Raw genomic sequence first — 114,375 nt, forward strand, 5'->3', positions numbered from 1 at the left:
GTACAGCGAGAAGCCGAGAATGGTGAGCAAACCGATCACCGTCGCGGGCGTCACCTCGAAACCGACGAGCGAGTAGACGCCGGCAGTGACGATGATGTCGAAGAACAACGCAACGATCGCAGCTACCGCCATGTCCCGCTCGAAGCGGATGGCGATGTAGATACTCACGATCACCAGGAACACAATCAGCGCGATCAGCGCCTTCTTGGTGATCTGGCCGCCCCAGGTTTCACTCACGTCCGCAAAACTGATGGCTTGCGCCGACGGGTTCCCGTTCTTGTCCTTGGGCTGGAACTCGTCGAAGAGAGCCGACTGAAGATCGTTGATCTGCGTCGCGTTCAACGTCTCCGACCGGATCTGCACGGTTGCGCTGGCACCCGAGCCGACTGTCTGCACGCTGACCGGTTCGAACCCGAGTGTGTCGGAGTAGACGGTTTCCACCGCCGACGTCTCGACTCCGCCCTCGGCCGGGAACTGAATGCGTGATCCGCCTTCGAAATCGATACCGAAGGTGAAGCCGCGCAGGATGATGCTCAGCAGCGCAATGGCGACCAGAGCGCCGGTCAGTCCGTAGTAGAAGCGACGCTTGCCGACGACCTCGAACGCACCCGTTCCGGTGTACAACCGCGAGAGCCAGCTGTGCTTGGGCATCGCGCCCTGATCGACGCCTGAGTCAGTGATCTCCGACCGGGCCGCCGCATCGGCGGACTCGGCGGCGGAACTGTTGGTGGACCCCACCGGGGAGTTGTTGGACTCGCTCATGCTCGTGTCTCCTTAGCCGACGCAGCGGCGGCAACCTTACGTTCGCGGGCAACCTCTTGCACTGCGCCGAGACCGTTGACGCTGGGCTTGGACCAGAACGCCGAACGGGACGCCATGCTGACCAGTGGCCACGTCACGAGGAACACGACAATCACGTCGAGAATGGTCGTCAGACCCAAGGTGAAGGCGAAGCCTCGCACCTGTCCGACCGCCAGCACGTACAGAACTGCAGCGGCGATGAAGCTCACCGCGTTGCCGGAAAGAATTGTTCGGCGTGCTCTTGCCCAACCGCGTGGCACCGCCGAGCGGAAGCTACGGCCCTCACGCATTTCGTCCTTGATGCGTTCGAAGAACACGACGAACGAGTCGGCGGTCATACCGATACCGATGATCAGACCAGCCATGCCGGCCAAGTCGAGCGTGAAGCCGATGTATCTGCCGAGCAGAACCATGATCGCGTAGACCATGACTCCGGAGAGAATCAGCGACAACGCCGTCAGGACGCCGAGCATGCGGTAGTAGACGAGGCAGTACAGCAGAACGAGAACGAGACCGACCGCGCCGGCGATCAATGCCGCCTGCAGTGAGGCCAGGCCGAGCGTGGCCGAGACCGTCTCGGCCTCAGAGGCTGCGAACGAGAGCGGAAGCGAACCGTACTTCAGTGTGTTGGCAAGTTCTTTGGCACTCTCGGCAGTGAAGCTGCCCGTGATCGAGGTGGCGCTACCCGCAGGCGTTGCACCTTGAATCGTGGGAGCGCTGACGACCTTCGAGTCGAGCGTGAACGCTGCCTGCTTGCCGATGTTGGCTGAAGTGAACTCGGCCCAGGTGTTGCTGCCGGTCGTCTTGAACGAGAGGCTGATCTCGTGGCGCGACTGCTGCGAGTTGAAGACCGAAGACGCGTCGGCAATCTCCTGGCCGTCGATGATCGAAGGACCGAGGAGATAGATGTTCAGTCCGTCTTGCGAGCACGCGACCAGCGGCAGGGTCGGGTCGTCGTTTCCACGGAGCGGATCCGCGACGGAGCAGTCGAGGTTCGCCACTGCTTGCTGCTGCACTGTCGGATCGCTGCTCTGCCGGAGGGCGCGCGCTGCGGCGATTTCCGCTGCTGCTGCGTCGCCTTCGTCGGTGCCGTCGCTCGGCGCGTCCCCGGTGGGGGCCGGAGTCGTTGTCTGCGGCGCGGGCGTTGCCTCGGGAGTAGTCGGGTCCTGAGCCAGGAACGGACGGTTCTGCGGCGTCTGCGTCCCGTCAGCGGGTGCTTCGGGGGCCGGTGCATCAGTGGCCGGAGTTTCGGCCGCCGGCGCCTCAGGCGTAGCTGTCCGATTCGCGTCACGGGTGGCGACGTCGATCGAACCCGTCACCGGGCGGATGTACAGACGAGCGGTCTGGCCGAGCGAGCGAGCCTGCGCACTGTCGTCGCCGGGAACGGTGATGACGAGGTTGTCACCGTCGACAACGACCTCGGAACCGGAAACGCCGAGACCGTTGACGCGGGTCTCGATGATTTCCTGAGCCTGCTTGAGACTGTCCTGACTGGGAGCGCTGCCGTCCGGGGTACGAGCGGTCAACGTGACGCGCGTTCCACCCTGCAGGTCGATGCCGAGCTTCGGCGTGGCCGACTTGTCTCCAGTGAAGAACACCAGGGCATACAGTGCCACTACCAGGACCCCGAAAAGGGCCAGGTAGCGGACCGGATGCACCGTTCCGGTGGAAGGTGCCACGATCTTTAAGTCTCCTCGGTAGGTGCAGAGCTTCAGTAAGTGCACGGCTCGGGTGGTCGACGACCACCCGAGCTGCGGCGTTCGAACTGCAACGATTGATCAACGGGGCGAACTGAGCTGCTGGTGTAAGAGCGGACAAACCGATCTGGACGTGTGTCCGAGTTCACAACTCTAGAACACGTACCAGTTCGACGAAGTCAGGACTCCTTGGTGAGCCGGATTTCGGTGTCGGCAGCAGACTCTTCGATCTCGGAAATCGAGTCGTCGTCGTACTCGTCGGTCTCGGTCGTCTCGACGACGCGCTCACGGATGACCAGACGCGACCAGGTGGTGATGACACCGTCCGCGATCTCGAGGTCCACGGTGTCGTCGTCCAGGGAAGCGATCGTGGCGTAGAGCCCGGCCGTGGTCTGCACCCGATCGCCGACCTGCAGCGAGTCCTGCATCTCGGAAGTCGCGGCCAAGGCCTTCTTCTGCTTGCGCATGCCCAGGAACATGGGCACCAGCAGTGCGAGGATCAAGAGGGGGAAAAGCAAACTCGACATGTGTTGATCAACCTCGGTTGTGTTGCACGTTTTACGCCGCGATGGTCCCGGATGGACCTACGCAATACACCAGTGTGCCATTAGTTGCTGAGGATTCCTGACAGATCGGCCGTTCAAGTAGGCCTTTCCAGTCGAAATTCACTCGCCGTTCGGATCGAACAACGTGGCCTGCGGTTCGTTGACACGAACCTCGATACCGCCCGCTGCGGCATCCGGCGGCGGTGTCATTCCGAGTTGAGTCCAAGCAGCGGCGGTAGCCACACGTCCTCGCGGCGTCCGGGCGATCATTCCGGCCCGGACCAGGAACGGCTCGCACACTTCTTCCACCGTCGACGGTTCCTCGCCGACGGCCACCGCAAGCGTCGACACGCCGACGGGCCCGCCGCCGAACGAACGCACCAAAGCACTCAGTACCGAACGGTCGAGACGGTCCAAGCCCAACTGGTCCACGTCGTAGACGGCCAAGGCCGCCTGAGCGACGTCCATGGTGACGATTCCGTCGGCGCGCACCTCGGCGAAGTCGCGAACCCGGCGCAGCAATCGGTTCGCGATACGCGGTGTCCCCCGCGAGCGTCGTGCGATTTCGGCACCGGCATCGACTTCGAGATCGACGCCCAGAATTCCGGCCGAACGCATCAGAATCTGTTGCAGCTCTTCGGGTTCGTAGAAATCCATGTGAGCGGTGAACCCGAAGCGGTCGCGCAACGGACCGGTCAGCGCACCCGACCGCGTAGTCGCACCGACCAGCGTGAACGGTGCAACCTCCAGAGGAATCGACGTGGCGCCCGGCCCCTTACCGACGACGACGTCGACACGGAAGTCTTCCATGGCCAGGTACAACATCTCCTCGGCCGGACGAGCGATTCGGTGAATCTCGTCGATGAACAACACATCGCCCTCGACGAGGTTGCTCAGCATCGCAGCCAGGTCTCCGGCGCGTTCGAGCGCCGGTCCGGACGTCAACCGCAGAGAAGAGCCCAACTCCCCCGCGATGATCATCGCCATCGACGTCTTGCCGAGCCCGGGGGGACCGGACATCAGGATGTGATCAGGCGTGCTGCCGCGAAGTTTTGCTCCGGTGAGCACGAGCTGCAGTTGTTCGCGAACACGAGGTTGACCGATGAAGTCGTCGAGACTCTTGGGGCGCAGACTCGCTTCGACATCACCGTCTCCCGCCACCAATTCGGCAGAGACCTGCGACTCGTCGTCGAAATCGTCGATCGGGTCGAAGTTCATCGAGTCTTACCGAGCAGCGACAGAGCGGAACGCAGTGCGACCGACGTGGTGGCCTCGGGCGATTCCGCCAGAACCGAATCCGTGGCCTGCTCTGCCTGCTTGATCGGGAAGCCCAGACCTTCGAGAGCCTCGACGATCTGATCACGGATCGAGCTGCCGACGACGACACCGGACGCCGCGCCGGCCGTCGTCGCGACGGCGTCGACCTTGTCGCGCAGTTCGACAACCATGCGCTCGGCGCCGCGTTTTCCGATACCGGGCACCCTCGTCAACGCCGTCAGGTTGCCTTCCGAGAGCGCCCGCCGCAGCGCGTCCGGTTCGAGAACTGCAAGAGTTGCCATCGCCAGGCGCGGCCCGACACCCGAGACCGTTTGCAAAAGGCTGAACAGATCCTTCGACTCGGTATCGGAAAAGCCGTACAACGTCATCGAGTCTTCGCGAACGATCATCGTCGTGAACAGTCGCGCTTCGCTTCCCCGGTGCAGCGCACCGAGAGTCACCGGGGTGGCATTGACCCGATAGCCGACACCTGACGCTTCGATGACCGCGTGATCGAGCGCAATATCGAGTACCTCGCCGCGTACCGACGCGATCATCGTGAACCTGCCTTCTTCGTCTCGGCCAATTTTGCCTGATACTTACGCATTTGTTCAGCGGCCATCGCCTCGGCGCGGGCCATCCGCTCGATCATCGGTGCTCGCCAGCAGTGACAGATCGCCAGCGCCAGAGCGTCGGCAGCGTCAGCAGGTTTCGGCGCCGTCTTCAAATTCAGAATTCGCGTCACCATCGCAGTGACCTGCGCCTTGTCGGCGTTACCGCTGCCGGTGACGGCGGCCTTCACCTCGCTGGGCGTGTGGAAACACACCGGAATGCCGCGTCTGGCGGCAGCGAGCGCGACAACTCCGCCTGCTTGCGCCGTCCCCATCGCGGTACTGACGTTGTGCTGCGCGAACACGCGCTCGATCGCGACCACCTCCGGCTTGTACTGCTCGATCCACAGTTCAGCCGCATCGGAGATCCGCAGAAGCCGAGAACCGAGGTCCATCTCGGCCGGAGTCCGCACCACGTCGACCGCAATGGGGCGCACTTTCCTGCCGTTGCTCCCGTCGACCACTCCCAACCCGCAGCGAGTCAAGCCTGGGTCCACTCCGAGCACGCGCACTTGTCACACCTCTCCATACCGAACAGCTGTTCGATAGCTTAGCGGTGCGCGGGACTACTACCCCGCATCAACACGCAACCCGGCCCGGACGCGGACGTCAGGACCGGGTTGAGTTGAAAAACAATCAGTCTTCGAGAGCCGCGAGAACCTCGTCGGAAAGATCGATGTTGGTGTAGACGTTCTGCACGTCGTCAGAATCTTCGAGCGCGTCGACGAGCTTGAAGATCTTGCGTGCGCCGTCGACATCCAAGGGAACCTCGACGGAAGCGCGGAAATCGGCTTCAGCGGAGTCGTAGTCGATGCCGGCTTCCTGAAGTGCCGACCGTACGGCAACCAGATCCTGTGGCTCACTGACGATTTCGAAGGTTTCACCGAGATCGGTGACTTCCTCGGCACCGGCGTCGAGCACAGCCATCAGGACGTCGTCCTCCGACTGGCCGTTCTTCTCGAGCGTGACGACACCCTTGCGAGCAAACAGGTAGGAGACGGAACCCGGGTCAGCGAGGTTGCCACCGTTACGGGTCATCGCGGTGCGAACTTCACCGGCTGCGCGGTTGCGGTTGTCGGTGAGGCACTCGATCAGAACGGCGACGCCGTTGGGTCCGTAGCCCTCGTACATGATGGTCTGCCAGTCTGCGCCGCCCGCTTCTTCACCGGCGCCGCGCTTGCGCGCACGCTCGATGTTGTCATTGGGAACAGACGTCTTCTTCGCCTTCTGGATGGCGTCGTACAAGGTGGGGTTGCCCGTGGGATCGCCACCGCCGGTTCGTGCCGCCACCTCGATGTTCTTGATCAGCTTCGCGAAGGATTTGCCACGACGTGCGTCGATCACAGCCTTCTTGTGCTTGGTGGTGGCCCATTTTGAGTGGCCGCTCATGCGATTCAAGCCCCTTTCCTGCTGCGTTGCGCACGCCGAATGCGCGTCTTTCAGCTCTGCCGATGTTACCCGTCCCACGTCACAACTCGCTGCATCCCCCGACACGAATTAGTCAAACCACGCATTGTTTGCATAGAATGCAAACATGTTGGTGCGAATAGATCACGCCTCCACAACTCCACTCGCGGAGCAGATTGCGGCCGGGGTTCGTGGCTCGGTCATCCGCGGTGAGATCGGTCCCGGTGACCGTCTGCCGTCCGCTCGCGCTCTCGCCGACTCGATCGACGTCAATCTCCACACGGTTCTTCGGGCGTACGCAACACTCCGCGACGAAGGCCTGATCGACCTCCGACGCGGACGTGGCGCCGTTATTCGCGCCGAGTTCGACTCGGGAAGAACAGCTCTCAACGAATCTGCGCGCGAGTTCGTGCGGCAGGCCCGAAATCTCGGACTCGACACCGCGCACATGCTCGACCTCATCAAGGAGACCAGCACACAATGACGACCAGCAAGATCCGACTCTGGACAGCAGCTTCACTGACGTTGATCCCGACCCTGATCCTGGTTCTCGCGCGCTTCGCGTGGGATGAACGCCTGCCCGAAACCGTCGCGAGCCATTGGTCCGGATCGACCCCGGACGGGTTCAGCACCACGACGACGTTTTTCGCCATCGCGCTGGTGATTTCTCTGGTGGCTGTCGTTTGCGCCTGTGTCGTCGCGGCCCGTTCGAGCGACAACGCGCCCTTGTTTCTCGCCGTAACCTCGATCGCGAGTGCGACACTGGCGACGATCTGGATTCTGAGCGTCGCCCTGACGATCGACGCCGGGTCGCCGGAAGCCGCGCGTATCGGCTGGTGGATTCTTGCGCCGATCGCGGCGGTACTCGTAGGAGTTCTGGCATACGCGCTGCCTGACCAGCAACGAAGCGGCCCGGAGTCGCCACTGCCGACCCCGACGCTCGACACTCCGCTGACGGCCTCCGAACGTGCAGTGTGGGTCGGGCAGGTCCGCAGCGTCTGGCCGTGGATCGTTACCGCCGGCCTCGTAGTTCTCGTGATCGCGACTGCCGCGTACTCGGATTGGTGGGTTGCCGTGATCCTGGGTGTGTCCACACTCGCCGTCACAGCATTCGCGTCGATCACCGTGCGCGTCGACCGTCACGGTGTCGGCATCAGTTCCTGGGGCGTTCGATGGAAGAAGATCCCCATCTCGAAGGTGAAGTCCGCATCAGTCGACGCGATACGTCCAGCCGAATGGGGCGGATGGGGTTACCGAATTACACCGCGCGGAACAGCCGTCACTCTCCGCTCGGGTGAGGCCATCGTGGTCACTCTCGAGAACGGACGACTGTTCGCCGTGACCGTCGATCACCCGGAAGACGGTGTGAAGCTGATCAATTCGTTGGTTCAGGCTGGTTGATTCACGAACAACGTCAATTCACGAACAACACGGCAGCGGCATTGCCGGCGAGGTAGAAGCCGGCAATGCCGAACACCCAACCCATCGCGCTGTCGCCGTAGCGAGACATCAGCGAGTCCACCCCGCTCAGCGGCTTGTCCAGTCGGTCGCCGGCCACGATCCGCCCGCACAACAGAAGCACTGCCGGAGTGGCCATGATCAGGCAGTATCCGGCAAGTATCGACGCAGACGTGACTGCGGACAGCCCAGCAGCGGTGATCATCGCGATCGCCGCCAAGTAGGGCAGCATCGTCACCAACTCGGCGGTCCCGGCAGCAATTGCCAGAAGTACAACACTTCTCGCGGAACTGCCCGAGCCGAGCACCCGCTCTCGCCAAACATGAGTTCGATCGGCCTGACCGGATGTGCGCCTCTTCTCGGAATCGAATCGAAAGCTCCACGCGAACAACGCGATACCGAGTATCAACTGCGCACCGCGGGCGGCGGGGGTTTCGAGCAGCGGGGCGACGACAGGCATACCTGCCCGTGCCGTCGTCCAGACTGCCACCCCGACAACAAAATAGAACGTCGTGATGACCACCAGATACGTCAGCAGCCTGCGAACCTGCGGTCGTCCCGGCATCAACAACATCAAGACCGGGACGACCAATGTTCCGATGCTCGTACTGTCCAGCAGGGCGAGCCCGCCCAGCGTGGTGAGCAGGACGAGTTCCACCTCAGTCGTTTCGGCGCTCGGGTATCGCTGTCTCCCTCGTTCGGACTGCATTCACGATGTCGAAGGCACCGATGATCGCGAGGATCACGCCGAGTGGTCCGCCGCGAAACCAGAAGAACTCGGCGTCACGCGCGAACAGCCACAGACAGCCGCCACCGACGACCAAGAGAATGCCGATCATCAACTCGAAGCGAATTTTCATACGTCGAGCCTGTCTTCTCTCTCGAATCCGCACATCAGCCATCGGAACAACGCCGACCTCATCATTTGGTATGACAAGTCAGGCGCCCCGGTGTGCTCTGATAAGTCTGTGGTGACCAGAAGTCGGAGTGTCGGCAAGTGGAACGATCCGCTCATCGCCTTCGGCCTGTTCGCGATCGGGGTACTCCTCTACCTGGTCGGCCTGTACCAAATGTGGACAGATGTCGGAGGTGTCCCCGACGTTCCCGCCGCGGTTCGGATCGCGATGTTGGCTCTGCTGTGTGCGATCGACTCGTTCCGGCGGGTGCGTCCGGCAACAGCCTTGGCGGCGGGGGCCGTCATCGTCGCGGTCGACGCCGCCCTTGGCCCGACTCTTCCGATGTGGCTGGTCCTCTCGGATCTCACCTACGCCGCGGTTCTGTACGGGACGGCGCGGTTGGGCCGAGTGGTCTGTTCTCTGACCGCGGTGACGGTTGCCGCGCTCACCGCCCTCGTCTACCTGTCCACCCAGGACGTCCGCGCTGCGGCTGGGGCGGGCGTCGTGACCGCTCTGTTCTTCGGTACGCCGGTGTGGTGGGCACTGGTCATCCGTCGACAAGTCGAACTGACCGAGGCCGAACGCGAGCGTTCCAGAGTCCACGAAGCACTCGCCGCTCTGGACCGCGAGGCCGCGGTCGCTCACGAACGCGCGACCATGGCGCGCGATCTGCACGACGTGATCGCAAGCCACCTCTCCGCCATCGCCATCCACTCGGAGGCGGCACTGTCCACCTCAGCTCTCTCCGGTGAACGGGGCGAACCAGACGACGGCTTGCGGGAGATGATCGGGGCGATCAGATCGAGCAGTCTTGCGGGCCTTTCCGAGATGCGCTCGATGATCGAACTGCTCCACGCCGGGGACGACGAGACCCCGGACCCGCGTTCCTCTCCCCCGCGGCTGACCGAGTTGCCCGTCGTCCTGGACGCAGTTCGGGCAGCCGGCGGCACTGTGCACGTTGCGATCGACGTCGATGCTGCCGACCTGCCGAGCGTGGTCGATCACACGGCGTATCGGATCACCCAAGAAGCCTTGACCAACGCACTCAAACATGCGCCTGGCGCGCCGATCTCGATGTCGATCTCTCTCCAGCACAATGCATTACAGATCGAGATCCGAAACCCCGTCGGTCGCGACACATCCAGTTTTCGGGCGGGAACGCACGGACTTGCAAACATGCGTCACCGCGCCGAGCTGCTGGGCGGTTCACTCGACGCACTTCCGGTCGACGGAGAATGGACGGTATGCGCACAGCTACCGGTCCCCGCGCCGAACGGAACGGATCGGTGATCACCGTCGCCCTGGTCGACGACCACGCCGCGATCCGGTCGGGACTCGCGATGATCCTGCGGCAGCACGACGACATCGATGTCGTCGCAGAAGCCGGTGACGGAGCGTCGGCGATCACCGTCACCCGCACGCATCAACCCGACGTCGTACTCATGGACGTCCGGATGCCAGGCACCGACGGCATCGAGGCGACGCGTCAGATCATCGGGACGACCCGCAGCCGGGTTCTGGTGTTGACCACCTTCGACCTCGACGAATACGTCTTCGCGGCCCTGCGCGCCGGTGCTTCGGGATTCCTGCTCAAGACTGCGACAGCGGACGAGCTGACCAGCGCTATCCGCAACGTCGCGGCCGGAGATGCAGTGCTCGCTCCGCGCGCGGCGCGTGTCCTGATCGGCGAGTTCGTGCAGCGCGCACCCAAACCCACCGAACCGCTGGGATTGAGCGAGCTCACCGACCGTGAACGCGAGGTCCTCGCGCTGTTGGGGACGGGTATGTCCAACGCCGAACTGTCGCGTGAACTCGGAGTCGGTGCTCCGACGGTGAAGTCGCACGTGTCGCGAGTTCTGTCGAAGTTGCACCTCACCTCACGCGTCCAGGCGGCGATCCTTGCCCGCGAACTGGAGCTGTAGGTTCGGCCGAGGCTGACTACTCCAGTTATCCGCGAACCAGATCGACGAACATCTCGTGCACTCGACGGTCCCCGGTAACCTCAGGATGGAAAGAAGTGGCGATCACCGAGCCCTGCCGAACCGCGACGATCCGGCCTGCGGCCTCCCCCGCGGCGGCGGGAACCTGCGCAAGGACCTCAACGCCCGGCCCAACTCGCTCCACCCACGGCGCGCGGATGAAGACGGCGCGAATGGGATCACCGATGATGCCCTCGAACTCCAGGTCGGACTCGAAAGAATCGACCTGCCGACCGAAAGCGTTGCGGCGCACCGTCATGTCGATGGCGCCGAGATGCTCGGCGTCCGGCCGGGTGTCTAGTACCTCGCTGGCGAGCAGAATCATGCCCGCACACGATCCGTAAGCCGGCAGCCCGCCGCGGAGTCGCTCACGAAGCGGTTCCAGCAGCTCGAATACCTGCAGAAGCCGGCTCATCGTGGTGGATTCGCCACCGGGGATCACGATGCCGTCGACCTTGTCGAGTTCCTCCGGGCGCCGGATACCCACCGCATCCGCTCCCGAATCATCGAGTGCGGCAAGGTGTTCGCGAACATCACCTTGGAGGGCGAGTACACCGATCAACGGACGCGTCATCACACAGTTCCTGTCTTGTTCTCACGGCTGTTCTTGCTCTCATGGCTGTCGGGTTCGCGTTCGAGACGCGTCAAACCCTCCTGAACCACCGCTGCCACCATGTTGCCATCGCGATCGTAGATACGCCCCTGAGTGAGCGCGCGACCAAAACCTGCCGACGGCGACGTCTGGTCGTAGAGCAACCACTCGTCGGCCCGGAACGGACGCAGGAACCACATCGCGTGATCGAGCGAAGCAGTCTGCGTCTTCACGCCGCGGTGCGGGACTTTGGAAGTTCCGAGCAGGGTCATGTCACTGAGGTACGCGAGGGTGCAGATGTGCAGCAGCGGACGATCCGGCAGAGCCTCGCGGTAGCGCATCCACACGCGTTGTTGCGCGGCGAGATCCGGCGCTGACGCGCTCTGCTCAGCGGGCACAATTCTGATGTCCCAGTTCTTCCACTCCTGATAGAACTGCGATTCAGCCAACTTCGGAACGGTCTGCGCATCCGGCAAGTCCTCCGGCGCCGGAACGGAGGGCATCCGGTCCTGGTGCTCGATACCTTCGTCGTCGACGTGGAACGAGGCCGACATCGTGAAGATCGTCTTGCCGTCCTGAACTGCATTCACCCGGCGGGTGCAGAACGAGCGCCCGTCGCGGATGCGGTCCACCAGGTAGACCGTCGGAATCTTCGGATTGCCCGGGCGCAGGAAATATCCGTGCAACGAGTGCACGTGGTAGCTCTCGTCAACGGTGCTCACGGCAGAAACCAACGACTGCCCGGCAACCTGCCCGCCGAACGTCCGTTGAAGTGCGGTGGGATGGACCGCACCACGGAAGATGTCCTTCTCCAGGTGTTCGAGCGCGAGGATCTCCTCGATACCAACCATGAGTCCTCCGAAAACATAGACCGCCGCACTGGGCGCGATGACGGTTCACAATATCGCCTCGGCGAGCGGGCACGGCACCATGGTGGGCGTGAGTACATTCATCCCGTCCAGTCCCCTCGCCTTGGCCGAGCAGATTGCAACGCTGAGCGGATCGTTTCCGTCGGTGGCGGTAGTAGCGATCGACGGACCTGATTGTGCACAGCCGTCTCGGCTCGCGGAACTGGTCGGCACCGCCGTCGAGTCGCGCAACAGGCCGAGTGCTGTTGTGTCACTGCACGACTACGTGCGGCCGGCTTCGCTGCGATACGAGTTCGGCCACGAGGATGCGCTGAGTTACCGCACTATCTGGTTCGACTATCCGGCACTCGATCGTGAAGTGATCACCGCAGCCCGCACAAAACGGGCGTTCTTGCCGAAACTCTGGGACGAACCCACCGATCGATCGGCTCGGTCGACCCGTATCCCCGTCCATGAGCGCGCGGTCATCGTGATCGCCGGTCCGATGTTGCTCGGGCGCGGGCTGGAGTTCGACGTCAGCGTCCGCCTGGACATGAGCGAACCTGCCATGCGGCGGCACACACCGGAGGCAGATCTGTGGACCGTCGAGGCACTCCTCGAACACCGATCAGAAGTGTCCGAGGAGGTCGATTTCGAGGTCAGATACGACCATCCGGCCCGGCCTGCGGTGCGGTCTCGCCAGTGAAGGTCTCACTGCGATTGATCTCACGTCGGCCGACCTCACTTCGGGCGATACAGCCTGGTCAGACCCTCCTGGACGACTGCAGCAACCATATTTCCTCGGCTGTCGAAGATTCGTCCCTGCGTCAGTGCGCGACCGAAGCCCGCTGACGGCGACGTCTGGTCGTACAACAGCCACTCGTCGGCGCGGAACGGCCGCAGGAACCACATGGCGTGATCGAGCGAAGCGCTTTGCATGGCCACGTCCATGTGGGGGCCGCGGGAAGATCCGAGCAGCGTCATGTCGCTCATGTAGGCAAGCGTGCACACGTGAAATACCGGGTCGTCCGGGAGCGCCTCGCGGGAACGGAACCACACTTGCTGCTGTGCGGCAGCGCCCGGACGTTTGTCGATGTCGGCCTTCGGCACCATTCGCAGGTCCCAGTCGGACCACTCGCGGGCCAACCACGCAGTCTCGGGATCCTCCGAATCCTGGGCGATGGCCAAGGTCTCGGGGTCAGGAACGGGTGGCATCTCGTCCTGGTGCTCGATGCCTTCGTCTTGGACGTGGAAGGACGCCGACATCGTGAAAATGGCTTGCCCGTCTTGAATTCCGGTGACCAAGCGGGTCGCGAACGATCGACCGTCCCGAACACGATCAACCAGAAAAACCGTCGGCTCCATCGGATTTCCCGGACGCAGGAAATATCCGTGCAACGAATGAACCGAGTAGGCCGGATCGACCGTGCGTACCGCCGACACCAATGCCTGTCCGGCGACCTGGCCGCCGAAAGTGCGGGTCAGGGTGGTCTCCGCGATGATTCCTCGAAAGATGTCCCGCTCGAGGCGTTCCAACTCCAGAATTTCTTCGATCCTCGCCATCGATGCTCCACATCTTCCCGTGTACCGACGTCTACCGACCTTCACACAATGCCTGACGCACCCCCGGCCACCAAAGTGGGCATACAAAATCATGGAGTTGCATGCCGCCCTACTCAGAATGGGGGTGGATCGCCTCCGCCGTCGAAGGTCCTCCTCCGGGCCTTCTTCTTCATTCGGAGGTGCATTCGTAACCGCTGCCGCCGGCGTTCACCCCGCACACGAGCGGCTTTGTTTTCCAGACGTGTGCGCCGACGCCGACCACCCTCGGGCAGTACAGGCTCGAGCATTCCCGCCAGCAGACCTGACGGCCTCGTTCGGTAGCAATGTCCGGTCGGCGAGGTCAGCATGACGCTGCGGTCCGAGTTCGAGGTGTGCACCCACTGACCGGAGTGCTTGAGGCGGTGATGATTTCGACAATAGGCACTCAAGTTCGAGGCCACGGTCTTTCCACCACGAGTGGGATCGCGATGATCAAAGGGTTCAGTGTGATCGAGATCTGAATTCCACGCAGCGACATCGCAGTGCAACCACTGGCAGCTTCCTGCGATCACCCGCACCCAGGTGTCGAGGACAGCGCCCGGGCGGTACACGAACGCAGAAGGAACGACGGGCGAAGGTACTGGCTCGCCCATACCGGCAGCCTCGAGCGCGGCGTCGGCTGGTACCTTCACATTCCGAATCAGCGCACCCGCGGCGATGTCACGTGCATGCTCTGCACTGATCACTCCATAACCGTCGAGGTGAGCGGGTTCGTCTGCACCTGGTGCGTCACCGCCCTGAAGCGTTGATTCCAGCATGACCACGTGAACCAACGGCCGACGCACCACCACAATCCCGCTTCGATCTTGTGGGCACTCGTCCCGGCCGCAATCGCACGGCAGAATCGTCGACCCGGATACCAACGCTCCCAATGCGTCAGCTCGTCGTTGCTCGTACTTACGGGAATCGTGTCGACACACCGACATTGCCAACTCCCGCAACCGACGGTCGAAAGCCCGTGCTTCCTCCGCCGGAATACTCCCCAATATCCGCGCCATTCCGTCTTCGGCAGCGCTCACACCCACGAACCGGTCAGCGAGGGCGCGGCGTCGACGCTCGCGCATCCCCTCCGGATCCACCACGGCGACGATACGGTCGATGGCCGCCGTCAATCGGCGGCCCGTCATGCCGGTACCGCCATGTATCGGTGGTGCTGAAATCTTTTCGAGGAGTTGCCGTTCCACCTCGTCTATCAAATCGTCATCGACGTTGGCTGTAGCGGAGTCGATCAATCCGACTCGATACAAATCCAGTTCTCCGCGCGCCATGGCGGCACGCGTGCGATGGAGGCGAGTCTTGAGAGAAAAGCCGAGACCGATCAACTTTCCCGCTGCGGCACGGCCCATGGTCAATGCCGCGCCGAGCTCGGCCTCAGCCAGTTCGTGAGCGGTAGACGACCAAGCACCGTTATCAGTGTGGTCAGCGCTGCGACGCTCGAAAAACTCGGCAATGGCAGCCAGTTTCCGTTCCACGAGCATCGATTCGCGCGCATGCAGATCGGCGATGAGATCGATGAGGGCGCAGTCGGATTCAGCACCGGACAGCTGCGCTGCGGTACCCGAACTTCCTACTCCATCATCGAACATTCCTCAACATTATTCGAATATACGTTCGATATCCATGATTTCCAGGAATCAGTCCGAACAATCCTGATTGACCGAAAATTGTTGCGGAGCAACCTTTGCGGCCACTCGTGTTCCGGCAACGGATTCCCCTACTGAACCAGGGCGTTGATAATGCGGGCAGCTTCGGCCGGGTAGATAGGGCGGTCGGACCCACCACTCAATACCCAGTGGACTGGACTACCTTCGTCTAGGACTCGGAGTTGCACGTCGAGCGGAAACGCATCGATGTCAGCCGAGTCGACTCCAAAGACATGGACAATCTCATGCCCAGGTCGCCCCTCGAACTCGAAGATGTTCTCTACGACCTCGAGCAACTCGACGCTTCCCAACGTGACGCCGAGTTCCTCCGCGAACTCGCGCCGCAGCGCTGCCTCGGCCGTCTCACCGAACTCGATACCGCCACCGATCAATCGATGAAAGTTCTCCCCCGTGACAGAGTCCGTGCCGTCGAGTATGAGTATGTGACCGGAACGGACAGGTATCCCCAGTGAGATGTTACGAATTGACGACATACGACACAGTTTAGGTAGCCAACTCGAACACCATTTTGAATCCGACGACGGCGAATATCACCAAAAGTGATGGGGTGGGCGCAAATACGACTTGGACTTGCCGAGACTCCCGATGACAGACTCGAGCATCATTCCCAGACAAAAGAATCCATTGAGGAACTCGATGAACGACGCTAGTACCTGGACCGCACGACTCGCAGCACTCGACCTGACCCTCCCGCCGGTCGCTACCCCGGCAGGCTCCTACCTCCCCGCTGTTCAGACGGGGGCATACGTCTACACGTCGGGACAATTGCCGCTCGTCGACGGCACTACGACGTGCATCGGCAAGTTGGGCGAAGGTGTCTCCGTCGAAGACGCCGCCCAGGCGGCGCGGTTGTGCACACTCAACGGACTCGCGGCCGTCGATGCCTTGGTCGGGCTCGATCGCATCGTTCGCGTCGTCAAGGTTGTTGGATTTGTTGCTTCCGGATCCGGATTCTCGCAGCAACCCCAGGTGATCAACGGCGCCTCCGACCTGCTGGCCGAGATCTTCGGCACGGCAGGACAACACGCACGCTCCGCGATCGGCGTCGCCGAACTACCCCGAAACAGTGCCGTCGAGGTCGAGTTCGTGTTCGAGGTATCGGACAGCATCTGATCGGTCTGCCACACCCCGAAGGGGCGGCGGTTGCCAACGCAACCGCCGCCCCTTCGTCTGTGAGGACTTTCAGGCACTGAGCCCGGTCGTCGAACCTGCTGTCACCAACCGCGCTCTGCGAGGCGGTGTCCGACGGGCAGGTCGTCGACGTTGATACCGACCATTGCCTCGCCGAGTCCGCGCGAGACCTTGGCGAGCACGTCCGGGTCGTCGTAGAACGTGGTGGCCTTGACGATGGCCTCGGCGCGCTGCTTCGGGTTGCCGGACTTGAAGATGCCCGATCCGACGAACACGCCCTCGGCGCCGAGCTGCATCATCATGGCAGCGTCTGCCGGGGTGGCGATGCCGCCCGCGGTGAACATGGTGACCGGCAGCTTGCCGGCCTTGGCGACCTCGACGACCAGTTCGTACGGGGCCTGCAGTTCCTTGGCGGCTACGTACAGTTCGTCCTCGCTCAGCGAGGTCAACCGGCGGATCTCGCCGCGGATGGTGCGCATATGGGTGGTGGCGTTGGAGACGTCTCCGGTGCCTGCTTCACCCTTCGAGCGGATCATGGCCGCGCCTTCGTTGATGCGACGGAGCGCTTCGCCGAGGTTGGTGGCGCCACAGACGAAGGGAGCGGTGAACTTCCACTTGTCGATGTGGTTGGCGTAGTCGGCCGGGGTCAGGACCTCGGACTCGTCGATGTAGTCGACGCCGAGGCTCTGCAGGATCTGCGCTTCGACGAAGTGACCGATGCGTGCCTTGGCCATGACGGGGATGCTGACGGTGGAGATGATGCTGTCGATCATGTCCGGGTCGCTCATGCGCGAGACGCCGCCCTGTGCGCGAATGTCTGCGGGGACCCGCTCGAGTGCCATGACGGCGACGGCGCCTGCGTCTTCGGCGATCTTGGCCTGCTCAGCGGTGACCACGTCCATGATCACACCGCCCTTGAGCATTTCAGCCATGCCGCGCTTGACGCGGGCGGTGCCGATGGCGGTGGTGGGGGCAGAGTCGGGGGTGCTCACAGCAAACTCCTGCAGTAGTGGCGTGACAAAAGAAACGAGGCACGGCGAACACACGAGTTCATTCGCTCGGAGGCCTCTGGCCAGAACTCTAGGACTAACCGGCCTTCGATTCCGTATCCAATTTGCCATTGCTGGCCTTAGACTGCCCGCGAGCACTGAACGACCGAAAGATCAGCGGATGGAACGCACTTCCGGATCCTCGGTACCGTCCGCGATCGTCGCCGCTTCCACCAGGAGGTTTGCCAGATCCAACGGGTAGACCGGCTCACCGGACTTGGCCAATTGGCGGATCTCGTCGGCGCTGCACCAGCGATGGCCGGTGATGGCACGCTGCTCCAATTCCGTGTGGCCTTGGAAGACCGGCTCGAAGCCGTGAGTGCGCGTAGCGAAGAACAGCTCTTCCGAACGGATCAGCTCACCGTCGAACGGGAAAATCGCCACACGACGCCAGAGTGGACCTCGCAGATTCTCCGGAGCCACGACGAATCCGGTCTCCTCCTCGATCTCACGAACGGCAGCCGCCCGCAGGTGTTCGCCCCGTTCGAGCCCGCCGCCGACGGTGAACCAGAAGTAAGTGTTCGGGATCTTGGGATCGTGGCCGCGCAACAGCAACACCCGATCGTCCTCGTCCAGCATCACCACGCGGGCAGAGGTCCGTGACGTATCCACGGTGATGCCCTCGGGCACCGCCGCCGCGGTGGTGCGCTCGGAGATCTCGAAATACTGAGGCAGCGGTGCCGTTCCACCGAGGTGCAGCCAGCGAACAAGTCGACGCGTACGCAACGCGAGAGTGTCTCGCACCGCGTCGTTGTGGAACCGCCGGGCGATCAGCACGCGCGCTTCGGCATCGGCCAACTCGGCCACCAGTTGAGGGCGCAGCGACGTCGTGCCGTAGGCAGCGAGAGCATTGGACAGCCGGTTCTCGGCAAGCTCGCGATCCTGACGATCCGCACGTTCGGCGGCGTCCGCCAAGGTGACGAATCTGCGCGCGTCGTCGGCGTTCATGTCCACCGCCGCCGCGCGGACAACCGCGGCACGACGGGACAGAGCCGCATCGAGCGCCAACCACGACTGATCCGAACGCACATGCAGTCGATCGAGTCGGTTCGCCGTCCCGTACGCCCACAGTCCGACGACCAGGACGACGGCAGCGACGAGCCCGAGAATGAAGATCGTCAGAGCGGAGAAGGTCATGACCCCACCACGCGTACGCCGGTGCCGCCAACCGTGACGGTCTCGTAGACACGCAGGATCTGTTCGGCCACCACCGGCCAGTCGTATTCGGCGACAACACTTGTCGCGGTGTTGACCAGCGCGCGTCGTCGATCCGGGTCGCCAAGGACGGAATCGATTGCCTCGGCCAGGGCATCGGAGTTCCCGATGGGGACCAGCAAGCCGGCCTGGCCGTCGCGAAGAACACGACGGAAGGCGTCCAACTCACTCGCGACGACGGCGGTACCGGCCGCCATGGCCTCGACCAGCACGATCCCGAAGCTCTCACCGCCGAGATTGGGCGCGCAGTAGACGTCCGCACTGCGAAGCGCCGACGCTTTCTCCTCGTCACTGACCTGCCCGAGCAGGCGGAGATGCTTGAAGTACTTACCCGCCTCTTTGCGGAGTTTCTCCTCGTCGCCGCGTCCGACCACGATCACTTCGAGGTCCGGGTGACGCTCGACCAACTCCGGCAGCGCACCGAGGAGGACGGCCATCCCCTTGCGCGGTTCGTCGTAGCGACCGAGGAACAGAATGGTTCCACCTTCGCGCGGGTAGCCGGGCAACAGATCGGCCTCGGCAAACGCTGCGACATCGACGCCGTTGGGGATCTCGACCGCGTCGGATCCGAGAGACTCGACCTGCCAACGACGCGCCAACTCCGAGACTGCGATCCGGCCGCTGATCTTCTCGAGATACGGAGCCAAGACACCCTGAAACGTGCTCAGCACCAACGACTTCGTGGTCGACGTGTGGAAGGTGGCGACGATCGGGCCTTCCGCGATGCGCAACGCGAGCATGGACAGACTCGGCGCATTGGGTTCGTGGATATGTAGAACGTCGAAGTCACCTTCCGCGATGAACTTGCGGAGGCGGTTGTTCGCCGTCGGGCCGAAAGACAACCGCGCAACAGAACCGTTGTAGGGAATCGCGACGGCTTTACCTGCGGAAACCACAAAATCCGGCAACTCGTCGTCATCGGACGACGGCGCAAGCACACTCACTTTGTGACCACGTTCGATCAGCACCTCGGCCAGATCCACCACGTGCGCCTGGACGCCGCCGGGGACGTCGAAGGAGTACGGGCAGATCATGCCGATTTTCATTCACCCTCCATGCGGGCGAGCCGCGATTCGGAAAGGTCCGAGCGCCACAGCGGTTGAAGCATGTGCCAGTCAGCGGGGTGCGCTGCGATGTTGACCGCGAAACGGTCGGCAAGTGCTTGCGTGGCCGGGCCGACTCCGCCGGATACGTCGATCGGTGGGTCGATCTTGAAACCCCATCCGTCGGGTGTGAACCAGCAGTGGACCGGAAGTAGCGGCGCGCCGGTGTCGATCGCGAGCTTCGCCGGGCCCGCGGGCATCCGAGTAGGTTCGCCGAAGAAGGTGACGGGCACACCCTTCTTCGCCAGATCGCGCTCCCCCAACAGGCACACGATCTTGTTCTCACGCAGATGCTTGGAGAGTTCGACGAACGGTGGATGCTCCCCGCCGCTGAGCGGGAAGATCTCGAAGCCGAGACTCTCGCGATAGTCGACGAACCGTTCGTACAGGGATTCGGGCTTGAGCCGCTCGGCAACGGAGGTCAACCCGCCCCACTGCTGAACGCACCACACGCCGGCCATGTCCCAATTACCGCTGTGAGGCAGCGCCAATACCGCGCCATGACCTGCCGCCATTGCCTTTTCCAGATGCTCCTGGCCCTCGACCAGCGCATGCAGCGCCTTACCTGTCGCGACCAGGTCCATCGACGGAAGACGAAACGCCTCACGCCAATACCGGGCGTACGAGCGCATCGAATCCTTGATCAACTGATCCGGAACTTGCTCCGGCGTCGTGCCCAGAACTCTCGCGAGGTTCTTCCTGAGTTGTTCGGGTCCGCCCTTGCGTACCGCGAAATCCGCTCCGGCGTCGAACAGCTTGACCGCCACCGATTCCGGCAGGCTTCGCACCAGACGCCAACCCGCGGCGTATCCCAGATCTGTTGCACGCTCGGCAAAGCTCATTTCTCTGCCTCGCCGTCCGTGTCCGGCGCACCTTCGACCGTCGATGCGGCCGGGGCGATCGGCAGAAGTTCCCGAGCGCCAGGGGAATTGCGCACCGCGAGCACTCGCTGGAAGACCGTCACGATGCTTCCGGCGGCAAGTACCCACATCGCGATGTGGATTGCCCACGGAAGACCCATACCCGTCAGGCCGGATCCGACCAACACGATGATCAGTCGGTCCGGGCGCTCGATCCACCCGCCGTCCGCAGTCAGCCCGCTCGCCTCCGCACGCGCCTTCGCGTACGAGATGACCTGCGAGGTGACGAGGCAGATGAGCGTCGCGACGAGCAGCCACTTGCTGTTCTCGTGGTAGACCGCCCACCAGGCCAGGCCGGCAAAAATCGCGCCGTCGGCGACGCGGTCGCAGGTCGCGTCCAATACCGCCCCGTACCGCGTTCCGCCGCCGCGAGCACGAGCCATTGCGCCGTCGAGCATGTCGAACATGACGAAGAACCAGATGAACATGGTTCCCCAGAACAGATGTCCGGACGGAAACAGCGTCACCGCACCGGCGACGCTTGCCACCGTGCCGATCACCGTCACCGAGTCCGGCGTCAGACCGGTCTTGACCAGCGCCTTCCCCATAGGTGCCGTCACCTTGGACACCGATGCGCGCCCGAAGAAGCTCAACACCGCAGGAACCCTCCCCGTCGTGAGTTCCGGTTCGGAACTCGTTGCAGCAATGCATCCTGCCATGAAGCCGGATGCGTCAACCTATTGTTGCCAGGCACCGGCGAGTAGTCCCCTGGTCTCCCGCAGCAATTGCGGCATCACCTTGACCCCACCGAGCACGGTGATGAAGTTGGCGTCGCCGCCCCAACGTGGCACTACGTGTTGGTGAAGGTGCTCGGACAGCGAACCGCCCGCAGCGGCACCGAGATTCAGGCCGACGTTGAATCCGTGAGGATTCGACACGCTCTTGATCACCCGCAACGCCTGCTGGGTGAACGCCATCAACTCGGCGCTCTCCTCCGGCGTCAGGTCTTCGAGTGCCGCGACCTTGCGGTACGGAACCACCATCAGGTGCCCCGGGTTGTACGGATACAGGTTCAGAACCGCATAGACATGCTCACCGCGGGCAACGATCAGTCCTTCTTCGTCCGACATCTTCGGAATGTCGATGAACGGTTCACCTGTCGTGCCCGGGGTGTTGGGCGCCTCGGTGATGTACGACATCCGATGCGGCGACCAAATGCGCTGCAAATGGTCAGGGTCACCGACGCCGTGGTCGATCAGCGAACCTGGACCGTCGTCACCGGGGGCGCTCACTGCGCCACGCTTGGCTGCACCAGTTCGGCTGTCGGCGAGGCGTTCTCGCGGCGGCCGATCCACTCGGTGATGATCCGGACGGCGTCGTCGACGGGAATGCCGTTGATCTGCGTGCCGTCACGGAAACGGAAGCTGACCGCGCCGGCCTCCACGTCACGCTCGCCCGCGAGGAGCATGAACGGGACCTTCTGCGTGGTGTGGTTACGGATCTTCTTCTGCATACGGTCGTCACTGAAGTCGACCTCGGCGCGCACACCGGCAGCCTTGAGCTTCTTCGTGACGTCGAACAGGTGATCGGCGAACGCCTCGGCCACCGGGATTCCGACAACCTGCACCGGTGCCAGCCACGCTGGGAAAGCGCCGGCGTAGTGCTCGGTCAGCACACCGAAGAACCGTTCGATCGAGCCGAACAACGCGCGGTGGATCATGACCGGACGAGTCTTGACGCCGTCGTTGCCGGTGTATTCGAGCTCGAACCGCTCGGGCAGGTTGAAGTCGAGCTGGATGGTCGACATCTGCCAGGTGCGGCCGAGGGCGTCCTTGACCTGAACGGAAATCTTGGGACCGTAGAAGGCGGCTCCGCCCGGATCCGGCACCAGCGTCAGGCCGGAAGCTTCGCCGACCTCGGCGAGCGTTGCGGTCGCCTCTTCCCAGACGTCGTCGCTACCGACGAACTTGTCCGGGTTTTTGGTGGACAGTTCGAGGTAGAAGTCGTCGAGGCCGTAGTCCTTGAGCAGGTTCAGCACGAACTGCAGCGTGGTGGTCAGCTCGTCGCGCATCTGCTCACGGGTGCAGTAGATGTGAGCGTCGTCCTGGGTCATGCCGCGCACGCGGGTCAGGCCGTGGATGACGCCGGACTTCTCGTAGCGGTAGACCGAGCCGAATTCGAAGAGCCGCAACGGCAATTCACGGTACGAGCGTCCGCGAGCACGGAAGATCAGGTTGTGCATCGGGCAGTTCATCGGCTTGAGGTAGTAGTCCTGGCCCGGCTTGCGCACGGTGCCGTCCTCGTTCAGTTCCTCGTCGACGTGCATCGCCGGGAACATGCCGTCGCGGTACCAGTCGAGGTGACCGGAAACCTCGTACAGATGCCCCTTGGTGATGTGCGGAGTGTTGACGAACTCGTAGCCCGCCTCGATGTGGCGGCTGCGCGAGTAGTTCTCCATCTCGGTGCGGATGATGCCGCCCTTGGGATGGAACACCGGCAGACCCGAACCGAGCTCGTCGGGGAAGCTGAAGAGGTCCAGTTCGGTACCGAGCTTGCGGTGATCACGACGCTCGGCCTCGGCGAGCAGTTCGAGGTATTCGTCCTGAGCCTCGGTGGACTCCCACGCGGTGCCGTAGACACGCTGAAGATCGGCGTTGTCCTGGTTGCCACGCCAGTAGGCGGCGGAGCTTCGGGTCAACTTGAAGGCCGGGATGTGCTTGGTGGTCGGAATGTGCGGGCCGCGGCACAGATCGGACCAGATCTTGTCGCCGGTACGAGGATCGAGATTGTCGTAGATGGTCAGCTCGTTGCCGCCCACCTCCATGATCTCGGGATCGTCGATACCGGACTTGTCGTCGATCAATTCGAGCTTGAAGGGCTCGTCGGCCAACTCGACCCGAGCGTCCTCGATCGAATCGACGACTCGACGCGAAAAGCGCTGTGATCCCTTGATGATCTGCTTCATACGCTTTTCGAGCTTGGCCAGATCCTCCGGAGTGAACGGGCGGTCCACCGCGAAGTCGTAGTAGAAGCCGTCCTTGATCGGCGGACCGATGCCGAGCTTCGCGTCGGGGAATTCTTTCTGAACCGCCTGCGCGAGGACGTGGGCCGCGGAGTGCCGGATGACGCTGCGGCCGTCTTCGGTGGATGCTGCCACCGGCTCGACGTCGACATCGACATCAGGTGTCCACGACAGATCCTTGAGCGTTCCCTCGCCATCGCGGACAACGACGATCACGTCGGGCCCCTTCGTGGGGTATCCGGCTTCGCGCACTGCAGTCCCGGCGGTCGTCCCCGCGGGCACCCGAAGTGGGGCGGCTGAGTGCTCTGGCGCGGGACTGGTCACGGCGATGTGCTCCTAAAGGTATTGCGACAAGTTAGACAGGCGTCGTACCCACTGCGAGCACGCGCACGATCATGTTATCGGCCCTACCGACATGGTGAGACAACCGAGTGAAGGAAACCGGGCCGCGTTCAACTCACAGCGGCGACTCGAGCCACGAGTAGTCCAGGCCCACCCATGTCCCGATCAGGCCGAAAGTGCCGAGCACCCACAAAGTCGCCAAGACGATCACTGTGGTGAACAGAACGCCCAACCCTTTGACGAACAGCGACTGCTTGCCGAACCATTCCATGAACCGGTCGTATCGAGCCTTCGCGAAATGAAGGAGTCGATGTGCCCACGCGAACTCCGACGCCAGGATGCCGAGGCCGGCGAAAACGATGAGCCAACCGGGCCCGGGGTACGGAATAGCCACGATGCCGGCGGCGAACACGATCGTGCCCACGACTCCGACACCGATGCGGTACGCAAGATTGAGGGTGGGCCGCGCGGCGATTCCCGCGCGCCACCGCTCCCAGCGGGACTCTGCGTCCTGGAAGACGGACAGGTCTGAATCGTCGACGGAAGAATCGACCTTTTCGGTACTCAAAGCAGTCACCTTTTCGGTCGCGAAATGTCTCTTCGACCAGGCTACCGAAATCGTCGCCCGGCGACCTGCGACGACGGTCTGCATCCCGAAATAACCGTGCCCTCGAACAGCTGTGCCCTCGACCAGCTGTGCTCTCAAACGACTAAAGGCGTCCCCGATGATCGGGAACGCCTTCAGTGTTTTTCTGTGGTCCCGGCTGGGATCGAACCAGCGACCTTCCGCGTGTGAAGCGGACGCTCTCCCACTGAGCCACGGGACCGTAAGTCATCCGAACGCATGCGCTCGAACGAGTTGGAACATTAACACGGCTGCGCGATGAATACGAATCACCAGGTTGGCATTCGTTTTGCTCCAGGCGACCCCGAAATCTACGAATTCGAGCTGATTTCAGACCGTATTCATCGCCAAGACGGACAGTTGCAACGCGCGCAACGGGCCGATTCGACTCCGAACACGCCACTGAGCTGGTGATTTGTGTGTATCCGACACGGTCGGCTAATGTTTCCAACGCACCGAGGAGAGCGAGCAGCTCCCCAAGCAACACGGTGCGATGCGGACGTGGCGCAGCTGGTAGCGCACAACCTTGCCAAGGTTGGGGTCGCGGGTTCGAATCCCGTCGTCCGCTCGAGAGGTGTGACTCAACCTTTTACGGTGGAGTGGCCGAGTGGTGAGGCAACGGCCTGCAAAGCCGTGCACACGGGTTCGATTCCCGTCTCCACCTCGCGCGATTAGCTCAGCGGGAGAGCGCTTCCCTGACACGGAAGAGGTCACTGGTTCAATCCCAGTATCGCGCACCACGTCAGGCCCTCGGGCCTGATGGTCAAGACCTGCTTGCAGGTCTGATAAGTTAGAAAAGTACTGAGTTCCGGTAACGGAGTTCATTGCTCATGCGGACGTGGCGCAGCTGGTAGCGCACAACCTTGCCAAGGTTGGGGTCGCGGGTTCGAATCCCGTCGTCCGCTCCATTTTTCTCCAGAACCCGCGCGATTAGCTCAGCGGGAGAGCGCTTCCCTGACACGGAAGAGGTCACTGGTTCAATCCCAGTATCGCGCACCATTTTAGAATGCAAGAAGCCGGAACCTCAGGGTTCCGGCTTTTTGCGTTCGAGCGCCGAACACACGGGCCGCAGTACTGACGCAAGCCCCCTCGGGAATCCACGTCAGTACTGCGGTTGATGTAGCTGATCAGATTGTTGTAACTGCTCAGTGAGAGAAGCGGTTCGCTGCCGAAGTCATCGCGCGCAGCGAGGACTCCGTCGACGACTCCGCAATACCCATCGCCCAGCTCCGACGGCCGTCGCACTCGGTGAAGATGAACGTCGCCGTGCGGTGGCCGATCTGGTGCTGATGGAAAGACAGGATCTCGAGCGAGATTCCCGCGTCGTGCAGCATCGACGTCATGGCCGAGATCGCGCCGGTCGAGGTGGCGGACGCTTTCTGGATACGCTCCCCCAGACCTAGAGTCGCTTCGAAGGTCCAACGACCCGGCGCAATCTTCTCGGAGGACCACGCACCCAGACGGATCGGGCCACTCATAGCCGCATACGTGGACTCGAACTCGGTCCACGACATCGCTGAGCATTCGGCACGCAAGCCGGCGGGCAGAGATTTGCCGTGACGCGCCGCGAAGGGATCAGCAGCAGAAGAAGAATCAGAAGCGAAAGCGAAGTTGTAAGTCATGATCGTGGTCTTCCTGGAATGAAGTGGAGGACCAACTGGTAGCAAGACGACCCGCAGCGAGGGGTCGGTCCGATTCAGACCCCGCTACGGCGGCTTACTACGAGAATTCGCTTCATGAGAGACGAGGCTAGGCGGCCCGGTTCGAGAATGCAACCCAGACCGCCTCCGCACAGGTCAGACCTGAGCCGCTTTGTGCTCGGCGATGAGGGCGCGATACCACTCGAACGAGGTCTTCGGAGTGCGCTTCTGGGTGTCGAAATCGACGTGCACCAGGCCGAAACGCTCCTTGTATCCCGCAGCCCATTCGAAGTTGTCGAGAAGTGACCACACAAAATAACCGCGGACGTCGACACCGTCGTCCATTGCCGATCGGAGGGCGCGAAGGTGCGCATCGTGGTAGTCGATTCGTGCTTCGTCGTCGACGACGCCTGCGGCATCCGGGGCGTCGTGGAATGAACATCCGCTTTCGGTGATGTAGATCGGCGGCAGTGCGTCACCGAAGCGGGCGTGGAACGTCCGCAAGATCTCGCCCAGCCCCTCGGGAACGATCGGCCAACCGAAATCGGTTGTGGGATAACCGGTAATCGCGACAGGGGCAAAGGGCAGGCCCGGGGGCAGGTCGACTTCGAGCACACCTTCGGTCCCCTGGCCTTCCACCGGAGCAGCAATCATCGTCGGCTCGTAGTAGTTGATCCCGTACCAGTCGAGCGGCGCCCCGATGATTTTCAAGTCCTCGTCGACAGGACCGCTGAGCAGCTGAGCGAATTCGTCGGCCGGGTACTTCCCGACCAGAACCGGGTCGGCGAACATCCAATTGACGACGTGGTCGTAGATGTCGGCAGCCATCACGTCTTCCGGCGAATCCGAAGCGGCACGCACCGGAGCATGGTTCGAGGCGATTCCGATGTTCGTGCATCCGGTTGCCCGAAGCGCTTCGACAGCGAGGCCATGCCCGAGCAGCTGGTGATGTGCGGCTTGGAAAGCCTCGAACCCCAAGGCCAGTCCGGGGGCGTGAACTCCGAGGGCATGCCCGTAAAGCGTGTGCACAACTGGTTCGTTGAGCGGCATCCACATTCCGACCCGATCCGACAGTCGCTCGCCGACGACCTGCGCATACTCCCCCAGCCGATACGAGGTGTCGCGGTTCATCCAGCCGCCCTGCTCCTGCAAGGCAAGGGGCAGATCCCAGTGAAAGAGCGTGACGGCAGGAGTAATTCCCACCGAACACAGTCGGTCGATCAGGCGGTCGTAGAAGTCGAGCCCCTTCGCATTCACTGCCCCCGATCCGGTGGGCAGAATGCGCGACCACGACAGAGACAGCCGATAAGCGTCGAGCCCGAGCTGATTCATCAGCTCGATGTCCGACTCCCAGCGGTGATAATGATCGGCAGCGACCGTCCCGGTGTCGCCCCCGACGACAACACCGGGACGGTCACAGAACTCGTCCCAGATCGACGGTCCGCGACCGTCTTCGGCCACAGCTCCTTCGATTTGATAGGCCGCAGTGGCGGTTCCCCAGACGAAGGAAGTCGGAAATTCTGGTGTCGGCTGCCGAGTCATGTCGGTCAGTTAATCAAAGAACCGTGCAAAACACGCAGCTTTGTTGGACACTCGACCAGTATCAAGATCCAGTACCGTTCGGCCTAACCGAACGAACGAGACAAAGGCCCTGCTTGATGACGGATAACACCCGCACCCTGACGAGGGCTCGGATCGCCACTTCGGTGGCCTTCGGACTTCAAGGATTTCTGCTCGCCGCCATTCTGACGCAGCTGCCGCAGTACAAGGACTTGTTCGAGCTGAGCGAGACACTGGTTGTGGTTGCGGTTGTCACCGTGTCCGTCATCGCCGGGCTCGGCAGCGTGCTCGCCGAGATGCTGGCCGTGAGAACGTCGAGCAAGATGACCCTGCGAACTGGGCTCGCCGTCATCGCAGTCTTCGGCGGGGCAACCGGAATTGCGCCCAACGCAGCGATGTTCTTCGTCTTCCTGGCGATCTACGGCATCGGACTCGGCATGGTCGACGCGGCCGCCAACATGCAGGCAGTCTCGATCCAACACGCCAAGGGCCGCTTCATCCTCTCCTCGTTCCATGCTTCCTGGAGCGTCGGAGCGATTGTCGGCGCCCTGTTCATCTCTGCTACCGCAGGCCTCGACATTTCGATCCGCGTCACGCAGGTGATCGCGGGAGTTGTTGTCGGACTGATGCTTCTGGCCTTCGGCCCGCAACTGCTCGATCGGTCCGAGTCTCCGGTTGCCGAGGCAAACATCACGAGCACCGCGAAATTCGCGGTACCCACCCGCGCCTTCGTCCTCCTCGGCGTCGCGATGGCATTGTTCTACGCGGTCGACTTCAGCGTCGGAAACTGGTCGACTCTGTACGTCAAGGACGAACTGCTCGCCGACGCCGGGACCGCTGCCCTTTCCGTGGCGGCGTATCAGATCGCGGCACTTGTCGCACGACTGACCGGGGACTACTGGGTCGGGAAATTCGGTGAGACCACCGTCGTGCGGATCGGCTCTCTCATCGGCGTAGTCGGTATGACAGTTGTCGTCCTCGCGCAATCTCCCGCCGTTGCCATCGCCGGGTTCCTCATCGTCGGGCTCGGGGTACCGGTGATCGCTCCGATCTGCTTCAGCGCTGCCGGCAGGATGGCTCCCCCGGATCAGGTCGATGCGGTGATCGCACGCATCAACCTCTTCAACTACGTCGGCACAGTCGTCGGCGGCGGCATCGTCGGCGCGGTCGCTGCCTTCAGTGACCTTCGAATCGGGTTCCTGATTCCGCTGGCGTTCTGCGCGATCTTGATAGCTCTTGCTCCCGCGTTCGCACCGAAACGAGCCACAACTCCGGTCGCCGAGAACGCCGCTTGAGCATTGCGCCCGAGGAAAGTGGTGTACTTGATCGACCGAATTGTGTGCGCGAGAGGCAGAAACTGACGTGACGATCACCGTTGACCGGGCCGGGATCTGGGATTCCGAAGCAATCGCCGACGTGGCAGCGGTGACATTTCCACTGGCGTGTCCGCCGGACGCATCCGACGACGACATCAGTGCCTTCATCGACAACGTTCTCTCCGTCGACAAGTTCTCCGAGTACCTGACCGATCCGACGCGAACCGTTCTCAAGGTCATTCGCGACGGTTCGATCGTCGGCTACGCGATGCTTGTCGACGACGAGCCCGCCGACCCGGACGTCAAAGCTGCTGTGACACTTCGCCCGACAACAGAACTCAGCAAGTTGTACGTGCTTCCGGGTAACCACGGAACCGGCGCGGCAGCATCCTTGATGGACGCGGTTGTCGACCACGCACGACGCAGCGGAAGTGCCGGGATCTGGCTGGGCGTCAATCAGGAGAACCTGCGCGCCCAGAAGTTCTACGCAAAGCACGGTTTCACACAGGTCGGCACGAAGACTTTCCTCGTGGGCGCACAACTCCACCACGATTTCGTGATGGAGCGCCCCGTCAGCTGACAGGCGTGCAGACTAGCCGGCCGCGACCTCGAAACGAGAAAGTGCGAGCAGGCGCGAGGTCGCGCGCAAGTACTTCTTCTTGTACCCACCGGCGAGCATCTCGGGGGTGAAGATCTCGTCGAGGCGTGCGCCGGAAACGGTGACCGGGATGCTCGCATCGTACAGGCGGTCGGCGAGAACCACGATGCGCAGTGCAACGGACTGATCCGTTGCCGGGTGGACACCGTCGATGAACACGGCCTTCACACCCTCGACCAGCTTGTTGTACCGCGACGGGTGCAGGGTGCTGAGGTGCTTGCACAGCTCGTCGAAGTTGTCGAGCGTGGCGCCGTCGATGGCGTCGGCCCGAGAGACCAACTCCTCCGAGGAGATGGGCTCGGGTGCGGGCGGGAGATCGCGGTGACGGTAGTCGGGGCCGTCGACGCGAATCGTCTCGAAGATCGAGCCGAGCTTCTTGATCTCGCGCAGGAAGTCCTGGGCGGCGAAGCGACCCTCCCCGAGCTGGCCGGGAAGCGTGTTCGACGTCGCGACGATGGACACGCCGCGCGCGGAAAGCTCCGAAAGGAGGCGGGATACGAGCATGGTGTCGCCCGGATCGTCGAGCTCGAACTCGTCGATGCAGAGAACGCTGTGGTCGGCGAGCGCTTCGACCGCCTTGTTGAAGCCGAGAGCGCCGACGACGTGTGTCAGCTCGACGAAGGTTCCGAAAGCCTTCGGCGACGGAACGCTGTGGAAGATCGACGCCAGCAAGTGAGTCTTACCGACACCGAACCCGCCGTCGAGGTACAGGCCGGCGCCGGTCGCCTGGGTCTTCTTGCCGAACAGTCCGCGGCGTCCACCACTACGGATCTTGGTGACGCGCTTGGAGAATTCCTCGGCCTTGGCGACAGCAGCTGCCTGGCTCGGTTCCTTCGGATCAGGAATGTAGGACGCAAAACTCACCTCGTCGAACATTGCGGGAGGCACCATTTGAGCTACCAGTTGATCGGCGGGTACCACCGGGCTTCGATCGACAAGACGTTCATGCATCCGTCAAGGGTATCTACGTGATGTGATCTCTCATGTGCACCGTATGGATATTGCGACCTACTTCACACCAGGCCACGACGACGAACTCCGCGGCTTGTACGCCTATCCGGAGAACCTCTCGCAACCCTGGATGCGCGTGAACTTCGTTTCCAGCATCGACGGGTGCGTCGCCGTCGACGGAGTGAGCGGTGGACTGGGCACACCGGCAGACAAGTCGGTATTCGGGATCTTGCGCGAACTTTGTGACGTCGTCGTGGTCGGCGCAGGCACAGCGCGAGCCGAGAACTACGGGGGTGTGCAGGTCTCGGACGAAGCCCGGGCGCGTCGCACTGCCGACGGCCTCGCTCCGGTCCCACCGATCCTCGTCGTCTCGGCGCACGCGTCGATCGACCCCGAAAGCCGACTCCTTCGCGATACCGAAGTTCCACCGATCCTTGTTGTCGGTCGCGACGCGGACTCCGCGGCAATTTCGGCGCTGAGATCTGCCGGAGCGCAGGTGGAGGTGACGGACTCACCGAACGTCACCAGCGGCGACATCGACAGGGCCTTGTCGGCTCGCAAGCTCCGTCGCGTGCTGTGCGAGGGCGGACCGTCACTTTTCGGGCAGTTGATCGAGGACAATGCCGTCGACGAACTCTGCATCACCACGTCACCTCAACTGGTGGGGAGCAAAGTCGGCCGAATCTCACTCTCCCCCAACGCAATGCCCACAGCCATGCGTCCCGCGCACATTCTCGGTGATACGGACGGCACGATCCTCACTCGATGGGTTCGTCAGCAGCCACGTCGGTGAACCTGGCACTCTGGTCGGCATGCGCAGAGTTGCTTTGATGGCCGTCGTCCTCGCGACGTGTTGTGCGTGCGGCGCCGGTCCGTCGCTTCGGCCCGCCGTCGCGGTCGAAGGCCGCACCGACGGCAGCCCTGCCCAGAGCGAGGGACCGTCGCCCGATGCGCCGCCGGTTGACCCTGGCGTCCCGACCGATGACATACCGTGGCGAGACTGCACCGGCACGTCACTCGCCGACCAGGCTCTCGCGGCGTCGAGCGCCGGCGTCATTCTCGAATGCGCGGAATTCAATGCCCCCATCGACGTGACCGGCGCCATCGACGGCAACTTCACTGCCGGCTTGACCCGCGCTCGGACCTCGTCGACGCCTGCCGACGCGTATCCGATCGTGTTCACATCGGGCACCGATCGTTCGTCGGGAAACTCTCTGGCCATGCTCGCCGCATCCGGCTTGAACACGGTTCTCACCGAACATCCCGTGGTTGCCCTCGATCGACGCGGAATCGACAGGTCCACCGCAATCGACTGCATGACGCCGGAAATTCGGCGTGGCCTTCACGATCTGGGCCAGTTCGACGCGGATTCCACCGGTGACGCCGCCGATGCGGTCGCGGCTCTCGGTCACGACGCCACCATTGCCTGCACGGACTACCTCGACCCTCAAGAACTGAAGTTCGGCGCCGACTCCGCAGCCGAGGACATCGACGCTCTACGTACACGGTGGGGCGTCGAGACCATCGCTCTGTGGTCTGCAGGGTCCGGCTCGGACATCGCGCTGAGCTATGCGGCAGCCCACCCGAACAACCTCGCGAGATTGATCCTCGATTCTCCCGCTCCGGTGGCCACCGACGCTGCGACCGAGGCCGAAAGCCGCGTGCAGGGCGAGGAAGCGGCATTGGCGGCATTCGCTCAGCGATGTGTGGCGCTGGGGTGCTCGCTCGGACCTGATCCGAAGAAATCGGTCACGGACTTGATGGAGCGCGCTCGAGCCGATGAATTCCAGCCGCTGTCCGCCGCTGCGGTGTCGAACGCGATTTCGGCCAGCCTGTGGACTGCCGGAACCAACCGTGAGCAGGAGACCCGCTCACTGTCCGACGCTCTGTCCGCGCTCGGTACCGGCAACGCTTCGCCGATTCGAGAGCGCGCCGCCCGGGCGGAGAACGAGGTGGACGGCGACGGCCAGTTCATCGGACGGTGCACCGACGGCATGCAATGGCCGGGCATCGGGCGTGCGCGCGAGCTTGCGGACACCTGGGGCACCAACTATCCGGTGTTCGGGCGAGAAGCCGCGCTCGGGTTGCTGGCGTGCGCCAGCTGGCCGTCGACCGCCAACTCCCCCCTGCCGAATCAGTTGAAGCCCCCAGTCCTCGTGCTGAGCGGTCAGGGTGACCCGGCCGTCGGGAACTCCGGACTCTCGACCGTCACCGGCGTCGTGACCAATGCAGGATCGCGCTTCGCAACTCTGGACTGGCAAGGTGCGGGTCACCCCGCGGCACAATCCACCTGCGCTCAACAGGCGATGCGCCTCTACCTCAGCGACGCCTCCCTTCCCAGTAACGGAAGCGTGTGCCCGGCCTGACTCGGGCGCTCGTCCACCACGACCGAAAAGGGGTGCATCCCCCGATCACACCCTGCTCCGGTGTACCGTGCCGAAGTGTTCCTTCGACAGCTCGAGCCGCGTACCGGGCGGACAACCCAACAAGTCGTCAACTTCGTTTTGTGGCCGATCGCCGTGATGACAGTGCTCAATCGTGTCATCGTCACAGCAGTCAACGGCGCCATCACCGATGACTTCCGACCGGTCTACAACGCCGCGCTGGCGTTCTGGAACGGGCGCGACGTCTACACCGCAGATTTCAACTCCGTAGACCCCCATTACCTGTACCCACCATCGGGTTCCTTGTTGATGGCACCCCTGGCGATCCTCGATCCCGAGCGCTCACGGTGGCTGTTCATCGGTGTCAATGCCGTCGCCATTCTCGTGGCTCTCTACCTGCTGTTGCGCTTGTTCGACCTGACGATCAGTTCCATCGCGGCGCCGATTCTGGTGCTCGGCGCGTTCATGTCGGAGACGGTCACCAACACGTTGGTGTTCACCAACATCAACGGCCTCGTCCTGCTGGGCGAAGTTGCCTTCCTCCTGTTGCTGATGCGCAAGAAGGATCTGTGGGCCGGCGCCGCGATCGGTCTCACCATCGCAGTGAAACCCACTCTCGCGCCGCTGCTCCTGCTGCCACTCGTTCGCGGTCAGTGGAAGGTGTTCGTCACCGCCCTGGGCATCCCGTTCATTCTCACGGTCGTGGCATGGCCGCTGGCGTCGGATCCGATGGACTTCGTCCGCCGCACCGTGCCGTACCTGCTCGAATCTCGTGACTACTTCAACAGTTCGATTGTCGGAAATGGCGCTTACTTCGGTCTGCCCGAATGGTTGATCCTGCTCTTGCGCGTCGTGTTGGCCGCCATGGTCGTCGTCTCGCTGTGGCTTCTGTACCGCTACTACCGCAACGACGAACTGTTCTTCCTCACCACCGCGACCGGTGTGATCATGACCGCGTCGTTCCTGCTGCCCTCGCTCGGCCAGATGTACTACTCGATGATGCTGCTCCCGCTCCTGATGTCCGTGGTGCTCAAGAACTCGGTCATGCGGAACTGGCCGGCCTGGCTCGCCGTCTACGGCTTCATGACGTTCGACAGCTGGTGGTCGAACCGCTGGCCGACCTTCGGCCGGGCGGCCGAATACACCAAGAGCACCCTCGGCTGGAGCCTTCTGCTGATCGTGATCTTCTGTGTCCTCGGATACCGGTATCTGGTCGCGCGTCGAGAGGGCCGCTTGGATCGGGGAATCGATCCCGCGTACCTCCTCGATCCCCCACTCGATACCGTCTCACCTGCCCACGAAGCCGAAACGGCGACAAAGCATTAGCGTGGAGGCATGAGTTCTTCACACGATGGCATCGACAGCACACCTGAGGTCACGTACACCGAGAGCGAGTGGCGCGAAAAACTGACGCCGGAGGAGTTCGCCGTCCTGCGCCAAGCCGGCACCGAACGCCCCTTCGTCGGCGAGTACACCGACACCACCACGGAAGGTGTCTACTCCTGCCGGGCCTGCGGAGCCGAACTGTTCCGCAGCACCGAGAAGTTCGAATCGCACTGCGGGTGGCCGTCCTTCTTCGATCCGGCGGATTCGGATGCCGTGATCCTGAAAGAAGACAGCTCACTCGGAATGCGCCGGGTCGAGGTCATCTGCAAGAAGTGCCACAGCCACCTCGGTCACGTCTTCGAGGGCGAGGGATACCCGACGCCGACCGATCAGCGGTACTGCATCAACTCGATCTCGCTGGTTCTCAAGCCCGCTCAGTAGCCAGGTCGTGGGCTACCCCGTGTCACTGGTAGCCCACGATTCGAGACTTTCCACTCAGAAGTCCCAGTTCAGCGCAGTCGGGCTCAGACCGGCCGCATTCAGGTCCTCGTTGCGAGCGACAAGTCCGTCTTTGACGGAACCGATCCCGCCACCGATCGCGCCGGAAGTGATGTCAGTCAACGAGGCGTCGCCGCCCGTGACTTCCTTCGTCACGATCGCAGCGGACGCTCCCGACACCGCGTCGTCGAAGGCGCCCCGCGCGATCTCCTGCACTCTCGAACCGGTCGGGAGCGGGTTCGGGTCAGGGCCGACACGATCCGGCGTCGTCTTCAACCCTCCGTTCGCAAGTCCCTTGATGAAACCGTCGCGCCCCTCGGTCACGACCTTGCCACCGTCGATCGACTGGCGATGATCCATCGTCATCTGCCCGAGTTGAATGGCGAGGCCGGAGAAGACGGCAGCGGCAGCTTCCACTGCCGCAGCCTCGATCACTCGTATCAACAATTGCTGCAACAACATTCGGACCGTGAGTGTCGTTGCGACCTCAGCCGCCACGACCCCGGCGGTACTGACACCCAGTGTCGGGACAGCAGCCGCCACCATGGCGGCAATCTCGAGCGCCAGTGCGCCCAGCGCCGCGAGGATCGACAGTTTGGTGTACTCGATGTCCGTGCCGGTATCGGTGCATGACTGACCCAGTTCGGCCGCGGCAGAGGACAACCGCTCGAAGACCTCCGCAACTCCCCCGGCCTCGGACCAATACCGAGACAACGAGTCGCCGGCTCGACCGTCGATCGATGCCAGTACTGCCTGCAATCCGTAACCACCGGCAGCGGCCGAAGCCTCGATCCGATCAGCCGCGCCTGACCAGGCATCACCCAACCTCCACAGTGCCGTTTCGTCTCCTTGCGGCCAGTCACTGCCCACCGCGACCGACGCAACCGCCTGTAACCAGCCTGGAATCTCGAGTCCCATCAGAGCCCACCCGCCATGTCGTCGGCAAGCGAGGTGTCGATCGATTCGAAACGATCGGTGATCTCGATCAGCGTGGCGGTCAATTCGCGCAGCGCGCCCGCGACCAGCGTCATCCCACCGACTGCTGACTCAGCACCGGGAACATATGCGCCTGAGAATGCGGATCCGAACTGGTCAGTGCCCCAGCAACCCTCTTCGGCGGCGACCACTGCGTCGAGAGCGCTCCGCGCCTCGTCGAGATCGGCAGCGACCACCGCGAAGGCTGGTGCAGCACTTTTCATCGCGGCCACATTCACGCCCAGCTCAGACATTGCCGGAGCTCCTCAGAACGGTGCGGTCCCAGTTCTCGTCGCAGGAAGCCGGTGTGGAGCTCGGACGAGGTTCGAGAATCTCGCGCAATCCGAGCACGCCCGGAACCAGGTCCGGCAAGTCGATTCCGGCCGCCTCCGTGAGCGGCTTCGTCATCTCGGCAACCTGTCGGCGTATGTCTTCTGCCGCAGACGCGGCCGTAGCCAGGATCAGATTCCCCAACGCTGCCGGCGAATGCTTGGCGTAAGAACTCCCCGAGAGATCGACTCCCACCACCGCCCCCGAGGCGTCGACGACGATTTCCACGCTGCCGTCACTCGAACGCGCGCTCGCCGTCGCTCGAGCGATCCTCTCCTGCAAGTCCGCCAGCGATCGAGTCCGCTCCAACAGAACGTGCTGCATCGAATCGATCTGAGCCCGAAGTACTTCGACTTGCCCCCGCATCGAACCAACATCCGCTGCACTCACGATGGCCCCCACCTTCGATAGATCGTGACACCTGATTCAGGCGCTCACGAGGTTCGACGCGAGAGGTGGCCGATCGGTTCCGTCAGCGTGAACGAAGCACGGGCGGATCGAACGCCTTGACCGGCGGCAGGGCCCCGTCGAATTTCTCGATCTGCACCAGAACGTGCTGGCCGGTGCACCCGTGCGAGAGTGACGACGTACCGATGTCCGGTGTCAGAACGTTGGGATTGCCGTGCACGCACAGAGAGTCGGGATCGGCAGGATCGAGCGGGTCGTACCAGGCACCGGTGGAAAGTTGGACGACGTCGCTCCGCAAGTCCGAGTCGACGATCACACCAGCAAGGCACGCTCCGCGATCGTTGAACACCCGCACCACGTCTCCTGCCGAGACGCCGCGCGCGGCCGCTGCATCGGGGTGCATACGAATCGGCTCGCGTCCCTGAATCTTCGACGCCTGGCTCGCAGCGCCGTGATCGAGTTGGCTGTGCAGACGCGTCTTGGGCTGATTGGCGATCAAGTGAAGCGGGAATTGCGAGGCTCGCGGTCCACCCAGCCACTCGTCGGGCTCGTACCAGCGCGGATGGCCGGCGCAGTCGTCGTAGCCGAAGGACTCGATGGTCTCGGAGAAGATCTCGATCTTCCCACTCGGAGTCGAGAGCGGATATTTCTCGGGATTCTCACGGAAGTCACCGAAGAGCACGAGGTTGTCTTCGGTTCGCATCCGGTAGTGCCCTTCTGCCCAGAAGTCCTCGAACGTCGGTGTGTTGCCGCCGTCTGCATCGACGAACGGCCGCCATTGACCGTAGAGATGCTCGATCCACTCCTGTGAGGATCGCCCCTCGGTGAACTGTTCCCCGAATCCGAGCGCAGAAGCGAGAGCGGCAAACGTGTCGTAGTCGTCACGCGAGTTCTCGAAAGGTGGAACGACCTGCTGCATCGCGACCAGAAGCGGGTCGTTTCGAGTGCAGCTCAGGTCATTTCGTTCGAGCGAGGTGGTCGACGGGACAACGATGTCGGCGTTGCGGGCCATCGGCGTCCAGTACGGATCGTGAACGACGATCGTGTCCGGACGCGCAAATGCCCGTCGCAGCCTCGGGAGATCCTGATGGTGGTGAAACGGATTGCCACCGGCCCAATAGACCAACCGGATGTCGGGATAGGTCAAGCGTCGGCCGTCGTAATCGAACTCCTCCCCGGGCGAAAGCAGCAGGTCGGAAATCGCGGCTACCGGAATGAAATCCGACACCGGATTCACACCTTGCGAGAAGGTCGGCAAGGGATACGGCACCGGAGCCAGACCCGGCTCGTTCATCGAACCGTAGCCGTGCCCGAAACCTCCACCCGGAAGCCCGAATTGGCCGAGCATCGCTGCGAGTGTCACGCCCATCCACGGTGCCTGTTCACCGTGTTTGATGCGTTGCAACGACCACGTGACGGTCACCAGCGTCCGGCCAGACGCCATTCTCCGAGCCAGGTCGGTGATGAACTCCGCCGACACACCGGAGATCTTCTGCGCCCAGCGCGGATCCTTCGGTACACCGTCGGAACGTCCGAGCAGGTAATCCTCGAAGCGTTCGTAACCGACGCAGAAACGGCCCAGGAAATCGCGATCGTGCAGGTCCTCCGACGCCAGGACAAAGGCCAGGGCAAGCATGATTGCAACGTCGGTTCCCGGAACGGGTGCGATCCACTCACAGTCACCCTCGACGTCGTCACGCAACGGACTGAAGGAGACGATCTTTCCGCCGCGGGCACGAAACGCGTCGAGCGCCCCGCGCGTCGGATGATCGCTCGTACCACCGGCATTGACTCCGGTGTTCTTGATCGGCACTCCTCCGAACGAGACGAGGAGTTCGGAGTGCTTCGCGATGACGTCCCACGACGTGGAGCGCGCGAACAACTTCCAGTGCGTTCCGACCACACGCGGCATGATGACACCGGTGGCACCGAGCGAGTAGCTGTGAACTGACTTGGTGTATCCACCCAGCTGATTCAGAAATCGGTGAACTTGGCTCTGCGCGTGATGGAATCGGCCGGCGCTGGCCCAGCCGTACGAGCCGCCGAAGATCGCCTTGTTTCCGTGCGCGTCGACCACGCGACGTAGTTCACGCGAGAGGAGTTCGGTCAGTTCGTCCCAGGAGACCGAGACGAATTCGTCGGCTCCACGTCGGTCGCTGGGACCCGGCCCGTTCTCGAGCCAACCCCGACGCACCGCCGGGCCCGAAACACGAGCCCGACTGCGCACCGAACCGGCGAGGTTCCCGAGCATCGGCGAAGGATTCGCATCACCCTCGTACGGATGCACGGCGGTCACCTCGCCGGCGACCGATTCGGCGGTGAACATTCCCCAATGGGACATGTGTTGACGACGCCGGTTCGGTGCAGTTGTCACAGGAACTACTTTCGAAGCAGATCAGGGAAGGGAAAGGACCAGCTTCTCGATGTCCACGCGCGGGCCGGTGAAGAACGGCACCTCTTCGCGAACGTGCAAGCGAGCTTCGGTGGCACGTAGATCGCGCATCAGATCGACGATACGAATGAGCTCGGGTGCTTCGAACGCGAGAATCCACTCGTAGTCCCCCAGGGCGAAGGCCGGGACCGTGTTGGCGCGAACGTCCTTGTACGAACGAGCAGCCATACCGTGATCGGCGAGCATCTTGCGACGCTCCTCGTCGGGGAGCAGGTACCACTCGTACGAGCGGACGAACGGGTAGACGCAGATGTAGTCGCCCGGATCCTCACCCGCGATGAACGAGGGCACGTGGCTCTTGTTGAACTCCGCGGGGCGGTGCACCGCCGAGTTGCTCCAGATGGGAGCACTGGCCTGTCCGAGGACGGTGGTGCGACGGAAATCCGCGTACGCGGCCTGCAGTTCCTCGATGGTGGCCGCGTGGGTCCAGATCATGAAGTCCGCGTCGGCGCGCAGGCCGGCGACGTCGTAGATCCCGCGAACCACGACGCCCTTGTCTTCGAGACCCTCGAAGAACAAGCGGGCGTCCTTGACCGCAGCTTCCCGATCATCGCCCAGCACACCGGGTTCCACCTGGAACACGGAGAACATGAGGTAACGGATTTCAGAGTTCAGTTTGTCGAAATCAAGGCGTGCCATGGGTCTATCGTGCCACTCGCTCGAATATCCGTGTAGCCGCCGTCGTGCCGACTGCGACACACGCCGGAACCCCGACGCCGTGCAGCCACGACCCGGCCAGGGCGAGGCCGTCGAACTGCGTCATCCCGGACTCGATTTCAGCCACGATTTCCGTGTGACCTGGGGCGTATTGGGGAAGACCTCCGTGCCACCGCTGTACGAAGGTCGCGCCTGGCTCCTCGGTGATTCCGGTCACGGTCTCGAGATCGGCGCGCGCGAAGTCGATCAACTCGCCATCCGACCGGTCGACGATCTCCGATGCACCGAATCGACCGAACGACACCCGAACGAGGTGCTCACCGCGATCAGCGAGGTGTGTCCACTTTCGACTCGACAGCGTGAACGCCTTGGCGGTCAGGTCGGCGTCGGTGGCTACCAGGATCCCTGAATTCTGCGGAAGTTCGACCTGCCCGGACAACCGGAGCGCCACCACCGCGGACGACGCCAGTTCGATCCGAGCGACGGTACTCGCAACATCCGCATCGACTCCGGCCAACAGCGCCGCTGCGCGCGGCGCCGGGACGGCCAGAATCACCGCGTCGACGCTTCCGAGCGGATCGACGTTCCAACCAGCCCCGTCGCTGCGCAACCCAGAAGCCTCGCCGCGGACGAAGGTCGCGTCGGCGGCCTGCTGCAGCGCATCGAGCAGGATGCCGTACCCGTCTCTGAGCGCTCCGAACACCGGCCCCGGTGCAGGCGTCGGCAATGCGGCTGCGACTGCATCCGTGAGGCTCCGAGAGCCCGCATCGAGGGCCGCAGCGAGTGTCGGCAAAGCTGCACGCACGCCGATGGTCTCCGCCAGCCCCGAGTACACCCCACCGAGAAGCGGATCCACCGATCGGCTGACCACCTGATCACCGAATCGCTGCGAAACCAGTTCGGCAACACTGCAATCGGAACCGCGGGTCCACTCCAGCGGGACGCCGGCCTCGGCCGCTATGCGCGCCAGGGTCTGCTCGTCGACAAGATCTCGAACCGACTCCGCCGAAGCCGGGATTCCCATCAGGGTTCCGGTCGGCAACCGATTCAGTGAGCCCTGAGACCAGATCAACGGACTCAGGCCCGCGGGGTAGACGATCTGATCGGTCAGTCCCAGCTCGGCGAGAAGCGCAGGAACTTCCGGCCGACGGGCGATGAAAGCCTCGGCACCGATGTCGATCGGGCCACCGCCCAGATCAATCGTTCGCAGCTTCCCGCCCAGCCGCGGTGAGTCGTCGACGATCGTGATGTCCGCTTCGGAGCCCAGACTGCGCCGAAGCCGGTACGCGGCAACCAGACCGGAGATTCCGCCTCCGATCACCGCGACCGACGGCCGAGTCGTTGTCACAGCGAGTGCACCAGCTCCACCGCCGAGGTGATCGCCGTGGGATCGGTGTCGGGAAGAACTCCGTGGCCGAGGTTGAAGATGTGGCCGATGGCACCGGCCTCGATCGCGCGGTCCCCTTCGGCGGCGATCCGGCGCACCTCACGATCGATCACCTCGGGGCCCGCGAACAGTACGGCGGGATCGAGATTGCCCTGCAGCGCCTTACCCGGACCGACACGACCAGCCGCGACGTCGAGCGGAATCCGCCAGTCGACACCCACGACGTCGGCGCCTGCCTCCCCCATCGCGCCGAGAAGTTCACCGGTGCCGACACCGAAGTGGATACGCGGGACGCCGGCAGCGGCAACCTCGGCGAACACTCGCTCGGAATGCGGGAGAACAAATTCCCGGTAATCGGCCAGCGAGAGCGCGCCGGCCCACGAGTCGAACAGCTGGACCGCGTCGACGCCCGCCTTGAGCTGCGCCTGCAGGAAGCAGATCGTGGTGTCGGCCAAACTTCCGAGCAACGCGTGCCAGGTCTTCGAATCGGAGTGCATGAGCGCTTTGGTCTTCTCGTGGTTCCGGCTCGGACCACCCTCGACCAGATACGACGCCAGAGTGAACGGCGCTCCGGCAAAGCCGATCAGCGGCGTGGAGCCCAACTCGGTAGTGAGAAGCCGAACGGCCTGCGCGATTGCGCCTACCTCTTCGGGGACCAGTCGCGGAAGTGCTGCAACGTCGGCGATGGAGCGAATCGGATTGGCGACCACCGGTCCGACGCCGGCAACGATGTCGAGATCGATTCCCGCGGCTTTGAGTGGAACGACGATGTCCGAGAACAGGATTGCCGCGTCCACGTCGTGACGGCGCACCGGCTGCATCGTGATCTCACAGACCAGCGCCGGATCGAAACAAGATTCCAACATGCCGATCCCGGCGCGGATCTCGCGGTACTCCGGCAACGAACGCCCGGCCTGACGCATGAACCACACCGGCCGTCGACTCGGAGTGCGTCCGGTCGCCGCGGCAAGCAACGGTGCGTCGGGCAAGACTCGCCGAGCGCTGTATTCCGCCGACCCGGTAATGCCTGAATTCATGTTGTCCAACCCGCTCATCAGTCCTCGCGCTCTCCGCCAACGTGTGTCTTCGATCGACTCAATGCTGCCACGTCCCACACTCGGGATCGGACACCCGAGCGGTTCGTGAGCGGCCACACACCCGAGCCACACTCGGTCGGCGCGCCTCCACCTCCCCGCCCGCATCCCCGACTAACGTCCTGACCTGTGACGACATCCGGATCGACAGCCGACCCGGCCGAGTTCCGTGCCGCCGTGGAGGCGATGACCGCTGCGCGGGTTCGGCCCGAGATAGAGGTCGGTCCCATCCGCCCGCCGCAGCGCCTCGCTCCGTACAGCCACGCGGTGGGGGCCGAGGTTCTCCACCCGGACTCCGACGTCGTGGCCGAGCAGTCCGAAGGTGACGCTTTCGGCCGCCTGATCCTGTTGTTCGATCCGGACGGCGACGAGGCGTGGAACGGCACCATGCGGTTGGTGGCGTACATCCAGGCCGATCTCGACGAAGCCGTCGCCGCGGATCCACTACTTCCCGAAGTAGCCTGGAGTTGGCTGGTGGACGCTTTGGAGGCCGGACCGGAACCTTTTGTGGCCCTGGGCGGTACGGTCACAGCTACAACTTCCGTGCGGTACGGCGACATCGCCGGACCTCCGCGAGCCCATCAACTGGAGTTGCGAGCGTCCTGGACTGCAACTTCGTCCGAATTGGCTCACCACGTCGAGGCTTTCTGCGAGGTTCTCGCGTACGCGGCGGGGCTTCCGCCTGCCGGGATAACCACGCTGTCGCGGCAGAACGACTAACTCTGTCACTCGTTTGAGCATTCCCCCGGAAAAATACTAGAACCTGTTCTAGAATAAGTCATGCAACGTCTCAGCGGACTCGACGCGACCTTCCTCTACTTGGAAACACCGACCCAGCTATTGCACGTTTGTGGACTTGTCCTGCTCGACCCCACGACCATCCCGGGCGGCTACGACTACCGGAAGCTGCTTCGCGAGTTGGACTCGCGAATGGCCACCATGCCGACGTTCCGGCGCAAACTCAAAGATTCCCGTCTCAATCTCGACTACCCCGTGTGGGTCGACGATCACGATTTCGACATCGAGCGGCACTGCCACCGGACCGCGGTACCTGCTCCCGGCACACACGCGGAACTGGCAGAGCTCGCCGGACACATCGCGAGCCAACCGCTGGATCGTTCCCGACCGCTGTGGGAGATGTGGGTGATCGAGGGACTTGCCGACGGACAGATCGCCGTCATGTCGAAGATCCATCACAGCGCTGCCGACGGTGTCACCGGCGCGAACATCCTGGCTCAGCTGTGCAGTCTCGAACCGGATTCACCGGCGCTCGTGGATCCCACCGCACAGGGTGCGGGCGACGCGGGAACGCTGGACATCGCCATCGGCGGACTCATGGCCGTCATCGCCCGACCCGCAAGAATTGCCCGTCTGGTCCCCGGCGGAATCGCCATGCTCCCGAAGTGGGTGACGCGTGCGCGAAAGGGTGAAGCGATGCCTGCTCCGTTCACCGCGCCGCGGACCTCGTTCAACGGCGCGATCACCGGTCACCGCAACGTCGCGTTCAGCCAACTCGATCTCGCGAAGGTCAAAGCCGTCAAGGACCGTCACGGCGTCAAGGTCAACGACGTGGTTCTCGCGCTCTGCGCCGGGGCACTGCGTAAGTATCTGGAGGACCGGGACGAGCTGCCGGAGGACTCCCTCGTCGCCATGGTGCCGGTGTCGGTCCACGGCAAATCCGATCGTCCGGGCACGAACCAGATCTCGGGCATGTTCACGCAACTCGGCACCCAGATCGCCGATCCGGTCGAACGCCTGCACGCGATCAGCGATTACAACGCCACCTCGAAGAACCACAACGAGGCTCTGGGCGCGAACATGCTCCAGGACTGGTCGCAGTTCGCTTCGCCGGCGGTGTTCGGCGCCGCCATGCGCGTGTACTCGTCGCTCAAACTCGCCGAGCGTCACCCCGTCGTGTCCAACCTGGTCGTGTCGAATGTGCCTGGACCGCCGGTCCCGCTCTACTTCCTCGGTGCCCAGATCAAGGGAATGTTCCCGCTCGGCCCGATCTTTCACGGAGCAGGTCTCAACGTGACGGTGATGTCTCTCGACGGAAAACTCGACGTCGGCATCGTCAGTTGCTCCGATCTGGCACCCGAATTGGACCAGCTCGCGCAAGGTTTCGGAGCCGCACTCGACGAACTGTTCGACGCTGAGGTGACAACCCCGGCCCCGACTGCGACGTAGAGTCAGTGACCATGTCCGAAGTCACCGATGATGCAACCGAGCCCACCTCCGACGTAGTTCCGCTGCTCGTTCCGCGTGACGGAGTTCCGGACGTCATCACCACTGCCGCCGGTGTCACCGACGCCGCGGCCGCGCTGGCCTCCGGCCACGGCCCGCTCGCCGTGGACGCCGAGCGCGCATCCGGATTCCGCTATTCGGCACGGGCGTACCTGATCCAGCTTCGACGCGAAGGAGCAGGATCGTTCCTGCTCGACCCGATTCCGACAGCGCAAGACCTGCAGCCGTTGGCCGAGGTGATCAACCCGTTGCAATGGGTGCTGCACTCTGCCGATCAGGATCTCCCCGGCCTCGCCGAACTGGGCCTGACGCCGGCCGAGCTGTTCGACACCGAACTGGCCGGACGACTGGCCGGGTTCGAGCGAGTCGGACTCGCCGCGATCGTGGAACGAACCCTGCGAGTGGAACTTCGCAAGGGTCACGGGGCTGCGGACTGGTCGACACGTCCGCTGCCGGACGCCTGGTTGAACTACGCCGCCCTCGACGTCGAAGTGCTTCTCGAACTGCGCGACGCAATGGAAGCCGAACTCGAATCCCAAGGCAAGCTCGAGTGGGCGAAGGAAGAGTTCGAGTACATCCGTCTGGCCGGCCCGCCCAAGCCCAAACCGGACCGCTGGCGTCGTACGTCGCACATCACCTCACTCAAGACCACCCGTCAGTTGGCGGCGGTACGGGCGCTGTGGCAGGCGCGCGAGGATCTCGCACGCAAGCGCGACGTGTCTCCGAGTCGGGTTCTTCCTGACTCCGCGATCATCGATGCCGCTCTCAAAGATCCTCGGTCGCTGGATGCGCTCCGCTCGCTTCCCGTCTTCGGCGGACCACGTCAACGCCGGTATTCGCGTATCTGGATGGATGCACTGGAAGCCGCGCGCAGGCTCCCCGACAGCGAGCTTCCGCCGAAAACCCCGCCCATCGTCGGGCCGCCCGCTGCCGGTCGCTGGGCCCGCCAGGATCCAGCGGCGGCTGATCGGTTGACCGCGGCGCGCGCAGCACTGTCGGACCTGAGCAAAGAGGTTTCGGTGCCCGTGGAGAATTTGCTCCAACCCGACCTGGTCAGGCGCCTGTGCTGGGACTGGAAACTGGAACCCGACTCGGACATCGCCGAAGTCGAGAGTGCGATCGAGACCAAGCTCACTTCCGGTGGCGCACGTGGCTGGCAACGCACTTTGACCGTTCCCGTCCTCGCCGAGGCACTGAACTCCGTGGTCCCGGCCGAGCCCGAAGTGGAAGAGCCGGAATCCTGACCTGACCCCGGTGTGAGGTTGGAGCAATTCGGCACGTTAAGTTACCGGTCAGTAATGGGCAGTAGTACGCTTGACACGAGGCCGGACGCCTGGCCGTGATCGCCGAACCAACGTCTCACCGCCCTTCGGTGCGGTGGGCAGCTCCATCAGGAGGAATTCGCGTGGCTCCATCCACAAACAACCAACGCAACGTCGTCTTCGTCGACGGCATTCGCACCCCGTTCGGCAAGGCCGGCCCGAAAGGCATGTACGCCGACACGCGCGCAGACGATCTCGTCGTCAAGGCGATTCGTGAGCTGCTTCGCCGTAACCCGCAGCTCGATCCCGCACGGATCGACGAAGTTGCTGTCGCAGCCACCACGCAGACCGGTGACCAGGGCCTGACCATCGGCCGCACCGCTGCGATCCTCGCCGGTCTCCCCGAAACCGTTCCAGGATTCGCCATCGACCGCATGTGTGCCGGCGCGATGACCGCCGTCACCACGACCGCGTCGGGCATCGGCTTCGGCCAGTACGACGTCGTGATCGCCGGTGGCGTCGAGCACATGGGTCACCACCCGATGGGTGAGGGCGCAGACCCCAACCCGCGTTTCCTCGCCGACCGCCTGGTCGACCCGAGCGCCCTCGTGATGGGTAACACCGCCGAGAACCTGCACGACCGGTTCCCGACCATCACCAAGGACCGCACGGACGCCTACGCCGTCAACAGCCAGAACAAGTACGACGCTGCCAAGAAGGCCGGCTTCATCGCCGACACCCTGGTCCCCGTCGCCACCCGCAGTTCCGCGGGCTGGGGTCTGGCCACCGAAGACGAGCCGCCGCGCCCCGGAACCACCGTCGAAGATCTCGCGAAGCTCAAGACGCCGTTCCGACCGGCCGGACGCATCACCGCCGGTAACGCAGCCGGACTCAACGACGGTGCCACCGCAGCACTGCTCGCCGGTGAGGACACCGCAGCCGAGCTCGGCCTGCCGGTCGGCATGCGCATGGTGGGCTTCGCCTACCAGGGCGTCGACCCCGCCGTCATGGGCATCGGCCCGGTTCCCGCCACTGAGAAGCTGCTGGCACGCACCGGCCTCAAGATCGAGGACATCGGACTCTTCGAGATCAACGAGGCGTTCGCCGTTCAGGTCCTCGCGTTCCTCGAGCACTACGGAATCGCCGACGACGACCCGCGCGTCAACCAGTGGGGCGGCGCCATCGCGTGTGGCCACCCCCTCGCTTCCTCGGGCGTTCGCCTGATGACGCAGCTCTCCCGCCAGTTCGCGACGCGTCCCGACGTGCGCTACGGCTTGACCACCATGTGCATCGGCCTCGGCATGGGCGGCACCGTCATCTGGGAGAACCCGAACCACGCTGACTACCAGGCAGGAGTCAACTAAATGTCTGATATTGCAACAGCATTCGCCGACGAGGTCGTGACGAACGCCTACACGAAGATCATCTCGGTCCCCGGCATCGAGGGCCCTTTTGCACTGATCACCCTCGACAACGGCTTCGACCACACCAAGCCGTCGTCCTTCGGTCCCGGCGGACTCGCAGCATTCGACGCCGCCCTCGACGAAGCCTTTGCCGCCAACCCGGTTGCCATCGCCGTCACCGGCAAGCCGTTCATCTTCGCCGCCGGCGCGGATCTCAAGGGTGTTCCCGCGATCACCTCTCGTGAGCAGGGACTCGAGCTGGGCCGCTTGGGTCACAAGGTGTTCCGACGCCTGCGTGAGTCGTCCGTTCCCACGTTCGCCTTCATCAACGGTGTCGCTCTGGGCGGCGGCCTCGAGGTCGGACTGCACAGCCACTACCGCACGGTTGCCGCCAATGCGGGCGCACTGGGTCTTCCGGAAGCATTCCTCGGTCTGGTCCCCGGTTGGGGCGGAACGCAGTTGCTCCCCAACCTCGTCGGCCCGTCGAACGCCGTCACCGTGGTTATCGAGAACTCGCTGAACCAGAACAAGGTGCTCTCCCCCAAGAAGGCACTCGAACTCGGCGTCGTCGACGTCGTTCTCGATTCCGCCGACTTCATCGAGCAGTCCCTCGCCTGGGCGTCGCAGGTCCTCGCCGGCACAGTGACCCCCGCTCGCCCCGAGATCGATCGTGGCCAGGGCTGGGACGACGCGATCGCTCGTGCGAAGGCGATCGTCGACGGCAAGACCAAGGGCAACGCTCCCGGCGCCGTCAAGGCCGTCGAGTTGCTCGAACTGGCTCGCAGCACCGACATCACCGATGCCGCCTCGCTCGACAAGGGCTTCGCGGCCGAGGACGAGGCTCTTGCCGACCTCCTCCTGACGGACGAACTCCGCGCGGGTCTGTACGCCTTCGATCTGGTGAACAAGCGCGCCAAGCGTCCCGCCGGAGCACCCGACCGCTCGCTCGCTCGTAAGGTCAGCGGCGTCGGCATCGTCGGCGCCGGCCTCATGGCCAGCCAGCTCGCGCTGCTCTTCGTCCGCCAGCTCAAGGTGCCGGTCATCCTGACCGACATCGACCAGGAACGCATCGACAAGGGTGTCGGCTACGTCCACACCGAGATCGAGAAGCTCCAGGGCAAGGGACGCCTGTCCCCCGACGCTGCGAACCGCCTCAAGGCGCTCGTCTCCGGCTCCCTCGACAAGGCCGCGTTCGCCAAGACCGACTTCGTCATCGAAGCCGTCTTCGAGAACATGGACGTCAAGAAGAAGGTCTTCGCGGAACTCGAGCAGTTCATCGCCCCCGAAACCATCCTCGCCACCAACACGTCTTCGCTCTCCATCACGGAGATGGCGTCCGGCCTCGAACATCCCGAGCGTGTGGTCGGCTTCCACTTCTTCAACCCGGTGGCCGTTCTTCCCCTCCTCGAGATCATCAAGGGCAGCAAAACCGATGATGCCACTCTGGCAACGGCTTTCGCCACCGCGAAGTCGCTGAAGAAGTCCGCCGTCCTCTGCGGCGACAAGGCCGGCTTCGTCTTCAACCGCCTCGTCACCCGCACCTTGGGTGAGGTCATGTCCGCCGTCGACGAAGGCACCCCCTTCGACGTCGCAGACAATGCCATCGCCGAACTCGGCATGCCCATGTCGCCGTTCACCTTGCTGGCCCTAGTCGGACCCGCAGTGGCACTGCACACCGGGGAGACCCTGCAGGAGTCGTACCCGGACCGGTTCAAGAGCTCACCCGGACTCGAAGCACTCGTCGAGGCCCGCAAGCCCGGCGTGTGGACCTGGGGCGAGAACGGTCAGGCCGTCGACCCCGAGGTCGCCGCACTGTGGCCGCAGGGTGACAAGGTGTCCACCTCGGAAGAGGTCCTCGAGCGCACACGTCGTGCATTTGCCGAGGAAATTCAGATCATGCTCGACGAGGGCGTCGTAGCGGCAGCCGAGGACATCGACCTCTGCCTGCTGCTCGGCGGAGGATTCGGATTCTGGAACGGCGGCATCACGCCGTACCTGGACCGCACCGGTACCTCCGAGGCTGTCAACGGCAAGCGCTTCCTCGCGCCTGGTGTTGCCAGCGTCTGAGTCAGTCGATCGACCCGTCACGGACGGCGTGCCTTCGGGTACGCCGTCCGTGGCGTTTGCGCAGGTTCAGAATAGTGTTCCCACATCGTCTTTCACGATGTTCTCGAGCGCACGCTCCGCGACGGCGGCGATGGTCATCGACGGATTGCACGCAGCGGAGTTTCCCGGCAGCAGAGCGCCGTCGAGCACGTACAACCCCCGCTGGCCCAGAACCCGCCCATCAAGATCGCACACCGAGTTCATGCAGGCACCGCCGAGGGGATGCCACGTGGAGGGCAGTATCGCGTTCGTGTCGGTGAGCAGTCCTCCTGCCGCGATCCGCTGGGCGGCCGGCCCGATGTGGCCTTGCTGGATCGCCGAATCCCCGTCCTTCGGCCAACGGAGCACCGCCTCACCCCGCGCCGAGTCGTACACGAACCGACCTCGGTCGCCGCTCACACCGAATCCGACCATCACCGTGCTGTGAGCGTCGAACGCAACGGGCGGGAACGACGCCTGAATGACGGTGAACGCATTATGCGGGTCGTCCCAGTTCCGGCTGCCGTAGACGACCGGCCCGCCCTGCGTCGCACCGAAGTTCTCGGCGAGATCCGACCAGATGTAGATCCGATCGGCATTGGTCCCCCACCCTGCGCCGAGCTCGTCCGGTAGATCCCTGATCCGCCCCGTTGCCGCGGCGCGGACCAGGAGTTTGGTGGTGTTCATGCTGCCTGCAGCCATCACGAGCGCATCCGTCGTCAAGATCTTGTTCTCGAGAATCTTGCCGGAAATGTCGGTCCGGTCCACGTACACGCGCCACCGTCCGTCGGCGGCCCGCTCGACATCGGTGACCTGGTGCAGAGTCTCCACATTCACCAATCCGGTCGCTTCCGCAGCCGCAATGTAGGTGACATCCACCGAATGCTTGCCACCGTTGTTGACACCGAGCGCGCCGTCACCGTTGGTGTAAGACGGCTTCATCTCACCCCTCAATTCGGCCAACGCGAAGTTCCAGTCGATCGGCATCGGAATCTTCGACACGGGTAGACCGGAACGCGCTGCGTTACGCGCGAATACACGTGCCGCCTCGTAGTTCGGGCTGGAAATCAGTTCGTCTGGTGCAGTTTCCACTTGCAGCATCCGCGCCACCCGCGGGTAATGGACGCGGCCCATTCGTGCGTAATCGAGCTCCTCCGGAAAGTGCGTGTTGAAGACCGCTTCTTCCGGTTGCAGCGTCATCCCTTGGTACACAAGCGATCCGCCGCCCACACCGGCTGCGCAGATCGCGGTCATGTTCTCACCGGTCACCGTCTCCAACAAACCCGCGTATGGCTCGAAGATCGCCGGCCTGCCGAACAGAGTCGGGTTGGACTGATGCCAGAGGATGCGCTTGTCCGGGCTGGCGGGGTGCGGGAAAGTTTCGGCATTCGGCCCGGTCTGCCACCGAATCCCTCTCTCCAGCAAAGTGACCGGAACCCCCGCCTCGGCCAGGCGAAGTGCCGTCACCCCGCCGCCGAACCCCGATCCGATAACCACGACACGGTGCACTTCACGTGTCAGCGGAATCCCTGTTGCAGCCCTGGCCGTGCGTGGCGCCATCATCGCGACTCCCACGGCGGCCGTACCGGCCAAGAACGATCTACGTTTCACTCCGGACATGACTGGTGCTCCCTCGAAGAATGTCGCCAGAGAATTCCGGGCACGCCAAAACTAGACACTCTGACGCTCGAGTGTCAAGGTTTTGGCGGAGCAGGCAAGGAACTACGAGGTCGACCGGATTGCGGGCCCGAGCCACCTCGAGAGAAAGGCCCGCAAGGAGTCGTCGGAATGTACGAGGTCACTGTCGAATGCAACAACCGAAAGCCCCAGTCGCACGGCGATTTCCACTATCTCATCCAACTCCGCCTCCGTGGCGAGGCCACGTTCGACCATAGGGGTGAGCATCTGACCAGCGAAAGGTATTGCTCGACTCATCATTTCGAGATCGAAGACAGGGTTTCCCCGCTCGGCGAGGAGCAGAGTCGCGAGCACCGGGTGAGCACGCACGGCAGTTCGCGCGGCAACGATGAATTCGACGACGTAGTCACACACCGTATCGACCGACTCCACCTGTGCCGTGATCTCCCCGAGGACCTCGACAGCGAGACCGCCCATCGCCTGAGAGACGACCTCTTCACGTGTGCCGAAAATCGAGTACACCGTCTGGCGCGAGACACCGGCCGCGGTGGCAACTGCGGCAATGTTCACAGCCTCGAATCCGCCACCTTCGATCAGTCCGAGGGCGGCGCCGAGAATCTTCTGCTGTGATCGCACGAGGAAAGTATTGCCCACTGAAACGGTGCACTGAGAAACGCGGTCCAGATCCGACTCCCACCTGCATAAACGGCACAATCGGTTTCGTTTGGCTGCCGAAATTCAGTAGGTTAGGCTACCCTTTATGAAAACTTCTGTTCGGGGCTTCACTGCCCTCGGTGCGGCCGCAATCGCGGTCACCGCACTTGTCTCGTGCTCCTCGGATTCAGGCACATCCACGCCATCCCAAGGTACGGGCGGATTCCCCGTCAGCATCGAGAACACCTTCGGCACCACGACCATCGACTCGAAGCCCGAGCGCCTCGTCACCCTCGGATGGAACGCGCAGGACATCCTGTACGCACTCGATCTGACTCCGGTCGGACAGCCCAAGTACACCTACGGCGCGGACGACAACGGCGTCATGCCCTGGGCGCAGGACTACTTCGACGCGGACAAGACAACGCTCTTCGACATGCCGGCCAGCGGAGAACCGCCGATCGAGTCCATCGCGTCGTTGACCCCCGACGTCATCCTCGCGCCGTACGAGGGCTTCGAGGAATCCGTCTACAACCAACTGAGCAAGATCGCACCGACGGCCGCCTACCCCGGCGCGGCCTGGCAGACATCCTGGCAGGACCAGACCCGCATCGTCGGCAAGGCAGTCGGCAAGAGCGAAGAGGCCGACAAGCTCGTCGACGGCCTCGACGCGACTCTCGCCGATACCGCCACAGCCCACCCGGAGTTCGCCGGAAAGACATTGGCAGTGGTCAACTTCGACACCGATTCGAGCAACATCAACGTCTATCTGCCCACTGATCCGCGGGTCCAGGTGCTGACCGAACTCGGATTCGTCAACGCGCCGGGCGTCGAGAAGCTAGCCGCGGACAATGCAGGTGGATCGTTCTTCAAGACGATCTCCTACGAGAACATCGCCGACATCGACGCCGATGTGATCGTCGGCTTCACCGACGGCTCCGGTGATCCGTCCGGCATACCCGCAGTCGGTGGACTCGGCGCGGTCAAGCGTGGATCCACCGCATTCCTTAGCGACACCCGGGTCATCGGCGGACTGAGCAACGTCAACGTCCTGAGCACGCCGTGGGTCCTCGGCCAGATCACACCGACGTTGAGCGAAGCCGCAAAGCGCGCCTCCGCCTAGAAACGAGATTTTCCCGACAACCCTCTCCGGCGTGATCCGTATCGAACGGCTCGCCGGAGAGGCGGGTGACCCGGAAATTCATGGCGAAGGATCTCGAAGACATTGCAGCAAAAGCCGAGCGCCGCTCGGGCGAGTAAAGCGCCCTCACCTGCACTTACCATATTGTTTGCATACTAACTGCAATCAATACGACATTACTGTGTCAAGCTGATTCGCTGCGGGAATGGACTCAGCTGGGTAACGGCGCGTGAGTCCCCGCCAAATCTGCCCCGGTGGGCGTAGCGTGCAGAGTGCTCGCGGATGGATCGGCGCATCGGGGTGTCGACCGTAGGGCCTTTGAGGGGGCAGGAATGGCATTCAGCGGAACCGCCTCCGGCGGAGGATCAGGCGCTACTCGCGCCGACGTCGGACATGCAGTGCTCTTCGCCGGCGCCGCCGCGCTCGGCGGTTTTCTGTTCGGATACGACACCGCCGTCATCAACGGGGCGGTCGGTGCGATCCGAGACAAGTACGACATCGGCGCCTCGGGCACCGGGCTCACGGTCTCACTGACTCTGCTCGGCGCAGCACTCGGCGCCTGGATCGCAGGCACACTCGCCGACCGACTCGGCCGCATCCGCGTCATGCAGATAGCCGCGGTGTTGTTCATCATCGGCGCCGTAGGCTCCGCAATTCCGTTCAGCGTCTACGACCTCACGTTCTGGCGCGTGGTCGGCGGCCTGGCAGTGGGTTTCGCGTCAGTCATCGCCCCGGCCTACATCGCGGAGATCTCCCCCGCCGCGATTCGCGGACGTCTCGGCTCTATGTACCAACTGGCGATCGTTCTCGGAATCGCCGTGTCGCAGTTGGTCAATTACGCCCTCCAGGCCGCGGCCGGTGGTGATCGCAATCAGATCGCAGGCCTCGAAGCCTGGCAGTGGATGCTGATGCTCGAGGCGGTTCCCGCAGTCCTGTACCTGATCATGACAACCACGATTCCCGAATCTCCACGGTTCCTCGTGGCGCAGGGCAAGGACGATCGTGCTCGCAAGATCATCTCCGATCTCGAAGGTGGAGATCACGACGCCGTCACCGAACGCATGAACGAGATCCGCGAATCTCTGACGGAGAAGCAAGCCAAGACCACAGTCCGCCAACTCTTCTCGAAGCGGCTCGGGGTCTCCCATCTGGTGTGGGTCGGTATTGCACTCGCCGCATTGCAGCAGTTCGTCGGTATCAACGTGATCTTCTACTACTCGAGCACCCTCTGGCAGGCGGTCGGATTCGGCGCCGACCGATCCCTGCTGATCAGCGTCGTGAGCGCCTTGGTCAACATCGTCGGTACATTTGTCGCCATCGCCGTCATCGACCGGGTCGGTCGAAAGCCGCTGTTGTTGGTCGGTTCCGCCGGTATGGCCATCTCACTGGGCACCGCGGCGTTCTGTTTCCATTCGGCAACAGTGACCAAGAACGAGATCGGCGAATCTGTGGCCACGCTGACCGGAGCGAACGCGACTATCGCACTTATCGGTGCGAACGCATTCGTATTCTTCTTCGCTCTGTCCTGGGGCCCGGTGGTCTGGGTGTTGATCTCCGAGATGTTCCCCAACCGCGTGCGTGCTGCAGCAGTAGGAATTGCGACCGCCACCAACTGGGTCGCGAACTTCCTGGTCTCCTGGACGTTCCCGGCACTGGCCGATTGGAATCTGTCGTACACCTACGCCGGCTACGCCGTCATGGCAGTGTTGTCGCTGTTCGTCGTCCTGCGATTCGTGAAGGAAACGCGAGGCAGCACACTCGAATCCGTCCAGTAACGAGATCTCACGGTGTCACACCGAAAAGCGGTGGCCCTCGGATTGATCCGAGGGCCACCGCTTTTCGAGATTATCGTGAGACGAGCCGTCAGCCTTGCGCGACTTCGCCCTGAGCCGACGCCGAGGACGCGTCTTCCTGGACGTGGACACCGACGCTGCCCATGCCCGCCACCCAGCCGGTGATCTTGCGGGAGAGGTCCTGAGCCGTGAGTCCGAGTTCCTTGTGGATGGCCTCGCGGCTGGCGTGATCGAGGAACTGCTGGGGAACGCCCATGTCGCGGCACGACGTGTGCACTCCGGCTGCCCGCATCGCCGCCGAGACCGTCGAACCGATGCCGCCGTGCAGACCACCGTCTTCGATGGTGACCACGAGGGCGTACTTGTCCGCCATCTTCACCAGGGAATCCGCGACCGGCAGAACCCACCGCGGATCGACGACGGCAACCGAGATGCCCTGCTTGTCGAGCCGCTCGGCAATCTCGAGTGCCAGGGATGCAAACGGGCCCACCGCGACGAGGAGCACGTCGCCGCGCTCACCCTCGCTGGACTTGAGAACGTCGACCATTCCGTCGAGTCGCTTCACGGCCGGAATCGCTTCGGGTACAGCGCCCTTCGGGAAACGAACGACGGTTGGGCCGTCGTCGACGAGAAGCGCCTCGTCCAGTTCTTCCCGCAGCGTGTCGGCGTCACGCGGTGCCGCGACGCGGATCCCCGGGATGATTCCGAGCAGCGAAAGATCCCAGACGCCGTTGTGGCTGGCGCCGTCGACTCCGGTGACCCCGGCGCGGTCGAGCACGACTGTCACCGGTTGCTTGAGCAGAGCGACGTCCATCAACAACTGGTCGAAAGCCCGATTGAGGAAGGTCGAGTAGATAGCAACGACGGGGTGAAGTCCGCCAAGTGCAAGACCGGCGGCCGAGGTCATCGCATGCTGCTCGGCGATACCGACGTCGAAGATCCGATCGGGGAACTTCTCACCGAAGGCCGCGAGGCCGGTGGGCCCGGCCATCGCCGCGGTGATGGCGACGATGTCCTCACGACGCGAAGCCTGCTCGATCAACGCGGCCGAGAAGACCGACGTCCAGTCCGGCGCGGACGACTTGGTGCCGCGACCGGTGACGGGATCGATGACACCGGTGGCATGCATCTGGTCGGCCACGTCGTTCTCGGCGTGTGCGTAACCGTTGCCCTTTCGAGTGACGGCATGCACGATGACCGGTCCGCCGTAGGCCTTCGCCCGGCGCAATGCCGATTCCATGGCGGCTTCGTCGTGTCCGTCCACCGGTCCGAGGTATTTGATACCGAGATCGGTGAACATGACCTGAGGGCTGACCGCGTCTTTGAGACCCGCCTTCATTCCGTGCAGGACGGAGTACGCGGTGCGCCCCACCCAGGGCAGTCTCTTGACCATGCGTCGGCCACTGTCGAGGGCGCGCTCGTAACTCGGTGCGGTTCGCAGTGCCGAAAGATGGTCGGCGAGTCCGCCGATGGTCGGTGCGTAGGAGCGGCCGTTGTCGTTGACGACGATCACCACCGAACGGTCCTTGCCTGCCGCGATGTTGTTGAGAGCTTCCCAACACATTCCGCCGGTCAGCGCACCGTCACCGACGACGGCAACTACGTGGCGATTCTGACCCGTCAGCGCGAAGGCCTTCGCGAGGCCGTCGGCATAGGACAGCGCGGCGGAAGCGTGAGAGGACTCGACCCAGTCGTGTTCGCTCTCGGCGCGGCACGGATACCCGGACAGTCCGCCCTGCTTACGCAGAGTGTCGAACTGATCCTGACGACCGGTGAGGATCTTGTGTACGTAGGCCTGATGGCCCGTGTCGAAGATGATCGCGTCCTGCGGCGAGTCGAAAATTCGGTGCAGTGCGAGGGTCAACTCCACGACGCCCAAGTTGGGCCCGAGGTGACCACCGGTCGCAGCGACCTTCAGCACGAGGAACTCACGAATCTCGTCGGCCAACTCCGTCATCTCGGCGTGGCTCAACTGACGTAGATCGTCAGGACCCTGAATGCGGGCAAGAACACCCAACGAGATCGCTCCCTCCGTGCTTCACAGCTGCACCGGTGCGCGCCGCGGCTGTCTTCGCGACAGTGCTGCCAGTCTACGGAGCGTTCCGGCGAACCGACACGCGGACTCGGCCCGATTCCGGTGTGACTTCGCGTAACAGCGAAATCCCGCGGATCGCTCGTGATCGCAATCACAGACAAATGGGATCCGTCGCGATCGACTCGGCAACTCTTCTTCCACAAAACGACCGCCATGTCAGCTTAAGGTCGACGTATGGGAACTGTGGTCGACGACCTGATAACGCGAGTGTTCGACGAAGTCCGATCACTCGACGAAGGCGAGTTGGCCGACTACATCCCCGAACTCGCGGCGGTCGCCCCCGATTCGTTCGGAATCTGCATCGCCACCGTAGACGGTTACGTCTACGAGATCGGTGACTCGCGAATCCCGTTCACCATTCAGTCGATCTCGAAGCCCTTCACCTACGCCTTGGCTCTCGCCGATCGAGGAAGCGAGGCGGTTGCCGCGAAAATCGACGTCGAACCATCCGGCGAGCCGTTCAACGAAATCAGCCTCGACCCGCTCACCGAACGGCCACGAAACCCCATGATCAATGCCGGGGCGATCACCGCTGCATCACTGGTTGCCGGACCGAATCCCGAGGCCCGCTTCGAGCGCATCCGCTCGGCGTACTCGCGATACGCAGGCCGCGAGCTGACCTTCAACGAAGCCGTCTACACCTCCGAGGCCCGCACCGGTCACCGCAACCGTGCGATCGGCCACATGCTGCGATCCTTCGACGTCATCACCGGCAATCCCGACGAGGCCGTCGACCTGTACTTCCGTCAGTGTTCGATCGACGTGACCTGCCGTGATCTGAGTCTGATGGCTGCGACGATGGCGAACAACGGCGTCAATCCGCTCACCCACGAGCGTGCGCTGGCACCCGCAGGCGTCGAACAGGTCCTCAGTGTCATGGCAACCTGCGGGATGTACGACGGCGCCGGCAAGTGGCTGGTAGAGGTCGGATTGCCGGCCAAGAGCGGTGTCGGCGGCGGAGTGCTGGCGGTTCTGCCGGGCCAGATCGGGATCGCCGTGTACTCCCCCAGGCTCGACGTTCACGGCAACAGTGTTCGCGGAGTTGCGTCTGCCCGGGCACTGTCGAAGGAACTCGAACTGCACTTCCTCCACGTGACGCGGGCGTCACGCTCGTCGATCCGGGCCAGATACAGCGTCATCGAAGCACCGTCGCGAGTACGACGCACCCCGACCGAACAAGCCGTGCTCGACGACGTCGGCAAGCGCAGCCGGGTCTACGAACTGCACGGCGATCTCCTCTTCACCGGTGCCGAATCGGCGGTCCGCGAAATCGGCTCGGTGGACGAGGGCCTCGAAGTTGTCGTCATCGACGTCCGCCGCGTCGACGACGCCAGCGACGTCGCAGTACGCATGATCACCGCGCTGCAGGTTCAACTGGCCGAGCAGGCTTGTGCTGTGGCCGTCGTCGATCCGCAAGGACTGCTGGGACAACGAAGTTCGAGCATCGACCCCGCCAGACGAAGTGGTCGGGTTTTTGCCGATCTCGATTCCGCCATGCAGTGGTGCGAAGACACGCTGCTTGCGGTGCATTGTGAGGCCGATCGGCAGGCGTCGACGATCTCGATCGAGGACCACCCAGTTCTCGATGCTCTGTCCGCGGCGCAGATCGAGGGATTCTCCGCAGAACTGGAGACGCGAACCTATGCCCGCGGCGAGAAGATCGCCCGCCGAGGCGAAGCGGCCTCGGGGTTCTATCTGATTCTCAGCGGCCAGGTCAGCACCATGTTCACCGACGCGCACGGGGTCGAGCACCGCATCACGACGCTCTCCGCCGGAATGACGTTCGGCGAGATGACGATGTTCCTCGACACTCCGTTCCTCAACGACATCCGCGCCGATTCCACGGTCACCGTGGCCGTCCTGACTCCGGAGCGATATGCAGAACTGACCGCGCAGGCACCCGAGTTGAAACTTGCGCTTCTCGAACGACTGGCGGCGGGCGCCTACGAGCAATTGGACCTGATGTTGCGGAGTGTCATATCCGCCGGACGAATCGGATAGGAACCACACGTGCCCACCACCGCCTTCACCTCGGAGCCGTCCACTGTCACGGTGACCGGAACCGCCACTGCAACAGCTGTTCCCGACATCGTGCGATTGACGATCGGAGTATCGGTGACACAGACGGCCGTTTCCGACGCGTTCGACGCCGTCGCGCGTCTGTCCACTGCCCTGACCGAGACCCTGCACGCGCGCGGTGTGCGCGGAGCGGACCTCACCACCGCCGGGCTGAGCGTCCATCCGCAGACTCACTGGAGCGACGGAGGCCGCCAGGAGACAACAGGATTCACGGCATCGACAACTTTCCGAGTCGTACTGCGAGAGCTGGAGCCGGAAGCGGCGAACTCCCCCGCTGCCGTCATCGCGGCATGTGTATCGGTGGGTGGCGACGCGATTCGGCTCGACGGACTGGAGTTCGATCTCGACGACCGCAGCGATCTGGCGACAAGAGCACGCGAATTGGCCTGGACGGCAGCCGAATCGAAGGCCAGACAGTTCGCAGACCTGGCAGACAAAGATCTGGTCGAAGTCCTCGAGGTGCTCGAGGACTTCGACCAGATCGTGCCGATGCGCGGACGTGTCGCGGCGATGAAAGCGGATTCGGCCCCGATAGCCGTCGAACGCGGAGAGATCGAAGAATCGATCTCGGTCCGCGTTCGATGGGCTATGGCGTGACAACAGTAATTCAGAAGACGCGGCCGGCAGTAGACCAGCCGGGCTTGCGGATCAGCGAGTGAGGTTCTTCTCCTCGTTCTTCTCTTCGCGTTCTTCTTCGAACTTCTGCTCGGCGTCGGGGGTTGCCATGTCGATGGTGGTGCGCAACGGACGGTTCGGGATGAAGATGACCGACACGAGCGTGACCACGGCGACGACGGCTGCGACCAGGAAGATCCGTCCTGTTGCGTCGCCGTAGGCGAACCGAACGATCTGCGAGACGAAGTCAGGCATATTGCTCAGGTCGAGGCCGTCCTGGAGGCTCTTTCCAGCTACTGCCTGCTGCTCGGGCGGCAAGGTGGAGACCGAATCGACTGTCAGTGTCTTGACGCGGGTCGCAAGAATCGAACCGAGCACCGACACGCCGATCGCGCCGCCGAAGGTGCGGAAGAACGCCACGATACTGCTGGCCGCGCCGATGTTCTCGACGCTGACCGTGTTCTGCACGGCGAGAACGATGTTCTGCATCAGCATGCCGGTACCGAGACCCACGATGGCGATGAAGATTCCGATTGTCCACAGGCTGGTTGCGTGGTCGATCGTCGACAGCAGCCCGAAACCGACCAGCAGCAGAACTGCGCCGGCGACGATGAAGGGCTTCCACTGACCGAACTTGGTGATCAGCTGGCCCGAGCCGACCGAGGCGACGAGCATGCCTGCGACCATCGGAATGGTGAGCAATCCGGCTTCGGTGGGATCGAATCCGCGTGCGGTCTGGAAGTACTGCGTCAGGAACGTCGTCGCGCCGAAGAGGCCGACACCAACTGCGATCGAGGCGATGATCGCGAGAGCCGTTGTGCGCTCGGTGATGATCTTGATCGGCAGGATCGGATCCTTGACCTTGGATTCGACGAACATCGTCAGGCCGAGCAGGGCCAGACCACCGATGACGAAGAAGGCCGACTCCTTCGAGAACCAGGCGTAGTAGTCGTCCTGACCGGCAAACGAAACCCAGATCAGCAGGACGCTGACACCGGCGGTGAGCAAGGTGGCGCCCATCCAGTCGATGGAGACGTTGTCCTTCTTCACGGTCTCGACGTGCAGTGTGCGCTGAAGCAGGAACAATGCGATGACTGCCAGCGGAACACATACGTAGAAGCACCAGCGCCAGCCGGCAGTGTCCACGAGGACGCCGCCGAGGATCGGTCCACCGGACATCGAGACGGCCATGGCCGCACCCATGTATCCGGAGTAGCGACCGCGATCTCGCGGCGGGATGATCGTGCCGATGATGGCTACGACGAGAGCGGTCAGACCGCCCATACCGATGCCCTGGATGACACGCGCACCGAGCAGCAACGGAACGTTGTGCGCCGCGCCGGCGATGACCGAGCCGATCACGAAGATGACGATCGCGGTCTGGACCAGGACCTTCTTGTTGTAGAGGTCGGCAAGCTTGCCCCAGATCGGCGTCGACGCCGCGGTGGCGAGCAACGCTGTCGTGATGATCCAGGCGTACTGCGTCTGAGTTCCGTGCAGTTCACCGATGATCGTGGGAAGCGCTGTGGAAACGATGGTGCTACTGAGCAGCGCGGTGAACAGCGCTGCGATGAGTCCGGTGAGTGCTTCGAGAATTTCGCGGTGAGTCATCGCGCCCGCTTCGCGAGCCGATCCGTCACCTCCGGTACTTGCCCGGGTTTCTCCTACTGTTGCTGCCATGTGCCTTATCTCCCAATACTTTCTACGCCCGTGTGCGGAACTGCCGGTGAGGCCTGCCGATTCGATGCGCCGAACGTCTCGTTGAGACGTTGCAGCGATGTCACTGCGGCCATGGCCTCTTCCTGGCTCCAGTCTTCGAGCATGTTGCGCAAACGCGCCGCACGCCGCTGCGTGGTTCTCCGTAAAACGTCGTGTCCCTCTTCCGATACTCGGATGCGGAACGCCCGCTTGTCAGCCGGATCGGGATTTCTCTCGACATACCCAGCGTCGACCAGATCCGACATTTGTCGGCTGAGCGACGACTGACTGACACACAGATCGACGGCCAATTCGTTCTGTCGGCACTCCCCACGCGCCGCCAGCATGAACAACACACTGACCAGCGCAGGCGGCAGCAGGCTGTCTGCACCGGTGGTGACCGCGGCTCGCAGCGATCTGCCGAACATGAAGATCGTGTCGACGAGCGCTTGGGCCGTCTCCGGCTGTACCGACATTGCCTACCCCTGAATTCGAGTGGCCCGAACGAGCCGTGACTTGAAAACGGAAAACTACTTGCAGAACGAAACTATACGATTAGTTGCGTAATGCAAGCAACTGTTGTGAACGCGAGAAGCGTCACACCGTTTCAGGGAAAGATTTCGGGACGTCTCAGCGTTCGAGGAGCGCGATGCACTCCATGTGGTGAGTCTGGGGGAACGCGTCGAACGCCCGGAGGCCACCGATTCTGAAGCCCTGCTCCAGGTAGAGGCCGATATCGCGACCGAACGACGCCGGGTCGCACCCGATGTGGACTATCCGCTCAGCGCCCGTTGAGGCGAGAGCTTCCACGACCGGACGGCCGGCCCCCGCACGTGGCGGGTCGAGCACGACGACAGCAGGCGAACGCTCCAGATCCGCGATGATGTTCTCGACGCGGGCGCTGTGGAAGCGCACCTGACCGAGATCGGACAGCGCTGCCTGCCCGTCCGCGACTGCACGCGCCGAAGATTCGACGGACTCCACCACGCCGGACGGCCCGACAAGCTCGGCGAGCACAGCTGCGAACACGCCGACACCGCCGTAGAGATCCCAGGCCGTGTCCGCGGTAGCGGCTCCGGCCCACTCCCCGACCACCTGTGAGTACGCGGCCGCAGCGCCGCGATGGGCCTGCCAGAAACCGGTCGCGGCCAGCGCCCATTCTCGACTGCCGACGCGCTCGGTCACTGTGTCCGATCCGATGGCAACTCGGGTCTTTCGCGGGCCGCCGCTTGCCGCTCGGCGTGCCATCGCGCCGCGTCGCCCGGGCGTCCGCCGTCCCGTCTTGGACACCGCGGGTGCCGCGATTTCCACGACGTGCCGCTCGCCCGCAGCGTCGAGAACGACCTGCAGCTCGCTACCTGGCGCCCACTGCGCACCGCCGAGACCGTCGTACGCGCTCTGATCGATCTGGGTGCACCGCAGGTCTGTGACGATCCGGTTGCTGCGGTACGCGTGGTATCCGGCGACACCGTGCCCGTCCACCGCCAACCGGACTCGCGTGCGCCAACCCGTTCCGCCTCCGGTTCCGGGCAGTTCCTCTACCTCGACGTCCGATTCGACACGAGCCAGTCGCAGAAGCTGCTCCCGCACGACCGAGGTCTTCATCTCACGTTGGACGCTCAGATCCGCATGCGAGTAGTCGCAGCAGCCCGCCCCGCCCGGGCCGGAGATCGGGCATGTCGGATCGATCCGATGCGGAGAAGCGTCGAGAACGGTGATCGCGTCGGCGCGGCAAAACGATCCGCCCTTGTCCTCGGTCACCCGGACCAGCGCACGCTCCCCCGGCAAACCGTGACGGACGAACACGACCCGCCCCTCGTGCCGGGCGACGACGAACCCGCCGTGACCGGGGTTGCCCAGATCGACCTCGAAGGTCTGTCCGGTCCAATTCTCACTCAACGAACTACGCCTGCCATTTCGATGTTGCCGATCATTTTTCGCCGGTGATCATTTCTCGCCGGTGTCGTAACCGCGACGCGTGGCACCTGCGGTCTTCTCGATGTCGAGCGGCTTCGCCTTTGCCGACGAACTCAGCTGCCACGGAACGCTGGTCACCATCACGCCGGGCTGGAAAAGCAGACGACTCTTCAGACGAAGCGCGCTCTGATTGTGCAGGATCTGCTCCCACCAGTGTCCGACGACGTACTCGGGAATGAAGACGGTGACGACGTCACGCGGAGCATCGCGTCGTACACGCTTGACGTAATCGAGAACCGGCTTGGTGATTTCGCGGTACGGCGACTCGATCACCTTGAGCGGAACCGTCACGTCGCTCTTCTCCCACTCACGCACGAGTGCACGGGTGTCCGGCTCGTCGACGTTGACCGTGATGGCTTCGAGGGTGTCCGGTCGCGTGGCTCGCGCGTAGGCGAGAGCTCGCATCGTCGGCATGTGCAACTTCGAGACGAGCACGATCGAGTGCGTGCGGCTGGGCAGTACGCCGTCCCACTCCTGCTCCTCGAGCTCGGCTGCGACGCTGTCGTAGTGCTTGCGGATCATCTTCATCACGATGAAGATCGCGACCATCGCGACGATGGCGATCCATGCGCCGGCAGCGAACTTGGTGATCAGAACGATGATCAAGACGGTGGCGGTCATTGCCAGACCGATCGAATTGATCACTCGCGAGCGCTGCATACGGGCCCGTTGCGCCTTGTCGGTCTCGGACTTCAGATGCCGAGTCCAGTGCTTGATCATGCCCGTCTGGCTGAGCACGAACGAGACGAAGACGCCGACGATGTACAACTGGATGAGCTTGGTGACCTCGGCGCCGAACACCACGACGAATGCGATGGCAGCACCGGAGAGGAAGAGGATTCCGTTGCTGAATGCCAGTCGGTCGCCGCGCGTGTGCAGCTGACGCGGTAGGTACCGATCCTGCGCCAGGATCGATCCGAGTACCGGAAATCCGTTGAACGCGGTGTTCGCGGCCAGAACCAGGATCAGTGCCGTGACGATCGCCATGAAGAAGAAACCGATCGGGAAACCACTGAACACGGCTTCGGCGATCTGCGCGATCAAGGTCTTCTGATGGTAGCCCTCCGGCGCTCCGACCAGCTGTTCCTGCGGATTGTGTGCGTAGACGATGCCGATCTTCTGAGCCAGGATGATGATGCCCATCAGCAGGACGATGGCGATCGACCCGAGCAGCAGCAAGGTCGTGGCAGCGTTGCGCGACTTCGGCTTCTGGAACGCCGGTACGCCGTTGCTGATGGCCTCGACGCCGGTCAGTGCGGCACAGCCCGAGGAGAATGCGCGGGCGATCAGGAACGCGAAGGCAATTCCGTACAGATGCGAATCCTCGGCGTTGAGCGTGAACGACGACGATTCCGCGTGCACATCCTCACCGAGGACGTAGATCCGGAAGAATCCCCACCCGAGCATCAGGAACATGCCGACGATGAATGCGTAGGTCGGAATTGCGAACGCGGTCCCCGATTCACGGATACCGCGAAGGTTGACCGCGGTCAGCAACACGATCGCCGCAACCGCGAACAACACCTTGTGCTGCGCGACGAACGGCAGAGCCGAGCCGATGTTCGACGCCGCCGACGAGATCGACACGGCGACCGTCAGCACGTAGTCGACCATCAGCGCACTACCGACGGTCAGACCGGCGGTCGGGCCGAGGTTGACCGTCGCGACCTCGTAGTCGCCGCCACCGGAGGGGTATGCGTGGACGTTCTGGCGGTAGCTCGCCACCACCACAGCCATGACGATGGCGACGGACAATCCGATCCAGGGTGTGTACGCATACGCGGAAATACCCGCGACGGAGAGAACCAGGAAGATTTCTTCGGGGGCATACGCGACGGACGACATCGCGTCGGACGCGAAGACCGGTAGTGCAATTCGCTTGGGTAGCAGCGTGTGCCCGAGTTTGTCGCTTCGGAACGGCCGACCGAGCAGGAGCCGCTTGGTAGCGGTCGAGAGCTTAGACACGTGCAAAGCGTAAGCCGTCTCGCCCGATTCGGAGTCATCAGAGCCCCAACTTCACCTTTTGTCGTGACAACCGGCACGCGAGCGACCGTTGTACTTGCTCTTCCCGTGAGGGGCTGTACCGTTCGATTCGGCGTGCAATCGCGCCATGAGGGTCCATGAACGGAGTAGGGCGTGTATGTCGTCATCATGGGGTGCGGTCGAGTGGGTTCTTCCCTCGCCGCGTCTCTGACCAGGATCGGACATGAGGTCGCCGTCATCGACCGCGATCAGAGTGCGTTTCTGCGTCTCGATCTCGACTTCCCGGGAACCAAGGTTCTGGGAATGGGGTTCGACCGTGACGTGCTGGTCCGGGCGGGAATCGAGCGGGCCGACGCCTTTGCCGCGGTGTCCTCGGGAGACAATTCCAACATCATCGCAGCGCGAGTCGCACGCGAGACTTTCGGCGTCGAACGCGTCGTCGCACGTATTTACGACGCCAAGCGTGCCGCCGTTTACGAGCGACTCGGCATTCCCACGGTCGCCACCGTGCCGTGGTCGACGGATCGTTTCCTGCACACGTTGACCAAGGAAAGTCAGACTGCGAAGTGGCGCGATCCTTCGGGCACTGTCGCCATCACCGAACTTGCCCTGCACGAGGATTGGGCGGGCAAGCCGATCGCGCTCCTCGAGGGCGCGACCAGTTCGAGAGTCGCCTTCATCATCCGCTTCGGGACCGGCATTCTCCCCGACCGCAAGACTGTCATCCAGGCCGACGATCAGGTCTACATCGCCGCCGTGTCGGGAACCGTCGCCGAAGCTGTCGCACTGGCCGGCAACCCGCCGCCGAGCGACGACTGAGGGAGGCCGCAGATGACTGATCCGTACGCCGCCCCCCACAACAAGACTGCGACTGTGTTGCACTACAACGTGATTGGAAGTTCTCGATGAAGGTCGCCATCGCCGGAGCCGGCGCCGTAGGCCGTTCCATTGCGCGAGAGCTGATTCGAAGCTCACATGACGTCATGCTGATCGAACGCAAACTCGATCACATCGAACCGGAGTCGGTGCCCGAGGCGAAGTGGGTGCACGCGGACGCCTGCGAACTCAGCAGACTCGAGGACGCGTCGATGGAGTCGTACGAGGTCGTGATTGCCGCGACCGGAGACGACAAGGCAAACCTGGTCCTCAGTCTGCTCGCGAAAACCGAGTTCGGTGTTCGCCGAGTTGTCGCCCGCGTCAACGATCCCCGCAACGAGTGGCTCTTCGACGAGTCCTGGGGCGTGGACGTCGCCGTCTCGACACCGCGGATGCTCGCTTCGCTCGTCGAAGAGGCCGTCTCGGTCGGTGACCTGGTCAAACTGATGACATTGCGGCAGGGACAGGCCAACCTCGTCGAGATCACGTTGCCCGACAACACACCTCTTGCCGGAAAAGCCGTCAAGAAACTCGAACTTCCGCGAGACTGCGCACTGGTCACCATCCTGCGTGGCGGACGCGTGATCGTCCCGCAGATGGACGATCCCATCGAAGGCGGGGACGAACTGCTCTTCGTTGCGGCCGTCGACGCCGAGGATCAGTTGCGCGTTGCACTCCGCCTGGAGAATTGACCGACGAACACACTGACGACGAAAGGGAATCACATGGCACAAGCGCCCGAAAACACCGTAGTCACCGACAATCCGGCCCAGAGCCGGTACGAGATCCATGCCGACGGCGACCTCGCCGGGATCGAGGACTACACCACCTCCGGTGACGTCGTCTCGTTCAACCACACCGAGATCTACCCCGCCTTCGAAGGTTTCGGATTGGCCGGGATTCTCGTCCGCCAGGCTCTGGACGACCTACGAGCACGCGGCCTCAAGGTTCATCCGGTGTGCCCGTACGTCGTGAAGTTCCTCGACAAGCACCCCGAGTACCAGGACCTGATCAGCTGAGATCTCGGTCTTCGCGCGGCTTCGTCAGATTCACCGAGCCCACCTCTTCGGACCCTGCGTCCGTGGCGGTGGGCTCGCTGCTTTCGGGCTCCACAACCGGTTCAGGCTCGACGATGCGATCGGCCTTACGCACAGCCCAGACCGTCACGAGCAGCACCAAACCGGTCAACGGCCAACCCATGCCGATACGCGCGACTGCGAGCCATCCGGTGTGGTCGGTGTCGTAGAGCTGTGACTGAACGAGATACCGCGCACCGAAGACCAACGCCCACGCTGCCGTCGCGACGTCGTAGAGCCGGACGGCGGAGCTGTGCTTGCGCCAGAGATTGCCGTGCCCGTTGAGATAGCCCCAGATGATTCCGACGAGGGGCCAGCGTACGAGGATCGAAATCAGGAAGACCGCACCGTAGGCGAGGCTCGTGTAGATACCGAAGAGGAAATATCCTTTGGCGTCGCCGGTGCGGTAGGCGATGAATGCGGAAACTCCGACTCCGAGAAAACCGGAAATAGCGGGTTGGAGGGAATCCTTGCGGAAGAGGCGCCAGGCCGCGATAGCGACAGCGACGCCCAATGCGGCCCAGATTGCCGCGGTGAGATTCCAGATGCTGTTGACCGGGACAAAAATCAGAATCGGCAAAGACGAATAGATCAGACCACTCAGCCCGCCGAGTTGGTCGATTACCGATCGCTGTTGTGTTTCAGTCACCTGTCGAGGGTGCCACAGTCACCGAGTTGCACGGTAAATGCGGGAAACGCGCCTATTCGCCGCGCAGTTCGTAGTAAGGGTTGAAGATCGCCTTGCGACCGTCACGCTCGCCCACACGACCGCGGATCAGCAGGGTCTTACCGGTCTCGATTCCCGGGATCCGGCGACGCCCGATCCAGACGAGATTGATCACCTCGGTGCCATCGAAGAACTCGGCCTCGATACTGGCATTTCCCGACTTGGGACACGCGTCGACGCTGCGGAGTCGGCCCACCATCGTGACTTCTTCACCGCGACGACAATCGCATGCCTTCTGACCTCCGGAAGCCTTGTTGGACTCGGCCATCTCCTGGGCGTCCAACTGGTCGACGTCCTCGGTCAGACGCTGGGTCAGTCGACGAAAATATCCTGCGGCGGCGGGTGCCATTGCGCGCTCCTGCGAACATGTGTGACGCAAGGGTTTCGCGTCACGTGAAGGGCTGTGTGATCGCCACTGTAGACCCATTACGAGCGTGTAACCACACCGGTCAGTCCGCGTCTCGGGGGCACCGGGCAAGATCAAGAGATGCAGAACTCTGAATCGGCGACCGTTGCCGTCGTTCTCCCAGGTACAGGCTCTGACGCCCACTTCGCGGACCGCGCATTCCGGGCGCCGCTGGAGGCTCTGGGTGTGCGCATCATCGCAATTGAACCGGACCCTCGGCGTGTCGTGGACGGCTATCTGGACGCGATGGACAGAGCCGCGGACACGCACGGCCGAATCATCGTCGGAGGGGTCTCGATCGGAGCGGCCGTTGCACTCCAGTGGGCCGCCGACAATCCCGATCGAACGGTGAGTGTGTTGGCAGCGCTTCCGGCCTGGACGGGCTCGGCCGACGACGCCCCCGCAGCAGCGAGCGCGCGGTTCACCGCCGGGCAACTGCGCTCCGAAGGCTTGGAGTCGGTGATCGCTGCGATGCTCGCGTCGAGTCCGGCGTGGCTCGGAGCCGAACTCGAGCGCTCCTGGCGCTCTCAGTGGCCCGATCTCCCGGCTGCGCTCGACGAGGCGGCGTCGTACCACTCACTCGGCGAGAGCGCGCTACGGGCGGTGGGCGTTCCGGTCGGCATTGCGTCGGCGGTGGACGATCCGGTTCATCCCGCGTCAGTGGCGCAGGCCTGGGCGGCTTCACTCCCCCGCGGCGCAGTCGCCACGACGACGCTCGACATGATCGGGCGCGACCCCGCGGTTCTCGGGTCCACCTGCATCAAAGCGCTCGCGGCGATCGAATCCGATACCACCGCGAGCGCCTGAAGAAAATTCTGTTACTGACCCAATTGCTGCATGGCAGAACCGGATTCGCCGCTACGAGGCGGCGGGGTCGGCCGTGCTGGAGGTGCCGGCGGAGCGGGCGGTGCTGACTGCTGTTGCTGCTGGGCGGCGACCTGTTGCTGCTGCGCTGCCGCCAACTGCTGCTCGTGTGCGGCCGCCAACTGCTCGGCGAGCACCTGCGGGAGCACCACGGGCAGCGGTGTCCGCACCGGATGCGGCTCTGATCCTCGGTTGACGACGGTGTCACGCAAGATGTCCCGTGCGATTGCCACCAGAGGAGCGTTCGCGGCGGTGGATCCACTCGGACCCGCGACCACGCAGCGCACCATCCACCGGGGACCGTCGACGCCGATGAACCGCAGGTCCATGTTGGCCGTCACAGCAGCCAGTTCACGGCCCCACGGGCCGTTCTCGACGCTCACCGCGGAATTGTCGTCGCGAAGCGACTGCGCGAGCTCGGCAACGACCTCACGCCACTGACCGGGCGATTTCGGGGCGGCGTAGGCAGCAACCGTGATGCGGCCGTGCTCGGTGACCAGGTGCACGGCCTGCGGCGAACCGTTGGGCGCCATCTCGACCTGCAACTGCCCGCCGGTCGGCATCGGCACCAGAACGGAACCGAGATCAAGACGCTGACCGTCACGGCCTGCCGTCGGATCGTCGGAATCGATCTCCGAGATGTCGTAAGGGCCTTCCGATTCGTCACCGAACTCGTCGCCGGTGACTTCGAGATCGTCTTCGACCTCGTCGATCTCCACCGACTCGTCGTTCTCGTCACCGAAGAAGCTGGTGGTTTCCTCGTCGACGTCTGTCTTCTTCTTGCGTCCGAACATGATTCAGACTCCCTCTCCGACTACCGCGCCAGGCGCATCGGTATCGAGTATCGCGTGCCCGCCGCTGGAACCGTAGCCTCCGGTTCCTCTGGTCGTGTCGTCCAGCGATTCGACTTCCTCGAAAACCGGAAGTTCGACTCGTTGAACCACGAGCTGAGCGATTCGGTCACCGCGGCGGATGTCGATGGCTGTGGCCGGATCGAGATTGATCAAGCAGACCTTGAGTTCGCCCCGGTATCCCGCGTCCACGGTTCCGGGCGCATTCACGATCGACAGTCCCGATTTGGCGGCGAGTCCGGAACGCGGATGGATCAACCCGACGGTGCCCACCGGCAAAGCGATCGCGATCCCCGTTCCGACCAGTGTTCGGTGGCCGGGCTCGATGGTGACGTCGCTGGTGGAGCACAGATCCACACCCGCATCTCCGGGATGCGCACGCTGTGGAACGGGCAGGTCTGGATCCAGTCGCTTCAAGGCGATGGAGAGATGGTCGCTCACGTGGGCCAAGACTACTCGTAGCGACGGACTATCCTTGACAGGTGCCCGAAACATCTCGACCTGACGTCGCCACCACAACGCCCCCGTCCACGACGCTGTACTCCGAGCGCCTGTGGGTGCCGATCTGGTGGTGGATCGCCGGGCTGGCCGTAGCCGGACTCCTCGCGGCCGAGGTCCACATGGGCCGCCCGGGGCTTCTCTCGTACCTGGCGTACGTCGTACTACTCCCGATCCCGATCTGGGCGGCATTCTGGCTCAGCCGGATGCGCGTCGAGGTGGTGGAGACAGCAGGGGTGAAGGAATTGCATGTGGGTAGAGCCCACCTGCCGGTCGAATTGATTTCACGGGCGGCAGCAGTGCCGGCGTCCGCGAAGAGTGCTGCGATGGGGCGCCAACTCGATCCGTCGGCGTTCGTCCAGCATCGCCCATGGGTAAAGACAATGGTGTTGATCGTGCTCGACGACCCGGAGGATCCCACGCCGTACTGGTTGGTGAGCACACGTCGTCCCGCTGATCTGCTGGCTGCGCTGGATCTCTGACCAGCGCGGTCACAGCAAAGCAGTACTTCCCGACCCTTGGTCGACCCTCGCGCTGACGGGTCGACCACCGGGAAGGGAGATCAGGCAGCGCAGTCCATGCATACGAGCTGTCCGTTGGCATCACTGGCCAGGCGGCTGCGGTGATGAACCAGGAAGCAGCTCGAACACGTGAACTCGTCTGCCTGCTTCGGAACAACTCGAACCGAGAGTTCCTCGCCGGAAAGGTCGGCACCCGGCAGCTCGAAGGACTCCGCGGTGTCCGTCTCGTCGATGTCGACGACGGCTGACTGCGCTTCGTTGCGTCGCGCCTTCAGCTCCTCGAGCGAGTCCTCCGAAACCTCGTCGGACTCTGTACGCCTCGGTGCGTCGTAGTCAGTTGCCATCTCGTCTACCCCATCCTCTTCGTGTATCCCGGTCCCGTGTGCGCCGAGAATCCGGTAGATCCTTGATGCGCATGGAAACCGCCGTGGCATCCAGATCATTCCCTGTCGCTGCATAACGCTGCAGGACTGGAATTAGTGCCCGGAAGTTCCTTCCGAGAACGTGATCTGCGCCTCATTTGGTTGTCATTTCGGCGTCCGGCCGATGCCCAGTTGAACGACCTGGGCCGCCAGACAGTAGCCGACGTGAGCACGAAAGTAGTAACCGAATCGGAAATTTCCGAAAAATGACTGCGAATTGTCACCAAGGCAAGAGCAAGCTGTGACCTTTCCACGATGTTTTCGGGCCGAATCCGGGTAGAAACAGGCCGGTAATCGGCCAACTGCCGTTTCGCAATCGACAAGGACTCGACGCGTCGAGCCTCGCTTCGGCTGTCTCGTCACACAGGCCCTCTAAGGTAGGCACCGAACGTCATGCCGGCGCCGCTCGGCCCGATGGCGAAGTAGAAGTTTCGTCAAGAAAGTCGAGGGATACCGTGGTTTCTCTGATCACCGAAGGCAGCTCTACCGATGACCAGGGACGTCCGTTCCGCCGTCGGCGCGCGTGGCCGGTGATCGCCGTGTTCGCGGTACTCGCATTGATCGGCAGTGTCTTGTGGGTCCGCATCCTGAGCGCCGAGGCGGAAGTCAGTGACACCGTCGCCTGCAACCTGCCGCAACCTTCGTCCGATCCTTCGGCAGCGGCGCCACTACCGCTGGGAACCGTCGTCGACCGCTCGAAGCTGCTCGACGTGGATCCCGCTCCCCTCGCCGCCACCAAGGTTCGTGTGTTCAACGCCAACGGTGAACACGGTCAGGCGGCCCAGGTGGCAGCGCAGCTGAGCGAGTTCGGCTTCTCCAGCGCGCCGGACGTCCAGGTCGGAAACGACCCCGTCTACGTCGACCAGAACATGGAGTGCCAGGGTCAGATCCGATTCGGAGCGAACGGCCTCGCCGCCGCCAGTTCCGTCTGGCTGGTCGCCCCCTGCGCCGAACTGGTCCAGGACGGCCGCGGCGACGACACCGTCGACCTGGCTCTCGGCACGTACAACAAGGGCGCCCTGACCCCCAACACCGACGCCACCGCGATCTTGCATGCTCTGGCCGAGCAGCCCGCAAACGCCGAAGTCGCCCCCATGGACATCGCACTGCTCAAAGCAGCGCGCACGGCGCGCTGCTGACAAGCCTCAGCTCGGAATCGGCTGATCTGCGCCGGTAGCTCCGAGCATGTGCGCGAACTGCTCGGCGATCGCCGGAGCGACTGCGTAAACGACATCGCCGTCGGCCGACGTGGAATTGGGCGCCGGGACGTTGATCACGGCGCCCGCTTCGGAAGCGATCAAGGAGCCGGCTGCCCAGTCCCACGGACTCAGTCCGTGTTCGAAGTGAGCGTCGACCCGGCCGGTGGCAACCATGCACAGATCCAACGCAGCCGAACCGATGCGTCGGATGTCGCGGACCTGCGGCAGGATCTGCCCGATCAACGTGCCCTGCACCTTCCGGCGATCCGCTCCGTAACCGAAGCCGGTGGCCAACAGCGCCATTGACAGCTCGGTCACCTCATTGGCTTGCAGGTCGCTGACGACGCCGTCGGCCGTGGTCATGGTTGCACCGCCGCCCCGATGCGCGGCGTACGTGGTTTCCAACGACACGTCGACGACAGCCCCGGCTACCGAGAACCCGTCGATCTGTACGGCCACCGAGATGGCGAACGCGGGGATTCCGTAGAGAAAATTCACCGTGCCGTCGATGGGATCGACAACCCATCGAACTCCCGCGGAATCGTCGGTGTCTCCGCCACCTTCCTCACCCAGGATCGAATCTGCAGGGCGCAATTGCGCCAGAAGGTCGCGAATCACTTGTTCGGTTTCGGTATCGACCACCGTGACGGGATCGGTGGGCGTGCTCTTCGCCGCAACCGAACCACCCTCGGCGGCACCGGAACCCACCAGGCCGAATACCTCGGGCCGACGCAAGCGGACGTGTTCGGCTGCGCGTTCGGCGACGGCTACGGCTACTTCCCGCAACTGTGCGGGGTCCAGAGAATCGGCGGAAAAGTCGGGCATCGTTCTTTCTGAAGGGCGCACCGGACCATCGCAACACATCTCTACCGAGGGGCACCACTCGAACGTCTCGAGGTGGGCGGTTCGAGAGGACGCGCCCGGGTCCTTGTTCGGGTTAGTGTTTGCAACGGTAGATCGTGACCTCGAATTCGACACTCAGGAGCGCAGGACGATGACAACCACAGGTTTCGGGATCGACGTCGGCGGCAGCGGCGTCAAGGGCGGCACGATCGACCTGAGCACCGGGGAAATGATCGGTGACCGCATCAAGATCCTGACCCCGCAGCCGTCCACACCCGATGCGATCGCGGGCACTGTCGCCGAGATCGTCGAGCAGGCCAAGTGGACCGGTCCGGTCGGCATCACCTTGCCCGCTGTCGTGACCGGCGGCGTCGCGCGAAGCGCCGCGAACATCGACAAGTCCTGGATCGACACCGACGCGGCCGCTCTGTTCGGCAAGGCGCTGGGCGGGCGCGAGGTCACCGTCCTCAACGACGCCGACGCTGCCGGAATCGCCGAGGACTCGTTCGGAGCGGGCAAAGACACCTCCGGCGTCGTGATCTTGTTGACCTTCGGCACCGGAATCGGATCTGCCGTGCTGCACAACGGAGTTCTGTTGCCCAACACCGAGTTCGGTCACCTCGAGGTCGACGGCAAGGAAGCCGAGCACCGGGCGGCGTCGTCGGTGAAGGAGAAGAAGGACTGGAGCTACAAGGAGTGGGCCGTCGAGGTCTCGCGAGTTCTGACCACCTTCGAGAACCTGCTCTGGCCAGATCTCTTCATCGCCGGAGGCGGTATCAGCCGCAAGCACGAGAAGTGGATTCCGCATCTGACCAACCGCACCAAGGTCGTCCCCGCCACCCTTCTCAACACCGCCGGAATTGCCGGAGCTGCGCTCGCATCGGTCGGACTGACCAGGCCGGCCTCCGTCGCCGGATGAGAATACCCGCACGTGAAAAGCGGAAAATCTACCTGTTACGGCCCGCCGTGACGTAAGAGTTTCCTGAGAGTCGTTACAATGGTGAAGTCCGGCTGCGCGCCGGCCAACAACCATTGACCTCTCCGCCGGATCACCACTCTGGCGTGACGCCGCACGACACCGTCACGAAAGGGCGTACGTGGCAGCCACCGATACACGTCAGACTGCTGATTCTCCATCAGAGTCAGAGCCACAATCTCCAGCCGTGGAGGCGGCCACCGTCACCGCTCCGGCAGCCAAGAAGGCTCCGGCGAAAAAGGCCCCCGCCAAGAAGGCAGCAGCAAAGAAGGCTCCGGCCAAGAAAGCTCCGGCCAAGAAGGCAGCAGCTAAGAAGGCCAGCCCCAAGAAGGCCGGCGATCCTGACGCCGAAGACGGCGATGTCGAGTTGGAAGACATCGACATCACGGACGGCGACCTTGCCGAGGTCGAGTCCGATGTCGTCGAGGTCGTAGCAGTCGGCGAAGACGAAGAGACCGCTGCAGAGCCGTCCGAGAAGGACAAGGCTTCCGGCGACTTCGTCTGGGACGAGGAAGAGTCCGAGGCTCTCCGTCAGGCACGCAAGGATGCCGAACTGACGGCGTCCGCCGACTCGGTTCGCGCCTACCTCAAGCAGATCGGCAAGGTCGCACTCCTCAACGCCGAAGAGGAAGTCGAACTGGCCAAGCGCATCGAGGCCGGCCTCTACGCCGTGCAGATCATGCAGGACCTCGCTGACAAGGGCGAGAAGTTGCCTGCGGCTCAGCGACGCGACATGAGCTGGATCTGCCGCGACGGCAACCGCGCCAAGAACCACCTCCTCGAGGCCAACCTCCGCCTGGTCGTCTCGCTGGCCAAGCGCTACACGGGCCGCGGCATGGCGTTCCTGGACCTCATCCAGGAAGGCAACCTCGGTCTGATCCGTGCAGTCGAGAAGTTCGACTACACCAAGGGTTACAAGTTCTCGACCTACGCCACGTGGTGGATCCGTCAGGCCATCACCCGCGCAATGGCCGACCAGGCTCGCACCATCCGTATCCCGGTGCACATGGTCGAGGTCATCAACAAGCTCGGCCGTATCCAGCGTGAGCTGCTCCAGGACCTGGGCCGTGAGCCCACGCCGGAAGAGCTCGCCAAGGAAATGGACATCACGCCGGAGAAGGTGCTGGAAATCCAGCAGTACGCGCGTGAGCCGATCTCTCTCGACCAGACCATCGGCGACGAGGGCGACAGCCAGCTCGGTGACTTCATCGAGGACTCCGAAGCTGTTGTCGCAGTCGATGCCGTCTCGTTCACCTTGCTGCAGGATCAGCTGCAGTCGGTACTCGAGACGCTGTCCGAGCGCGAAGCCGGCGTGGTTCGCCTCCGCTTCGGTCTCACCGACGGTCAGCCGAGGACTTTAGACGAAATCGGACAGGTCTACGGCGTCACGCGTGAGCGTATCCGCCAGATCGAATCGAAGACGATGTCGAAGCTGCGCCACCCGTCGCGTTCGCAGGTTCTGCGCGACTACCTCGACTAGTCACACCAGCTATGCACACAAGAGCCGCTCTCCGGATCGCCGGAGAGCGGCTCTTGTGCGTTTGCCGCCTCAGACCAAGAGTGTGTCCCGGAGTTGTGCGACATCGTCCTCGCTCAACTGAAGGCCGTCCCGGACGTAGTTGTCGAAGTTGCCGTACACCCGATCCACCGTGGCGAAAGACGTGTCCAGCCAAGACTGTTCGACGCCGTCGATGAACGCGCTCCCCGTGCTGGGTCCGGTGAGGTACTGATTGCTGAGCATGTAATCGGCGTTCACGTCGGTGCGACTCACGCCGAGGACGGTCAGGAGAACTGCGGTCATCCAACCGGTACGGTCCTTGCCCGCCGAGCAGTGGTAGAGGACTGCACCGTCGGTGTTCGCGACGTTCACCAGCGCGTCGTGGAATGCGCGGCTCGCCCCCGGATCGGTCACCATCAACGCGTACATCGTCGGCATGTCCACCAGCGCCGGGAGGTTGGCGGGGTTGGTTCCGATGACGTCGAACCAGTTGCTTCGCGCCCCGTTCGGAAGGCGATCCTGCGAGAGCGTTCGTTCGACGACCGTACGGAAGTCGTCGACCGATTCCACTCCGCGTTCGCTCAACGACGCGAGATCCGACGGTGTCAGCTTGTCGAGGGCATTCGAGCGAAATACCTTCCCCCACCGAACGGTCTGCCCGTCCGCGGCGACGTAGCCACCGATGTCACGCGCGTTCGACGCACCCTCGAGGTGTAGCGATCGATCCGTGGCAACCTGCGCAGCTGTGGGTCCGGCGTGGTCGAGAGCGGGAATTCCACCGGCGAGCGCCGGGACCGGTGCACACGAGATGATCAGCGCACACAGAGCGGTCGCGGCGGGACGGGCGATTCTGTTCGACATCCGGACAGAATAGGACCGCAATCAGGACTTCGTACGAACCTTGATGTACAACGAGGCGACCGGTTCGATAACTCTTGCCGCCACCGGGCCGATGACCGCCATCAGGAGCACGTAAGCAGTTGCCAATGCGGCAAGTTCGGCGTCGACGGCGCCTGCGGACACCGCGAGGCCTGCGATGATGATGGAGAACTCACCGCGGGCGATCAGAGCGGCACCGGCGCGCGCCTGACCCATTCGCGCGACACCCTGACGTCTGGCCGCCCAAGCGCCGGTTACCAGCTTCGTGATCGCCGTGACCACTGCCAGGATCGCGGCCCATCCGAGGACTGGCGGAATGGAACTGGGATCGGTGTTGAGACCGAAGACCACGAAGAACATTGCGGCGAACAGATCTCGAAGGGGCTCGAGCACGCGACTGGCATTGTGCGCCGTCGACCCCGAGATCGCGATTCCGAGGAGGAATGCGCCCACAGCCGCCGACACCTGCATCGCCGAACTGATGCCGGCGACCAACAGTGCGGCACCGAGCAGCTTGAGCAGGAGCGTCTCACTATCGGGACTGTCGAGGAGGGCGGAGACGTACCGTCCGTATCGGAGGGCCACGACAAGAACCACGGTGATGACCAACAACGAGATCCCGACCGCTTCGAGCCCGCCCATGAAGCTCACGCCCGCGAGCATCGCGGTCAGAATCGGCAGGTACAGCGCCATCGCCAGGTCTTCGAACACCAGAATCGACAGCACGACCGGTGTCTCGCGGTTACCGAGGCGCCCCAGGTCGCTGAGCACCTTGGCGATGATTCCCGAAGACGAGATGTAGGTGACGCCGGCCATGACCGTCGCCCCCACGACGCCCCAGCCGAGCATCAAGCCGACAACCGCGCCAGGGGTGGCGTTGAGGACGATGTCGACGATGCCGGCTACCCGCGAGCGTTTGAGACCGGTGACGAGCTCGGCCGCAGTGTATTCGAGCCCCAAGAGCAGCAAGAGCAGGACGATCCCGATCTCACTTGCCAGATGGGAGAACTCGCCGATGTCGCCGAGCTGGATGAAACCGCCCTGTCCGAAGCACAGGCCGCCGATCAGGTAGAACGGGATCGGCGACATGCCGACGCGAGCAGCGAGCCGTCCGAGCAGTCCGAGCGCGAAGAAGACCGCGCCGAGTTCGATCAGTGCGAGGGTGGTTGTGTCCACGCGCCAGTCAGCCGTTGGCCAAGATTTTTGCCGCTGCAGCCAAACCGTCCGGCGTTCCGACTGCCACGAGAAGGTCTCCCCCGGTGAACGTGAAGTCGGGGTTCGGAGACGGGCTCACCTGTCCTGCCCGCATGACGGCGACGATGGACACTCCGGTACGCGTGCGCATGCCGGTGTCCCCGAGGGTCTGTCCGTCGTAGCGAGAACCGTCCTTGATGTAGAGCTGTTTGGTTCGAATGCCCGGAAGGTCACGGTGCTCTTCCTCGAGCTGAGCAACGAGCTGGGGGGCCCCCAGGAGATTGCTGAGCGCTGCCGCTTCCTCGGTGGTCAGAGGCAGCGAGGCAGCACACGCGTCAGGGTCGTCTGCCTTGGAAACGATGAGGTCGGTATGACCGTCCCGATGGGTGACGACACCCACGCGACGACCGGAAGACAGAACAAAATCCTTGCGCGTCCCGATCCCCGGTAGTGGGGTGACTTCTACGTTCATATACCAACGGTAGCGCCGATCGGTGACCTGCATCGCGGGAGGGCCGTAATCCGCGGGGCACAGTTCACGACCGGCCAACCGGCGACCTACCGAACCGGCGAAAACACGCCGTTCTCGCCCGGAAAATACTCGACGACAGCGGTGACGGCTGCGACGGGAATCGGGGCGTACAGATGCGGGAATCGCATCGATTCCGGGTCCGAGGGGACACCCGGTTCGTACTTGACCTGACCGACGAGCAAGGCCGGATCGATAGCCAGAAGGACTATGTCGTCACGGCCGGCAAAGATCCGATTGGCCGGGAGATGAACTTGCGCCGGAGTCGACATGTGGACAAATCCCTCCGCCTCGAATCCGTCGGGGATACGTTCACCGAGCTGTTGTGCCCGCGCCCACTCCTCGCGCGTGCACATGTGGAGCAACTCGACGCTCTCGTCGACAAGTGGTTCGCGTCCCGGGTTCATCCGCCCAGAATATCGGGCTGAGGTCGGCGACCCGAATCAGCTGTCAGCGAACAATCTTCACCCGAGAATGCCTGCCCAGCGCATTTCCAGTGAGACACAACACTAAGAAACGCCTTCGGGAACAACCCGTAAACCCCAAACGTCTGTAAGAGTGGATCTACCGCGCCATTCCGACGCGGCGGACCAGGCCCCAGGCACGCGGCCCGAATGCCGCAAAGCCAGTACGGAGGAGTCATGCCCGGAACACTGACCAGCCCACAGTTGACCGCTGCCGACCGGTGCGACCGGTGCGGTGCCGGAGCACGCGTACGCGCCGTGCTTCCCACCGGCGGCGAGCTTCTCTTCTGCGGACACCACGCAACCGAACACGCGGATCGACTTCGCGAGATGAATGCCGTCGTCTCCGAAAGCGAACCCGCAATCTGACCTGTCAGCCGGGGGTGGCCTCTTCACGAGGCGCGCCATGAACGCCAGAACGGGCGATCACAGTCACTGTGATCGCCCGTTCTGCCGTTCCGGGGTCGCAAGCACGCGAAGCGTGCGGGACCGGTATCGGCTGCTACCAGCTGCGGAGAATCGCGATGCGTTCGGTCAGCTGATCGACAGTAGCGATGGCCGTCGGCGGACCGCCGCACACCCGGCGCAGTTCTGCGTGAATGATGCCGTGCGGCTTACCGGTGCGGTGGACGTTCATCGCCACCAACCCGTTCAGCTCCTTGCGGAGCGCACCGAGCTGATCTGCCGTGGCCGCTCGATCGGATACCACTGCCGCCGTGGGTTGCGGGGCGGCAGCCTTGGCCGAGTTGGCCTCGACCTGTGTCTGCTGGCGTTGACGCAGCAACGCCCGCATCTGATCGGCGTCGAGTAGACCTGGCAGACCGAGGTAGTCGGCTTCCTCGTCACTTCCGGCGAATGTCGCGGTACCGAAGGACGATCCGTCGTAGATCACCTGGTCGAGTTCGGCATCGGCGCCCAGGGACGTGAACGCCTTCTCCTCCTCGCCCAGCTCGTCCTTCTGCTTGTTCGCATCGGCGAGCAGGTCGTCTTCGAGGCCGTCCTTCTCACGATGCGGCTTGCCGAGTACGTGATCACGCTGGGCCTCGAGCTGTGCGGCAAGGTCGAGAAGCACCGGCACCGACGGCAGGAAGACGCTGGCAGTTTCGCCCTTACGACGCGAGCGCACGAAGCGCCCGATCGCCTGAGCGAAGTACAGCGGAGTCGACGCGCTGGTCGCGTACACACCGACCGCCAGACGGGGAACGTCGACACCCTCGGACACCATGCGGACCGCGACCATCCATTTCTGGTCGCTCGCACCGAATTCGGCGATTCGCTTGGACGCGGTGGGGTCATCGGACAGCACGACAGCCGGCTGTTCGCCGGTGATCGCTGTCAGGGCCTTCGCGTACTCGCGGGCCACTGTCTGGTCCGTCGCGATGACAAGTCCGCCGGCATCGGGCATACCGGTACTGCGCAGCTGCGCCAAACGGGTGTCTGCTGCTTGCAGCACGGCAGGAATCCAGTCGCCGGCAGGGTCCAAGGCAGTTCGCCAGGCCCGAGTCGTCTGCTCGGCGCTCAGCGGCTCGCCGAGTCGAGCGGTGAATTCCTCGCCGGCGTTGTTTCGCCACCGTGCCTCGCCCGAGTAGGCGAGAAACACGACGGGGCGAACCACGCCGTCCTTGAGGGCATCCGAATATCCGTAGGAGTGGTCGGCTTTCGAGCGGAGCAGACCTTCCTTGTCCGGCTCGTACTCGACAAAAGGAATGGCACTGTCGTCACTGCGGAACGGGGTTCCGGTCAGTGCGAGACGCCTGGTCGCGTCGCCGAAAGCTTCACGAATGGCGTCGCCCCAGCTCTTGGCGTCGCCGCCGTGGTGGATCTCGTCGAGGATGACCAGCGTCTTGCGGCCCTCGGTCCGCACACGATGCTTCGACGGGTGCGAGGCAACCTGGGCGTAGGTCAGCACGACGCCGTGATAGTCACTCGAGGTCTGGCCGGTCGAGTTGGAGAACCGCGAGTCCAATGCGAGGCCGGAGCGCTGTGCGGACTCCGCCCACTGGTGTTTGAGGTGCTCGGTCGGCGCCACGACGGTTATCTGGTCGACCGTCCGGTCACGGAGCAATTCCGAAGCTACCCGCAGAGCGAAGGTGGTCTTACCTGCTCCCGGCGTTGCGACCGCCAGAAAGTCACGCGGACTGCTGGAAAGGTATTTGGTCAGTGCACGGCGCTGCCATGCACGAAGGGAACCGGTAGGGGCGCCAGGTTGGGTTCCCGCGGATTGAGCTCCGGCGGGTTCGGGCGAATTGCCGAACTCGGCTGCCACGGTCTCAGACGTCATAGGCCGCGCCTCCACTGGAATCGCACTGTTGTCTCGCGCTCCTCGAATTTTCATCAATGTCCGGCGACGAGCCTAGCCGCCGCCACCGACGAAAGCCGCACTCGAAGCGCGTACTCATGGCCGTTCTCACTCCGGCCGGCGAGGTTTCGCTTCTCTCGCGTCCTGCCGACCTGCACGCGAATTGTCTCAGAAATGTGCGACACGTCGGCGCCATGGTTGGGCAACCGGGTGTGTCGTCAGGGATGCTGGAGACATCATGAGTGAAGCGCGAGGCGAGAAGTCGAGCGGAAGTGATCTGCACCACCGCAGATGGCATCCGCTACGCCGCACCGGGCAGTTGATCGGTCGAACCCTGAGCAAGGCCTGGGACGATTCCATCTTCGGAAAGGCGGCTACGGCCGCGTTCTGGCAAACGCTGTCGCTTGCTCCCCTGCTGCTCGGCCTTCTGGGAATGATCGGCTACATCGGTGGGTGGTTCGGACCCAACACCGTCGAGATCATCGAATCCAAGATCGTCACGTTCAGCGGAACGATCTTCAGCGAAAGCGTCGTCGACCAGATCATCCGCCCGACGGTGACGGACGTCCTTCAACGCGGACGACCGGAGATCATCTCGGTGGGCTTCCTGCTCTCCCTGTGGGCGGGATCATCGGCGATCAGTACGTTCGTCGACTCGATCGTGGAAGCACACGGTCAGCAGGATGCGCGCAATCCCATCTGGCAGCGCATCTTCGCCCTGCTTCTCTACGTGATGTTCCTGGTGATGGCGGTGTTCATCCTGCCACTGGTAGCTCTGGGGCCGACGCTCGTCGGGCGAGCACTGCCGGCCTCCTGGTACGTGGTCGGATCGAATCTGGTCGACACGTTCTACTACCCTGCTGTCGGTCTGCTGGTGATCATCGGCCTCACGACGCTCTACAAGGTCGCTCTGCCGAAGTCGCTGCCGTGGCATCGGCTGCTCGCGGGCGCCCTGGTCGCTGGTGTGTTCTTCATGGCCGCCAGCACCGGATTGCGTTGGTACCTGGGATTCGTCACCAGCACCGGCTACACGTACGGCGCGTTGGCAACGCCGATCGCGTTTCTGCTCTTCACGTTCTTCCTCGGTTTTGCCGTCGTGCTCGGCGCCGAGTTCAACGCGACGGTTCAGGAGTTCTGGCCCGCTCGTGCCACTCGGATGGAGCAGATGCGAGAGTGGCTTGCGGCTCAGAACACCGACGAAAAGACCGGTCCGGTCACCAATCTGACCTGGCACCTGGCCACCAGCCCTATCCGCATCTCGGGCGACAAAGCGGACCCGGCCACGGTCCCCTCGTACGGGCGGCCCCGCAGCAGACAAACCGAGAGCAGACAATCGGAGTCGCGCCAGAACTCGTGCGTCGACCAAGATCCCTGCGATGAACCGCACGCAGACGCGAAGAGCCCGGCGGCCGACTGCGTCGAGGCTGTCGATCCGCAGAGCTCCGGAAGTACTCCCGCTCGCCTGACCCGAGGTCAGTCGCCCTTACGGAGTCCTTCGTAAATCTTCTTGCAGTCCGGGCACACCGGTGATCCCGGCTTGGCGGACTTCGTCACGGGAAACACCTCACCGCACAGCGCGACGACATGGGTTCCCATGACGGCGCTCTCGGCGATCTTGTTCTTCTTCACGTAGTGGAAGAACTTCGGGGTGTCGTCGTCGGTCGTTTCGTCGGTGGAGACGTCGGGACGTTCCTTGGTTTGAGTGCTCACCCCTCCAATAATGCCGTCTCCGTCACAGCGGTGCGACCCACGGGTCGTGTGCAATTGTCGGCCGAGAGTGGAACAGTGGAGTCATGGCACGAAATGGCGCGTTCGGCAGGTCCGACGAGGCCGGGACTCCCGACAATCCCGTACTGATCACCGAAGCGCAGCAGTCCGTCGAAGAACAGCACAAAGCCCGAGTGCGCAAGTACATGATCATCATGTCCTTCCGGTTCCCGGCGTTGATCCTCGCGGCGATCGCGTACGGCATCTGGGCCAACGCCTGGATCTCGATGCTCATCATCGGTGCATCCATTCCGCTTCCCTGGATCGCCGTCCTGATCGCCAACGACCGACCACCGCGCACCAAGGACGAACCGAGTCGATACGACGGACGAAAGAAGACCGCAGGCGAGATCGAATCCGCGACGCACCACACCATCGAAGGCTGACAAGTTCCGCCTGCGAGAATGACAGGGTGAGAAGCGAAACGCTCCTGTCCATCACCCCTGCGCTGCGTGAGGCTCTGCTTCGCAATCGATTCGACACCGGAACCATGCTCGAGGCGTTGGGTCCCGAAGTTCACGCTGCTCTCGGTCGAAGTGAGCCGGTGCCCGTGCGCCGCGCCACCCGAGAACTCGGGGACCTGGGCGTTCTCATCAGACTGTTCCTTGTCGCCGATGACTGCCCGGCGGGCGACGTCGCCGCGGCGCTGGCTCCGCTGACAATCGCGCAGTGCGTCGACGCCGGTCTGCTCGAAGGTGAGAACTTCGACAGTGAGAATCCGCTCGTGCGGGCCGCGGTGGATCTTCGCCCCATCGACGTCGGCGACGGCGATCGTTGGGTGATCTCGGATCTCGACGGCGGAATCCGTCCCAAGAAGGCCACGGCCGATCATGTGCTGGGCGTCGGGCATGCGTCACTGTCCTTGCTGCAGGCCACGCCCACCGCGAGGGTCGGCAGCGTGCTCGACCTCGGTACCGGATGCGGCATCCAAGCCCTGCACGCGAACACGTACGCCGATTCGGTCACCGCAACCGACATCAATCAACGTGCTGTCGACCTCACGGCAGCAACCATGGCCCTCAACGGACTGGACGTCGAACTCCTTCAAGGGTCCTGGTTCGAACCCGTCGAGGGTCGAACCTTCGACCAGGTGGTCGCCAATCCGCCGTTTGTCGTCGGCGAGGCACGCGTCCATCACACGTACCGCGATTCCGGCCTCGATCTCGACGGTGCGAGCGAATTGATGATCTCGCAATCGATCGACTACCTGAACCCCGGCGGCACGGCAGCTCTGTTGGCGTCCTGGGTGCACGTCGAAGGGCAGGACTGGCGGTCGCGGATCGCGTCGTGGCTGCCGGCCCACGGCGTCGATGCCTGGGTGGTCCAGCGCGATGTCGCGGATCCGGCTCTGTACGTCGGTACGTGGCTCAAGGACGGCGGGCAGGATCCGCGAGATCCGGAAACGGCATCGAGAGCAAACGCCTGGCTGGATCACCTCGAAGAATCCGACGTCGAGGGCGTCGGCTTCGGTTTCGTGTTCCTTCGCCGCACCGACTCCCCCACCGACCTGATGGCCGAGGACCTCATGCACGGCTTCTCGGACCCGCTCGGGGCCGAGGCGCTCGCTTACTTCGACCGTCTTGCCTGGTTGCGTGAACACGACGTCCTCGAGGAACGCTTCGTCCTCGATCCGGACACGGCTCTCGAACGCGTCTACCTCCCCGGTGACGAGGGATGGCAACAAGTGGTCACGCGTGTGCACCGCGGCAACGGACCGCACTGGCAGCACGAGATCGACGAGCTCGGTGCTGCGCTGTTGGCCGGACTCCGAGCTGATGGACTGGTGGTCGACGAATTGATCGAACTTCTTGCCGCGGCGAACGGCGAAGACCCGGACCAGCTACGTGAGGCCGTCGTCACAATGATGGTCTCGCTGGTTCGGCACGGGTTGGTGCTTCCCGTCACGAACTGAGTTCCCGGTGAGTTGCAGATTTTTGTGTTCTCAGCAACTTCTCAGGACGACTGGGAAATAACTGCAGGTCACGGCGATTTAGCGGAAATCGGCACGGGAACTTTCCCGGAACTCTCACACGTTGAACTGTGTGAGAGACCGCCGATAGGGAGGCAAGTCATGACAAGCCCCAGCACCACTACTCGCATTCGTCCGAGCGCCGCAGATCTGGACGCCCAGAGCCCGGCCGCAGACCTGGTCCGCGTCTACCTGAACGGGATCGGTCGTACTGCACTGCTGACAGCAGCAGACGAGGTCGAACTGGCGAAGCGAATCGAAGCGGGGCTGTACGCCAGCCACGTCCTTGCCACGGGAAAGCGCCTGACAGTCGCCAAGAAGAGGGATCTCGCAACGATCGTTCGCGAGGGACAGTCGGCACGTAGCCACCTCCTGGAAGCGAACCTGCGACTCGTCGTGTCGCTGGCCAAGCGCTACACCGGCCGCGGCATGCCGCTCCTCGATCTGATTCAAGAAGGCAACCTCGGACTCATCCGTGCGATGGAGAAGTTCGACTACGCCAAGGGCTTCAAGTTCTCGACGTACGCCACCTGGTGGATCCGTCAGGCAATCACCCGCGGAATGGCTGATCAGAGCCGCACCATCCGGCTCCCAGTCCACCTCGTGGAGCAGGTCAACAAGCTCGCCCGCATCAAGCGCGAACTGCACCAGCAGCTCGGGCGAGAAGCCACGGACGACGAGTTGGCCGAAGAGTCGGGCATCCCGGCGCACAAGATTGCCGACCTGCTCGACCACAGCCGCGACCCGGTAAGCCTGGACATGCCTGTGGGCAACGACGAAGAAGCGCCCTTGGGCGATTTCATCGAAGATTCCGAGGCGACCTCGGCCGAGAACGCCGTCATCGCCGGTCTGCTGCACAGCGATGTGCGCAGCGTGCTCGGGACGCTCGACGAGCGGGAGCAGCAGGTCATCCGACTTCGCTACGGTCTCGACGACGGCCAGCCCCGCACCCTCGATCAGATCGGCAAGCTCTTCGGCCTCTCGCGTGAGCGGGTTCGTCAGATCGAGCGTGAGGTCATGGGCAAGCTCCGCGTCGGCGATCGCGCCGAGAAACTGCGGTCCTACGCGAGCTGATCAAACAACACAGCACGTGCGTCAGCGCGCCACACCACTCGCGCTGACGCACCGCACAAAGCACCGGCCACCGCTACTTCCCTCCCCCTCGGGAATGTGCGGTGGCCGGTGTTGTTCGCTGTGTCTACCGCAGCCGCCTGGGCCCCAGGTCGATTGCGCTCGGCTCAGGTCCGATTCGGACACGTGAATCGGTGATCTCCGCGCCGGTAGCCGAAGCGAGTACCGGCTCACAGGCCAGTTCGCGGACTTCGGGAATGTCGTCGGCCAGCGCCGAGATGCGCTGGACCAGATCAACCAACGCACCCTTGTTGACCGGAACGGCGTTGCGGTATCCGGAGAGAAGCGGCGCGGCCTTGGGCGCGTCGATCAATTCCGTAGCAGCGTCCTCGGTGAGAGGCAGTACGCGATAGGCACGGTCACCGAGGAGATCGGAGATCACACCGGCAAGCCCGAACGAGATCAGCGAACCGAACGACGGGTCGTCTTGGACACCAACCACACATCCGATGCCCTTGGTTGCCATTTTCTGCACGTGCAGCAGCGGTTCACCCGACGCTGCCGCAAGATCTCGGTAAGCGAGGCGCACCGATTCCGGTCCACTCAGATCCAGCCTGACACCGCCCAGATCCGGTCGGTGTCGCCACATTTCGCCGGTTGCCTTGACCGCGACCGGGTAGCCGACAGCATCCGCTGCCTCTACTGCTTCGTCTTCGCTCAGGACCGAACGGAATTCGACGACGGCGACCCCGTAACACTCGAGCAGCGCCGCCGCTTCCACATCTGAAAGCCAACGGCCAGGAGAGTTTTCAAGCCAATCTGCCACCATCTTCTGGGCTCGCTCGGAGTCGATACCCACGGGTCGAACCACCTTCGACGCAGGCTTGCTGCGCCACTCCGCATATCGCCAAGCCCTCGCCAACGCCAGGGCGGCACGCTCCGGCCCCGGGTAGGACGGCACCGAACCGCGGGTCGGGTTACCGACTTCGTCACGAACCGCCAGGACGTCCGGCACACCCTCAGCTGCGAGGAACGTGGTGAGAATCGGCTTGTCCGAGCCTGCGACGGCGTCCTTGAGTGCTTTCGCGAACGGCTCGACCGGAATGGCGACCGGAGGAACGAAGACGGCAATGACGGCATCGACGTCGAACGACGCCAAAGCGTCGCGCACGGCAGTGGCGAACAGTTCCGGACTCGCCTGAGCGCCGAGGTCGACCGGGTCGCTGACCTGCAGACCTTCACTGCGGGCCGCGTCCGCAGCGAGGACACCGAGCGCGGTCGAGTTGCCGATGACCGCAAGCCGGGGGCCGGCGGGCAACGGTTGGTATCCGAAGAGCAAGGCGCAGTCGAACAATTGTGAAATGGACCCGACCTGAATGACGCCCGCCTGTTCGAAGAGGGCGCGGACGATCGAATCGTCGATCTCGACTCCGGTGGCGGCGAGCACCGGCGGAACCGCGTGCCGACCGCTCTTCACCGCGACGATCGGCTTCTTCCGCGCAACTCGACGCGCGATGCGAGAGAACTTCCGTGGGTTGCCGAAGCTCTCCAGATAGAGAAGGACCACTTCGGTGGACTGGTCGGAATCCCAGTACTGCAGAAGGTCGTTACCCGAGACGTCCGCACGGTTACCGGCGGAAACGAAGGCGGACAATCCGATTCGGCTGCGAGCGGCTTCGTCGAGAATGGCGATACCGAGCGCGCCGGACTGACAGAAGAAGCCGACGTTGCCTGCCACCGGCAAGACCGGCGCGAGCGTCGCATTCAACGAAATCGCCGGGTCGTTGTTCGCGACACCCAGCGCATTCGGGCCGATGAGGCGCATACCGTGAGCGCGCGCTGCATGGACCAGTTTGCGTTCGGACGAGCGCCCGTCCGGACCACTCTCACTGAAGCCCGACGAGACGACCACCAGCGCTTTGACGCCCTTGTCGAGGCAGTCGTCGAGTACCGAATTGATCGATTCTGCAGGTACAGCCACGACGGCGAGATCGACGTCGTCGGGGATGTCACGAACCGTCGGATATGCCCGAACGCCGTGTACCGAACGATGCTCCGCGTTGACGGGATAGACCGGTCCGGTGAATCCGCCGCGCAGCAGGTTGGTCAACACCGCGTTACCCACTTTGGCCGGGTCCGCTGATGCGCCGATCACCGCCACCGATCGCGGGCTGAGCACGTTTCCCATGCTGCGGGCCTCAGCTGCCCGCTCACGTGAATTGCGTACTGAAACAAGCGCTTCCGTCGGGTCGATCGCGAATTCGAGTCTCAGCACGCCACCGTCGAAAGAGCGGCTCACCTGATACCCCGCCTCACGGAACACCGTCACCATGTTGCGGTTCTCGGAGAGGACCTCGGCGACGAACATCGTCAGACCGTTCTCGGCCGCTGCCGCTGCCAGGTACTCGAGCAGGATCGGGCCGAGGCCGCGCCCCTGGTGTGCGTCGGCGACGACGAAGGCGACCTCGGCAGACTTTCCGTCACCGACGTCGAGCAGTCGCTCGTATCGACCCACCGCGATGATCTCGTCGCCGAGCATCATCACGAACGCCACACGGTTGTGGTGGTCGACCGTCGTGAAGTTCTTGACGTCGCGCGCCGACATCGTGGGGTACGGGCCGAAGTAGCGCAGATACCGGGTGCGTTCGGAGAGTTTGCCGTGGAATTCGACGAGCTTGTCCGCGTCTTCGGGAACGATGGGTCGCAACGCCACCGCTCCGCCGTCGGAGGCGAGAACATCGACTACCCAGGAATGGGGATAGGTGTGAGCGGGGTCGGTCTTCGGCGCCTGGCCGCTCGCCTCGCCGCCTGCAGCTTCGGTATCGGACTGTTCAGTCACGGGGATCCTCCGGGTCGAGTCCGAGTAGCGGGAACGAAGCGCGACGTGTCGCGATGATCGCCGAGTCGATACGGGTGAGTGCACGGTCCACCGAGGCGACACCTGTCTCCGGTGTACCACCCGGGCCGTCCCACGGCGTGTAGGCGACATCACCGCCGTCCCCCATGGTCGGCGGGAGGTCGACGCTCGGCGCTCGCAGCTTCGTCGATTCCTTCCAGTCTTCCGGGACAGCGGTGTCGACGTCGATCTCGCGATCGAGCGCTGCAGCGATCAAGTGAGTCCATGCCCTCGGCACGACGCGCACCAGTCCGTATCCCCCGCCTCCGACTGCCAGCCACCGCCCCTCGGAGTAGCGGTCGGCGAGGTCACGCATCGCCAGGAACGCGGCGCGCTGACCGTCGACGGTGAGGGCGAGATCCGCGAGCGGGTCCTCGCGGTGCGAGTCGACTCCGCACTGGCTGATGATGATCTGCGGGCGGAAGGCTGCAATGGCTCCCGGGACGACGGCGTGAAATGCACGCAGCCACAACGCGTCGACGGTTCCGGGCAGCATCGGGATGTTCACCGCCGTACCTTCGGCGGCCCCGTCGCCGACCTCGCTCGACCATCCGGTGTTCGGCCACAAGGTTGCCGGGTGCTGATGCAGCGAGACCGTGAGCACCCGCGGGTCCCCGAGGAACGCATGTTGCACTCCGTCGCCGTGGTGAGCGTCGACGTCGATGTAGGCGATGCGGTCGTAGCCGTTGTCGAGCAGCCACGAAATCGCAACCGCCGCATCGTTGTAGACGCAGAATCCAGAGGCCCAATCCGCCATCGCGTGGTGCATGCCGCCGCCGATGCTGACCGCGCGCCTCGTACGTCCCGAAGCGATTTCCTGCGCTGCGGCCAGCGAGCCGCCGGCGAGGATCGCACTGGCTTCGTGCATGTGCGGGAAGACCGGGTTGTCCTCGGTACCGAGCCCGTGGGGAACATCCTGGCCGCTCACACCGTTGTTCGCAGAGTTACCCGCGTCTTTGACCGCTGCAAGATATGCCGGTGTGTGGATTCTGAGGAGGTCGGCATCGGACGCGGCACTCGGTTCGAGAAATTCGACGCCCTCGAGAAGTCCGAGGCTTCGCGAGAGTGCCATCGTGAGATCGAGGCGAGTGGGATTCATCGGGTGATCGGCGCTCCACCGATAGCTCAGGTACTCCGGACTCCACACCACGACTCGATTCGCTCGAGACGCCGCGGGGTCCCCGTCAGATCTGATCGACGCGGTCATGGGATCACGCTACTTCCTTCTCGTTTCGTGCTGCACACCACACTCGTGGCCCGCTTCGGAGACCGAGATCGAGTGACACGAATCCAATTCGGACACGCGCTGGACTCGCCGCGGTGGAGGCGGCACCGGAACCACGAACTGAACGGTAGAATGATCAACTGACGAAGGGGTTGAGTGTGAAGGATCTAGTCGACACCACGGAGATGTATCTCCGGACGATCTACGACTTGGAAGAAGAGGGCGTAGTCCCACTCCGGGCGCGGATCGCCGAACGGCTCGAACAGAGCGGACCCACCGTCAGCCAGACTGTTGCGCGTATGGAGCGTGACGGCTTGCTGATGGTCGCCGGCGATCGACATCTGGAACTCACCGACAAGGGTCGCGATCTCGCGATCTCTGTCATGCGTAAGCACCGGTTGGCAGAGCGCCTGCTGGTGGACGTCATCGGTCTCAAATGGGAAGACGTACATGCCGAGGCATGCCGTTGGGAGCACGTGATGAGCGAGGAGGTCGAGCGTCGGCTCGTCGTCGTTCTGAACAACCCCACGACGTCGCCCTACGGCAACCCGATTCCGGGCTTGGACCAGTTGGGACTCGACGGCCCGGTTGCCACCACCGAAACATTGGTGCGCCTGACCGATATTCCGCACGGCGCACAGACAGCTGTGGTCGTTCGGCGACTGGCCGAGCACGTGCAGTCCGATCCCGAGGTGATCGCGCAGCTGCGTGACGCCGGCGTCGTTCCCGACGCCAGGGTGACGGTCGAAACCCGTCCGGGCTCGGTGACGATCATCGTGCCGGGTCACAGCGGGTTCGACCTGTCCGAGGAAATGGCTCACGCCGTTCAGGTCAAGCAGGTCTGAGGAAGTAGATGAAACTCCTGGTCACCGGCGGCGCCGGTTACGTCGGCAGTGTGTGCAGCACTGTGTTGCTCGAGCGTGGACACGAGGTTGTCGTCATCGACGACCTCTCCACCGGAAATGCCGACGCGGTGCCTGCCGGTGCCGAGTTCATCGAAGGAGACGTGGGAGCGCTTGCTGCCGACGTCCTCGGCAGTGCGGGTTCACCGGTTTTCGACGGTGTGCTTCACTTCGCGGCGCAGTCGCTGGTCGGCGAATCGGTGCTGCACCCCGAAAAGTACTGGCGCGGAAACGTCGTCACGACCATCGAGTTGCTCGAGGCGATCCGTGTCTCCGGTACTCCGCGCCTCGTGTTCTCGTCCACCGCAGCTACGTACGGCGAACCGGAGCAGTCCCCCATCGTGGAAACCGCTCCGACCCGCCCTACGAATCCGTACGGCGCGACCAAGCTCGCGATCGATCATGCGATCACCTCGTACTCGATCGCCCACGGCCTCGGTGCGACGAGCTTGCGCTACTTCAACGTCGCAGGTGCGTACAAGTCCGCCGGCGAGAACCGGGTGATCGAAACCCACCTGATTCCACTCGTCCTGCAGGTCGCGCTCGAACAGCGGGACAAGATCTCGGTCTTCGGAACCGACTGGCCCACGCCGGACGGAACCGCGGTACGCGACTACATCCACGTGCTGGACCTCGCCGAAGCACATCTACTGGCGCTCGAATCCTCGGTTCCCGGCGAGCACCGCATCTACAACCTCGGAAGCGGTGCCGGCTTCAGCGTGCGCGAGGTGATCGCCGCCTGTGCGCGGGTCACCGGCCTGCCGATCAACGTCGAGGACGCGTCACGACGGCTGGGTGATCCGGCAGTACTGATCGCATCGAGCGACAAGGCGATTGCCGAGCTGGGTTGGACGCCCACGCGTACCGATCTCGACGTCATCGTCGCCGACGCATGGCAGTTCCTCCAGGATCTGGGCGACCGCTCACACGCTGCTCGCTAGCTTCCATTCGGCAGTGCCGGCGGCAAGCCGGTGATTCCGAGCGATTCCCCGATGGACAATCCGACGGCCGCGAGGTCACGGATTCCGTCGGGGCGCATACCGGATTGCAGCGATAGATCCAGCAATCCCGCCAAGGTGTGTTCCGAATCGGCCGACAGCGCGGCCGACAGCGCAACACCTGCCAGAGGTCCGTCGCCACGCACATATGCAAAGAAGCCGAGAAGTGTTGCCGGCCAAGCTCGTTCGGGCAACGGGACTTCATGGGTGAGCACGAGCCACAATTGCTCAGCATGTGCCGCAACGGACGTGATCGCCAATCCCAGCACCACGTCGCGCACGCGTACGTCCGTCAATGCGACCACCAGATCGGCGCATTCCTGCGGGTCAGGGCGGTGAGCGCCTGCCTCGACACGGCGGACGTGTTCCAACACCAGATCGATCCGGCACTGAACTGCGGTTTCACCGCTCGGTCCCCCACTGTGCGCGCTCGACTCTCGTCGGCTCGCGATCAGTCGGGCAATCGTGTCGTGATTGCGAGCGGCGCCGTGTACCCACCGGACCAGTTCCTCACGCGAACGGCGAATGACCCTCCCGCCCAACACCTGTGCTGCTGCAACCGACGAAGATGCCGGGTCTGGCAGGGCGCCGCGGTGAATCGAACGCATGACGCTCGTCCACGGCTGGCCAGATTCTATTGCGGCCGTGCACAATACGTCGGCCAGCTCGACGCAGGTTCCACCGAGCATGTCTTCGAATACCTCGGCCAGCTCGATGGTTTCATCGATCAGAGTTTCAGCTGCCGAGCAATCGGTGATCACCACGAGAACGACCGCACGCGCGCCTTCCCCGTCACAGACGGCGGCGAACTGGCGCAGCGCCGCGCTCATCTGCCTCGCGGGCTTTCCCCTGACACTGGGAAAGTAGTCGTGCCGCATCACTGGTCCGAGCGTCGAGGCGGAGGCGCCCATCAGAGACAGCGCAACCACAGAGTTGGACGGATGGAAGCCCAGGAGTGCGGGTATTGCCGCGATCAATTCGCCTGGATCGGAGACGCGTTCGACGCATCCGAGAAGGGCGGTAAGGTCGTCGTCGGAGAATTCGAATTCTCCCGGAAGAGGTGATGTCGTCATGCACACACCGTCGCTGATCACCCTGACCCGGCCGTCTGCTCGACCAGGGAAAACAGCTGCGTCCAAGTCGTCTGTGGATTACCGCATTTGTTGGGGACCAAGTACCGCGCCGCACGGAGCAGTTCCGCTACTTGTCGGACCTGTGTGCTGCGAAATCACTTGCCTGCTTTGACCTTCTGTACGGCTGCGGTGAACGCTTGATCCAGCGGTGCCGTCGAGGGCGTCGCAGAACCGAACGTCATCAGTGTTGTCGCCACCCGTACGTCGCCGACCTGCGCGATCAAGGTCAGCATCGTCTGATCACCGGCTGTGGCCTTGGGGGACACGACAGTGCGGCGAAGTGACATCGTCTTGTCGGCATCGATCGGCGACGGCGGAAGAATTTCCGTCGTCACTGTCGTAGTGACGCCGTTCGCAGTGACAGTCATGGACGGGCACTGCCGAGTTTGCGCTTCCAACTCGTCCAGTGGTGCATCGACCTTCGTGAGTTCAACCGAAATCGTTGCCCTCGTCGCGTTGTCGGTCCCGACCGCCATCACGGTCCCGTTCGGACCGTAATCCTGTTCCGGTGGCTCACATTCGGACGGATCGACGGTAGCACCGCGCGGGACGCCGACTAGATCCGGCGCTGCCATCGGAACGGCTTGCGGGGGCAGCACAACAGCGCCGAAGGGCTCGGGGAATTCCTCGGGAGTCAGCAGCAGTTCGGACAGCGGTGCCGCCGTTTTCGGAGAGGTGGATTTCGGCGTCGAGGATTTGGGTGCAGCCGTCGTACTCGGCGCCGCCGTGCCGCTGTCGGTCGCACCGGCAGTCGCCGGCGCGGAGTCCGGAACGGGTGCTCCTTGGACCGACCCGGAGCAGCCCGCGAGTAGTGCAACGGCGGCCACCGCAGCAAGTGAGCATGCGGCCACTCGCCTGGACGATCGTGGACACACCCGCATGTAAGCCTCCGCACTCGACCGATACCGACAATCGACCAATCCATTTCGGACAAATCGGCCGTGCCGACCTTGTGTTCCACTCTGCCATGTCCGAAGCCGCGCACCCGACATCTAGCGAACGCCCAGGCCAAGTGTCGAAAGATACCGCTCAGCTTCGCTCTCGGCGAACGCCCGTCTCGTCGGATCGGGAATGATCGGTCACCGACTCGGTGTTCTTACCGATGAACGTCTGATCCAGTGCTGTCGGGCACCTGACTCCGATGCTGTCGCGCGTGCGCCGATAGTGGACACTTGAGATCAAGACCGAAGAGCGAAGGGGACTGCGATGGACGAACAGTCGAGGATGTACGAGCTGGAATTTCCGGCGCCCCAGTTGGCGGCTGCCGACGGCCAGGGACCGATCCTGATTCACGGACTCGAGGGTTACTCCGACGCCGGTCACGCCGTGAAATTGGCGACGACGCATCTGCGCGAAAGCCTCGAGACCGAGCTTGTCGCGTCGTTTGCTGTCGACGAGCTGATCGACTACCGCTCGCGTCGACCGACGATGACGTTCAAGGCCGATCATTTCTCCGATTACGACGCTCCGGCGCTCAATCTGTACGCACTGCGCGATACGGCCGGCACGCCGTTCCTGCTGCTTGCCGGGATGGAACCGGACCTCAAGTGGGAGCGGTTCACCACAGCTGTTCGACTGTTGTCCGAACAGTTGGGAGTGCGTCGAACCATCGGGCTCAACGCGATTCCGATGGCAATCCCGCACACCCGACCGCTCGGCGTGACAGCACATTCGACCAACAAGGACCTGATCCAGGACCATCAGCGTTGGTCAGGTGAACTGCAGGTTCCCGGCAGCGCATCATCACTGCTCGAGCTTCGTATGTCTCAGCACGGGCACGAGGCGATGGGCTTTTCGGTGCATGTCCCCCACTACCTCGCGCAAACGGACTACCCGGGCGCCGCAGAAACTTTGCTCGAAAACGTTTCCGAGGTTTCGGATCTGGAGTTGCCGTTGGTTGCACTGGGTGAGGCCGCGGCGCGCGTTCGGGAACAGGTTAACGAGCACATAGCCGGGAACGAAGAAGTTCAGACTGTAGTCCACGCTTTGGAGCGTCAATACGACACTTTTGTCGCCGCTCAGGAACAACAGTCGTCCCTTCTGGCCGGCGAGGCCGACCTTCCCAGCGGTGACGAGATCGGCGCAGAGTTCGAAAAGTTCCTGGCCGAACAGGCAGGAAATGACGACTTCGGCTCAGCTGGAGACCTCGATCGAGGCGACAACTGACGAAAATGTGACGGGCGGGGCGCATAATTCGACATTGTGCGCATTCCGCAACCCCTCCGTTACCTGGGCTGTTGTTCAGGACACATCCGTCGGATAGCCTCAAACTCTGTGTGATTTTCGTTGACGGCTCAACAACTGGAGCAGACAGTCAACGTGGTCACACGCCGAGCCAGGAGGCGACATGAGCAGACCACGGAACCGTCAGCTCCGACCGGTCCCCGACGAGGAACCGCGGATGATGTTCCGGACGATTCACGGCTACCGACGCGCATTTCGGATAGCCGGCGAGGGTCCGGCAGTACTGCTCCTGCACGGAATCGGCGACAACTCGTCGACGTGGACCGAGATCATTCCCCACCTCGCCAAGAAGTACACGGTCATCGCACCTGACCTGTTGGGTCACGGCCGTTCCGACAAGCCACGCGCGGATTACTCGGTAGCCGCGTACGCCAACGGCATGCGGGATCTTCTGTCGACGCTCGGCATCGAGCACGTCACCGTCATCGGGCACTCGCTCGGCGGCGGCGTAGCGATGCAGTTCTCCTACCAATTCCCACACATGGTGGATCGCCTCGTGCTGGTCTCGGCCGGTGGCGTCACCAAGGACGTCCATCCGCTGCTGCGCCTCATGTCCGTTCCGGTGGTCAACGAGGTGGTAAAGCTGCTCCGGATACCTGGTGCAATGCCGCTCGTCCGGATGGCCGGGAACCTTGCCGGAGTAGTTCACGGTTCAAATCTGCGTCCCGGCACCATGTTGCACGACACACCGGACCTGATTCGCGTGCTCGCTGATCTCCCCGACCCCACTGCCTACGAGGCCTACCTTCGTACGCTGCGGGCCGTCGTGGACTGGCGCGGACAGGTGGTCACGATGCTCGACCGCTGTTATCTGACCGAGAATCTGCCGGTTCAACTGATCTGGGGCGACGACGACTCCGTCATTCCCGTCTCCCACGCTCATCTCGCGCACGCGGCGATGCCGAACTCACGCCTCGAAGTCTTCCGCGGCTCGGGCCACTTCCCGTTCCGCGACGATCCGATGCGTTTCCTGCAGATCGTCGAAGATTTTCTTTCCAGCACCGCACCACTCGTCTTCGACGAGGCTCGCTGGCGCCACATGCTGATCTCCGGGGTCGGCGAGAACACCATCACCGGAACGTCGTCCACCCGCATGGCGGTGCTCGACGCCATGGGCTCGGACGAGCGAAGCGCAACCTGATCTACGGTTGCGGCTAGCCTGTACGAGTGCTGCTGACGGAACTTCTCCCCGACAACGCGGATCCTGAGTCCGTTTTCGACGCCTTCTCTTCGTGGACCATCGAACGAGGTTTGACGCTCTACCCGGCCCAAGAAGAGGCCGTCATGGAGTTGGTCTCGGGTGCAAACGTGATCCTTGCGACGCCGACCGGGTCAGGCAAATCGATGGTGGCGATCGGCGCGCATTTCTATGCGATGTCGCTCGGCAAGCGCACCTATTACACAGCGCCGATCAAGGCCTTGGTGAGCGAGAAGTTCTTTGCGCTGTGTGAAGTCTTCGGTGCCGAGAACGTCGGCATGATGACCGGCGACGCCGCCGTGAACTCGTCGGCGCCGATCATTTGTGCGACGGCCGAAATCGTCGCGAATCTTGCACTGCGCGAGGGCCCGAACTCCGATATCGGCCAGGTCGTGATGGACGAGTTCCACTTCTACTCCGAACCCGATCGAGGTTGGGCGTGGCAGGTTCCGCTCATCGAGTTGCCGCACGCCCAGTTCCTGTTGATGTCGGCAACTCTCGGTGAAGTCGACTTCTTCTCCGAAGATCTGACGCGCCGTACCGGGAAACCCACCACCGTCGTCTCCGGCACAGAACGCCCCGTGCCTTTGATGTTCTCGTACGCGACCACGCCGGTCGGCGAAACCATCGAAGATCTGGTGACCACCAACCAGTCCCCCGTCTACATCGTGCATTTCACGCAGGCCGCCGCCCTCGAACGCGCCCAGGCACTGACGAGCGTCAACTTCTGTTCCAAAGAAGAGAAGGAAGCGATCGCCGAGGCGCTGGGTGGTTTCCGCTTCACCACCGGGTTCGGAAAAACACTCTCCCGCCTGGTCCGGCACGGCATCGGCGTTCACCATGCGGGCATGCTGCCCAAGTACCGACGGCTCATCGAAGTTCTCGCACAGGACGGGCTTCTCAAGGTGATTTGCGGTACCGACACCCTCGGCGTCGGCATCAACGTCCCGATCCGCACGGTGCTGCTCACGGGTCTGGCCAAGTACGACGGCGTCCGCACTCGGCATCTGAAAGCCCGCGAGTTCCATCAGATCGCCGGTCGCGCGGGTCGTGCAGGCTACGACACGATGGGCACCGTCGTCGTCCAGGCACCCGAACACGAAGTAGAGAATCTGCGGGCAGTCGCCAAGGCCGGCGACGATCCGAAGAAGATCAAGAAGATTCAACGCAAGAAGGCTCCCGAGGGGTTTGTATCCTGGAGCGAAGCGACGTTCGATCGCTTGGTCGCCGCATCGCCCGAACCGTTGGTGTCGCGATTCTCGGTCAGCAACTCGATGCTGCTCAATGTCATTGCCCGCCCGGGTAACTGCTTCGACGCGATGCGGCACCTGTTGGAGGACAACCACGAATCGCGTCCGGCGCAGCGCAAGCACATCCTCAAAGCGATCTCGCTGTATCGCGGATTGCTCAGCGCCGGGATCGTGGAACGCCTCGACGAACCCGACGAGTACGGCCGCATGGCTCGGTTGACGATGGACCTGCAACGCGACTTCGCCTTGAACCAGCCACTCTCACCGTTCGCCTTGGCGGCATTCGAACTTCTCGACGTCGAATCCGACAGTTACGCACTCGATGTCGTCTCGATCATCGAGTCGACGCTCGACGATCCGCGTCAGGTTCTGATGGCGCAGCAGCACTTCGCTCGTGGCGAAGCGGTTGCGCAGATGAAGGCCGACGGCATCGAGTACGAGGAGCGCATGGAACTCCTCGAAGAGGTTACGTGGCCGAAACCGTTGTCGGACTTGCTGTTCCCGGCTTTCGAAATGTACCGGGGTGGCCACCCGTGGATCACCGAGTTCGCCCTCTCCCCCAAGTCCGTGGTGCGCGACATGATCGAACGCGCCATGACGTTTGCCGAGTTGATCAGCCATTACGGACTCACCCGGTCCGAGGGCCTCGTCCTGCGCTACCTCGCCGACGCCTACCGCGCGCTGCGACAGACCGTCCCGGCGGAAGCGCGCACCGAGGAACTCGAAGACATCATCGAGTGGTTGGGCGAGCTGATCCGTCAGGTCGACTCGAGCCTGCTCGACGAATGGGAGTCACTCACCGACCCCGGAGCCGAGGCAGATACGGAAGAGGTTGCGTTCGGCGCCGACATTCCCCGTCCCATCTCGGCGAACCCGCGCGCATTCCGCGTCATGGTGCGCAATGCGATGTTCCGACGCATCGACCTCGCGTCGCGTCGGCAGTGGAATGAGCTGGAAAACCTCGAGGACGGTATCGACGCCGCCGAGTGGGAAGAGCAACTACTCCCGTACTTCGAGGAGTACGCAACAATCGGAACCGGGCCATCGGCGCGCGGGCCGGCGCTCTTCCAGGTCACCGAAGAGGGTGAGTTCTGGCGGGTGCGGCAGGTGCTCGAGGATCCGGAGGGCGATCACGGATGGGCACTGCTTGCCGTCGTCGACATCCCGGAATCGGATGCCGCGGGTGAAATCGTGTTCGACGAGCTGAGCGTCGTAGAAGGCTAGCGCCTGTGCGCCTTTTTGGTAGTCGGCGCTACCAAAAAGGCGCACAGGGGGCGTCAGCCCCTTCGAGCCTTCCGCGGCTGGTTGCGGCGAGCAGCGCGCTTTTCCTTGATGCGAACGTTCTCGGCCCGCACCTCGGCCTGAACAGCGCGTTCCTTTTCGAGCCATTCGGGCTTCTCTTCGAGGAGTGCGGCGATCTGATCCGTGGTGAGTGCTTCTTCGACGCCGCCGCGGGCCAGGCCGGCGATCGATACGCCCAGCTTGGCTGCGATGACCGGGCGAGGGTGCGGTCCGGTGCGTCGCAGCTCCAGCAGCCACTCCGGCGGATCGGTCTGCAGAGCGGTCAGCTCGTCACGAGTCACGTCGCCTTCCTGGAACTGCGCAGGTGTTGCTTCCAGGTACACACCCAGCTTCTTGGCAGCCGTCGTCGGCTTCATCGTCTGGGGAGTTTTGTTCGACGTCATGCAACAAGAGTAACCAGCCGATACGGGTGCTTTTACCAAGGCGGTAGCCTTGCCTGGTGACAGACGCGGATAGTCAGGCAATTTTTCGACTCGCGTACGCCCCGGGGGTGACGCCCACCAAGTGGGTCCGGGTGTGGCACGAGCGGCTCCCCGAGGTGCGTCTGGAACTTGTTCAGTTCCCGGTTCTCGAACTCGAAGCTGCACTTCGCGCCGGTGAAGCAGATGCAGGTTTGGTTCGACTGCCGATCGACCGGACCGGCATCAGCGCCATCTCGCTGTACGCGGAAACCCCGGTGGTGGTGGTACCGAAAGATCACGTATTCACTACTGTCGATCAGATTTCCGTCGACGATCTGGCCGACGAGATAGTGCTCGATCCTCTCGACGACAGACTCGACTGGCCGACCCGTCCCGGAAAGACCGCCGCCGAGCGACCAGCGACCATCGCCGACGCCATCGAGTTGGTGGCCGCCGGCGTCGGAGTTGTCGTGGTTCCCCATTCGCTGGCGCGGTTCCACCATCGCAAGGACCTGACCTTCCGTCCGGTGGACGGTGCGCCCGAGGCTCCTGTGGCTTTGGCATGGATGGAGTCCAAGACCACAGATCTGGTCGAGGAACTGATCGGCATCGTGCGGGGCCGAACGGCACAGAGTTCCCGCGGACGGAACGGCGAGCCGGCCGAGAAGATCAAGGGCTCCGTCAAGGCCAAGATCGCGGCCCGCGAGCGTCGCGCAGAAGCTGCCAAGAACGGGCAGAAAGCTAAGGGCGCCGGCACCGCGAAGAACATATCCGGACGCAACGCCGGTTCCGGTAAGGCCAAGGCGGGCGGCAAATCAGGCAGCGGGAAGTCCGGTGGGACCAAGAGTTCGGGTGGCCGGTTCTCCGGAAAGCAGAAGGGCCGCTAGGGCTTCAACTGGCAACTCGGAGGATCGCTGCCGGACAACGCTGAACTGATCAGGCGCGACAGACTCGGGCTGTGGTCTCGCGAATTGGCGCATCGTCGAACTCCGTCGAGCATGATGAGAGTATGACTCCCGCGAGTTCTTCAGCCCTCGACGAATTGGTAGCGGCACTCCCCGAGGGAGCCGTCCTGCTGGATCCGGACGTGACCGCGGGCTACCGCCAGGACTGGGCCGCCGACCCGACCGCCGGCCGTCCAGCTGCCGTGGTTCGCGCTACGTGCACCGAAGACATCCAAACCGTGATGCGATGGGCAACCGCCCACCGCGTTCCGGTGGTTCCCAGAGGTGCCGGCTCGGGCCTTTCCGGTGGATCCAGCGCCGTCGACGGTTGCATCGTGGTCAGCACCGAGCGAATGCGACAGATCACGATCGACCCGGTCGCCCGTGTGGCGGTTACTCAGCCCGGCTTGATGAATGCGGAGGTCAAGAAAGCCGCCGCAGAGCACGGACTCTGGTACCCACCTGACCCGTCGTCCTTCGAGATCTGTTCCATCGGCGGCAATGCAGCCACCAACGCCGGCGGACTCTGCTGCGTCAAGTACGGAGTTACCACCGACTACGTTCTCGGACTCCGGGTCGTGCTGGCGGACGGTACAGCTGTCAGCCTCGGAGGTCCCCTGCTCAAGGACGTCGCCGGACTCTCACTCACCAAACTGTTCGTGGGCAGCGAGGGCACTCTCGGCATCATCACGGAAATCACGTTGCGTTTGATTCCCGCGCAGCCGCCCGCATCAACCGTCGTCGCGTCGTTCGACTCGGTACAAGAAGCTGCCGACGCGGTCTTGGCGATCACCAGCAACATGCGTCCGGCGATGCTCGAGTTCATGGATCACGCCAGTATCAATGCTGTCGAGGATTCGGTACGCATGGGTCTGAACCGCAAGGCTCACGCACTACTGCTCGCGCAGTCCGACGCACCCGGCGCGGCAGGCGTGCTGGAAATCGAGACGATTGTTCAGGCGTGCGAAAACAACGGAGCCACCGAAGTATTCGCCACCGATGACCAGGCCGAAGGTGACGCTTTTGCGGCGGCACGGCGAGCGGTGTTCCCGGCCGTGCTCGCGATGGGAAGTCTGCTTCTCGAAGACGTGGGCGTTCCCATGCGCGCACTCCCCCAGCTGGTAACCGGGGTCGAAGCCATCGCAGACGACCTCGACGTCCTGATCTGCACGGTGGCGCACGCCGGAGACGGAAACACCCACCCGCTCATCGTCTTCGACCCCGCAGACCCGGACATGTCCGAACGCGCACAGATCGCATTCGGACGGGTGATGGATCTCGCCATCGCGCTCGGCGGCACGATCACCGGCGAACACGGGGTGGGTCGACTCAAGCGCGACTGGCTGCCGTCACAGTTGGGTGAAGACGTCATGGCCCTCAATCGCAAGGTCAAGGATGCGCTCGACCCGCTGGGAATTCTCAATCCCGGAGCGGTCATTGCCGTGAAAGAAGGCTCTCTCGACTAGCTTTCACGTCGATGTCGAACGAGTTACGTCATCGAGGAACCGTCGGGCTGACCGAACGGACCAGCTCGGCCAGCTGACGGAATCCTTCTGCTCGGCCACTCGACGAGCGGAACACGACGCCGATCGTGCGACCGGGAGCTGGCGAAGCGAAACGCGCCGTCGACAAGTCCCCGCGTCGAACCTCCACTGCAACAGCCGATTCCGGGACCAAAGTCACCCCGAGTCCCCCGGCCACACATTGCACGACTGTCGCGAGAGAGGTAGCCCGCGTGTCGCCGGCAAGCGGATGGGCGTCTACCGAACGGCACAGATCCAACGTCTGGTCACGCAGGCAGTGGCCGTCGTCGAGCAAGAGCAACGGCAGCGCGTCGAGCACGTCCGCCGTGAGATCGACACGTCCGGCCAAGGAATGATCGTTCGGCACGACCATCACAAAATCCTCTTCGTACACAGGAACTTCCACCAGGCCAGGTGTTCCGGCAGGAAGCGCCAACACCGCGACGTCGAGCGCTCCCGATCGCAGTGCATCGAGTAGGCGCGCCGTTTGATCCTCGACTATTTGCGGCGCCAACGACGGCAGCTTCTCGCGCAGCTCCGGCAACAACCCCGGAAGAATGTAGGGCGCAACGGTCGGGATCAACCCGATGCGTAGCGGTCCGGTCAGAGAGTCGCCGGAGCCGGCCGCGCTCGCGACGAAACCGTCGGCAGCTTCGAGGATTTGCTTGGCCTGACCGAGCAAGCGCTGTCCGTCCGCGGTCACGAGCACACGCCGGGTACTGCGTTCGATCAGTTTGACCCCTAGTCCCGCCTCGAGAGCTGCCAGCGCCTGCGACAGTGTGGGTTGGCTCACACCGGAACGCGCTGCGGCAGTACCGAAGTGCCGGTACTCGGCCACAGACACAAAGGCACGCAGCTGTGACAAGGAAGGTTGATAAGTCTGATCAGACATGCCTATCAGTGTAGTGCCACCCATCACCTTTACCTTTTGAACGGTTTGATGCAGAATGGACTCATACCAAAAAGCGCCGGTCACAACCTCGACACTCCAGTCGAAACCGTCCGACCCGCTGACGGTGACAAACCCTCTCGATCCAGCACGTTCGGCCGTCACAGTCCGAACAGCCGGATCGTGTGCGCAAGAAATTCCTGTTCACGAGACACGTAGGAGAATGAGACACATGGCTCTGCTCACAATCGGCGACCAGTTCCCCGCTTACAACCTCACGGCTGTCATCGGCGGCGACCTGTCCAAGGTCGATGCCCAGCAGCCCGATGACTACTTCACCACCGTCACCAGTGACGACTACGCAGGCAAGTGGCGCATCGTCTTCTTCTGGCCCAAGGACTTCACCTTCGTGTGCCCCACCGAGATTGCTGCATTCGGCAAGCTCAACGAAGAGTTCGCAGACCGTGATGCTCAGGTTCTCGGCGCTTCCGTCGACAACGAGTTCGTGCACTTCCAGTGGCGTGCACAGCACGAAGAGCTCAAGACCCTCCCCTTCCCGATGCTCTCGGACCTCAAGCGCGAGCTTGCCGAGGCCACCGGCGTCCTCAACGCCGACGGCGTTGCAGACCGCGCGACGTTCATCGTCGACCCCAACAACGAGATCCAGTTCGTCTCCGTCACAGCCGGTTCCGTCGGCCGTAACGTCGATGAGGTTCTCCGCGTCCTCGACGCTCTCCAGAGCGACGAGCTGTGCGCATGCAACTGGAAGAAGGGCGACCCGACCATCAACGCCGGCGAGCTCCTGACTGCGAGCGTCTGAGTATGAGCGTCGAGAACCTCAAGAACTCGCTTCCGGAGTACGCGAAGGACCTCAAGCTCAACCTGAGTTCCATTGCGCGCACGACGGTCCTGAACGAGCAGCAGTTGTGGGGAACGCTCCTCGCAACGGCCGCAGCCACCAAGTCTGCGTCCACGCTCAAGGAGATTGCTTCCGAGGCTGCCGACAACCTGTCGGCAGAGGCATACAACGCCGCTCTCGGCGCAGCGTCGATCATGGGCATGAACAACGTCTTCTACCGCACCAAGGGCTACCTCGACGGTAAGTACGACGACCTTCGTGCCGGCCTGCGGATGAACATCATCGGCAACCCGGGCGTCGACAAGGCCGACTTCGAATTGTGGTCGCTTGCAGTGTCCGCGATCAACGGCTGCAACCACTGCCTCGAAGCTCACGAGAACACCCTCCGCCAGGAAGGTGTCGACCGCGAGGTCATCTTCGAAGCGATCCGCGCCGGTTCCATCGTCGCGGGTGTCGCACAGGCTGTCGAAGCCAACGAGATCCTCTCTGCCGCACAGGTCTGATCACTCGGACCTGAGTGCAGTTCGACGAGCCCTCCCCACCGTGAAGGTGGGGAGGGCTTTTCGCGCGCTAGGGTGGACCGATGGGTATCGAGGTGAGTGTGGTCCGGGTCTTCACGGACGAGAACGGCAAGCACGGGAATCCGCTGGGAATCGTCGACGCGTCCACGGTTGCAGAATCGGATCGACAAGCCGTCGCGAAGGAACTCGACTACAGCGAGACCATCTTCATCGACGTTCCGGATGACGGCGCCTCGCGTGCGCGGGTCCAGATCTTCACTCCGGCAGCAGAACTCCCCTTCGCCGGACACCCGACCGTCGGTGCCACGTGGTGGCTGGGCGAACAGGGCCGTCGCGTGAGCGCCCTCGACGTTCCTGCCGGCAGTGTCGACGTCCGCCAATCCGGCGCTTTGACGTGGGTACGCGCGCGTGCCGAATGGGCACCGGAATTCGCGATCTATCCGATGGACACGGTGGACGACGTCATCGACGCAGATCCGTCCGACTACGAGGCGGATCATTCGTATCTGTGGGCATGGCAGGACAAGCTCGAAGCTGCCATCCGCGCACGCATGTTCGCACCGGTGATGGGAATCGCCGAGGACGAGGCGACCGGATCTGCAGCGCTGCGCATCACGGACCGATTGAGGAAATCATTGCTCATCACCCAGGGACGCGGATCGGTCCTTCACACGACCTTCTCTCCGGAAGGTTGGCTCGAAGTCGGCGGCCGCGTCGTCGCCGAGCCGTCACGAACCTTGTGAGTACCCGGCGGGATTGCGTCCGGCCTCGAGGTCACGTGCACTCAGTGATACCGAGATCTCGTCACCGAGCGCAACTCCCGGCGCGAGGGGCAACTGATCTCCACTCCAGAACTTGCCCGGGTCGAACCAATTGACACGACGATTACCGACGAGCAGACCCATCGCTTCATAGGTCTTGGCAACCACTTCGGCGCAGTAGGCGCTCTCGACGGCTACTGCCGATACGTCGGACTTCTTGCGCAGCTTCGGGATTCGGCCGCCGAACCAGCGCGAAGCAAGCTTGGCCGTCGACGGGAAAGGCGTACCGTCCAGCCGCGCGATCGTCTGGAGCAGAGCGTCTTCCTGCTCCCGGGTGATCTCGTGGTCGAGCTGGCGCAACCATCCACGCTGCCCGTACTTGGCGCCCCAAACCTGAACGGCCGATCGCAGATCGTGCAGTTGGACACCACGCTGGAAGCGTCCGGTCCACATGTCCTGCAGCGAGTGACCGAGTTCCGCATGCCACATCAGCGGCGGAAGGTCGTCGATCACGACCGACATTCCGACGTGGTTGACCGGGCTGTTGGTCAGCGTCTGGATGGCCCGGTCCGCCGTCGACTCTCCGCGGAAGATCCAGATGTCGCCCGTGCGGGTCGCCGCGGCGGCCTCGTCGAGACTCACCTGCGAAAGCAATCGTCGGTCCATGCCTCTAGCGTAGAGGGATGAAACTCACGACTCCTCTGCGCGCCTCGCACGTTTGGAAACTGGTCGGCCTCGCCGGTGCAATGGGCGTTGCCGCCACCGGGGTTCTCGTTGCGCGCGGCGAACGCCAGCGTCGGGCCTACTCTCCGGACGAGATTCGCTCGGTGCTACACGAGCGCTACACCCAGGCGTACGCCAAGCAGTCGGAGCAAGAGGTTCTGGAACTGGAACCTGCGCCCAACGCAGTGCGGCGCCGAATCGAGAAACTCTTCCGGCGCCGCAGCTGACTTCAGCCGAGGGCTGCGAGGATCCCCGCGGCCATCTCGGCGACCTGATCGTCGGTCATGACGAACGTCGGCGAAATCTGCATCGCACCCTGACCCGCGGCGCGACCCGAAATACCGTGCTCACGAAGCGTCTTCACAAACGGCAACGCCTCCGCCGGATCAACCAACTGCACCGCAGCAACCGCACCGAGCCCACTACGAACCTCCGCCACCCGCGGATGCTCCGCCAACGGCTGCAGATGCGTATGCAACGACGCCTCCAAACGCTTCGACTCCGCGAGCAGATTCTCACGCTCGAGAATGTCCAGGTTCGCCATCGCCGCCGCAGCAGCACCGGCATGCCCGCCGTAGGTGTACCCATGGCGCCACCACGAACCCGCATAGAACGGCTCCGCCACCCGCGGCGCGATGAACACCGCACCCATCGGAACGTAACCCGACGTCAAACCCTTTGCCGTGGTCATCATGTCGGGCTGCAAATCGAAACGGGTGGACGCGAACCACTCACCACCGATCCGGCCGAAACCGGTCACGACCTCGTCGACGACAAACAGAATGTCGTGCTCACGGCAGATGTCACGCACCTCCGCCAGATACCCCTCCGGCGGCAGATACACCCCACCCGCACCGATGATCGGCTCCGCGAAGAACGCAGCGATCTTGTTCGCACCGATCTTCTCGATCAACTCGAGCAGACTCTTCGCATCATCCCAGCCGACGGTCGCCGCATCCGCCATCAGCTCGCCGTACCCCTCACGGTTCACCGGAATACCCGCCAGAGCCGTTCCGGCAACGTGCATTCCGTGATACGCCTTCTGGCGTCCGACGATGATCGTCTTCTCCGGCTGCCCCACCTCGTGCCAGTACCGGCGAGCCAGCTTCGCCGCAGTGTCCACCGAATCCGAACCACCCGAGGTGAAGAAGATCTTGCTCCCGGCAACCGGCGCGATGGCCGCCAACCGCTCGGCCAACACCTGCGTGGTTTCGGGAACGAAATCACCGAAGTTGGAGAAATGAGCGATCTTCGACAACTGAGCCGCTACCGCATCCGCGATCTCCGTGCGCCCGTGCCCGACATTGGTGAACCACAGGCCCGCCGTCGCATCCAGATACCGAGTGCCCTCGCGGTCCCAGATGTACGCGCCCTCACCGCGTGAGACGACAAACGCGCCGTTCTTCTCCACAGCGCCCATGTCCGCGAACCCGTGCCACAATGCCGAAGCCATCATTGTCCCCTTCGAATACAAACGATGCTGGTGTGCAAACGATGTGCTGCGACTATATCGACACCAGGAATCCGCGCACGACGGCGCTCGCCCGGCACCGGCTTTCACGGGCGCACCCGTAATCTGTCGACCATGACTTTTGCCGACAATCTTGCAGCACTGCCCGCCATCGATCATCTGGCCGCCATCGAGGTACTCGACGCCGACGGAAACGTCATCGACACCGTGGAGAACAAGCCCGGAAAGTCCGGCTCGGTCAAGGTGTACAACCATCTCGCTCAGGTCTACGGCGCGCTGACACCCGAAGCCGCCTCGGCAGGATTGACGATCTTCGCCGAGCACACCGAGGACGCCCGGGCGAACCCCGGTAAGCACCCGAACGTGGACCGCCTCGAGCAGGTGCTCGCCTCCGGCAATCCCCTAGGACTTCGCAGCGTTCCGTCCGCGTAACCCGGCTCCCAGCCGTCCGACGGCATTGACCGCCAACGCCATCAGGGCCATCGCGATGCCCAGTACGACGAATCCGATGAACAGGGCCAGATAGCCCTGGTGGCGAGGATCCATGAACGGATACGGATACCAGTCGACGATCGGCCCTCGAATCAACGTGTACACCGCGTAGATCACCGGAAACAGCAGCCACTGCAGTGAGCGGGCTTCGGAGATCCTGTGCCTCGAAGCGAAGAACACCCAGTCGAGAAGCATGACCAGGGGAAGAATCCGATGCAGTGCCGAGTTGATCCAGGCATCGTTCAAATTGACGTCGATATCGGCCAGGAGCACGGCGTAGATGATCCCGGTGATCACCATGTACAGCGTCACCGCCCCTCGGATCGACTGCCACGCCTGCGATTGTGGATCTCGAATTGCACCGACCAGCAACACGATCACCGCAAGAATGTTGCTCTCGATGGTGAAGTAGCTCAGATAGTTCGACAGAGACAGCTCAGCCGCGTCACGGATCGGGATCCACAGCAAAGCGGCAAGTCCGAACACAGCAAACAACAGTCTCAGGGCTCGCACGGCGATCGGCGTCGACAAGACAGGCACCGATGACTCATTTGCGGTATTTGTCGTCACTGGTCGATATTTGCACATCAGCACGATCTGCGAGCGGTAGTTGTGAACGCGTTCGATAGGCTGTCATCAGCATGTCTACAACACCACCGGCCCCGCTCTCCCCCAAGCGGAGTGACCTGAAGAGCGCGCTGGCGCAGGTCTCACTCCGCGACGAGAGTCGACTCCGTCGCAAACTCGACCGTGCCCGCACACCAGACGCTTTGGTGGCGCTGGCCGAGGAAATCGAAACGGCGCGCACGCGGTTGGCCGCACGCTCCGCCAATGTTCCCGCAGTCTCGTATCCGGAAGCTCTGCCCGTCAGTCAGCGCAAGGACGACATCGCGACCGCGATCTCGGAGAATCAGGTTGTCATCGTCGCCGGCGAGACCGGCTCGGGTAAGACAACCCAGATCCCGAAGATCTGTCTCGAACTCGGACGTGGCGTCCGCGGTTTGATCGGACACACACAGCCGCGCCGGTTGGCAGCACGCACCGTTGCCGAACGTATCGCCGAAGAACTCGACACCGAACTCGGCGACGCCGTCGGATACACCGTGCGGTTCACCGACCAGGTCTCGGACCGCACCTACGTCAAGCTCATGACCGACGGCATTCTCCTCGCCGAAATTCAGCGCGACCGTATGCTCCGACGCTACGACACGCTGATCATCGACGAAGCGCACGAACGCAGTCTCAACATCGACTTCATCCTCGGTTACCTGGCTCAGCTGCTCCCCCGCCGACCCGATCTCAAGGTCATCATCACGTCGGCGACCATCGATCCCGAGCGCTTCGCCAAGCACTTCGCTGTCGACGGTAAGCCCGCGCCGATCGTCGAGGTATCCGGGCGAACATTCCCTGTCGAAATGCGTTACCGGCCACTGACCGTCGAATCCGGCGACATCACCTTCGACCGCGATCCCGTCGACGCGGTCTGCGAGGCGGTCGACGAGCTGAGCGCGGAGGGCGAAGGCGACATCTTGGTCTTCCTCTCCGGCGAACGCGAAATTCGCGACACCGCAGATGCTTTACGCGATCGGCGTCTTCGCAACACCGAAATCGTCCCGCTGTACGCGCGGCTGTCTGCCGCCGAGCAACACAAAGTGTTCTCGCCGCACACCGGCCGACGCGTCGTCCTTGCCACCAACGTGGCCGAGACCTCGCTGACCGTTCCCGGCATTCGGTACGTCGTCGATCCGGGAACCGCGCGCATTTCGCGATATTCGGTGCGCACCAAGGTTCAGCGGTTGCCGATCGAGCCCATTTCGCAGGCGTCAGCTCGTCAGCGTTCCGGGCGTTGCGGCCGCGTCGCCGAAGGAATCTGCATCCGCCTGTATTCCGAGGAGGACTTCGAGTCACGGCCGGCATTCACCGAACCGGAGATCCTGCGAACCAACCTCGCATCCGTGATCTTGCAGATGACGGCCCTCGGCCTGGGCGACATCGCGGCATTCCCCTTCGTCGAACCGCCGGACCAGCGCGCCGTGAAGGACGGAATCGGACTCCTCGAGGAACTCGGCGCCATCGCGCGAGGTTCCGAGGCCAGCCACCCCGAACTGACGCCGGTCGGCCGCGAGCTGGCCCAGATTCCGGTGGATCCGCGGATGGCACGGATGCTGGTGGAAGCCAAGAACAACGGTTGCCTTCACGAAACCCTTGTCATCGTCGCGGCGTTGTCCATCCAGGACGTTCGCGAGCGGCCCGCCGAGTTCCAGCAAGCCGCCGACGAAAAGCACGCCCGCTTCAACGTCGAGAACTCCGACTTCCTGGCCTACCTGAAACTGTGGGACTACTTACGCGAACAACGTAACGATCTGTCCTCCAACCAGTTTCGCAAGATGTGCCGGAACGAGTTCCTGCACTGGCTCCGCATCCGCGAATGGCAGGATCTGCACGGGCAACTCCGGCAGATCACCCGCGGTCTCGGCTGGACAGTGGGAGAGACACCGGCAAGCGAGAACGCGATCCATCAGTCGCTCCTTGCCGGGTTGCTCTCGCATATCGGGCTACGCGAGGGCGAGAAGCGGGACTACCTCGGCGCCAGAGGCAGCCACTTCGCGATCTTCCCCGGATCGGGACTGTTCAAGAAGCCACCACGCTGGGTCATGGCCGCCGAACTCGTGGAAACGTCGAGGCTGTGGGCGCGCATGTCCGCGCGTATCGAACCCGAGTGGGCTGAAAAGCTCGCCCCGCACCTGGTGAAACGGACCTATTCCGAACCGCACTGGTCCTCCAAGCGCGGCTCGGCGATGGCATACGAGCGGGTCACTCTCTACGGAGTTCCTCTGGTAACCGGCCGCGCAGTGACGTACTCACGAATCGATCCCGAGGCCTCTCGCGATCTCTTCATCCGCCATGCGCTCGTGCAGGGCGAATGGCAGACGAACCACAAGTTCTTCCACGAAAACCGTGCACTCCTCGACAACGTCGAAGAACTCGAGAACCGCGCGCGCCGACGCGACATCCTCGTCGACGACGAAACTCTCTACGAGTTCTACGACGAACGTATCGGCCAGGAAGCCGTATCCGCCAAGCATTTCGACCAGTGGTGGAAGACCGAGCGGCGCAAGAATCCGAGTCTGCTGACTTTCACACCGGAAACGGTGGTCAACTCCGACGCAGCTGCAGTACTGGGCGGCGAGTACCCGGACGCCTGGCGCCAAGGCGACATGCAGTTTCCACTCACTTACCAATTCGAGCCGGGAAAGGACGACGACGGCGTCAGCGCGCACATCCCGGTCGGCCTGCTCGCGCAACTTCAGCCGGTCGGCTTCGACTGGTTGGTCCCCGGTATGCGCGTCGATCTCGTTACCGCTCTGATCAAGACGTTGCCCAAGAACATTCGACGCGCTGTCGTTCCGGCTCCGGATTATGCCGCCGCAGCATTGGCAGCAGTCAAACCTCGATCCGAGCCGTTGATGACCGCGATGGCCCGCGAACTCTCGCACTTGGGCGGGATCCAGATCGACGCCAAGGACTTCGATCCCGCCGCGCTGCCCGACCATCTTCGGATGACATTTGTCGTCGAGGACGAATCGGGCAAGGTGCTCGCGAAGGGTAAGGATCTGGCGCAGCTACGACGCACGCTCGCCCCGCGCGTGCAGAAGGAAGTGGCCAAGGCGGCAACCGGAACCGAACGGGCAGCGGCAACCGTCTGGACATCCGAAACGCTGGGCGCATTGGAACAGACCATCACTCGCTCCATCGGCGGACAGCAGGTGACCGGCTACCCAGCTCTGGTGCCGGAGAACGGCGGAGTTGCCGTTCGTGTCCTGAGTACGCCGGCCGCGCAGGCGCAGGCGATGAGGGAAGGTACGCGGGCGCTTCTCCTCGCGGCCGTTCCCACCCAACTCAAGGCAGTGACCGCCGGCTTGTCGAACACTCAGCGTCTGGCTCTCGGCCAGAATCCGGACGGCGGCTTGGAGGCCCTCGTCGAAGATTGCCGGGTGGCAGCTGCCAACGAAGTGATTGCGGCTCACGGTGGACCGGTACGCACGCCTGAAGCGTTCGATGCCCTGGTGAAGATCGCACGCTCCGAACTGGCCGGACGCGTTTCCGCGATCCTGCGCATGATTGTTCCGATCCTCGAACAAGCACACCAACTGAGCGTCGTGCTGGACCGCTCGCGCGGCGAGGCAGCCGACGACGTCCGAGAACAGCTGACCTCACTGCTGTTTCCGGGATTTGTCGCCGAACTGGGATCGGCCCGCCTACGCGATTTACCGAGGTATCTTGCCGCAGCAAAATTCCGTCTCGAAGCTCTGCCCGCAAGTGCACAACGAGATCAGCAGGCTATGGATGTCCTCGACCGGGTGTACGCAGCGTACGACCGGTTGTTGAGTTCGCTTCCCGAAGAGCGTCGCACTGCTCGAGATGTCGACGCGATCAGTTGGATGATCGAGGAACTGCGCGTGAGCCTGTTTGCGCAGTCCCTCGGTACACCCACACCGATTTCCGAAAAGCGAGTCCTGAAAGCTATCGAAGCGATCAAGCGTTGATGTTCGGCGAGAATTGCGCGATCAGTAGATTGTCTGAATGTTGACGTTGGTGAGGAAACCGCCAAAGGTGGCAACAGTGTTGGCGAACCCGAGGGTTACCAGGCTGTTCACGACTCCGAGAACTGCAACTAAGTTCATAACGCCTCCGTGAAGATCCGAGATGCGGACGAACGTACCTGGTAGACACTAAGCGAATAACGTGCCCGATTTGTTAGATTGTTCGCTTTGTGTTCTCAGCGTTACCTAAGACCGCTCTGTGCTCTCAGCGTTATCTGAGGCGAAGGCCTCAGTCGACGGAAACGGTCTCGGCGCCGGGAGCCTTCTCGGCGGCACGGGTCTCTGCATGCTCGCGCATGTCGGTGATCTCACGTTCGAAATCCGCAGCCGAGCTGAAGGACTTGTACACCGATGCGAATCGCAGGTAGGCGACTTCGTCGAGATTTCGAAGCGGATCGAGGATCGCGAGCCCTACCTCGTTACTGGGAATTTCGGCAGAACCCGAAGCTCGAACGGCATCTTCGACCTGTTGGGCGAGCAAATTCAGCGAATCGTTGTCCACTTGGCGGCCCTGGCATGCGCGACGCACACCTTTGACAACCTTTTCTCGGCTGAAAGGCTCCGTGACGCCGCTGCGCTTCACGACCGAGAGAACTGCCGTCTCGACCGTGGTGAATCGGCGGCCACACTCGGGGCACGAACGGCGCCGCCTGATCGCCTGGCCCTCGTCGGCCTCGCGCGAATCGACCACTCGGGAATCAGGGTGCCGGCAGAACGGGCAATGCATCGGGGTTCCTTCGTTGTCGCCGAAATGGCCGCAACTCAGATTCGCTACCGACTGCAAATCCTCCGACGATTTACAGAGCAGATCCACGTACTCAACGCGACCACCCGAGGTGGTGGGACTGTCAAGTGGACAGCTTACTCGCTGTGAACGGACTGCTCTCACGCTCGGTACGCCCCCGCCTGGTACGGGGTAGGTCAGCGCCCCGAGGCCGGCACGATCAGCGTTTGTCCCACTGACAGCCCGGAACTCGACATCGCATTGAGATCCATGATCTGCTCGATCACCGAACCGACAGCCTGGCCAGGTGCAACCTTGGCAGCAATATCACTGAGGGATTCACCCGCGGCAACGCGAACCACTTCGGTCGCGCCGTTTGTCGCAGCTACGTCACCACTCGACAAAGCGCCGATCCCCACCAACGCCAACACTGCGAATGCGGTGAATACGGCGCCCAGGAAAACCGTCTTCCAACTGACATCCTCGGCGGCCACTTCATGTTCGACCCGTGACACACCGACCCTGTTTCGGTGCGCGAAACTTCCTCCGTACGGGCGTGACGAATCGTGCTCGCTGTCCCACCGGCGAGGAGATTCGCGCAATGAACGCGAACCTGAAACCGCGCCCACCGCCGGAACCCGGCGAACGACGGCCGCCTGCGGTTCGTTGTCGACATCCCTGGCCACGCCATGCATTTCGGGCGCTCCGCGCCGTTCGAAGGACACAGCGTCTGCATCGGGCCCATAGAACGAGGGGTGGTACTTCAGTGCCGACGTACCGTCGAAACCAAACGCGTCGAAACCAATCGCGTCGTCGAAAACCCTGTTGCTTTTCAGTGCTGCGTTACCCATCGTGACCTCCGCTGGTCGACACCGATCGATGTGTTCGATCATGCGTTCGATGGAACGCATGTTCGAATTTCTACCACGCCTGGCCGACAATGTCTCTACTTGGAGCGACACGAATCGAACAGATGTTTGAAACCGCGAGCAAATCCGGCTAGATTCGTGTCAGACCACACAGCGGGAATTGCGAAAGCCTCCGTGTTTGTCGACAGCTCGAATGTTGGCAGGAGGCACCGACAGGTTTCTGCGCGACTTGCACCAGGCACTTTGCAGGCACTTTTGCAGGCTGTTTTTCAGACACGACTTCTTCAGACACGACTTCTTCAGACACGGAGGCAACAGGCCATGAAGGACGATCGCTCCAGCACAGCCGCGGAGGCAGGAGCTTCTGCAGTTCCGTCTCCGTCGAGCGAGACGCTCACCGAGCGTCAGCGGCGCGTTCTCGAAGTGATCCGCGATTCGGTGACGGAGCGCGGGTATCCGCCGAGCATTCGCGAAATCGGGGATGCGGTGGGGCTTACCTCCACGTCGTCG

110 protein-coding genes and 6 tRNA genes (2 of these 116 running past the window's edge) are annotated in these 114,375 nt (G+C 63.2%); 53 read left to right on the forward strand and 63 right to left on the reverse strand.

Translation table 11 applies throughout. The features are described from left to right. From secF to ATN37_RS09805, 7 genes are all read right to left on the reverse strand, one after another. Positions 1-762 carry the 5' portion of a protein translocase subunit SecF gene (gene secF / locus ATN37_RS09775; protein ID WP_007732958.1) on the reverse strand. It extends 462 nt beyond the left edge of the window, so the window shows 762 of its 1,224 coding nt (coding positions 1-762); it begins with the start codon at positions 760-762; the stop codon falls past the left edge of the window. After that, positions 759-2,480, reverse strand: a complete 1,722-nt coding sequence (gene secD, locus ATN37_RS09780; RefSeq protein WP_007732956.1) for a protein translocase subunit SecD — start codon at positions 2,478-2,480, stop codon at positions 759-761. The genes secF and secD overlap by 4 nt, the downstream gene beginning before the upstream one ends. A gap of 197 nt (positions 2,481-2,677) precedes the next feature. Further along, positions 2,678-3,025: a preprotein translocase subunit YajC gene (gene yajC / locus ATN37_RS09785; RefSeq protein WP_003943339.1), complete on the reverse strand. Its 348-nt coding sequence runs from the start codon at positions 3,023-3,025 to the stop codon at positions 2,678-2,680. A gap of 138 nt (positions 3,026-3,163) precedes the next feature. Beyond that, entirely contained in the window at positions 3,164-4,261 is a 1,098-nt protein-coding gene (gene ruvB, locus ATN37_RS09790) for a Holliday junction branch migration DNA helicase RuvB (protein WP_003943304.1), read from the reverse strand. Continuing rightward, positions 4,258-4,857 carry a Holliday junction branch migration protein RuvA gene (gene ruvA, locus ATN37_RS09795; protein WP_007732953.1) on the reverse strand — a complete coding sequence of 200 codons (600 nt, stop codon included), beginning with the start codon at positions 4,855-4,857 and terminating at the stop codon, positions 4,258-4,260. The genes ruvB and ruvA overlap by 4 nt, the downstream gene beginning before the upstream one ends. Beyond that, positions 4,854-5,423, reverse strand: a complete 570-nt coding sequence (gene ruvC, locus ATN37_RS09800) for a crossover junction endodeoxyribonuclease RuvC (protein WP_003943325.1) — start codon at positions 5,421-5,423, stop codon at positions 4,854-4,856. The genes ruvA and ruvC overlap by 4 nt, the downstream gene beginning before the upstream one ends. Positions 5,424-5,547: 124 nt before the next feature. Then, positions 5,548-6,300, reverse strand: a complete 753-nt coding sequence (locus ATN37_RS09805) for a YebC/PmpR family DNA-binding transcriptional regulator (protein WP_007732951.1) — start codon at positions 6,298-6,300, stop codon at positions 5,548-5,550. 145 nt (positions 6,301-6,445) lie between these two features. Between ATN37_RS09805 and ATN37_RS09810 the strand changes: the two genes are divergently transcribed. Together ATN37_RS09810 and ATN37_RS09815 are read left to right on the forward strand one after the other, a co-directional pair. Beyond that, positions 6,446-6,802, forward strand: a complete 357-nt coding sequence (locus tag ATN37_RS09810; RefSeq protein ID WP_047269313.1) for a GntR family transcriptional regulator — start codon at positions 6,446-6,448, stop codon at positions 6,800-6,802. Continuing rightward, positions 6,799-7,719 carry a hypothetical protein gene (locus ATN37_RS09815; RefSeq protein ID WP_218695077.1) on the forward strand — a complete coding sequence of 307 codons (921 nt, stop codon included), beginning with the start codon at positions 6,799-6,801 and terminating at the stop codon, positions 7,717-7,719. The genes ATN37_RS09810 and ATN37_RS09815 overlap by 4 nt, the downstream gene beginning before the upstream one ends. Positions 7,720-7,732: 13 nt before the next feature. On the opposite strand, the gene ATN37_RS09820 is transcribed toward ATN37_RS09815, so the two are convergent. Together ATN37_RS09820 and ATN37_RS09825 are read right to left on the reverse strand one after the other, a co-directional pair. Continuing rightward, complete coding sequence (locus ATN37_RS09820) at positions 7,733-8,434, reverse strand: GAP family protein (protein WP_218695078.1); 702 nt, start codon at positions 8,432-8,434, stop codon at positions 7,733-7,735. Position 8,435: 1 nt separating this feature from the next. Next, on the reverse strand, positions 8,436-8,636 hold the full coding sequence (locus tag ATN37_RS09825) for a hypothetical protein (RefSeq protein ID WP_003943331.1): 201 nt from the start codon (positions 8,634-8,636) through the stop codon (positions 8,436-8,438). Positions 8,637-8,747: 111 nt separating this feature from the next. Here ATN37_RS09825 and ATN37_RS09830 point away from each other — a divergent pair, with 111 nt between their 5' ends. Both ATN37_RS09830 and ATN37_RS09835 read left to right on the forward strand, forming a co-directional pair. Next, positions 8,748-9,962, forward strand: a complete 1,215-nt coding sequence (locus ATN37_RS09830) for a histidine kinase (protein ID WP_308125201.1) — start codon at positions 8,748-8,750, stop codon at positions 9,960-9,962. After that, positions 9,917-10,594 (forward strand): response regulator transcription factor, encoded by a 678-nt coding sequence (locus ATN37_RS09835; protein WP_063316448.1) that lies wholly within the window; start codon positions 9,917-9,919, stop codon positions 10,592-10,594. The genes ATN37_RS09830 and ATN37_RS09835 overlap by 46 nt, the downstream gene beginning before the upstream one ends. A 25-nt stretch (positions 10,595-10,619) precedes the next feature. Here ATN37_RS09835 and pdxT read toward each other — a convergent pair whose 3' ends face one another. Further along, positions 10,620-11,225, reverse strand: a complete 606-nt coding sequence (gene pdxT / locus ATN37_RS09840) for a pyridoxal 5'-phosphate synthase glutaminase subunit PdxT (RefSeq protein WP_007732937.1) — start codon at positions 11,223-11,225, stop codon at positions 10,620-10,622. Beyond that, the gene (gene tesB, locus ATN37_RS09845) at positions 11,225-12,094 is read right to left on the reverse strand and encodes an acyl-CoA thioesterase II (RefSeq protein WP_007732935.1); all 870 of its coding nucleotides are present in this window, start codon (positions 12,092-12,094) and stop codon (positions 11,225-11,227) included. Before tesB ends, pdxT begins: the two co-directional genes overlap by 1 nt. 79 nt (positions 12,095-12,173) lie before the next feature. On the opposite strand from tesB, the gene ATN37_RS09850 reads away from it, so the two are divergent. After that, positions 12,174-12,797, forward strand: a complete 624-nt coding sequence (locus ATN37_RS09850) for a hypothetical protein (RefSeq protein WP_003943324.1) — start codon at positions 12,174-12,176, stop codon at positions 12,795-12,797. A gap of 35 nt (positions 12,798-12,832) precedes the next feature. On the opposite strand, the gene ATN37_RS09855 is transcribed toward ATN37_RS09850, so the two are convergent. The 3 genes from ATN37_RS09855 to ATN37_RS09865 all read right to left on the reverse strand — a co-directional run bounded on the left by ATN37_RS09855 (position 12,833) and on the right by ATN37_RS09865 (position 15,830). After that, positions 12,833-13,654, reverse strand: coding sequence for an acyl-CoA thioesterase II (locus ATN37_RS09855; RefSeq protein WP_003943337.1), 822 nt, complete (start codon positions 13,652-13,654; stop codon positions 12,833-12,835). Between the two features lie 113 nt (positions 13,655-13,767). Then, positions 13,768-15,279 (reverse strand): HNH endonuclease signature motif containing protein, encoded by a 1,512-nt coding sequence (locus ATN37_RS09860; protein WP_218695080.1) that lies wholly within the window; start codon positions 15,277-15,279, stop codon positions 13,768-13,770. A 128-nt stretch (positions 15,280-15,407) separates the two neighbouring features. Continuing rightward, on the reverse strand, positions 15,408-15,830 hold the full coding sequence (locus tag ATN37_RS09865) for an NUDIX domain-containing protein (RefSeq protein WP_030536863.1): 423 nt from the start codon (positions 15,828-15,830) through the stop codon (positions 15,408-15,410). A 163-nt stretch (positions 15,831-15,993) separates the two neighbouring features. On the opposite strand from ATN37_RS09865, the gene ATN37_RS09870 reads away from it, so the two are divergent. Beyond that, positions 15,994-16,470: a RidA family protein gene (locus ATN37_RS09870; protein ID WP_047269323.1), complete on the forward strand. Its 477-nt coding sequence runs from the start codon at positions 15,994-15,996 to the stop codon at positions 16,468-16,470. Positions 16,471-16,571: 101 nt separating this feature from the next. On the opposite strand, the gene pdxS is transcribed toward ATN37_RS09870, so the two are convergent. The 9 genes from pdxS to ATN37_RS09915 form a co-directional block, all read right to left on the reverse strand. Next, positions 16,572-17,480, reverse strand: a complete 909-nt coding sequence (pdxS, locus tag ATN37_RS09875; RefSeq protein ID WP_003943338.1) for a pyridoxal 5'-phosphate synthase lyase subunit PdxS — start codon at positions 17,478-17,480, stop codon at positions 16,572-16,574. Between the two features lie 171 nt (positions 17,481-17,651). Further along, positions 17,652-18,674 (reverse strand): NUDIX domain-containing protein, encoded by a 1,023-nt coding sequence (locus ATN37_RS09880; RefSeq protein WP_047269324.1) that lies wholly within the window; start codon positions 18,672-18,674, stop codon positions 17,652-17,654. Further along, entirely contained in the window at positions 18,671-19,798 is a 1,128-nt protein-coding gene (locus ATN37_RS09885) for a glycosyltransferase family 4 protein (RefSeq protein ID WP_003943332.1), read from the reverse strand. The genes ATN37_RS09880 and ATN37_RS09885 overlap by 4 nt, the downstream gene beginning before the upstream one ends. Continuing rightward, positions 19,795-20,697, reverse strand: a complete 903-nt coding sequence (locus tag ATN37_RS09890; RefSeq protein ID WP_030536867.1) for a phosphatidylinositol mannoside acyltransferase — start codon at positions 20,695-20,697, stop codon at positions 19,795-19,797. Before ATN37_RS09890 ends, ATN37_RS09885 begins: the two co-directional genes overlap by 4 nt. Further along, complete coding sequence (pgsA, locus tag ATN37_RS09895) at positions 20,694-21,371, reverse strand: phosphatidylinositol phosphate synthase (protein ID WP_007732918.1); 678 nt, start codon at positions 21,369-21,371, stop codon at positions 20,694-20,696. The genes ATN37_RS09890 and pgsA overlap by 4 nt, the downstream gene beginning before the upstream one ends. Before the next feature lie 81 nt (positions 21,372-21,452). Continuing rightward, positions 21,453-22,007, reverse strand: a complete 555-nt coding sequence (locus tag ATN37_RS09900; RefSeq protein WP_003943307.1) for an HIT domain-containing protein — start codon at positions 22,005-22,007, stop codon at positions 21,453-21,455. After that, on the reverse strand, positions 22,004-24,061 hold the full coding sequence (gene thrS, locus ATN37_RS09905) for a threonine--tRNA ligase (protein ID WP_063316453.1): 2,058 nt from the start codon (positions 24,059-24,061) through the stop codon (positions 22,004-22,006). The genes ATN37_RS09900 and thrS overlap by 4 nt, the downstream gene beginning before the upstream one ends. A gap of 133 nt (positions 24,062-24,194) precedes the next feature. Continuing rightward, complete coding sequence (locus ATN37_RS09910; RefSeq protein WP_030536868.1) at positions 24,195-24,647, reverse strand: TIGR02611 family protein; 453 nt, start codon at positions 24,645-24,647, stop codon at positions 24,195-24,197. Between the two features lie 187 nt (positions 24,648-24,834). Beyond that, positions 24,835-24,906 (reverse strand) — tRNA-Val (locus ATN37_RS09915). A 293-nt stretch (positions 24,907-25,199) separates the two neighbouring features. On the opposite strand from ATN37_RS09915, the gene ATN37_RS09920 reads away from it, so the two are divergent. The 5 genes from ATN37_RS09920 (at position 25,200) to ATN37_RS09940 (ending at position 25,703) form a co-directional block, all read left to right on the forward strand. After that, positions 25,200-25,272: transfer RNA gene (locus ATN37_RS09920), tRNA-Gly, on the forward strand. Between the two features lie 25 nt (positions 25,273-25,297). Further along, a tRNA-Cys gene (locus tag ATN37_RS09925) sits at positions 25,298-25,368 on the forward strand. A 1-nt stretch (position 25,369) separates the two neighbouring features. Beyond that, a tRNA-Val gene (locus ATN37_RS09930) sits at positions 25,370-25,444 on the forward strand. A 92-nt stretch (positions 25,445-25,536) separates the two neighbouring features. Further along, positions 25,537-25,612, forward strand: a tRNA-Gly gene (locus ATN37_RS09935). Between the two features lie 16 nt (positions 25,613-25,628). Beyond that, positions 25,629-25,703, forward strand: a tRNA-Val gene (locus tag ATN37_RS09940). A 146-nt stretch (positions 25,704-25,849) separates the two neighbouring features. Here ATN37_RS09940 and ATN37_RS09945 read toward each other — a convergent pair. Together ATN37_RS09945 and ATN37_RS09950 are read right to left on the reverse strand one after the other, a co-directional pair. After that, complete coding sequence (locus ATN37_RS09945; protein ID WP_003942597.1) at positions 25,850-26,326, reverse strand: alpha-isopropylmalate synthase regulatory domain-containing protein; 477 nt, start codon at positions 26,324-26,326, stop codon at positions 25,850-25,852. Positions 26,327-26,500: 174 nt separating this feature from the next. Further along, the gene (locus tag ATN37_RS09950; RefSeq protein WP_054781938.1) at positions 26,501-27,886 is read right to left on the reverse strand and encodes a GH1 family beta-glucosidase; all 1,386 of its coding nucleotides are present in this window, start codon (positions 27,884-27,886) and stop codon (positions 26,501-26,503) included. 116 nt (positions 27,887-28,002) lie between these two features. Here ATN37_RS09950 and ATN37_RS09955 point away from each other — a divergent pair, with 116 nt between their 5' ends. Both ATN37_RS09955 and ATN37_RS09960 read left to right on the forward strand, forming a co-directional pair. Next, positions 28,003-29,199 (forward strand): MFS transporter, encoded by a 1,197-nt coding sequence (locus ATN37_RS09955; protein WP_058038725.1) that lies wholly within the window; start codon positions 28,003-28,005, stop codon positions 29,197-29,199. Positions 29,200-29,266: 67 nt separating this feature from the next. Then, complete coding sequence (locus ATN37_RS09960) at positions 29,267-29,800, forward strand: N-acetyltransferase (protein ID WP_003942603.1); 534 nt, start codon at positions 29,267-29,269, stop codon at positions 29,798-29,800. 12 nt (positions 29,801-29,812) lie between these two features. On the opposite strand, the gene zapE is transcribed toward ATN37_RS09960, so the two are convergent. Continuing rightward, positions 29,813-30,829, reverse strand: coding sequence for a cell division protein ZapE (zapE, locus tag ATN37_RS09965; RefSeq protein WP_003942629.1), 1,017 nt, complete (start codon positions 30,827-30,829; stop codon positions 29,813-29,815). Between the two features lie 43 nt (positions 30,830-30,872). Here zapE and ATN37_RS09970 point away from each other — a divergent pair, with 43 nt between their 5' ends. From ATN37_RS09970 to msrB, 4 genes are read left to right on the forward strand one after another with little or no spacing between them, the layout of a single operon-like run. Continuing rightward, a complete protein-coding gene (locus ATN37_RS09970; protein ID WP_042919913.1) occupies positions 30,873-31,622 on the forward strand; it encodes a pyrimidine reductase family protein in 750 nt (249 codons plus the stop codon). A gap of 19 nt (positions 31,623-31,641) precedes the next feature. Further along, entirely contained in the window at positions 31,642-33,195 is a 1,554-nt protein-coding gene (locus ATN37_RS09975; protein ID WP_054188504.1) for an alpha/beta hydrolase, read from the forward strand. Between the two features lie 60 nt (positions 33,196-33,255). Further along, the gene (locus ATN37_RS09980; RefSeq protein ID WP_042449935.1) at positions 33,256-34,539 is read left to right on the forward strand and encodes a glycosyltransferase family 87 protein; all 1,284 of its coding nucleotides are present in this window, start codon (positions 33,256-33,258) and stop codon (positions 34,537-34,539) included. A 9-nt stretch (positions 34,540-34,548) separates the two neighbouring features. Continuing rightward, the gene (msrB, locus tag ATN37_RS09985) at positions 34,549-34,980 is read left to right on the forward strand and encodes a peptide-methionine (R)-S-oxide reductase MsrB (protein ID WP_003942631.1); all 432 of its coding nucleotides are present in this window, start codon (positions 34,549-34,551) and stop codon (positions 34,978-34,980) included. Between the two features lie 54 nt (positions 34,981-35,034). Here msrB and ATN37_RS09990 read toward each other — a convergent pair whose 3' ends face one another. From ATN37_RS09990 to hemE, 7 genes are all read right to left on the reverse strand, one after another. After that, the gene (locus tag ATN37_RS09990; RefSeq protein ID WP_003942627.1) at positions 35,035-35,955 is read right to left on the reverse strand and encodes a hypothetical protein; all 921 of its coding nucleotides are present in this window, start codon (positions 35,953-35,955) and stop codon (positions 35,035-35,037) included. Beyond that, positions 35,955-36,266 (reverse strand): hypothetical protein, encoded by a 312-nt coding sequence (locus ATN37_RS09995; protein ID WP_003942588.1) that lies wholly within the window; start codon positions 36,264-36,266, stop codon positions 35,955-35,957. The genes ATN37_RS09990 and ATN37_RS09995 overlap by 1 nt, the downstream gene beginning before the upstream one ends. After that, positions 36,259-36,732, reverse strand: coding sequence for a YbaB/EbfC family nucleoid-associated protein (locus ATN37_RS10000; protein WP_223304570.1), 474 nt, complete (start codon positions 36,730-36,732; stop codon positions 36,259-36,261). The genes ATN37_RS09995 and ATN37_RS10000 overlap by 8 nt, the downstream gene beginning before the upstream one ends. An 82-nt stretch (positions 36,733-36,814) precedes the next feature. Beyond that, positions 36,815-39,091 carry a molybdopterin guanine dinucleotide-containing S/N-oxide reductase gene (locus ATN37_RS10005; protein ID WP_081557798.1) on the reverse strand — a complete coding sequence of 759 codons (2,277 nt, stop codon included), beginning with the start codon at positions 39,089-39,091 and terminating at the stop codon, positions 36,815-36,817. 54 nt (positions 39,092-39,145) lie between these two features. After that, entirely contained in the window at positions 39,146-39,841 is a 696-nt protein-coding gene (gene hemQ / locus ATN37_RS10010) for a hydrogen peroxide-dependent heme synthase (RefSeq protein WP_003942644.1), read from the reverse strand. A 4-nt stretch (positions 39,842-39,845) separates the two neighbouring features. Then, positions 39,846-41,207, reverse strand: coding sequence for a protoporphyrinogen oxidase (locus ATN37_RS10015; RefSeq protein ID WP_081557797.1), 1,362 nt, complete (start codon positions 41,205-41,207; stop codon positions 39,846-39,848). Continuing rightward, positions 41,204-42,301 (reverse strand): uroporphyrinogen decarboxylase, encoded by a 1,098-nt coding sequence (hemE, locus tag ATN37_RS10020; protein ID WP_081557796.1) that lies wholly within the window; start codon positions 42,299-42,301, stop codon positions 41,204-41,206. Before hemE ends, ATN37_RS10015 begins: the two co-directional genes overlap by 4 nt. A gap of 168 nt (positions 42,302-42,469) precedes the next feature. Between hemE and ATN37_RS10025 the strand changes: the two genes are divergently transcribed. From ATN37_RS10025 to ATN37_RS10045, 5 genes are all read left to right on the forward strand, one after another. Beyond that, the gene (locus ATN37_RS10025) at positions 42,470-43,060 is read left to right on the forward strand and encodes a DUF3000 domain-containing protein (RefSeq protein ID WP_003942604.1); all 591 of its coding nucleotides are present in this window, start codon (positions 42,470-42,472) and stop codon (positions 43,058-43,060) included. A gap of 60 nt (positions 43,061-43,120) precedes the next feature. Further along, positions 43,121-44,527, forward strand: coding sequence for a wax ester/triacylglycerol synthase family O-acyltransferase (locus tag ATN37_RS10030; RefSeq protein ID WP_003942594.1), 1,407 nt, complete (start codon positions 43,121-43,123; stop codon positions 44,525-44,527). Between the two features lie 11 nt (positions 44,528-44,538). Next, positions 44,539-45,828, forward strand: coding sequence for a ribonuclease D (locus ATN37_RS10035; RefSeq protein ID WP_081557795.1), 1,290 nt, complete (start codon positions 44,539-44,541; stop codon positions 45,826-45,828). A gap of 161 nt (positions 45,829-45,989) precedes the next feature. Further along, positions 45,990-47,210 carry a thiolase family protein gene (locus ATN37_RS10040; protein WP_003942598.1) on the forward strand — a complete coding sequence of 407 codons (1,221 nt, stop codon included), beginning with the start codon at positions 45,990-45,992 and terminating at the stop codon, positions 47,208-47,210. Beyond that, positions 47,211-49,316: a 3-hydroxyacyl-CoA dehydrogenase NAD-binding domain-containing protein gene (locus tag ATN37_RS10045; RefSeq protein ID WP_007732875.1), complete on the forward strand. Its 2,106-nt coding sequence runs from the start codon at positions 47,211-47,213 to the stop codon at positions 49,314-49,316. It abuts the gene before it with no gap. Positions 49,317-49,382: 66 nt separating this feature from the next. Here ATN37_RS10045 and ATN37_RS10050 read toward each other — a convergent pair whose 3' ends face one another. Both ATN37_RS10050 and ATN37_RS10055 read right to left on the reverse strand, forming a co-directional pair. Then, positions 49,383-50,954: a GMC oxidoreductase gene (locus ATN37_RS10050; protein WP_081557794.1), complete on the reverse strand. Its 1,572-nt coding sequence runs from the start codon at positions 50,952-50,954 to the stop codon at positions 49,383-49,385. A 102-nt stretch (positions 50,955-51,056) separates the two neighbouring features. Then, positions 51,057-51,608, reverse strand: a complete 552-nt coding sequence (locus tag ATN37_RS10055) for a TetR/AcrR family transcriptional regulator (RefSeq protein ID WP_218695081.1) — start codon at positions 51,606-51,608, stop codon at positions 51,057-51,059. A gap of 124 nt (positions 51,609-51,732) precedes the next feature. Here ATN37_RS10055 and ATN37_RS10060 point away from each other — a divergent pair, with 124 nt between their 5' ends. Further along, complete coding sequence (locus ATN37_RS10060) at positions 51,733-52,749, forward strand: iron-siderophore ABC transporter substrate-binding protein (protein WP_054828247.1); 1,017 nt, start codon at positions 51,733-51,735, stop codon at positions 52,747-52,749. A 350-nt stretch (positions 52,750-53,099) separates the two neighbouring features. Then, the gene (locus tag ATN37_RS10065; RefSeq protein WP_050656622.1) at positions 53,100-54,542 is read left to right on the forward strand and encodes a sugar porter family MFS transporter; all 1,443 of its coding nucleotides are present in this window, start codon (positions 53,100-53,102) and stop codon (positions 54,540-54,542) included. Between the two features lie 88 nt (positions 54,543-54,630). Here the strand turns inward: ATN37_RS10065 and dxs are convergent, their stop codons facing one another. Next, positions 54,631-56,577, reverse strand: coding sequence for a 1-deoxy-D-xylulose-5-phosphate synthase (gene dxs, locus ATN37_RS10070; protein WP_007732868.1), 1,947 nt, complete (start codon positions 56,575-56,577; stop codon positions 54,631-54,633). A gap of 252 nt (positions 56,578-56,829) precedes the next feature. On the opposite strand from dxs, the gene glsA reads away from it, so the two are divergent. Continuing rightward, complete coding sequence (gene glsA / locus ATN37_RS10075) at positions 56,830-58,656, forward strand: glutaminase A (RefSeq protein ID WP_054188510.1); 1,827 nt, start codon at positions 56,830-56,832, stop codon at positions 58,654-58,656. Between the two features lie 9 nt (positions 58,657-58,665). Next, on the forward strand, positions 58,666-59,331 hold the full coding sequence (locus tag ATN37_RS10080; RefSeq protein WP_050656624.1) for an SIMPL domain-containing protein: 666 nt from the start codon (positions 58,666-58,668) through the stop codon (positions 59,329-59,331). A 51-nt stretch (positions 59,332-59,382) separates the two neighbouring features. On the opposite strand, the gene ATN37_RS10085 is transcribed toward ATN37_RS10080, so the two are convergent. The 4 genes from ATN37_RS10085 to ATN37_RS10100 all read right to left on the reverse strand — a co-directional run bounded on the left by ATN37_RS10085 (position 59,383) and on the right by ATN37_RS10100 (position 64,989). Further along, on the reverse strand, positions 59,383-61,029 hold the full coding sequence (locus ATN37_RS10085; RefSeq protein ID WP_007732863.1) for an MDR family MFS transporter: 1,647 nt from the start codon (positions 61,027-61,029) through the stop codon (positions 59,383-59,385). Positions 61,030-61,034: 5 nt separating this feature from the next. Then, positions 61,035-61,523, reverse strand: a complete 489-nt coding sequence (locus ATN37_RS10090) for a MarR family winged helix-turn-helix transcriptional regulator (RefSeq protein ID WP_003942624.1) — start codon at positions 61,521-61,523, stop codon at positions 61,035-61,037. 154 nt (positions 61,524-61,677) lie between these two features. Then, positions 61,678-62,946 carry a class I SAM-dependent RNA methyltransferase gene (locus ATN37_RS10095; protein ID WP_050656625.1) on the reverse strand — a complete coding sequence of 423 codons (1,269 nt, stop codon included), beginning with the start codon at positions 62,944-62,946 and terminating at the stop codon, positions 61,678-61,680. A 48-nt stretch (positions 62,947-62,994) separates the two neighbouring features. Next, positions 62,995-64,989: an APC family permease gene (locus ATN37_RS10100; protein WP_007732857.1), complete on the reverse strand. Its 1,995-nt coding sequence runs from the start codon at positions 64,987-64,989 to the stop codon at positions 62,995-62,997. A 171-nt stretch (positions 64,990-65,160) separates the two neighbouring features. On the opposite strand from ATN37_RS10100, the gene ATN37_RS10105 reads away from it, so the two are divergent. The 3 genes from ATN37_RS10105 (at position 65,161) to ATN37_RS10115 (ending at position 66,902) form a co-directional block, all read left to right on the forward strand. Then, positions 65,161-65,826, forward strand: coding sequence for a TrkA family potassium uptake protein (locus ATN37_RS10105; protein WP_003942587.1), 666 nt, complete (start codon positions 65,161-65,163; stop codon positions 65,824-65,826). A gap of 86 nt (positions 65,827-65,912) precedes the next feature. After that, positions 65,913-66,575 (forward strand): TrkA family potassium uptake protein, encoded by a 663-nt coding sequence (locus tag ATN37_RS10110; RefSeq protein WP_003942632.1) that lies wholly within the window; start codon positions 65,913-65,915, stop codon positions 66,573-66,575. Positions 66,576-66,608: 33 nt separating this feature from the next. Continuing rightward, positions 66,609-66,902 (forward strand): GNAT family N-acetyltransferase, encoded by a 294-nt coding sequence (locus tag ATN37_RS10115; protein WP_007732853.1) that lies wholly within the window; start codon positions 66,609-66,611, stop codon positions 66,900-66,902. Here the strand turns inward: ATN37_RS10115 and ATN37_RS10120 are convergent. Next, positions 66,895-67,608: a DUF3159 domain-containing protein gene (locus ATN37_RS10120; RefSeq protein ID WP_003942611.1), complete on the reverse strand. Its 714-nt coding sequence runs from the start codon at positions 67,606-67,608 to the stop codon at positions 66,895-66,897. The genes ATN37_RS10115 and ATN37_RS10120 overlap by 8 nt on opposite strands. 52 nt (positions 67,609-67,660) lie before the next feature. After that, on the reverse strand, positions 67,661-68,035 hold the full coding sequence (locus tag ATN37_RS10125) for an OB-fold nucleic acid binding domain-containing protein (RefSeq protein ID WP_003942613.1): 375 nt from the start codon (positions 68,033-68,035) through the stop codon (positions 67,661-67,663). Between the two features lie 138 nt (positions 68,036-68,173). Here ATN37_RS10125 and ATN37_RS10130 point away from each other — a divergent pair, with 138 nt between their 5' ends. After that, on the forward strand, positions 68,174-68,899 hold the full coding sequence (locus tag ATN37_RS10130; protein ID WP_065352419.1) for an alpha/beta fold hydrolase: 726 nt from the start codon (positions 68,174-68,176) through the stop codon (positions 68,897-68,899). 11 nt (positions 68,900-68,910) lie between these two features. On the opposite strand, the gene ATN37_RS10135 is transcribed toward ATN37_RS10130, so the two are convergent. Then, positions 68,911-69,750, reverse strand: a complete 840-nt coding sequence (locus ATN37_RS10135; RefSeq protein WP_003942585.1) for a DUF3710 domain-containing protein — start codon at positions 69,748-69,750, stop codon at positions 68,911-68,913. 3 nt (positions 69,751-69,753) lie between these two features. Beyond that, positions 69,754-70,248 (reverse strand): dUTP diphosphatase, encoded by a 495-nt coding sequence (gene dut, locus ATN37_RS10140; RefSeq protein ID WP_003942635.1) that lies wholly within the window; start codon positions 70,246-70,248, stop codon positions 69,754-69,756. Between the two features lie 41 nt (positions 70,249-70,289). On the opposite strand from dut, the gene ATN37_RS10145 reads away from it, so the two are divergent. Then, positions 70,290-70,787: a DUF3093 domain-containing protein gene (locus tag ATN37_RS10145; protein WP_003942596.1), complete on the forward strand. Its 498-nt coding sequence runs from the start codon at positions 70,290-70,292 to the stop codon at positions 70,785-70,787. Between the two features lie 80 nt (positions 70,788-70,867). On the opposite strand, the gene ATN37_RS10150 is transcribed toward ATN37_RS10145, so the two are convergent. Then, positions 70,868-71,170 (reverse strand): DUF4193 domain-containing protein, encoded by a 303-nt coding sequence (locus tag ATN37_RS10150; RefSeq protein WP_003942593.1) that lies wholly within the window; start codon positions 71,168-71,170, stop codon positions 70,868-70,870. A 533-nt stretch (positions 71,171-71,703) separates the two neighbouring features. Between ATN37_RS10150 and cei the strand changes: the two genes are divergently transcribed. After that, on the forward strand, positions 71,704-72,387 hold the full coding sequence (gene cei / locus ATN37_RS10155) for an envelope integrity protein Cei (RefSeq protein ID WP_003942618.1): 684 nt from the start codon (positions 71,704-71,706) through the stop codon (positions 72,385-72,387). Between the two features lie 6 nt (positions 72,388-72,393). On the opposite strand, the gene ATN37_RS10160 is transcribed toward cei, so the two are convergent. Continuing rightward, positions 72,394-73,272 (reverse strand): inositol monophosphatase family protein, encoded by an 879-nt coding sequence (locus tag ATN37_RS10160; RefSeq protein WP_042449947.1) that lies wholly within the window; start codon positions 73,270-73,272, stop codon positions 72,394-72,396. Between the two features lie 169 nt (positions 73,273-73,441). Between ATN37_RS10160 and ppgK the strand changes: the two genes are divergently transcribed. After that, positions 73,442-74,209, forward strand: a complete 768-nt coding sequence (gene ppgK, locus ATN37_RS10165) for a polyphosphate--glucose phosphotransferase (RefSeq protein WP_042449945.1) — start codon at positions 73,442-73,444, stop codon at positions 74,207-74,209. Between the two features lie 112 nt (positions 74,210-74,321). Further along, positions 74,322-75,746 carry an RNA polymerase sigma factor gene (locus tag ATN37_RS10170; protein ID WP_370333980.1) on the forward strand — a complete coding sequence of 475 codons (1,425 nt, stop codon included), beginning with the start codon at positions 74,322-74,324 and terminating at the stop codon, positions 75,744-75,746. A 69-nt stretch (positions 75,747-75,815) separates the two neighbouring features. Here the strand turns inward: ATN37_RS10170 and ATN37_RS10175 are convergent, their stop codons facing one another. The 4 genes from ATN37_RS10175 to ATN37_RS10190 all read right to left on the reverse strand — a co-directional run bounded on the left by ATN37_RS10175 (position 75,816) and on the right by ATN37_RS10190 (position 78,773). After that, a complete protein-coding gene (locus ATN37_RS10175) occupies positions 75,816-76,625 on the reverse strand; it encodes a tyrosine-protein phosphatase (RefSeq protein WP_047269342.1) in 810 nt (269 codons plus the stop codon). A gap of 21 nt (positions 76,626-76,646) precedes the next feature. Next, positions 76,647-77,819 (reverse strand): cation:proton antiporter, encoded by a 1,173-nt coding sequence (locus ATN37_RS10180; RefSeq protein ID WP_003942634.1) that lies wholly within the window; start codon positions 77,817-77,819, stop codon positions 76,647-76,649. A gap of 7 nt (positions 77,820-77,826) precedes the next feature. Beyond that, complete coding sequence (locus ATN37_RS10185) at positions 77,827-78,309, reverse strand: cation:proton antiporter regulatory subunit (RefSeq protein ID WP_021344116.1); 483 nt, start codon at positions 78,307-78,309, stop codon at positions 77,827-77,829. 86 nt (positions 78,310-78,395) lie between these two features. Then, complete coding sequence (locus ATN37_RS10190) at positions 78,396-78,773, reverse strand: DUF952 domain-containing protein (protein ID WP_064112866.1); 378 nt, start codon at positions 78,771-78,773, stop codon at positions 78,396-78,398. A gap of 234 nt (positions 78,774-79,007) precedes the next feature. Here ATN37_RS10190 and ATN37_RS10195 point away from each other — a divergent pair, with 234 nt between their 5' ends. Next, complete coding sequence (locus ATN37_RS10195; protein WP_003942643.1) at positions 79,008-79,199, forward strand: hypothetical protein; 192 nt, start codon at positions 79,008-79,010, stop codon at positions 79,197-79,199. Between the two features lie 133 nt (positions 79,200-79,332). On the opposite strand, the gene ATN37_RS10200 is transcribed toward ATN37_RS10195, so the two are convergent. Further along, a complete protein-coding gene (locus tag ATN37_RS10200) occupies positions 79,333-81,111 on the reverse strand; it encodes a DEAD/DEAH box helicase (RefSeq protein ID WP_020907558.1) in 1,779 nt (592 codons plus the stop codon). A 256-nt stretch (positions 81,112-81,367) separates the two neighbouring features. Here ATN37_RS10200 and ATN37_RS10205 point away from each other — a divergent pair, with 256 nt between their 5' ends. Beyond that, the gene (locus tag ATN37_RS10205; RefSeq protein ID WP_218695082.1) at positions 81,368-82,630 is read left to right on the forward strand and encodes a YihY/virulence factor BrkB family protein; all 1,263 of its coding nucleotides are present in this window, start codon (positions 81,368-81,370) and stop codon (positions 82,628-82,630) included. Here the strand turns inward: ATN37_RS10205 and ATN37_RS10210 are convergent. Then, on the reverse strand, positions 82,603-82,839 hold the full coding sequence (locus ATN37_RS10210) for a DUF3039 domain-containing protein (protein WP_003942602.1): 237 nt from the start codon (positions 82,837-82,839) through the stop codon (positions 82,603-82,605). The genes ATN37_RS10205 and ATN37_RS10210 overlap by 28 nt on opposite strands. 83 nt (positions 82,840-82,922) lie before the next feature. Between ATN37_RS10210 and ATN37_RS10215 the strand changes: the two genes are divergently transcribed. The 3 genes from ATN37_RS10215 (at position 82,923) to ATN37_RS10225 (ending at position 85,939) form a co-directional block, all read left to right on the forward strand. After that, positions 82,923-83,282: a DUF3099 domain-containing protein gene (locus ATN37_RS10215; RefSeq protein ID WP_003942638.1), complete on the forward strand. Its 360-nt coding sequence runs from the start codon at positions 82,923-82,925 to the stop codon at positions 83,280-83,282. Positions 83,283-83,308: 26 nt separating this feature from the next. Then, the gene (locus ATN37_RS10220; protein ID WP_218695083.1) at positions 83,309-84,808 is read left to right on the forward strand and encodes a class I SAM-dependent methyltransferase; all 1,500 of its coding nucleotides are present in this window, start codon (positions 83,309-83,311) and stop codon (positions 84,806-84,808) included. A 159-nt stretch (positions 84,809-84,967) separates the two neighbouring features. Beyond that, complete coding sequence (locus tag ATN37_RS10225; RefSeq protein ID WP_003942639.1) at positions 84,968-85,939, forward strand: sigma-70 family RNA polymerase sigma factor; 972 nt, start codon at positions 84,968-84,970, stop codon at positions 85,937-85,939. Between the two features lie 124 nt (positions 85,940-86,063). Here ATN37_RS10225 and ATN37_RS10230 read toward each other — a convergent pair whose 3' ends face one another. Both ATN37_RS10230 and ATN37_RS10235 read right to left on the reverse strand, forming a co-directional pair. After that, on the reverse strand, positions 86,064-88,775 hold the full coding sequence (locus tag ATN37_RS10230) for a bifunctional GNAT family N-acetyltransferase/acetate--CoA ligase family protein (protein ID WP_030536893.1): 2,712 nt from the start codon (positions 88,773-88,775) through the stop codon (positions 86,064-86,066). Further along, a complete protein-coding gene (locus tag ATN37_RS10235; protein WP_218695084.1) occupies positions 88,768-90,039 on the reverse strand; it encodes an acetoin utilization protein AcuC in 1,272 nt (423 codons plus the stop codon). The genes ATN37_RS10230 and ATN37_RS10235 overlap by 8 nt, the downstream gene beginning before the upstream one ends. A gap of 176 nt (positions 90,040-90,215) precedes the next feature. On the opposite strand from ATN37_RS10235, the gene ATN37_RS10240 reads away from it, so the two are divergent. Continuing rightward, positions 90,216-90,902: a metal-dependent transcriptional regulator gene (locus ATN37_RS10240; RefSeq protein ID WP_003942150.1), complete on the forward strand. Its 687-nt coding sequence runs from the start codon at positions 90,216-90,218 to the stop codon at positions 90,900-90,902. 8 nt (positions 90,903-90,910) lie between these two features. Then, a complete protein-coding gene (gene galE / locus ATN37_RS10245) occupies positions 90,911-91,900 on the forward strand; it encodes a UDP-glucose 4-epimerase GalE (RefSeq protein WP_003942257.1) in 990 nt (329 codons plus the stop codon). On the opposite strand, the gene ATN37_RS10250 is transcribed toward galE, so the two are convergent. Together ATN37_RS10250 and ATN37_RS10255 are read right to left on the reverse strand one after the other, a co-directional pair. Further along, complete coding sequence (locus tag ATN37_RS10250) at positions 91,897-93,030, reverse strand: DUF4192 domain-containing protein (RefSeq protein WP_218695085.1); 1,134 nt, start codon at positions 93,028-93,030, stop codon at positions 91,897-91,899. The genes galE and ATN37_RS10250 overlap by 4 nt on opposite strands. Before the next feature lie 155 nt (positions 93,031-93,185). Then, the gene (locus ATN37_RS10255) at positions 93,186-93,941 is read right to left on the reverse strand and encodes a sensor domain-containing protein (RefSeq protein WP_042919947.1); all 756 of its coding nucleotides are present in this window, start codon (positions 93,939-93,941) and stop codon (positions 93,186-93,188) included. A 355-nt stretch (positions 93,942-94,296) separates the two neighbouring features. Here ATN37_RS10255 and ATN37_RS10260 point away from each other — a divergent pair, with 355 nt between their 5' ends. The 3 genes from ATN37_RS10260 (at position 94,297) to ATN37_RS10270 (ending at position 99,006) form a co-directional block, all read left to right on the forward strand. After that, positions 94,297-95,256: a proteasome assembly chaperone family protein gene (locus ATN37_RS10260; RefSeq protein WP_003942198.1), complete on the forward strand. Its 960-nt coding sequence runs from the start codon at positions 94,297-94,299 to the stop codon at positions 95,254-95,256. A gap of 181 nt (positions 95,257-95,437) precedes the next feature. After that, positions 95,438-96,475 (forward strand): alpha/beta fold hydrolase, encoded by a 1,038-nt coding sequence (locus ATN37_RS10265; RefSeq protein ID WP_007732813.1) that lies wholly within the window; start codon positions 95,438-95,440, stop codon positions 96,473-96,475. 26 nt (positions 96,476-96,501) lie between these two features. Next, positions 96,502-99,006 carry an RNA helicase gene (locus ATN37_RS10270; RefSeq protein WP_064075587.1) on the forward strand — a complete coding sequence of 835 codons (2,505 nt, stop codon included), beginning with the start codon at positions 96,502-96,504 and terminating at the stop codon, positions 99,004-99,006. Between the two features lie 53 nt (positions 99,007-99,059). Here ATN37_RS10270 and ATN37_RS10275 read toward each other — a convergent pair whose 3' ends face one another. After that, complete coding sequence (locus ATN37_RS10275; protein WP_007732807.1) at positions 99,060-99,467, reverse strand: DUF5997 family protein; 408 nt, start codon at positions 99,465-99,467, stop codon at positions 99,060-99,062. A gap of 56 nt (positions 99,468-99,523) precedes the next feature. Between ATN37_RS10275 and ATN37_RS10280 the strand changes: the two genes are divergently transcribed. Next, positions 99,524-100,372 (forward strand): LysR substrate-binding domain-containing protein, encoded by an 849-nt coding sequence (locus tag ATN37_RS10280; protein ID WP_003942255.1) that lies wholly within the window; start codon positions 99,524-99,526, stop codon positions 100,370-100,372. Positions 100,373-100,494: 122 nt separating this feature from the next. Next, positions 100,495-101,895, forward strand: a complete 1,401-nt coding sequence (locus ATN37_RS10285) for an FAD-binding oxidoreductase (protein ID WP_030536896.1) — start codon at positions 100,495-100,497, stop codon at positions 101,893-101,895. A 28-nt stretch (positions 101,896-101,923) separates the two neighbouring features. On the opposite strand, the gene ATN37_RS10290 is transcribed toward ATN37_RS10285, so the two are convergent. After that, positions 101,924-102,844 carry a hydrogen peroxide-inducible genes activator gene (locus ATN37_RS10290; protein ID WP_042920013.1) on the reverse strand — a complete coding sequence of 307 codons (921 nt, stop codon included), beginning with the start codon at positions 102,842-102,844 and terminating at the stop codon, positions 101,924-101,926. A gap of 229 nt (positions 102,845-103,073) precedes the next feature. Here ATN37_RS10290 and ATN37_RS10295 point away from each other — a divergent pair, with 229 nt between their 5' ends. The 3 genes from ATN37_RS10295 (at position 103,074) to ATN37_RS10305 (ending at position 104,964) form a co-directional block, all read left to right on the forward strand. Beyond that, the gene (locus tag ATN37_RS10295; protein ID WP_003942119.1) at positions 103,074-103,661 is read left to right on the forward strand and encodes a peroxiredoxin; all 588 of its coding nucleotides are present in this window, start codon (positions 103,074-103,076) and stop codon (positions 103,659-103,661) included. A 2-nt stretch (positions 103,662-103,663) separates the two neighbouring features. Beyond that, positions 103,664-104,203: a carboxymuconolactone decarboxylase family protein gene (locus ATN37_RS10300; protein WP_003942122.1), complete on the forward strand. Its 540-nt coding sequence runs from the start codon at positions 103,664-103,666 to the stop codon at positions 104,201-104,203. An 80-nt stretch (positions 104,204-104,283) separates the two neighbouring features. Then, positions 104,284-104,964, forward strand: a complete 681-nt coding sequence (locus tag ATN37_RS10305; protein WP_003942237.1) for a PhzF family phenazine biosynthesis protein — start codon at positions 104,284-104,286, stop codon at positions 104,962-104,964. Here the strand turns inward: ATN37_RS10305 and ATN37_RS10310 are convergent. Next, positions 104,950-105,648 (reverse strand): hypothetical protein, encoded by a 699-nt coding sequence (locus ATN37_RS10310; RefSeq protein ID WP_064075589.1) that lies wholly within the window; start codon positions 105,646-105,648, stop codon positions 104,950-104,952. The two genes, ATN37_RS10305 and ATN37_RS10310, sit on opposite strands and share 15 nt — an antisense overlap. A 17-nt stretch (positions 105,649-105,665) precedes the next feature. Here ATN37_RS10310 and ATN37_RS10315 point away from each other — a divergent pair, with 17 nt between their 5' ends. Continuing rightward, positions 105,666-105,932 (forward strand): hypothetical protein, encoded by a 267-nt coding sequence (locus ATN37_RS10315; protein WP_064075590.1) that lies wholly within the window; start codon positions 105,666-105,668, stop codon positions 105,930-105,932. Between the two features lie 2 nt (positions 105,933-105,934). On the opposite strand, the gene ATN37_RS10320 is transcribed toward ATN37_RS10315, so the two are convergent. Further along, entirely contained in the window at positions 105,935-107,158 is a 1,224-nt protein-coding gene (locus tag ATN37_RS10320; protein WP_197487741.1) for an aspartate aminotransferase family protein, read from the reverse strand. Between the two features lie 132 nt (positions 107,159-107,290). On the opposite strand from ATN37_RS10320, the gene ATN37_RS10325 reads away from it, so the two are divergent. Next, on the forward strand, positions 107,291-107,608 hold the full coding sequence (locus tag ATN37_RS10325) for a DUF2322 family protein (RefSeq protein WP_003942194.1): 318 nt from the start codon (positions 107,291-107,293) through the stop codon (positions 107,606-107,608). Here the strand turns inward: ATN37_RS10325 and ATN37_RS10330 are convergent. Continuing rightward, positions 107,579-108,208: a Pr6Pr family membrane protein gene (locus ATN37_RS10330; protein WP_003942129.1), complete on the reverse strand. Its 630-nt coding sequence runs from the start codon at positions 108,206-108,208 to the stop codon at positions 107,579-107,581. The two genes, ATN37_RS10325 and ATN37_RS10330, sit on opposite strands and share 30 nt — an antisense overlap. A 101-nt stretch (positions 108,209-108,309) precedes the next feature. Between ATN37_RS10330 and hrpA the strand changes: the two genes are divergently transcribed. Further along, on the forward strand, positions 108,310-112,215 hold the full coding sequence (gene hrpA, locus ATN37_RS10335) for an ATP-dependent RNA helicase HrpA (protein ID WP_050655801.1): 3,906 nt from the start codon (positions 108,310-108,312) through the stop codon (positions 112,213-112,215). A 286-nt stretch (positions 112,216-112,501) separates the two neighbouring features. Here hrpA and nrdR read toward each other — a convergent pair whose 3' ends face one another. After that, complete coding sequence (gene nrdR / locus ATN37_RS10340) at positions 112,502-112,999, reverse strand: transcriptional regulator NrdR (RefSeq protein ID WP_030535543.1); 498 nt, start codon at positions 112,997-112,999, stop codon at positions 112,502-112,504. Between the two features lie 194 nt (positions 113,000-113,193). After that, positions 113,194-113,907 (reverse strand): LysM peptidoglycan-binding domain-containing protein, encoded by a 714-nt coding sequence (locus ATN37_RS10345; protein ID WP_058038704.1) that lies wholly within the window; start codon positions 113,905-113,907, stop codon positions 113,194-113,196. Between the two features lie 279 nt (positions 113,908-114,186). Between ATN37_RS10345 and lexA the strand changes: the two genes are divergently transcribed. Continuing rightward, positions 114,187-114,375 carry the 5' portion of a transcriptional repressor LexA gene (lexA, locus tag ATN37_RS10350; protein ID WP_007735195.1) on the forward strand. The gene runs 540 nt beyond the window's last position, so the window shows 189 of its 729 coding nt (coding positions 1-189); its start codon is at positions 114,187-114,189; its stop codon lies beyond the right edge, outside the window.

It is taken from the genome of Rhodococcus sp. MH15, assembly GCF_019266045.1.
Lineage (GTDB): Bacteria > Actinomycetota > Actinomycetes > Mycobacteriales > Mycobacteriaceae > Rhodococcus_F > Rhodococcus_F qingshengii.

Excerpts from the sequence above, each read along its gene's own strand:
- yajC (WP_003943339.1), bottom strand. The coding sequence starts at position 3,025 with ATGTCGAGTTTGCTTTTCCCCCTCTTGATCCTCGCACTGCTGGTGCCC.
- ruvB (WP_003943304.1), bottom strand. The coding sequence starts at position 4,261 with ATGAACTTCGACCCGATCGACGATTTCGACGACGAGTCGCAGGTCTCT.
- ruvA (WP_007732953.1), bottom strand. The coding sequence starts at position 4,857 with ATGATCGCGTCGGTACGCGGCGAGGTACTCGATATTGCGCTCGATCAC.
- ATN37_RS09805 (WP_007732951.1), bottom strand. The coding sequence starts at position 6,300 with ATGAGCGGCCACTCAAAATGGGCCACCACCAAGCACAAGAAGGCTGTG.
- ATN37_RS09810 (WP_047269313.1), top strand. The coding sequence starts at position 6,446 with ATGTTGGTGCGAATAGATCACGCCTCCACAACTCCACTCGCGGAGCAG.
- ATN37_RS09815 (WP_218695077.1), top strand. The coding sequence starts at position 6,799 with ATGACGACCAGCAAGATCCGACTCTGGACAGCAGCTTCACTGACGTTG.
- ATN37_RS09825 (WP_003943331.1), bottom strand. The coding sequence starts at position 8,636 with ATGAAAATTCGCTTCGAGTTGATGATCGGCATTCTCTTGGTCGTCGGT.
- ATN37_RS09835 (WP_063316448.1), top strand. The coding sequence starts at position 9,917 with ATGCGCACAGCTACCGGTCCCCGCGCCGAACGGAACGGATCGGTGATC.
- pdxT (WP_007732937.1), bottom strand. The coding sequence starts at position 11,225 with ATGACGCGTCCGTTGATCGGTGTACTCGCCCTCCAAGGTGATGTTCGC.
- tesB (WP_007732935.1), bottom strand. The coding sequence starts at position 12,094 with ATGGTTGGTATCGAGGAGATCCTCGCGCTCGAACACCTGGAGAAGGAC.
- ATN37_RS09850 (WP_003943324.1), top strand. The coding sequence starts at position 12,174 with ATGGTGGGCGTGAGTACATTCATCCCGTCCAGTCCCCTCGCCTTGGCC.
- ATN37_RS09855 (WP_003943337.1), bottom strand. The coding sequence starts at position 13,654 with ATGGCGAGGATCGAAGAAATTCTGGAGTTGGAACGCCTCGAGCGGGAC.
- ATN37_RS09860 (WP_218695080.1), bottom strand. The coding sequence starts at position 15,279 with ATGTTCGATGATGGAGTAGGAAGTTCGGGTACCGCAGCGCAGCTGTCC.
- ATN37_RS09865 (WP_030536863.1), bottom strand. The coding sequence starts at position 15,830 with ATGTCGTCAATTCGTAACATCTCACTGGGGATACCTGTCCGTTCCGGT.
- ATN37_RS09870 (WP_047269323.1), top strand. The coding sequence starts at position 15,994 with ATGAACGACGCTAGTACCTGGACCGCACGACTCGCAGCACTCGACCTG.
- ATN37_RS09880 (WP_047269324.1), bottom strand. The coding sequence starts at position 18,674 with ATGACCTTCTCCGCTCTGACGATCTTCATTCTCGGGCTCGTCGCTGCC.
- ATN37_RS09885 (WP_003943332.1), bottom strand. The coding sequence starts at position 19,798 with ATGAAAATCGGCATGATCTGCCCGTACTCCTTCGACGTCCCCGGCGGC.
- ATN37_RS09890 (WP_030536867.1), bottom strand. The coding sequence starts at position 20,697 with ATGAGCTTTGCCGAGCGTGCAACAGATCTGGGATACGCCGCGGGTTGG.
- ATN37_RS09945 (WP_003942597.1), bottom strand. The coding sequence starts at position 26,326 with ATGACTTACAACTTCGCTTTCGCTTCTGATTCTTCTTCTGCTGCTGAT.
- ATN37_RS09950 (WP_054781938.1), bottom strand. The coding sequence starts at position 27,886 with ATGACTCGGCAGCCGACACCAGAATTTCCGACTTCCTTCGTCTGGGGA.
- ATN37_RS09955 (WP_058038725.1), top strand. The coding sequence starts at position 28,003 with ATGACGGATAACACCCGCACCCTGACGAGGGCTCGGATCGCCACTTCG.
- zapE (WP_003942629.1), bottom strand. The coding sequence starts at position 30,829 with ATGCATGAACGTCTTGTCGATCGAAGCCCGGTGGTACCCGCCGATCAA.
- ATN37_RS09970 (WP_042919913.1), top strand. The coding sequence starts at position 30,873 with ATGGATATTGCGACCTACTTCACACCAGGCCACGACGACGAACTCCGC.
- ATN37_RS09975 (WP_054188504.1), top strand. The coding sequence starts at position 31,642 with ATGCGCAGAGTTGCTTTGATGGCCGTCGTCCTCGCGACGTGTTGTGCG.
- msrB (WP_003942631.1), top strand. The coding sequence starts at position 34,549 with ATGAGTTCTTCACACGATGGCATCGACAGCACACCTGAGGTCACGTAC.
- ATN37_RS09990 (WP_003942627.1), bottom strand. The coding sequence starts at position 35,955 with ATGGGACTCGAGATTCCAGGCTGGTTACAGGCGGTTGCGTCGGTCGCG.
- ATN37_RS09995 (WP_003942588.1), bottom strand. The coding sequence starts at position 36,266 with ATGTCTGAGCTGGGCGTGAATGTGGCCGCGATGAAAAGTGCTGCACCA.
- ATN37_RS10005 (WP_081557798.1), bottom strand. The coding sequence starts at position 39,091 with ATGTCCCATTGGGGAATGTTCACCGCCGAATCGGTCGCCGGCGAGGTG.
- hemQ (WP_003942644.1), bottom strand. The coding sequence starts at position 39,841 with ATGGCACGCCTTGATTTCGACAAACTGAACTCTGAAATCCGTTACCTC.
- hemE (WP_081557796.1), bottom strand. The coding sequence starts at position 42,301 with ATGAGCGGGTTGGACAACATGAATTCAGGCATTACCGGGTCGGCGGAA.
- ATN37_RS10030 (WP_003942594.1), top strand. The coding sequence starts at position 43,121 with ATGCAACGTCTCAGCGGACTCGACGCGACCTTCCTCTACTTGGAAACA.
- ATN37_RS10035 (WP_081557795.1), top strand. The coding sequence starts at position 44,539 with ATGTCCGAAGTCACCGATGATGCAACCGAGCCCACCTCCGACGTAGTT.
- ATN37_RS10045 (WP_007732875.1), top strand. The coding sequence starts at position 47,211 with ATGTCTGATATTGCAACAGCATTCGCCGACGAGGTCGTGACGAACGCC.
- ATN37_RS10050 (WP_081557794.1), bottom strand. The coding sequence starts at position 50,954 with ATGTCCGGAGTGAAACGTAGATCGTTCTTGGCCGGTACGGCCGCCGTG.
- ATN37_RS10060 (WP_054828247.1), top strand. The coding sequence starts at position 51,733 with ATGAAAACTTCTGTTCGGGGCTTCACTGCCCTCGGTGCGGCCGCAATC.
- ATN37_RS10065 (WP_050656622.1), top strand. The coding sequence starts at position 53,100 with ATGGCATTCAGCGGAACCGCCTCCGGCGGAGGATCAGGCGCTACTCGC.
- glsA (WP_054188510.1), top strand. The coding sequence starts at position 56,830 with ATGGGAACTGTGGTCGACGACCTGATAACGCGAGTGTTCGACGAAGTC.
- ATN37_RS10085 (WP_007732863.1), bottom strand. The coding sequence starts at position 61,029 with ATGGCAGCAACAGTAGGAGAAACCCGGGCAAGTACCGGAGGTGACGGA.
- ATN37_RS10090 (WP_003942624.1), bottom strand. The coding sequence starts at position 61,523 with ATGTCGGTACAGCCGGAGACGGCCCAAGCGCTCGTCGACACGATCTTC.
- ATN37_RS10110 (WP_003942632.1), top strand. The coding sequence starts at position 65,913 with ATGAAGGTCGCCATCGCCGGAGCCGGCGCCGTAGGCCGTTCCATTGCG.
- ATN37_RS10115 (WP_007732853.1), top strand. The coding sequence starts at position 66,609 with ATGGCACAAGCGCCCGAAAACACCGTAGTCACCGACAATCCGGCCCAG.
- ATN37_RS10125 (WP_003942613.1), bottom strand. The coding sequence starts at position 68,035 with ATGGCACCCGCCGCCGCAGGATATTTTCGTCGACTGACCCAGCGTCTG.
- ATN37_RS10130 (WP_065352419.1), top strand. The coding sequence starts at position 68,174 with ATGCAGAACTCTGAATCGGCGACCGTTGCCGTCGTTCTCCCAGGTACA.
- ATN37_RS10135 (WP_003942585.1), bottom strand. The coding sequence starts at position 69,750 with ATGTTCGGACGCAAGAAGAAGACAGACGTCGACGAGGAAACCACCAGC.
- ATN37_RS10150 (WP_003942593.1), bottom strand. The coding sequence starts at position 71,170 with ATGGCAACTGACTACGACGCACCGAGGCGTACAGAGTCCGACGAGGTT.
- ATN37_RS10160 (WP_042449947.1), bottom strand. The coding sequence starts at position 73,272 with ATGCCCGACTTTTCCGCCGATTCTCTGGACCCCGCACAGTTGCGGGAA.
- ppgK (WP_042449945.1), top strand. The coding sequence starts at position 73,442 with ATGACAACCACAGGTTTCGGGATCGACGTCGGCGGCAGCGGCGTCAAG.
- ATN37_RS10175 (WP_047269342.1), bottom strand. The coding sequence starts at position 76,625 with ATGTCGAACAGAATCGCCCGTCCCGCCGCGACCGCTCTGTGTGCGCTG.
- ATN37_RS10185 (WP_021344116.1), bottom strand. The coding sequence starts at position 78,309 with ATGAACGTAGAAGTCACCCCACTACCGGGGATCGGGACGCGCAAGGAT.
- ATN37_RS10190 (WP_064112866.1), bottom strand. The coding sequence starts at position 78,773 with ATGAACCCGGGACGCGAACCACTTGTCGACGAGAGCGTCGAGTTGCTC.
- ATN37_RS10195 (WP_003942643.1), top strand. The coding sequence starts at position 79,008 with ATGCCCGGAACACTGACCAGCCCACAGTTGACCGCTGCCGACCGGTGC.
- ATN37_RS10200 (WP_020907558.1), bottom strand. The coding sequence starts at position 81,111 with ATGACGTCTGAGACCGTGGCAGCCGAGTTCGGCAATTCGCCCGAACCC.
- ATN37_RS10205 (WP_218695082.1), top strand. The coding sequence starts at position 81,368 with ATGAGTGAAGCGCGAGGCGAGAAGTCGAGCGGAAGTGATCTGCACCAC.
- ATN37_RS10215 (WP_003942638.1), top strand. The coding sequence starts at position 82,923 with ATGGCACGAAATGGCGCGTTCGGCAGGTCCGACGAGGCCGGGACTCCC.
- ATN37_RS10225 (WP_003942639.1), top strand. The coding sequence starts at position 84,968 with ATGACAAGCCCCAGCACCACTACTCGCATTCGTCCGAGCGCCGCAGAT.
- ATN37_RS10235 (WP_218695084.1), bottom strand. The coding sequence starts at position 90,039 with ATGACCGCGTCGATCAGATCTGACGGGGACCCCGCGGCGTCTCGAGCG.
- galE (WP_003942257.1), top strand. The coding sequence starts at position 90,911 with ATGAAACTCCTGGTCACCGGCGGCGCCGGTTACGTCGGCAGTGTGTGC.
- ATN37_RS10250 (WP_218695085.1), bottom strand. The coding sequence starts at position 93,030 with ATGACGACATCACCTCTTCCGGGAGAATTCGAATTCTCCGACGACGAC.
- ATN37_RS10260 (WP_003942198.1), top strand. The coding sequence starts at position 94,297 with ATGGACGAACAGTCGAGGATGTACGAGCTGGAATTTCCGGCGCCCCAG.
- ATN37_RS10265 (WP_007732813.1), top strand. The coding sequence starts at position 95,438 with ATGAGCAGACCACGGAACCGTCAGCTCCGACCGGTCCCCGACGAGGAA.
- ATN37_RS10275 (WP_007732807.1), bottom strand. The coding sequence starts at position 99,467 with ATGACGTCGAACAAAACTCCCCAGACGATGAAGCCGACGACGGCTGCC.
- ATN37_RS10285 (WP_030536896.1), top strand. The coding sequence starts at position 100,495 with ATGACTCCCGCGAGTTCTTCAGCCCTCGACGAATTGGTAGCGGCACTC.
- ATN37_RS10290 (WP_042920013.1), bottom strand. The coding sequence starts at position 102,844 with ATGTCTGATCAGACTTATCAACCTTCCTTGTCACAGCTGCGTGCCTTT.
- ATN37_RS10295 (WP_003942119.1), top strand. The coding sequence starts at position 103,074 with ATGGCTCTGCTCACAATCGGCGACCAGTTCCCCGCTTACAACCTCACG.
- ATN37_RS10300 (WP_003942122.1), top strand. The coding sequence starts at position 103,664 with ATGAGCGTCGAGAACCTCAAGAACTCGCTTCCGGAGTACGCGAAGGAC.
- ATN37_RS10305 (WP_003942237.1), top strand. The coding sequence starts at position 104,284 with ATGGGTATCGAGGTGAGTGTGGTCCGGGTCTTCACGGACGAGAACGGC.
- ATN37_RS10310 (WP_064075589.1), bottom strand. The coding sequence starts at position 105,648 with ATGGACCGACGATTGCTTTCGCAGGTGAGTCTCGACGAGGCCGCCGCG.
- ATN37_RS10315 (WP_064075590.1), top strand. The coding sequence starts at position 105,666 with ATGAAACTCACGACTCCTCTGCGCGCCTCGCACGTTTGGAAACTGGTC.
- ATN37_RS10320 (WP_197487741.1), bottom strand. The coding sequence starts at position 107,158 with ATGGCTTCGGCATTGTGGCACGGGTTCGCGGACATGGGCGCTGTGGAG.
- ATN37_RS10325 (WP_003942194.1), top strand. The coding sequence starts at position 107,291 with ATGACTTTTGCCGACAATCTTGCAGCACTGCCCGCCATCGATCATCTG.
- hrpA (WP_050655801.1), top strand. The coding sequence starts at position 108,310 with ATGTCTACAACACCACCGGCCCCGCTCTCCCCCAAGCGGAGTGACCTG.
- nrdR (WP_030535543.1), bottom strand. The coding sequence starts at position 112,999 with ATGCATTGCCCGTTCTGCCGGCACCCTGATTCCCGAGTGGTCGATTCG.
- ATN37_RS10345 (WP_058038704.1), bottom strand. The coding sequence starts at position 113,907 with ATGCGTTCCATCGAACGCATGATCGAACACATCGATCGGTGTCGACCA.